The 115,343-nt window shown below is 33.8% G+C and carries 87 protein-coding genes and 2 riboswitches (2 of these 89 running past the window's edge); of the genes, 28 read left to right on the top strand and 59 right to left on the bottom strand.

The annotated features are described in order from the left end of the window. Together DM444_RS15205 and gldJ are read right to left on the bottom strand one after the other, a co-directional pair. Positions 1-564: the 5' portion of a UDP-N-acetylmuramoyl-tripeptide--D-alanyl-D-alanine ligase gene (locus tag DM444_RS15205; protein ID WP_111288145.1), read on the bottom strand. Its footprint begins 723 nt before the window's first position; only the first 564 of its 1,287 coding nucleotides appear in the window; its start codon is at positions 562-564; its stop codon lies off the left edge, out of view. A gap of 116 nt (positions 565-680) precedes the next feature. Next, positions 681-2,366, bottom strand: coding sequence for a gliding motility lipoprotein GldJ (gene gldJ / locus DM444_RS15210; RefSeq protein ID WP_111288147.1), 1,686 nt, complete (start codon positions 2,364-2,366; stop codon positions 681-683). Positions 2,367-2,578: 212 nt separating this feature from the next. On the opposite strand from gldJ, the gene porU reads away from it, so the two are divergent. From porU to DM444_RS15255, 9 genes are all read left to right on the top strand, one after another. After that, on the top strand, positions 2,579-6,415 hold the full coding sequence (porU, locus tag DM444_RS15215) for a type IX secretion system sortase PorU (RefSeq protein WP_111288149.1): 3,837 nt from the start codon (positions 2,579-2,581) through the stop codon (positions 6,413-6,415). Between the two features lie 41 nt (positions 6,416-6,456). Further along, positions 6,457-7,662 carry a type IX secretion system outer membrane channel protein PorV gene (gene porV / locus DM444_RS15220; RefSeq protein ID WP_111288151.1) on the top strand — a complete coding sequence of 402 codons (1,206 nt, stop codon included), beginning with the start codon at positions 6,457-6,459 and terminating at the stop codon, positions 7,660-7,662. A gap of 82 nt (positions 7,663-7,744) precedes the next feature. Next, positions 7,745-8,227 carry a cytidine deaminase gene (gene cdd, locus DM444_RS15225; protein ID WP_111288153.1) on the top strand — a complete coding sequence of 161 codons (483 nt, stop codon included), beginning with the start codon at positions 7,745-7,747 and terminating at the stop codon, positions 8,225-8,227. A gap of 159 nt (positions 8,228-8,386) precedes the next feature. Then, positions 8,387-9,385, top strand: a complete 999-nt coding sequence (gene pdhA / locus DM444_RS15230; RefSeq protein ID WP_012023629.1) for a pyruvate dehydrogenase (acetyl-transferring) E1 component subunit alpha — start codon at positions 8,387-8,389, stop codon at positions 9,383-9,385. A 4-nt stretch (positions 9,386-9,389) separates the two neighbouring features. After that, positions 9,390-11,030 carry a pyruvate dehydrogenase complex dihydrolipoamide acetyltransferase gene (locus DM444_RS15235; protein ID WP_111288154.1) on the top strand — a complete coding sequence of 547 codons (1,641 nt, stop codon included), beginning with the start codon at positions 9,390-9,392 and terminating at the stop codon, positions 11,028-11,030. A gap of 126 nt (positions 11,031-11,156) precedes the next feature. Next, positions 11,157-13,004: a hydrolase/aminopeptidase gene (locus DM444_RS15240; RefSeq protein WP_111288156.1), complete on the top strand. Its 1,848-nt coding sequence runs from the start codon at positions 11,157-11,159 to the stop codon at positions 13,002-13,004. A 130-nt stretch (positions 13,005-13,134) separates the two neighbouring features. Continuing rightward, positions 13,135-13,320 (top strand): hypothetical protein, encoded by a 186-nt coding sequence (locus tag DM444_RS15245; protein WP_111288158.1) that lies wholly within the window; start codon positions 13,135-13,137, stop codon positions 13,318-13,320. Between the two features lie 142 nt (positions 13,321-13,462). Continuing rightward, complete coding sequence (locus DM444_RS15250; RefSeq protein WP_111288160.1) at positions 13,463-14,014, top strand: carboxymuconolactone decarboxylase family protein; 552 nt, start codon at positions 13,463-13,465, stop codon at positions 14,012-14,014. Positions 14,015-14,082: 68 nt separating this feature from the next. Continuing rightward, the gene (locus DM444_RS15255; RefSeq protein ID WP_239455690.1) at positions 14,083-14,973 is read left to right on the top strand and encodes a helix-turn-helix domain-containing protein; all 891 of its coding nucleotides are present in this window, start codon (positions 14,083-14,085) and stop codon (positions 14,971-14,973) included. 82 nt (positions 14,974-15,055) lie between these two features. Here the strand turns inward: DM444_RS15255 and DM444_RS15260 are convergent, their stop codons facing one another. Then, positions 15,056-16,297 (bottom strand): glycosyltransferase, encoded by a 1,242-nt coding sequence (locus DM444_RS15260; RefSeq protein ID WP_111288162.1) that lies wholly within the window; start codon positions 16,295-16,297, stop codon positions 15,056-15,058. Positions 16,298-16,410: 113 nt separating this feature from the next. Between DM444_RS15260 and miaE the strand changes: the two genes are divergently transcribed. After that, positions 16,411-16,992 carry a tRNA-(ms[2]io[6]A)-hydroxylase gene (gene miaE / locus DM444_RS15265; RefSeq protein ID WP_111288164.1) on the top strand — a complete coding sequence of 194 codons (582 nt, stop codon included), beginning with the start codon at positions 16,411-16,413 and terminating at the stop codon, positions 16,990-16,992. Between the two features lie 48 nt (positions 16,993-17,040). After that, positions 17,041-19,800: an AsmA-like C-terminal region-containing protein gene (locus tag DM444_RS15270; protein ID WP_111288166.1), complete on the top strand. Its 2,760-nt coding sequence runs from the start codon at positions 17,041-17,043 to the stop codon at positions 19,798-19,800. A 458-nt stretch (positions 19,801-20,258) separates the two neighbouring features. Here DM444_RS15270 and rpmA read toward each other — a convergent pair whose 3' ends face one another. After that, a complete protein-coding gene (rpmA, locus tag DM444_RS15275) occupies positions 20,259-20,519 on the bottom strand; it encodes a 50S ribosomal protein L27 (protein WP_012023622.1) in 261 nt (86 codons plus the stop codon). A 24-nt stretch (positions 20,520-20,543) separates the two neighbouring features. Then, positions 20,544-20,981 (bottom strand): 50S ribosomal protein L21, encoded by a 438-nt coding sequence (gene rplU, locus DM444_RS15280; RefSeq protein WP_073412831.1) that lies wholly within the window; start codon positions 20,979-20,981, stop codon positions 20,544-20,546. A gap of 273 nt (positions 20,982-21,254) precedes the next feature. Here rplU and DM444_RS15285 point away from each other — a divergent pair, with 273 nt between their 5' ends. Next, a complete protein-coding gene (locus DM444_RS15285; RefSeq protein ID WP_111288168.1) occupies positions 21,255-22,577 on the top strand; it encodes a M16 family metallopeptidase in 1,323 nt (440 codons plus the stop codon). Between the two features lie 12 nt (positions 22,578-22,589). Next, on the top strand, positions 22,590-24,638 hold the full coding sequence (locus DM444_RS15290; protein WP_239455691.1) for a M16 family metallopeptidase: 2,049 nt from the start codon (positions 22,590-22,592) through the stop codon (positions 24,636-24,638). A gap of 256 nt (positions 24,639-24,894) precedes the next feature. Here the strand turns inward: DM444_RS15290 and DM444_RS15295 are convergent, their stop codons facing one another. Further along, positions 24,895-25,761, bottom strand: a complete 867-nt coding sequence (locus DM444_RS15295) for a DMT family transporter (protein WP_111288172.1) — start codon at positions 25,759-25,761, stop codon at positions 24,895-24,897. Positions 25,762-25,862: 101 nt separating this feature from the next. Between DM444_RS15295 and DM444_RS15300 the strand changes: the two genes are divergently transcribed. Next, positions 25,863-26,240: a heavy-metal-associated domain-containing protein gene (locus DM444_RS15300; protein WP_109191690.1), complete on the top strand. Its 378-nt coding sequence runs from the start codon at positions 25,863-25,865 to the stop codon at positions 26,238-26,240. Between the two features lie 275 nt (positions 26,241-26,515). On the opposite strand, the gene gldD is transcribed toward DM444_RS15300, so the two are convergent. Genes gldD through mutY form a run of 4 tightly spaced genes read right to left on the bottom strand, consistent with a single transcriptional unit; the run spans position 26,516 to position 29,920 of the window. Continuing rightward, positions 26,516-27,076: a gliding motility lipoprotein GldD gene (gene gldD / locus DM444_RS15305; RefSeq protein WP_111288174.1), complete on the bottom strand. Its 561-nt coding sequence runs from the start codon at positions 27,074-27,076 to the stop codon at positions 26,516-26,518. Between the two features lies 1 nt (position 27,077). Then, positions 27,078-28,373 carry a gliding motility-associated protein GldE gene (locus DM444_RS15310; protein ID WP_111288176.1) on the bottom strand — a complete coding sequence of 432 codons (1,296 nt, stop codon included), beginning with the start codon at positions 28,371-28,373 and terminating at the stop codon, positions 27,078-27,080. Positions 28,374-28,396: 23 nt separating this feature from the next. Continuing rightward, the gene (locus tag DM444_RS15315) at positions 28,397-28,837 is read right to left on the bottom strand and encodes a single-stranded DNA-binding protein (protein ID WP_111288178.1); all 441 of its coding nucleotides are present in this window, start codon (positions 28,835-28,837) and stop codon (positions 28,397-28,399) included. 36 nt (positions 28,838-28,873) lie between these two features. Next, the gene (gene mutY, locus DM444_RS15320) at positions 28,874-29,920 is read right to left on the bottom strand and encodes an A/G-specific adenine glycosylase (RefSeq protein ID WP_111288180.1); all 1,047 of its coding nucleotides are present in this window, start codon (positions 29,918-29,920) and stop codon (positions 28,874-28,876) included. Positions 29,921-30,060: 140 nt separating this feature from the next. On the opposite strand from mutY, the gene DM444_RS15325 reads away from it, so the two are divergent. Together DM444_RS15325 and DM444_RS15330 are read left to right on the top strand one after the other, a co-directional pair. Continuing rightward, on the top strand, positions 30,061-30,351 hold the full coding sequence (locus DM444_RS15325; protein WP_007805026.1) for an HU family DNA-binding protein: 291 nt from the start codon (positions 30,061-30,063) through the stop codon (positions 30,349-30,351). A gap of 378 nt (positions 30,352-30,729) precedes the next feature. Then, positions 30,730-32,274 (top strand): Rne/Rng family ribonuclease, encoded by a 1,545-nt coding sequence (locus tag DM444_RS15330; protein WP_035645529.1) that lies wholly within the window; start codon positions 30,730-30,732, stop codon positions 32,272-32,274. 235 nt (positions 32,275-32,509) lie between these two features. Here the strand turns inward: DM444_RS15330 and pbpC are convergent, their stop codons facing one another. From pbpC to DM444_RS15360, 6 genes are all read right to left on the bottom strand, one after another. Then, the gene (pbpC, locus tag DM444_RS15335; RefSeq protein ID WP_111288182.1) at positions 32,510-34,885 is read right to left on the bottom strand and encodes a penicillin-binding protein 1C; all 2,376 of its coding nucleotides are present in this window, start codon (positions 34,883-34,885) and stop codon (positions 32,510-32,512) included. Positions 34,886-35,035: 150 nt separating this feature from the next. Then, on the bottom strand, positions 35,036-35,626 hold the full coding sequence (locus DM444_RS15340; protein WP_111288184.1) for a transposase: 591 nt from the start codon (positions 35,624-35,626) through the stop codon (positions 35,036-35,038). 129 nt (positions 35,627-35,755) lie between these two features. Then, the gene (locus DM444_RS15345; protein WP_111288186.1) at positions 35,756-41,443 is read right to left on the bottom strand and encodes an alpha-2-macroglobulin family protein; all 5,688 of its coding nucleotides are present in this window, start codon (positions 41,441-41,443) and stop codon (positions 35,756-35,758) included. 287 nt (positions 41,444-41,730) lie between these two features. Further along, complete coding sequence (locus DM444_RS15350; protein ID WP_111288528.1) at positions 41,731-42,363, bottom strand: hypothetical protein; 633 nt, start codon at positions 42,361-42,363, stop codon at positions 41,731-41,733. 6 nt (positions 42,364-42,369) lie between these two features. Beyond that, on the bottom strand, positions 42,370-42,975 hold the full coding sequence (locus DM444_RS15355) for a hypothetical protein (protein WP_111288188.1): 606 nt from the start codon (positions 42,973-42,975) through the stop codon (positions 42,370-42,372). Between the two features lie 41 nt (positions 42,976-43,016). Then, entirely contained in the window at positions 43,017-43,463 is a 447-nt protein-coding gene (locus tag DM444_RS15360; protein ID WP_111288190.1) for a nucleoside deaminase, read from the bottom strand. A 61-nt stretch (positions 43,464-43,524) separates the two neighbouring features. Here DM444_RS15360 and DM444_RS15365 point away from each other — a divergent pair, with 61 nt between their 5' ends. Genes DM444_RS15365 through DM444_RS15380 form a run of 4 tightly spaced genes read left to right on the top strand, consistent with a single transcriptional unit; the run spans position 43,525 to position 47,809 of the window. Next, positions 43,525-44,295: a hypothetical protein gene (locus DM444_RS15365; RefSeq protein ID WP_111288192.1), complete on the top strand. Its 771-nt coding sequence runs from the start codon at positions 43,525-43,527 to the stop codon at positions 44,293-44,295. Further along, positions 44,295-44,936, top strand: a complete 642-nt coding sequence (locus DM444_RS15370; protein WP_111288194.1) for a hypothetical protein — start codon at positions 44,295-44,297, stop codon at positions 44,934-44,936. Before DM444_RS15365 ends, DM444_RS15370 begins: the two co-directional genes overlap by 1 nt. A gap of 52 nt (positions 44,937-44,988) precedes the next feature. Then, complete coding sequence (locus DM444_RS15375) at positions 44,989-46,776, top strand: 1-deoxy-D-xylulose-5-phosphate synthase (RefSeq protein WP_111288196.1); 1,788 nt, start codon at positions 44,989-44,991, stop codon at positions 46,774-46,776. A 31-nt stretch (positions 46,777-46,807) separates the two neighbouring features. Beyond that, positions 46,808-47,809 (top strand): DUF3078 domain-containing protein, encoded by a 1,002-nt coding sequence (locus DM444_RS15380; RefSeq protein ID WP_111288198.1) that lies wholly within the window; start codon positions 46,808-46,810, stop codon positions 47,807-47,809. 73 nt (positions 47,810-47,882) lie between these two features. Here the strand turns inward: DM444_RS15380 and DM444_RS15385 are convergent, their stop codons facing one another. Together DM444_RS15385 and DM444_RS15390 are read right to left on the bottom strand one after the other, a co-directional pair. Further along, entirely contained in the window at positions 47,883-49,229 is a 1,347-nt protein-coding gene (locus DM444_RS15385) for a deoxyguanosinetriphosphate triphosphohydrolase (protein ID WP_111288200.1), read from the bottom strand. An 85-nt stretch (positions 49,230-49,314) separates the two neighbouring features. Next, entirely contained in the window at positions 49,315-49,776 is a 462-nt protein-coding gene (locus DM444_RS15390) for an Lrp/AsnC family transcriptional regulator (RefSeq protein ID WP_111288202.1), read from the bottom strand. Between the two features lie 158 nt (positions 49,777-49,934). On the opposite strand from DM444_RS15390, the gene metE reads away from it, so the two are divergent. Then, the gene (metE, locus tag DM444_RS15395; RefSeq protein ID WP_111288204.1) at positions 49,935-52,256 is read left to right on the top strand and encodes a 5-methyltetrahydropteroyltriglutamate--homocysteine S-methyltransferase; all 2,322 of its coding nucleotides are present in this window, start codon (positions 49,935-49,937) and stop codon (positions 52,254-52,256) included. 179 nt (positions 52,257-52,435) lie between these two features. Further along, a complete protein-coding gene (locus DM444_RS15400) occupies positions 52,436-53,410 on the top strand; it encodes a polyprenyl synthetase family protein (protein ID WP_111288206.1) in 975 nt (324 codons plus the stop codon). 105 nt (positions 53,411-53,515) lie between these two features. On the opposite strand, the gene DM444_RS15405 is transcribed toward DM444_RS15400, so the two are convergent. The 3 genes from DM444_RS15405 to DM444_RS15415 form a co-directional block, all read right to left on the bottom strand. Continuing rightward, complete coding sequence (locus tag DM444_RS15405) at positions 53,516-54,106, bottom strand: outer membrane beta-barrel protein (RefSeq protein WP_111288208.1); 591 nt, start codon at positions 54,104-54,106, stop codon at positions 53,516-53,518. A gap of 203 nt (positions 54,107-54,309) precedes the next feature. Further along, on the bottom strand, positions 54,310-54,897 hold the full coding sequence (locus DM444_RS15410) for an outer membrane beta-barrel protein (RefSeq protein WP_111288210.1): 588 nt from the start codon (positions 54,895-54,897) through the stop codon (positions 54,310-54,312). 223 nt (positions 54,898-55,120) lie between these two features. After that, positions 55,121-55,702, bottom strand: coding sequence for an outer membrane beta-barrel protein (locus DM444_RS15415; protein ID WP_111288530.1), 582 nt, complete (start codon positions 55,700-55,702; stop codon positions 55,121-55,123). A gap of 148 nt (positions 55,703-55,850) precedes the next feature. Here DM444_RS15415 and gldA point away from each other — a divergent pair, with 148 nt between their 5' ends. After that, positions 55,851-56,747 (top strand): gliding motility-associated ABC transporter ATP-binding subunit GldA, encoded by an 897-nt coding sequence (gene gldA, locus DM444_RS15420; protein ID WP_111288212.1) that lies wholly within the window; start codon positions 55,851-55,853, stop codon positions 56,745-56,747. 382 nt (positions 56,748-57,129) lie between these two features. After that, positions 57,130-59,247, top strand: coding sequence for an outer membrane beta-barrel family protein (locus DM444_RS15425; protein ID WP_111288214.1), 2,118 nt, complete (start codon positions 57,130-57,132; stop codon positions 59,245-59,247). A 251-nt stretch (positions 59,248-59,498) separates the two neighbouring features. Here the strand turns inward: DM444_RS15425 and DM444_RS15430 are convergent, their stop codons facing one another. The 21 genes from DM444_RS15430 to DM444_RS15530 form a co-directional block, all read right to left on the bottom strand. Beyond that, a complete protein-coding gene (locus DM444_RS15430) occupies positions 59,499-60,656 on the bottom strand; it encodes a PepSY-associated TM helix domain-containing protein (protein WP_111288216.1) in 1,158 nt (385 codons plus the stop codon). A 99-nt stretch (positions 60,657-60,755) separates the two neighbouring features. Continuing rightward, positions 60,756-61,985: a DUF4374 domain-containing protein gene (locus DM444_RS15435; RefSeq protein ID WP_111288218.1), complete on the bottom strand. Its 1,230-nt coding sequence runs from the start codon at positions 61,983-61,985 to the stop codon at positions 60,756-60,758. A gap of 24 nt (positions 61,986-62,009) precedes the next feature. Then, complete coding sequence (locus DM444_RS15440; protein ID WP_111288220.1) at positions 62,010-64,373, bottom strand: TonB-dependent receptor; 2,364 nt, start codon at positions 64,371-64,373, stop codon at positions 62,010-62,012. A 297-nt stretch (positions 64,374-64,670) separates the two neighbouring features. Continuing rightward, positions 64,671-66,074: a pyridoxal phosphate-dependent decarboxylase family protein gene (locus DM444_RS15445; protein WP_111288532.1), complete on the bottom strand. Its 1,404-nt coding sequence runs from the start codon at positions 66,072-66,074 to the stop codon at positions 64,671-64,673. A 75-nt stretch (positions 66,075-66,149) separates the two neighbouring features. Further along, the gene (locus DM444_RS15450) at positions 66,150-69,218 is read right to left on the bottom strand and encodes a T9SS type B sorting domain-containing protein (RefSeq protein WP_162614983.1); all 3,069 of its coding nucleotides are present in this window, start codon (positions 69,216-69,218) and stop codon (positions 66,150-66,152) included. Between the two features lie 133 nt (positions 69,219-69,351). After that, positions 69,352-70,575 (bottom strand): dicarboxylate/amino acid:cation symporter, encoded by a 1,224-nt coding sequence (locus tag DM444_RS15455; RefSeq protein WP_111288224.1) that lies wholly within the window; start codon positions 70,573-70,575, stop codon positions 69,352-69,354. 78 nt (positions 70,576-70,653) lie between these two features. Then, positions 70,654-71,307 (bottom strand): class I SAM-dependent methyltransferase, encoded by a 654-nt coding sequence (locus tag DM444_RS15460; RefSeq protein WP_111288225.1) that lies wholly within the window; start codon positions 71,305-71,307, stop codon positions 70,654-70,656. Positions 71,308-71,389: 82 nt separating this feature from the next. Then, a complete protein-coding gene (locus DM444_RS15465) occupies positions 71,390-72,442 on the bottom strand; it encodes a serine hydrolase domain-containing protein (RefSeq protein WP_111288227.1) in 1,053 nt (350 codons plus the stop codon). Between the two features lie 227 nt (positions 72,443-72,669). Continuing rightward, entirely contained in the window at positions 72,670-73,626 is a 957-nt protein-coding gene (gene metF / locus DM444_RS15470; protein WP_111288229.1) for a methylenetetrahydrofolate reductase [NAD(P)H], read from the bottom strand. Between the two features lie 69 nt (positions 73,627-73,695). Beyond that, positions 73,696-74,052 carry a four helix bundle protein gene (locus tag DM444_RS15475; RefSeq protein WP_111288231.1) on the bottom strand — a complete coding sequence of 119 codons (357 nt, stop codon included), beginning with the start codon at positions 74,050-74,052 and terminating at the stop codon, positions 73,696-73,698. A gap of 82 nt (positions 74,053-74,134) precedes the next feature. Further along, on the bottom strand, positions 74,135-76,810 hold the full coding sequence (gene metH / locus DM444_RS15480; protein WP_111288233.1) for a methionine synthase: 2,676 nt from the start codon (positions 76,808-76,810) through the stop codon (positions 74,135-74,137). A 246-nt stretch (positions 76,811-77,056) separates the two neighbouring features. Next, complete coding sequence (locus DM444_RS15485; protein ID WP_111288235.1) at positions 77,057-77,476, bottom strand: hypothetical protein; 420 nt, start codon at positions 77,474-77,476, stop codon at positions 77,057-77,059. 66 nt (positions 77,477-77,542) lie between these two features. Further along, positions 77,543-78,547 (bottom strand): homocysteine S-methyltransferase family protein, encoded by a 1,005-nt coding sequence (locus tag DM444_RS15490; RefSeq protein WP_111288237.1) that lies wholly within the window; start codon positions 78,545-78,547, stop codon positions 77,543-77,545. A gap of 324 nt (positions 78,548-78,871) precedes the next feature. Then, positions 78,872-78,988: riboswitch (SAM riboswitch) on the bottom strand. A gap of 362 nt (positions 78,989-79,350) precedes the next feature. Then, on the bottom strand, positions 79,351-80,403 hold the full coding sequence (locus DM444_RS15495; protein WP_044047573.1) for an NAD(P)/FAD-dependent oxidoreductase: 1,053 nt from the start codon (positions 80,401-80,403) through the stop codon (positions 79,351-79,353). Positions 80,404-80,500: 97 nt separating this feature from the next. Continuing rightward, positions 80,501-81,082, bottom strand: coding sequence for a precorrin-2 dehydrogenase/sirohydrochlorin ferrochelatase family protein (locus DM444_RS15500; RefSeq protein ID WP_111288238.1), 582 nt, complete (start codon positions 81,080-81,082; stop codon positions 80,501-80,503). 132 nt (positions 81,083-81,214) lie between these two features. Beyond that, positions 81,215-81,988 carry a uroporphyrinogen-III C-methyltransferase gene (cobA, locus tag DM444_RS15505; protein WP_111288240.1) on the bottom strand — a complete coding sequence of 258 codons (774 nt, stop codon included), beginning with the start codon at positions 81,986-81,988 and terminating at the stop codon, positions 81,215-81,217. Continuing rightward, positions 81,981-84,071 (bottom strand): HEPN domain-containing protein, encoded by a 2,091-nt coding sequence (locus DM444_RS15510; RefSeq protein WP_111288242.1) that lies wholly within the window; start codon positions 84,069-84,071, stop codon positions 81,981-81,983. Before DM444_RS15510 ends, cobA begins: the two co-directional genes overlap by 8 nt. Positions 84,072-84,152: 81 nt before the next feature. Beyond that, positions 84,153-85,397 (bottom strand): sulfate adenylyltransferase subunit 1, encoded by a 1,245-nt coding sequence (locus DM444_RS15515; RefSeq protein WP_111288244.1) that lies wholly within the window; start codon positions 85,395-85,397, stop codon positions 84,153-84,155. A gap of 133 nt (positions 85,398-85,530) precedes the next feature. Then, the gene (gene cysD, locus DM444_RS15520; protein ID WP_008466601.1) at positions 85,531-86,430 is read right to left on the bottom strand and encodes a sulfate adenylyltransferase subunit CysD; all 900 of its coding nucleotides are present in this window, start codon (positions 86,428-86,430) and stop codon (positions 85,531-85,533) included. Between the two features lie 142 nt (positions 86,431-86,572). Then, positions 86,573-87,283 (bottom strand): phosphoadenylyl-sulfate reductase, encoded by a 711-nt coding sequence (locus tag DM444_RS15525; protein WP_111288246.1) that lies wholly within the window; start codon positions 87,281-87,283, stop codon positions 86,573-86,575. Between the two features lie 26 nt (positions 87,284-87,309). Beyond that, entirely contained in the window at positions 87,310-88,212 is a 903-nt protein-coding gene (locus tag DM444_RS15530) for a sulfite exporter TauE/SafE family protein (RefSeq protein ID WP_111288248.1), read from the bottom strand. 310 nt (positions 88,213-88,522) lie between these two features. On the opposite strand from DM444_RS15530, the gene DM444_RS15535 reads away from it, so the two are divergent. Then, a complete protein-coding gene (locus tag DM444_RS15535) occupies positions 88,523-89,305 on the top strand; it encodes a sulfite exporter TauE/SafE family protein (protein ID WP_111288250.1) in 783 nt (260 codons plus the stop codon). Positions 89,306-89,367: 62 nt separating this feature from the next. Here DM444_RS15535 and DM444_RS15540 read toward each other — a convergent pair whose 3' ends face one another. From DM444_RS15540 to DM444_RS15585, 10 genes are all read right to left on the bottom strand, one after another. After that, on the bottom strand, positions 89,368-89,778 hold the full coding sequence (locus DM444_RS15540; protein ID WP_008466594.1) for an RrF2 family transcriptional regulator: 411 nt from the start codon (positions 89,776-89,778) through the stop codon (positions 89,368-89,370). A 124-nt stretch (positions 89,779-89,902) separates the two neighbouring features. Further along, a complete protein-coding gene (locus DM444_RS15545; RefSeq protein ID WP_111288252.1) occupies positions 89,903-90,406 on the bottom strand; it encodes an RDD family protein in 504 nt (167 codons plus the stop codon). A 159-nt stretch (positions 90,407-90,565) separates the two neighbouring features. Then, on the bottom strand, positions 90,566-91,738 hold the full coding sequence (locus DM444_RS15550) for a trans-sulfuration enzyme family protein (RefSeq protein WP_111288254.1): 1,173 nt from the start codon (positions 91,736-91,738) through the stop codon (positions 90,566-90,568). A 139-nt stretch (positions 91,739-91,877) separates the two neighbouring features. After that, on the bottom strand, positions 91,878-92,303 hold the full coding sequence (locus tag DM444_RS15555; RefSeq protein WP_035645609.1) for an OsmC family protein: 426 nt from the start codon (positions 92,301-92,303) through the stop codon (positions 91,878-91,880). A gap of 102 nt (positions 92,304-92,405) precedes the next feature. Further along, positions 92,406-94,820, bottom strand: coding sequence for a bifunctional aspartate kinase/homoserine dehydrogenase I (gene thrA / locus DM444_RS15560; protein WP_111288256.1), 2,415 nt, complete (start codon positions 94,818-94,820; stop codon positions 92,406-92,408). 1 nt (position 94,821) lies between these two features. Then, positions 94,822-95,805, bottom strand: coding sequence for an alpha/beta fold hydrolase (locus tag DM444_RS15565; RefSeq protein WP_239455693.1), 984 nt, complete (start codon positions 95,803-95,805; stop codon positions 94,822-94,824). Positions 95,806-95,882: 77 nt separating this feature from the next. Then, a riboswitch (SAM riboswitch) is annotated at positions 95,883-95,990 on the bottom strand. A 190-nt stretch (positions 95,991-96,180) separates the two neighbouring features. Beyond that, positions 96,181-96,384, bottom strand: a complete 204-nt coding sequence (locus DM444_RS15570) for a hypothetical protein (RefSeq protein ID WP_111288260.1) — start codon at positions 96,382-96,384, stop codon at positions 96,181-96,183. Between the two features lie 642 nt (positions 96,385-97,026). Next, on the bottom strand, positions 97,027-98,115 hold the full coding sequence (locus DM444_RS15575) for a homoserine dehydrogenase family protein (protein ID WP_111288534.1): 1,089 nt from the start codon (positions 98,113-98,115) through the stop codon (positions 97,027-97,029). A gap of 145 nt (positions 98,116-98,260) precedes the next feature. Next, a complete protein-coding gene (locus DM444_RS15580; RefSeq protein ID WP_111288262.1) occupies positions 98,261-99,565 on the bottom strand; it encodes an O-acetylhomoserine aminocarboxypropyltransferase/cysteine synthase family protein in 1,305 nt (434 codons plus the stop codon). A gap of 76 nt (positions 99,566-99,641) precedes the next feature. Beyond that, complete coding sequence (locus DM444_RS15585; protein WP_111288264.1) at positions 99,642-99,827, bottom strand: hypothetical protein; 186 nt, start codon at positions 99,825-99,827, stop codon at positions 99,642-99,644. A gap of 780 nt (positions 99,828-100,607) precedes the next feature. On the opposite strand from DM444_RS15585, the gene metK reads away from it, so the two are divergent. Beyond that, positions 100,608-101,858 carry a methionine adenosyltransferase gene (gene metK, locus DM444_RS15590; RefSeq protein WP_111288266.1) on the top strand — a complete coding sequence of 417 codons (1,251 nt, stop codon included), beginning with the start codon at positions 100,608-100,610 and terminating at the stop codon, positions 101,856-101,858. A 121-nt stretch (positions 101,859-101,979) separates the two neighbouring features. Here the strand turns inward: metK and DM444_RS15595 are convergent, their stop codons facing one another. From DM444_RS15595 to DM444_RS15605, 3 genes are all read right to left on the bottom strand, one after another. Continuing rightward, positions 101,980-104,232, bottom strand: a complete 2,253-nt coding sequence (locus DM444_RS15595; protein ID WP_111288268.1) for a hypothetical protein — start codon at positions 104,230-104,232, stop codon at positions 101,980-101,982. Between the two features lie 92 nt (positions 104,233-104,324). Further along, positions 104,325-107,012, bottom strand: coding sequence for a carboxypeptidase-like regulatory domain-containing protein (locus tag DM444_RS15600; RefSeq protein ID WP_111288270.1), 2,688 nt, complete (start codon positions 107,010-107,012; stop codon positions 104,325-104,327). Between the two features lie 36 nt (positions 107,013-107,048). Next, positions 107,049-107,954: a GLPGLI family protein gene (locus DM444_RS15605; protein WP_111288536.1), complete on the bottom strand. Its 906-nt coding sequence runs from the start codon at positions 107,952-107,954 to the stop codon at positions 107,049-107,051. A 213-nt stretch (positions 107,955-108,167) separates the two neighbouring features. Here DM444_RS15605 and DM444_RS15610 point away from each other — a divergent pair, with 213 nt between their 5' ends. Both DM444_RS15610 and DM444_RS15615 read left to right on the top strand, forming a co-directional pair. Then, on the top strand, positions 108,168-108,983 hold the full coding sequence (locus tag DM444_RS15610) for a hypothetical protein (RefSeq protein WP_111288272.1): 816 nt from the start codon (positions 108,168-108,170) through the stop codon (positions 108,981-108,983). Then, a complete protein-coding gene (locus DM444_RS15615; protein ID WP_109191639.1) occupies positions 108,983-109,597 on the top strand; it encodes a deoxynucleoside kinase in 615 nt (204 codons plus the stop codon). The genes DM444_RS15610 and DM444_RS15615 overlap by 1 nt, the downstream gene beginning before the upstream one ends. A gap of 174 nt (positions 109,598-109,771) precedes the next feature. Here DM444_RS15615 and DM444_RS15620 read toward each other — a convergent pair whose 3' ends face one another. From DM444_RS15620 to DM444_RS15635, 4 genes are all read right to left on the bottom strand, one after another. Further along, positions 109,772-112,291, bottom strand: a complete 2,520-nt coding sequence (locus DM444_RS15620; RefSeq protein WP_111288274.1) for a sodium-translocating pyrophosphatase — start codon at positions 112,289-112,291, stop codon at positions 109,772-109,774. 113 nt (positions 112,292-112,404) lie between these two features. Then, positions 112,405-112,935 (bottom strand): inorganic diphosphatase, encoded by a 531-nt coding sequence (locus DM444_RS15625; protein ID WP_111288276.1) that lies wholly within the window; start codon positions 112,933-112,935, stop codon positions 112,405-112,407. Positions 112,936-113,046: 111 nt separating this feature from the next. Beyond that, a complete protein-coding gene (locus DM444_RS15630) occupies positions 113,047-113,646 on the bottom strand; it encodes a DNA-3-methyladenine glycosylase family protein (RefSeq protein WP_111288278.1) in 600 nt (199 codons plus the stop codon). 238 nt (positions 113,647-113,884) lie between these two features. Then, positions 113,885-115,343, bottom strand: the 3' portion of a protein-coding gene (locus DM444_RS15635; protein WP_111288280.1) for a DUF5686 and carboxypeptidase-like regulatory domain-containing protein. It continues 1,043 nt past the right edge of the window; only the last 1,459 of its 2,502 coding nucleotides appear in the window; the start codon falls outside the window, past its right edge — the gene reads right to left on this strand; its stop codon occupies positions 113,885-113,887.

A 115,343-nucleotide genomic window follows, 5' to 3' on the forward strand; every position in this document is an offset into this window, starting at 1 on the left:
AACCCCTTCAACTCCTCCGAAACCTTCCAAGTGAGCCTTTCCAAAGTTGGTAATATATCCAAAATCTGGCTGCGCAATTTCACACAAAAATTCGATTTCCTTTTGATGATTTGCTCCCATTTCAACAATTCCAATTTCTGTTTCCTTGCTAAAAGAAAGCAATGTTAATGGAACGCCAATATGATTGTTTAAATTTCCAATTGTCGCTTTTGTTTTAAACTTTTTAGACAATACAACATTAATTAATTCTTTTGTTGTTGTTTTTCCATTACTTCCTGTTAATGCAACTATTGGAAGCCCTAAATAAGCTCTATGGAATTTTGCTAACTCTTGAAGTGTTTGCAAACTGTTTTCTACTAAAACAGTTCTTTCATCAATAAAATAAGATTTATTGTCTATAACAACAAATAAAGCTCCTAAATCTAAAGCTTCTTTAGCAAATGTATTGGCATCAAAATTCTCTCCTTTAATAGCAAAAAACATCGAATTCTTCTCAATTTTTCTTGTATCAATAGAAAGAGAAGTGCACTGTAAAAACAAGTTATGAATGTCTTGAATATTCATTTATAATTTTTTTAATAGGTCATAAAAGTAGAAAAAAACAATAAAAAAATTCCAAATTCCAGACTGAATATTCAGCTTTTGGAATTTGGAATTTTTGATATTAGAATTCCTAAATTTTAGTTTCTAGGAGATTTTCTCTTTTCAGATTTTGAACCTACTCTAGACATTGCACACCTGAAACCAATGTAATCAGTTGCCATATCTTGAGGGAAGTATCTTCTTTGAGCTGGGTCTAACCAGTAAGCTCTATCTCTCCAAGAACCTCCTTTGTAAACTCTTACTTTATCATCAATTAAAGTAGTACGTTTACTTGAGTTATCATATTTTCTGATCATTTTTCCTAAACTATCAGTAGTGATGTTGTGTTTAGGAGAGTTGTACATTGCCTGATCTGCTTTAGGTCCAGACTCTGAATCACCAAAATCAAAATATCTTGAAGATTGTTTATCACCATCTCTATAGTTGATGTTATCACTTGTACTGAAATTTGTTCTCAAGTATGTTTCTTGCTCGTCAACTGGAACTTGAGCAATTTCACCTGGAAGATTTCTTGCGATAACTTTACCATTACTTAAAGTGTCATACTTAATAGTAGCAGTTGTAACAATTTCGATTTTACCGTCTTTACCAATTTTGTTTTTAGCATATTGGTTTCCTCTGTAGTAGTTGAAATCATTTGCTTCGTTATCAATAATTGGTCTATAAACGTCAGCTACCCATTCTGCAACGTTTCCTGCCATATCATAAAGACCGAAATCGTTTGGAGCATAACTTTTCACTTCATTTGTAATATCAGCTCCGTCATCTGACCAACCTGCAATTCCACCGTAATCACCGTTTCCTTGTTTAAAGTTAGCTAATTGATCACCTCTGTTTTTACGTTTGTTAGAACGTGTATAATCTCCAGACCAAGGATATTTCTTTTGACCTTTGTAGATGTTATATTCTCTTTGTCCAACGTCAGCTGCTGCAGCATACTCCCATTCTGCTTCAGTAGGAAGTCTATACTCTGGTAAAATAACTCCAGAAGAACGTTGCGCATATACGTTTTTCTCTTCAGGAACTACACCGTCTTTTCCAGCTTTTGGTCGTTTTCCACCAGGATTTTTCTTTAATACGATCTCCTCACTTCCACCACGTGAAGTACTTGGAGACATTAAATATCCTTCTGTATTAAATGCATTCTCAGCATTAACGTCGTTTGTTTTAGCACCTTTTTGAAGATATCCGTTTTTCTCTAAAACAGCCTCGTTTACACGGTCTGTTCTCCATTTACTAAATTCAACTGCTTGAATCCAGTTAACACCAACTACAGGATAGTTAGCATAAGACGGATGTCTTAAATAGTTATTAGTCATCGTTTCGTTGTATCCTAGACGATTTCTCCAAACAAGAGTATCTGGCGATGCTCCTTCATAAATATTTTTGTAATTTTCTTCTGTTGGCGGGAAAACCTTTTTCAACCACTCTAGGTATTCTAAGTACATACCATTCGTAACTTCGGTTTCATCCATATAGAATGATTGAACATGCTGTTGAGTTGGTGTGTTATTCCAATCGTGCATAACATCATCCTGTACTTTACCCATAGTAAACGTACCTCCTTCAACAAAAACTAAACCAGGACCAGCCTGTTGTTTTTTACCTGCATTTCTAGCAGCAGTTCCATTCTGACTATCTACATCCCAACCAGTTGCTCGTGAAGCATGGCTCGAACTCGATTTTTTGCTACAACTAGCCGTGCTCAACATCAATACCATTGACATCATTAACTGCAAGACTACAATTTTGTTTACTTTCATACTCATTCTTAGGTGATAAATTTAGGTGCTGCAATATAATAATTAACATTTAATTAGCAACATCTGTTCTAATAATTTTATTTCACTGTTTTTTACCAGAAAATAACCTTTAGTTACGAACGCAAAAATATACTTTTTATTATTTACTGTAACATGAAATAATATATTTTTACTTAGAAAATATTTTTAAATTAAACCCCTATTTTTGAGTGATGAAACGAGTCCTATTTACATACCTTTTTTTACTCCCAATTATCTCATTCTCCCAGATAAATGGGAGCTTTACGATCAATTGGCAAGAAAAAAAAGAGATGAATTATGGCGACCAAAAATTCATCATTCCATATTTTTCTGGCAACGGTTTTCGCTTTGATGCCACGAAAAAGAGCATAAACTTGATGATAAATCTCAATCAAAACGTCTCTGGAAACTCCAATTCAGTACAAATTTCAAACGTATTGTATGAACAAATTTCATTGGCTGATCTTGGTGATTTAAGTCAAAACAACATTCCCAACAAGCCTAATGAGGATCTCAAAACAGCATCTTCAAGAGGAAATCAGCAAACTTTTTTACTACTTTCGCCTATCATAAAGGAAGGAAATAGTTTTAAAAGAATAAAATCTTTTACCTATTCATCAAATAATTCAACAGCTAAAAGCAGTAGTTCTTCTGTTTTTCAAAAAACTGCTGTTATATCAAATTCGGTTTTATCTTCTGGTGATTGGTATCGTTTTTATGTTGAAAAGTCAGGCGTTTATAAAATTTCGAAGTCATTTTTGCAAAGTCTTGGCTTTGACCCTTCTAAAGTTGATCCGCGAAGAATAAAAATATACGGAAACGGCGGAAGAATGCTTCCTTTAGCTAATAATATTTATTATCCTGAGGATTTAACAGAAAATGCAATTTTAATTTCTGGAGAAAGCGATGGCGTATTTAATAATGATGATTATATTCTTTTTTATGCCGAAGGAGTGGAGAATTGGAATAGCGAAAGCCAAACCAATATAAATCTTTACGCTACAAAGTCATATTATTATGTAACAACGACCGGAGGCGATGGAAAGCGTATTTCTAACTTAAATCAGCCAACAGGAACTACAACTTTAGAGCTCAACACGTTTGATGACTATCAATCGCATGAAACTGATCTCACAAACATTGCTCATTTAGGAAGACAATGGCTTGGAGAATCTTTTGACATTAATCAGGAGCAGGAATTTTCATTTAGCTTTCCAAACCTAGACGCTTCAGTTCCAGTTAAAATTGAAGTAAATGCCGCATCTGCAGCTTATACTCCTACCTCTTTTACTGTTTCTGCAAACGGACAAAATGTTGGCGCTATTAATTTTAATGCCTTAACAACAACTTCCGACACTAAATATTACAACGGAAAACTGCCTTCAAACACTACTTTTGCAGGAACTGACAATATCAAAATAAAACTTACCTATAATAATAATGGTGTTCCTGGCTCAAAAGGCTACTTAGATTATATTAATTTAACTGCCAAGCGAAAACTTCTAGGAACAGGAAAACAATTTGCATTTCAATATAATGATGCTGGATCTGTGGCGGGAATTGTAAATTACACCATTGGAAATGCATCTGCAATTACGCAAATTTGGGATATTACAGACCTATATAATATATATAATGTAGAAAATGCAAATCAAGCAAGTTTTAGCTTTAAAGCTACTTTAGGAGAAATCAGAAAATATATTGCAATCGATCCTTCAGATTACTACACTCCTTCGAAAGAAAGCCAGTCCAAAATTGCTAATCAGAATTTGAAAGGAACACTTTTAAAAAATAGTCAAAACAGCTTTCAGGATGTCGATTATGCGATAATAACTCCTAAATCTTTATATTCTCAGGCCGAAAAACTTGCCGCTTTTCACCGCACAAATTCTAGTTTAAACGTAAAAGTAATTACACTCGAAAATATCTACGAAGAATTTTCTTCTGGAAAACAAGATATCACCGCAATTCGAAACTGCGTTAAATACATTTACGACAATGCCTCTTCTCCCGACAAAAGAATCAAATATGTTAATTTATTCGGAGATGCTTCTTTCGATTATAAAGATCGTATTTCTAACAATACTAATATTGTTCCTGTTTATCATTCCTTAAATAGTAATACTGTTGGAGAATCTTCTTTTGCATCTGATGATTTTTTCGGTTTAATGGATTCTGATGAAGGAAATATAATTTCGTTTTTTGGAGGAATTGACATTGCTGTTGGCCGAATGTTAGTTTCAGACAATGCGCAAGCAAGCGAAATGGTAAATAAGGTTTTAGAGTATCATGATGCTAAATCGTATGGAAACTGGCGTAATAATTTTGTTTTAATAAGCGATGACGCTGATCAAGCTTCTGACGTGACCTTACAATCACGCCAAAACACCTTAGCAGATCTTATTGCTGTTGAAAAACCGTTTTTTAATATTGACAAAATATTTTTAGATGCTTATACCCAAGAAGCATCAGCGGGAGGATCTCGATATCCTAAAGCCAGAACAGATATTTTTGAAGCTTTTGAAAAAGGTGCTTTAGTTTTTAATTATTTAGGACATGGAGGTGAAGATGGTTTAGCCAGTGAAAGAATTTGGGAAAAATCAGATGGGCAAAATTTAAACAATCAATATAAATATCCTTTATTTATTACCATAACATGCGAGTTTTCAAGATTTGATGACCCAACGAGACCTACTGCTGGAGAATATACTTTTTGGAATCCGACAGGAGGTGCAATTTCAATGCTTACAACCATTCGCGCTATCGGACAATTTAATGCTGAAAATTTTAATGACAGCCTTAGCAAAAACTTATTATCCTATGGTTCGAATCAATATAATACGATTGCCGAAACACTTAGAATTTCAAAAAATGAAAACCCGAGTTCTTCAAGCAACGTAATTTTTTACATTGGAGATCCAGCTTTGATGTTAGCGATTCCAAAACCGCGAATTAATTTAACGAAAGTAAACGATATTGTGATTTCGGAAGCAATTCCTGATTTAAAATCACTTTCAAAAATTAAAATATCTGGAGAAATCACAGACGAAAACAATACTCTTTTAAGCAATTATAATGGAGAATTAGCCACTGCTATTTTCGACAAAATGATTACGTCTTCTACCTTAAACAATGACGGATATAGTCCTGCAATGCAGTTTAAAACTCTTGGAGAAACGATTTTTAGAGGAAATGCTTCAGTTACCAACGGGCAATTTGAATTTAGTTTTGTAGTTCCTAGAGACATTAGAGTCCCTGTTGACAATGGAAGAATAAGCTTTTATTCGAAAAAAAGTGATGCTTTGGAAAACCAAACAGGCTACAATAATATCATAAAAATTGGAGGAATTAATGAAAATGCACCCGAGGACAATATAAGTCCGAAAGTTAAGTTATATATGAACGACGAAACTTTTGTATCTGGAGGGATTACAAACGAATCTCCATTTCTTTTAGCCTTCTTAGAAGACGAAAATGGAATTAATACAGCAAGTGGAATCGGGCATGATATTGTAGCTATTCTAGATGGCGACGTAAGTAATCCTTATATATTGAACGATTATTATCAGACAAAATTAGATGATTACACCAATGGAAATTTACGATTCCCGTTTAGAAATTTAGCCCCGGGGCTGCATACGATAAGTTTTACCGCTTGGGATGTTTACAACAATCCGGTAACAAGCGAGATTCAATTTACTGTTGTAGGAGACGATTCATTAACATTATCACACGTTCTTAATTACCCAAATCCTTTTTCTACTTATACACAGTTTTGGTTTTCGCACAATAAGCCTTACGAACCATTAGATGTACAAGTACAAGTAATGACAATTACAGGAAAAGTGGTTTGGACAAAGAATCAGACAATTACAACAGAAGGTTTTTTATCTAGAGATATAACATGGGATGGGAAAGATGATTTTGGAGACAGAATCGGAAAAGGAGTGTATATTTACAAACTCACGGTAAAATCAAATTTAACAAATAAAAAAGCAGAAAAATACGAAAAGCTTGTCATCCTATAATATTATCTATATTTGCACCACCAAAAACATTAGTCCCATAAATGAAAAAACTATCACTTTTATTAATTTGCATTTTTAGCGTCTACAGTTCAAGGGCTCAGGAATCAAGGCCAATTGTTACTGGAGTACCTTTTTTACTAGTAGCAGCAGATGCTAGAGCAGCAGGTTTGGCAGACCAAGGAGTCGCTACTTCTGCAGACGTTTTCTCTCAACAATGGAATCCTGCAAAATATGCATTTTCTGAAGATGCACAAGGACTTTCTATTAGTTACACACCTTATTTAACAGATCTTGCCAATGACATTTCTTTAGGGCAATTGACCTATTACAACAAAATCAACGAGCGAAGTGCCTTTGCTGGTAGTTTCCGTTATTTTGGTTTTGGAGGAATCGAGTTGAGATATACTGGAGATCCAAATGAGGCAGTAAGAGAAGTAAACCCAAATGAATTTGCTTTAGACGGATCGTATTCACTTAAACTAAGTGAAGAATTTTCTATGGCAGTTGCCGCACGTTTTATTAACTCTAATTTAAAAGTCGCTTCTGAAGAAGTAGATGCAACCTCTGCACATTCTTTTGCAGTTGATGTTGCTGCTTTTTATCAATCTGAAGAAATCGCTTACCAAGATTTCAATGGTCGATGGAGAGCGGGTGTTAACTTCCAGAACATGGGGCCAAAAATTAGTTATGACAACGATGATTTAAGTTCAAATTTCCTTCCTGCCAACTTAAGATTAGGAGGAGGATTTGATTTTATATTTGATGATTATAATAAACTTACTTTAAGCGCTGAGCTTACTAAACTTTTAGTCCCTACTCCTCCAGGCGTTGGAACTCCTGTTGATGCAAATGGTGACGGAGATTATGACGATCCAGAAGACATCACTCAAACAGAAGCTACACAAGCAGGCTATAACAAGTACAATGATATTGGCTGGTTTGAAGGAATGTTTAAATCATTTGGCGATGCGCCAGGCGGATTTAAAGAAGAAATGAAAGAAGTAACCTATAGTGTTGCCGCAGAATATATGTATCAAGATGCATTTGCAATGCGTTTAGGATATTATCACGAAAGCCCAGAAAAAGGTGCTAAACAGTTTTTCTCTTTAGGAGCAGGATTTAAATACAACATCATGAAAATAGATGTTTCGTATTTATTCTCAGCATCTAAAATAAAAAACCCTTTAGAAAACACACTTCGTTTCTCTTTAACGTTTAACTTTGGAGACAAATACGAAACTTACTAAAGAGAAAAAATCAAAATAAAAACAATTCAATCCAAATTCCTGCATTCATTAGGAATTTGGATTTTTTTTCCCTTAAAAACAGATGAAAGAAATCAATATAACAACATCATTTACAATATTTGATACCATAAATGAACTTCCAAGTGAAATTCAAGACTTAATGAACCAAGCTATTGAAGTTAGAAAAAAAGCTTATGCCCCATATTCTAAGTTTAAAGTTGGAGCCGCTTTGCTTTTAGATAACGGAAAAATCGTTTTGGGCTCCAATCAAGAAAATGCCGCTTATCCATCCGGTCTTTGTGCCGAACGAACTGCAATTTTTTATGCAGGGAGTGCATATCCGGAAGCCAAAATCTTAAAAATGGCAATTACAGCAGCTTCAGACACAAATCAGACTACAGCTCCTATTCCGCCTTGCGGTTCTTGCCGACAATCAATTGCAGAATATGAAATAAAACAAGACACACCAATAGAAATCTATTTTATGGGTGAAATAGGTGAAGTTTATAAATCTTCATCATTAAAAAATTTACTCCCGTTGATGTTTGATAAAAAGTTCTTGTAAAAAAAAACCAAAAAGTATCGTTTTAATTTTAGTTCTTAAATGTAATGTCTTATTTTTGCATCCCGACCTTTCGGGCGCAAATTTGTGGGAGGAAACTATTTTGCGTTACAGGCACAATAATCGATAACACAAACAACTTTAGCAAAAGAAAGAATTCAGATGAAAGAAGTTACAAAAGAGGTATATTTAAAGTGGTATGAGGACATGCTACTTTGGAGAAAGTTTGAAGACAAACTTGCAGCATTATACATTCAACAAAAAGTTAGAGGTTTTCTACACCTATATAATGGTCAAGAAGCTGTATTAGCTGGCGCACTGCACGCTATGGATTTGACCAAAGATAAAATGATTACTGCTTACAGAAACCACGTTCAACCAATTGGTATGGGAGTTGATCCTAGAAACGTAATGGCAGAACTTTTAGGAAAAGCAACAGGAACATCTAAAGGTATGGGAGGTTCTATGCACATTTTCTCTAAAGAACACGGTTTTTACGGTGGACACGGAATCGTAGGTGCTCAAATTCCTGTGGGAGCTGGTATTGCTTTCGCAGATAAATATTTCAACACTGGCGGTGTTACTATGACTTACTTTGGTGATGGTGCTGCTAGACAAGGTTCTTTACACGAAGCTTTTAATATGGCTATGTTATGGAAACTTCCAGTTGTATTTATCGTTGAAAACAACGGGTATGCAATGGGAACTTCTGTAGAAAGAACTGCAAATCACACTGACATCTGGAAATTAGGTTTAGGTTATGAAATGCCTTGCGGACCTGTTGACGGAATGAACCCTGTAAAAGTTGCTGAAGCAATGCACGAAGCTATCGAAAGAGCACGTCGCGGAGACGGACCAACTTTCCTTGAAATGAAAACGTACCGTTACAGAGGACACTCTATGTCTGATGCACAATTATACCGTTCTAAAGAAGAGGTTGAAGAGTACAAAAAAATCGACCCAATTACGCAAGTTCTTGACGTAATCTTGGATCAAAAATATGCTACTGCTGAAGAAATTGAAGTAATCGACCAAAGAGTTAAAGACTTGGTTGAAGAGTGTGCGAAATTCGCTGAAGAATCTCCATACCCAGACTTACAACAATTATACGATGTAGTATACGCACAAGAAGACTATCCATTTACACCTCATAAATTATAATATCATGGCGATTAAAGTAACAATGCCTCGTTTGAGCGATACTATGACTGAAGGAACGGTAGCAACTTGGCTTAAAAAAGTAGGCGACAAAGTAAGCGAAGGTGATATCTTAGCTGAAATTGAAACAGACAAAGCAACAATGGAGTTCGAATCTTTTAACGAAGGAACTCTTTTACATATCGGAATTCAAGCTGGAGAAACTGCTCCTGTTGATTCATTATTAGCAATCATTGGTAAAGAAGGAGAAGATATTTCTGCTCTTTTAGCTGGTGGTGACGCTCCTGCAGCTGAGGCTTCAAAAGCGGATGCTCCTGCTGCTGAAGCAAAAACTGAAACTGCTGCTCCTGCAAAAGCTGCAGCTGAATTACCAAAAGGTGTTATAGTTGTAACTATGCCACGTTTGAGCGATACAATGACTGAAGGTACTGTAGCAACTTGGTTGAAAAAAGTTGGCGACACAGTAGCTGAAGGAGATATTTTAGCAGAAATTGAAACAGACAAAGCTACTATGGAGTTTGAGTCTTTCAATGCTGGAACATTATTATACATCGGAATTCAAGAAGGAAACACTGCACCAGTTGACAGCTTATTAGCTATCATCGGACCTGCAGGAACTGACATTTCTGGAGTTGCTGATAACTTTACTGCTGGAGGTGGTGCAACTGCAAGTGCTCCTGCTGCTGAAGAAACAAAAGCTACTCCTGCTGCTGAAAAAGCACCTGAAGCCGCTACTGAAACTTCAAACGGAGGAAGAATTTTAGCTTCACCATTAGCTAAGAAAATTGCTTCTGACAAAGGAATCCAATTATCTCAAGTTAAAGGTTCTGGAGAAAACGGACGTATCGTAAAAAGCGATATCGAGAACTTTACTCCATCTGCTCAAGCACAAACTGCTTCTGCACCTGCTGCTAAACAAGAAGCGTCTGTTCCTGCTGCACCAAAAGTATTTGTTCCTGCTGGAGAAGTTTACACAGAAGAGATCAAAAACTCTCAAATGCGTAAAATTATTGCAAAACGTCTTTCTGAATCTTTATTTACTGCTCCTCACTACAACTTAGTGATTGAAGTAAGCATGGACGAAGCAATGCAGGCAAGAGCTGCTATCAACAGCGTTCCTGATACAAAAGTATCTTTCAACGACATGGTAATTAAAGCTTGTGCTTTAGCATTGAAAAAACACCCAAAAATCAACTCTACTTGGAAAGAAGATGCTATTATCATCAACCACCACGTAAATATTGGCGTTGCTGTAGCTGTTGAAGATGGATTAGTAGTTCCTGTATTGAAATTTACAGACGCTATGAGTTTATCTCAAATTGGCGGTTCTGTAAGAGATCTTGCTGGAAGAGCTAAAAACAAAAAACTTGGACCACAAGAAATGGAAGGAAGTACTTTTACAGTATCTAACCTTGGAATGTTTGGTATCACTGAATTCAATTCAATTATCAACCAACCAAACTCTGCAATCCTTTCTGTAGGTGCAATTGTTGAGAAACCAGTAGTTAAAAATGGTCAAATCGTAGTTGGAAACACAATGATGTTATCATTAGCTTGTGACCACAGAACAATTGACGGAGCAACTGGAGCTCAGTTCTTACAAACATTAAAACAATATATCGAAAGCCCAGTTACAATGTTGGCATAATTTTAAATTGTCAGCCTGAGCATCCCGAGACTTCGGGAGAAGGTTATTCATAATAAAATCCCGTTTTGTTTATTCAAAACGGGATTTTTTGTTTAATTTTCATCCTCAAATTCAAAACCTCATAAAATGAAGAAACTAATTCTTGTCACTTTATTTCTGACAGCAATTGCCTGCCAGAAAAAAGAGCAAACAGAAAAAACAGCTGCCGTTACAGATGAACACAGTTATTCTAAACCAGAACTTGCTGTTGTAAAACATCTTGACCTTGATATTAAAGTTGATTTTGAAACGCAAACTATCTCGGGAAAGGCTTCTTGGTTAATTGACAATATCAGTAAAGGAAACGAAATCATTTTCGACGAAAACACTTTGAACATCACAAAAGTAACTTTAGGTGATGACGAAAAAGAAACCATTTTTGAACTTGGAAAAGACACTGAATTTCACGGAAAACCGCTTCATATCACAATTGAACCAAACACAACTAAAGTAAACATTTACTACAATACAACAAAAGATGCTGTTGCTTTACAATGGTTGAAACCAGAACAAACTGCAGATAAAAAGAAACCGTTTTTATTCTCTCAAGGAGAAAGTGTTTGGTCTCGCACTTGGATTCCTTGTCAAGATTCTCCTGGAATTCGTTTTACTTACAATGCAAAAGTTACTGTTCCTAAAGATTTATTGGCTGTAATGAGCGCTGTAAATCCGCAGAAGAAAAATGACACTGGAGTTTATACTTTCAAACAAGACAAAGCAATTCCATCATATTTAATGGCAATCGCCGTTGGAGATATCGAATTTCAAGCTATTGATAACAGAACCGGAGTTTACGCCGAACCATCAATGCTAAAAAAATCGGCTTGGGAATTTGCTGAACTTGGAAAAATGGTTGTTGCTGCCGAAAAATTATACGGACCATACCGTTGGGGACGTTATGATGTTTTAGTTTTACCTCCAAGTTTCCCTTATGGCGGAATGGAAAACCCGAATTTAACTTTCTTAACTCCAGGAGTAATTGCTGGAGATCGTTCGCTTACAAGCTTATTGGCACACGAGTTAGGACACAGCTGGAGCGGAAATTTAGTAACCAATGCAACTTGGGATGACATCTGGTTAAACGAAGGTTTTACAACTTACGTAGAACACCGCATTGGCGAAGCTATTTTTGGAAAGAAGGAATTTGAAATGCAAAACGTTATCACAAATAAAGAATTAGTTGATAATGTGGCAGAATATGGAAATACAAGTCCAGATACAAGATTAAAAGTTAGTCTAACAGGAAGAAATCCAGACGACGGAATCAGTATGATTCCTTATGTAAAAGGATATGCATTTTTAAGAGTTATAGAAAATGCTGTTGGACGCGAAAAATTCGATCCGTTTATCAAAAACTATTTCGATTCTCATGCTTTCAAATCGATTACAACAGAAGATTTCGTTAAATATTTAAATGAAAATTTAATTAAAGGAGACAAAACTTTAGCAGATAAAATCAAATTAGACGATTGGATTTACAAACCGGGAATTCCATCAAACATTGTCCCTGTAAGTTCTGCTGATTTTGATGCAATTGATGCGATCCAAAAAAGCTGGAGAGAAACTGGCGTTGCAGGTTTGAGCAAAAAAATCACGACTACAGCAGAAAAACAGCATTTTATAGACCATCTTCCAGCTGACATCACAGTTAAAGAAATGGAAGCTATTGACAAAGAATTCAACTTTACAAAAGGCGGAAATTTCATTATCAAACGCCAATGGTTTGTTCAAGCGTTAATTCATCAATACAAACCAGCTTATCCTGCAATTGAGCAATTCTTAATTGGAATCAGCAGAACTGGATCTGTAATGATGCTTTATAAAGAAATGGTAAAAACTCCTGAAGGAAAAGTTTGGGCAAAACAGGTTTTTGATAAAGCAAAATCTGGTTATCACGCCACAACTATTCAGGCTGTTGAAGGCGTTTTAAAATAGTATTCAGTCTCAGTCACAGTTTTCAGCGCTAAATGTGACTGAATACTGCAACTGAAAACTTAAAAATCCTCGATTACAAATTGTAATCGAGGATTTTTTATTCACACCATCTTTGTCAAAGTTTAAAACTTTGACAAAAATTCTTAATGTTGATTTTGGAGCTACTTACGGATATTCTTCCTTCGTCAGGATGACACACCAAATGGAAAGAAACTTAAAAAACGGAAAATATTCTTATGAATACGAATGCCCTAGCCCCGATAGAAGTGGAAATCCTTTTGTGCCGGGGTTCGGCACAAAAGATTGGAACGGATAGCGGGAAATAGCTCCTAAAAAAACAATCAGGGAAAATTATCCATCACATAGCGTCAATCCTCCATGTTTTAAAATCTGTAATCGTTGCAACTTTGTAATGTCAAAAGACAACAACAAATAATAACAATTAAATATCAAATAAAATGACACGATTAACAGCTTTAAACCTAGAAGAAGTAACAGGAAAAACTAAAGATTTATTCAACGCTGTACAAGCAAAATTAGGCGTTGTTCCAAACATGATGAGAACAATGGGAAATTCTCCAGCAGTTCTTGAAGGATATTTGAATTTAAGCGGCGCTTTAAGCCACGGAAAATTAAGCGCAAAAACAGGAGAATTAATTGCTTTGGCAGTTTCAGAAAGCAATTCTTGTGATTACTGTTTAGCCGCTCACACTTTCATTGGTGAGAAATTAGTTAAAGCCGATCCAGAAGTTTTAAAAGCGGCAAGATCAGGAAATTCTACTGACGCTAAAACAGAAGCTATTTTACAATTGGCTAAAACATTAATTAGCAAAAACGGTTTAGTTAATGATGAAGATGTAAACAAAGCTAAAAACGCAGGAGTTGCAGATGCTGAAATTGCAGAAACTATAGCTCACGTAGCTTTGAACGTTTTGACAAACTATTTCAACAATGTAGCAAATACTGAAATTGACTTTCCAGCGGTTTCCAACTTAGAACTACACAACTAATACAAACAAAAAACAAGCTATAGAGATAGTTGTGAATTCTTTTCATGACTATCTTTATATTTTCAAAAATGAAACCGAATATGAGCTCTCAAAATGTTTTCACTTTAATAAATCCGCAGAATGGCAATTTAGCTTTCAAAATTCTTCCTTTTGATGACAACAGCCATTTTGATCATTTACAGCGAAACAATTATTACTCGTTAATTTGGGTTACAAAAGGAAAAGGTAAAGTAAAAGCCGATTTTGCCGAACATCATTTTGAAGAAAACTCACTTCTCGCCTTTTCGCCTTATCAGCCTTTTATGCTTTGCGTAAGCGAGCCTATTGAAGGAATTGCAATTCATTTCCATTCTGATTTTTATTGTATTCACATGCATCAAAAAGAGGTTTCTTGCAACGGTGTTTTGTTCAATAATATTTATCAGCCACCTTACGTTCAGGTTACGGAACAGGCTTCGCAGACTTTTAAAATGGTGATTGACCAAATGAAAGGTGAGATCCAAAATGCTGAATTGGCTCAATACGAAATACTTATTTCCTATTTGAAGATTTTTTTAATTACAGCTTCAAGACTAAAAACAGAGCAGTTAGAAGAGATGAAATCGGTTCCAGAAACAAAAGAACCTTTCATTCTTCAAAACTTAAAAGACGCTATAGAGCTGAATTTCAAAACCAAACATTCAGCTGGAAATTATGCTGAATTATTAAATATTTCTCCAAAAGCGCTAGCTAAATTATCTAAAAATTATTTCAACAAAACATTGACTGATTTGATTTCGGAACGAATCATTATTGAAGCCAAAAGAGAATTATACATGACCAATAAAACGGTCAAAGAAATCGCTTATGAATTAGGTTATGACGACGAACATTATTTCAGTCGTTTCTTTAAAACCAATGCAGATGTTTCGCCACAAATTTATCGAGAAACGGTAGGTTTTGGAAAAATGGAAGCTTAGCTAGAGTTTTCAGTTTTCAGTCACAGTTTTCAGCAATTATAGGTCTGAAAACTGTGACTGAAAACTGCGACTAAAAGCTAATTTATTTATTTTTCGCTTCAATCCATTTAGACATATACATTGTGCTTTTATACGCGTGATGCTGCAATAAATTCCCCATAAAATTATGGAGACGATGCGTTTTTGAATCTTCTAAAAGTGAATTTACCAATGAAAGCAATTGGTCAGAATAAGCGCTTTTTTGATAACATTTATTAATGATTGCAATTCCGTTTTTCTGAGATTGTTTCCAAAGATTTTCATCCTGATAAAGTGCAATTGCTTTTTTAGCAAATTCTTCTGCATTATTTTCAACAAAACCATTCCAAGGCAAATCTTCATGCATGGCTTCAGAACCAACAGAAGTGGTTACACTTGGCGTTCCGCATTGCATGGCTTCTAAAAGTTTGCCTTTCAAACCTGCTCCAAAACGAATTGGTGCCAAAACGATTCTAGATCTTTTCACAATTTCATTGGCATCTTCTGCCCTTCCCATAATATAAAAACCATTTTTAGGCTGATGCAATTGCAATACTTTTTGCGAAGGATATGCACCATAAACTTCCAAAATAGCTTCTGGAAAATCTTTTTTTATAGAAAGCCAAATCGCTTCTTTTAGATATTGAACGGTATTCCAATTGGGCTCGTGAAGAAAATTTCCAATGAAAACAAAATGCTGCCTTTCGCCAAAAGAAGGTAGTTTTAGAAGTTCTTCTTCTTTCATTTCATCAACCAAAAATGGAAGATAAAACAGTAAATCTTCATTAACTCTAAAAACATCTTTTAAGATATTCATCTCAAAATCAGAAATAATTAGAGACAAATCACATCTTAAAATACTGGCAATTTCTCTTTTTGCAACTTCTTCAGATAATAAATCCTCTATTTCAAAAGTTCGGTTTTCTTTAAAAGCCTTTTGTCTTGCCGTTCTCAAACAATGTAAATCTTCTGTATCCAAAATTCTAATTGCATTTGGACATTTTTCAATTACACGCCATCCAAATTGCTCTTCAATCATAAAACGATCAAACAAAACAACGTCAGGATTAAATTCTGAAACAAAATCATCAAAACTAGAAGAATTAAGTTCGATGCTTTTTTTCGTTACTCCAAATTCAGACAAATCAACCATAAAATCACTGTCTTGCGCGGCACTAGCAAAAGTAATTTCGAATCCATTTGCAGCAAAAATCGAAATTAATTGCATCATTCTTCCACCAGCTGCAGAAGAATTTGGTTCTGGCCAGACAAACCCAATAATTAAAAGTTTTTTAATCTGATTCATTGTATTTTTTTTGAACATACAAAATAATGATTTTTTCCGCTTAATCCCTCGATATTTATGGATTTTTGGTCATAAAAAAACACTAATTTTGCAAAACTAAATTCTGGAAAATTATGTTGGGATTAAAATTAGCAACAGACCCTCGTTGGGTAAATATTGTTGAATCGAATATCGAAGAAATTTTAACTGATCACGCATGGTGTGAACAAAAAGCAGCTTCAAATGCTATTAGCATCGTGACGTATAATTCTGAATTAGAGGAATTAGTAACCGAAATGCTTGTAATTGCTCGAGAAGAATTAGAGCATTTGCAAATGGTTCATGATGTAATTAAAAAACGCGGACTCACTTTAGGTCGCGAAAGAAAAGATCATTACGTAAATGAACTTTTTAAATTCATGAAAAAAGACGGCAGCCGCAGAGACGCTCTTTGCGACAGATTATTGTTTTCTGCAATGATCGAAGCAAGAAGTTGCGAACGTTTTAAAGTGCTTTCAGAAAATATTAAAGACGAAGAATTAGCAAAATTCTACCGTGATTTAATGATTTCTGAAGCTGGACACTACACCACTTTTTTAGGGTTTGCCAGAAAGTACCAAGACAACATTGACATTGACAAGCGTTGGAAGGAATGGATTGATTATGAAGCTTCTATAATTACCAATTATGGTAAAAAAGAAACTGTTCACGGGTAAATTACGTTCTTTTTTTCTCTATTTTTATATCTAAATCCACCATTCACTATGCAGAAAAGTAAATCCAGATCAATCGTATTTAAAATTGCGAAGTATTTCGGAATAACTTTCGCGGTTATTATAGGGTTATTATTTTTAACACCTATCATCTTTGAAGATCAAATTAAAGAACAAATCAAGAAAACGGCCAATGAAAGATTGAGCGCAGAATTGAATTATTCTGACGTTTCGGTTTCGTTTTTTCGTCATTTCCCATCGCTTACTCTGACCTTAGACGATTTAAGTCTAAACGGCTCAGCTCCATACAAAAACGAAAAGTTTATCACTGCTAAAGAGGTTTCTTTCGGAATAAATGTCGCGAGTTTAATTTTCAGTAAATCAGTAAAAATTGATCAGATTTATTTATCAGATTCTTTTATAAATGTAAAAGTGAATCCAGAAGGAGAAGCAAATTACAACATTTACAAATCGCAAAAACAAGCGGCTAAATCAAATGACAGTTCTGATACTGCTTTAAAATTAGAGCGAATTGAGATTTTAAACAGTAAAATTATTTACGATGATAAATCAACAAAAGTTCATTTTGATGCATTCGGATTCAATTATTTAGGAAAAGGAGATTTAAATAAAGCCGTTTTTGATTTATACTCAAAAGCTAAAATCGAAAAACTAAATATTGTTTACGAAGACGAACCTTATTTGATGAATAAAAAGGTCGATGCTGATTTAATCACTAAAGTAAACATTAACTCGCTTTCGTTCTTTTTCCAGCAAAACAACCTTAAAATCAATCAGCTTTTAGTCGATTTTAAAGGAAAATTTGATATTTTAAAAGACGGTTACAACATGGATTTCGTTATTAAATCCGACAATAGCGACCTATATGATGTATTTACCGCATTTCCGCCAAAATACATTACTTGGCTTTCTCAAACTGAATTAAAAGGAAAAACCGATCTTCTTTTTACTTTGAAAGGAAAATATATTACGTCACAAAATATTGCGCCTGACTTGAATCTGGATGTAAAAATAGCTGACGGATTTGTGAATTATAACAAAAGTGCATTTCCTGTTTCTAACCTGAATTTAGATATTAAAACAACTGTTCCTTCTCTAAATCCAGATTTAGTTATTATTGATGCTAAAAATTTGTCTTTAAACATTAATCAGGATTATTTAAAATCGAAGTTTTTCGTTAAAGGAATAAATACTCCAGATATTAATGCTGATTTTAAAGCCAAAATTGATCTTGAAAAATTAACCAAAGCACTTGGGATTCCTGATATCGAATTAAAAGGAGCTTTGGCAGGAGATTTAAAAGCAAACGGAATATTTGACCAGAAAAACAAGCATTTTCCTGTTACAAACGGTACCGTTAATTTAGAAAATGGATATTTAAAAACACAATATTACCCAAATCCAATTACTAATATTACAATTAAATCGAAAATCCAAAACCAAAAAGGAACGTTCGAAGATTTAAAAGTAAGTTTAAAACCAACACAATTTACCTTTGAAGGAAAACCTGTTTTTGTACAAGCTGATTTAAGCAATTTTGACGATTTAAATTATGATGTAAAAGCAAAAGGAGAACTAGACGTTAATAAAATCTATAAAGTTTTCTCTCAAAAAGGTCTTGATTTAGATGGTTTTATAAAAGCAGATCTCTCTTTGAAAGGAAAACAAAGCGATGCTGAAAAAGGAAATTACAGCAAACTGGACAATAAGGGAACTCTTGAATTGAGAAATATCGGAATTGCTTCTGAATATCTTCCAAAGAAATTCATCATTAAAGAAGGTATTTTCAAAATCAATCAGGATAAGATGTCGTTCAATAATTTCTTGGCTGCTTACGGACAGTCTGATTTTAAAATGAATGGCTATCTGCGAAATGTCTTCAATTACGTCACAACAAATACAGGCGTTTTAAGAGGTTCTTTTAAAGTTACATCGCGATACATCAACGTTGATGAATTTATGTCAAGCGTAGATCCAAATACATCTGTAACACAAAGTTCTACTTCGAAAACAGAAGCTAAACCATCAGAAAACACACAGACAGGCGTTATTATCATTCCAAGTAATTTAGATTTACAATTATTAGCAAATGCTCAAAAAGTGAATTTTGACAAATTGAATCTGGAAAATGCAACTGGGAATTTAACTATGAAAAAAGGTAAATTAACGATGCAGAATACTGGTTTCAATTTAATTGGCTGTAATGTTTCGATGAATGCCAATTATCAAGCCGTAACGCCACAAAAAGCTAATTTTGATTACGCTATAAAAGCAACAGATTTTGACATCAAACGAGCTTATAATGAAATAGAAGTTTTCAGAAAAATGGCAAGCGCCGCAGAAAAAGCACAAGGAATTGTTTCTTTGGATTATCAATTAAAAGGTCGATTGAACGGAAACATGGAACCTGTTTACCCTTCACTTGTTGGAGGCGGAACTCTTTCTGTAAAAGATGTAAAAGTTCGTGGTTTGAAAATGTTTAATGCCGTAAGTAAACAAACTAATTCTGAAAGCATGAAAAACCCAGACGTTTCTAAAGTTGATATCAAAACTACGATTAAGAACAATATCATGACTGTAGAACGCTTTAAATTTAAGTTTGCAGGCTTTAGACCAAGAATTGAAGGAACAACAAGCTTGGACGGAAAAATGAACTTAAAAATGCGTTTAGGATTACCTCCTTTGGGTATTTTTGGAATTCCGTTAACCGTTACAGGAACTCAAGATAATCCAAAAGTAAAAGTGGGAAGAAAAACTGAAGATTTAGAAGAAACTAAGGATACTGAATAATTAAATTCCAAGTTTTAAAAAATTCAAATTCCAAACTGGATTTCAACATATCAACCTTTGTCAAAGTTTAAAACTTTGACAAAGGTTTTTTTTGCGATTTGTCATTCCAAGGAACAAAGCAATCTTCACCAGAAATTCTATAAGAAATTCGACAATACGAGTTAGACCTGACGGGTTTTAAAAACCTGTCAGGTCTACTTTACATTCTCAAACTCGACAATAAAAAACCAATCTTTGTCATTCCGAGGAACAAAGCTACCACACTAACAAAAGATCACTAATTTGATTTAACACGTGAGATTACTTCGTTCCTCGCAAAGACCAACCTTTGTAGAACTGCTTGCGAAGATTCCTCGTTCTGCAGGAAGACATAATTGCAGTTACTTTCTCAAACTAACAAAAACAAAAAACCCGATCTTTTCAGAACGGGTTTTTTATAAAAAGTAAATCTTTGATTATTATGCCTCGAATGGGATAATAGATACATAAGATTTGTTATCTCTTTTCTTTTGGAACTTAACAACTCCAGCAACTCTTGCGTGAAGAGTGTGATCTTTACTAATGTAAACGTTTTCACCTGGATTGTGTTTTGAACCTCTTTGTCTAACGATGATGTTCCCAGCAATAGCAGCTTGTCCACCATAAATCTTAACGCCTAGACGTTTTGATTCTGATTCTCTACCATTCTTCGAACTACCGACACCTTTCTTGTGAGCCATGACGTATGAGTTTAAATATTGTTATTATTCTTTAGTAGCTTCTTTTTTAGCTTTTGGAGCTGCTTTTTTAGCTTTTGGAGCTTCTACTTCTTCAGTAGCTGCTTCTTCTGCTACAACCGCTTTTTTAGCTGCTGCTTTTTTAGTTCCTCCTGCTGCAGTAATACCTTCAATTACAATTTGTGTAAGATATTGTCTGTGACCATTTCTTTTTTTGTATCCTTTTCTTCTTTTCTTTTTGAAAACGATAACTTTATCACCTTTTAAGTGTTGTAACACTTTAGCTTCTACTGAAGCACCTTCTATAGCTGGGGCGCCTAAAGTTACATTTCCATTGTCATCTAATAAAAGAACTTTGTCAAAAGAAACTTTTGAACCTTCTTCGTTAGCTAAACGGTGAACATAAACCTTTAAGTCTTTGCTTACTTTAAATTGTTGCCCTGCTATCTCTACGATTGCATACATATCAAATTGATTTATTGAATTTTAAGGTTGCAAATATACAACTAATAATTTACTATGCAACCTATGGAAGCAAAAATATTTTTACATAAAAAAACCTTGTTTTTCAAGCAGTTCCATACAAGAAACGGAATTAATTTAAAGTAAAAGATTGTTAAAATAGTAGTTATTTAAAAACAAATCTGCAATTCCTAACTAAAAAAAACTATTTTTGATGTAACTAAAATCAATTCTTGTTTACCTACTCTTGTTTGGTATATAAAATTATTAATCTTTATGAAAAAATCAATAATGATGTTAAGTGCTGCATTAATGCTCGGCGGAGTGGCTCATGCTCAAAAAGTAGCTTTTGAAGAATACAATTTAGATAATGGCCTACACGTCATTTTACACAATGATTCTTCTGCTCCAGTTGTTATCACTTCAGTAATGTATCATGTAGGATCTAAAGACGAGCGTCCTGACAGAACTGGATTTGCACACTTTTTTGAGCATTTATTATTTGAAGGAACTCAAAACATTAAACGTGGCGAATGGATGAAAATCGTTACTGCAAATGGCGGAGTTAACAACGCAAATACATCTGATGACAGAACTTATTATTATGAAGTTTTTCCTTCTAATAGTTTAGAACTTGGTTTATGGATGGAATCTGAGAGATTAATGCATCCTATCATCAATAAAATTGGAGTTGACACTCAAAATGAAGTGGTAAAAGAAGAAAAGAGAATGCGTTATGACAATCAGCCATACGGAAATATTCTTCCAGAGGTAAAAAAGAATATGTTTAAAAATCATCCTTATAGATGGACTACAATTGGCTCTATGAAAGATCTGGATGCTGCAACTCTTGAGGAATTTCAAGCTTTTAATAAAAAATTCTACACGCCAAACAATGCCGTTTTGGTTGTTGCAGGAGATTTTGATAAAGCTAAAACAAAAGAATGGATTCAGAAATATTTTGGACCAATTCCAAAAGGCGAAGAGCTTAAAAAACAAACTTATGTAGAAGATCCGATCACTCAGCCAATTAAAGCAACATACGAGGATCCGAATATTCAAATTCCTATGATTGTGGCTTCTTACAGAACGCCTTCAATGAAAACAAGAGACGCAAGAGTTTTAGATTTAATTTCTTCTTATTTAAGTGATGGAAAAAGCTCTAAACTTTATAAAAAAATAGTTGATGACAAAAAAATGGCATTGCAAATTGGCGCAGTAGGATTTAGCCAAGAAGATTACGGAATGTACATTCTGTACGGTTTGCCAATGGCTCCAAACACAACAGCTGATATCTTAAAAGAAATGGATGAAGAAATTGTAAAAATCCAAACTGATCTTATTTCTGAAAAAGATTATGAAAAATTACAAAACAAATTCGATAATAATTACGTGAATGCAAATGCAAGTGTAGAAGGAATTGCAGAAAATCTAGCTTCATATTATCTTCTTTATGGCGATGTGAATTTGATTAATACCGAAATCGACATTTACCATTCTATTACAAGAGAAGAAATTAGAGAAGTTGCCAAGAAGTATTTAAACCCAAATCAGCGTTTAATTTTAGATTATATTCCTACCGCTAAATCTCAAAACTAAGAATATCGAATCATGAAAAACATATATACTTTTTTAATCCTTATTTTCCTAACTGGAATTATGCAAGCACAAGATCGTCCACAACCCAAACCAGGAAATGCCCCAGTAGTCAACATCAAAAAACCGCAGACTTTCGTTTTATCAAACGGAATGAAGGTTTTAGTTGTTGAAAACCACAAATTGCCTAGAGTGAGTTTTACACTTACTTTAGACAATGCGCCGTTTACTGAAGGTAACAAAAAAGGTGTTGACGAGTTAACCAGCAGCTTAATTGGAAACGGAACTAAAAAAACAACTAAAGAAGCTTTTAACGAAGAAATTGATTTCTACGGAGCCAATATCAACTTTACCTCTCAAGGTGCATACGCAAGTGCTTTGACCAAATATTCTGGACGTGTTTTAGAACTTTTGGCAGAAGGTGCTTTACAGCCAAATTTCACTCAAACTGAATTTGATAAAGAAAAAGCAAAACTTTTAGAAGGCCTTAAAGCCGATGAAAAAAGCGTCCCTGCAATTTCTAACCGAGTTGTTGATGTTTTAGCTTTTGGAAAAAATCATCCTAATGGAGAATATCTTTCTGAAGAAACTGTAAAAAATGTTACACTTGCAGATGTTCAAAACAATTATAACACTTATTTCGTTCCAGAAAATGCTTATTTAGTTGTTATTGGAGATATTAAATTTAAAGAAACAAAAACTGCTGTAGAGAAATTATTTAGCGGATGGAAAAAACAAGCGGCGCCAAAAAGCAATTACCCAGATCCAGTAAATGTTTCTAATTTACAAATTGATTTTGTAGATGTTCCAAATGCAGTCCAGTCTGAAATCTCATTAGTTAATACTGTTAATTTAAGAATGAGCGACCCAGATTTCTTTCCAGCAGTTATTGCAAATCAAATTTTAGGAGGCGATTTCAACAGTTACTTGAACATGAATCTGCGTGAACAGCACGCTTGGACTTATGGTGCAAATTCAAGCATTGGAAGCGGAAAATATGTAACCAAATTTAAAGCATCTTCTGCCGTAAGAAATACCGTTACAGACAGTGCAGTGGTTCAGTTTGTAAAAGAAATTAAACGAATTCGTACAGAAAGAGTTGATCCTGAAGTTTTAAGAAATGTAAAAGCAGGATATATTGGAAGGTTTGTAATGCAGGTTGAAAAACCACAAGCTGTTGCGCGTTACGCTTTAAACATTGAAACAGAAAAACTTCCTGCTGATTTCTACGAAAAATACATTCAAACCATTAATAATGTTACAGCTGATGATATTTATCGTGTAGCTAACAAATATTTCTTATTGGACAATATGCGTATTGTAATTGTCGGAAAAGGAACTGATGTAATTTCAAGTTTAGAAAAATTACAAATCCCGATTTCATATTTTGACAAATACGGAAATCCTGTTGAAAAGCCTTCAACTAAAAAAGAAGCGCCAAAAGATATTACTGCAAAAACAGTTTTTGAAAATTACATTAAAGCAATTGGAGGAGAAAAAGCCGTTACAGCAGTAAAAACGCTTTATATGAATGGTTCTACAACTATTCCTCAAGCTCCTACTCCATTAACATTTACTTCAAAATTAGACTCAAAAGGAAAAATGATGGTTTCACTTTCTATGGGAACTATGAATTTAATGAAACAAGTGGTTAACGAAAAAGGTGCTTATGTTGAACAACAAGGACAAAGAAAAAATCTTGAAGGAGAAGATCTTGCCGAAATGAAAGCAAACGCAGCTCCTTTTGAAGAATTACAGCTTGTAAAAAGAACCGACTTAAAAGTAGAAGGAATTGAACCAATAAACGGAAATGACGCTTACGTAATTAAAGATGGTAAAACCAAATATTTCTACGACGTAAAATCAGGTTTAAAAACTGCGGAATCTAAGGTTCGCGAACAAGGCGGAAAATCAGTAGAGCAAATCACTAATTTCAATGACTATAAAGAAGTTAAAGGTGTAAAAGTACCTTTTAATTTAGTTCAAAATGTTGGTTTTGAATTGGATATTAAAATGTCTGATGTCAAGATAAATGAAGGAGTTACTGAGAAAGATTTTCTCTAAGAGATGCTAAGGTTCTGAGCTCTACTAAGCTACTAAGTTACTAAGATTCTGAGATACTAAGGTGCTAAGATTTTAAGGCTTTGTCAAAGTTTGAAACTTTGACAAAGCTTTTTTTACGCTCAGTTTTGTCAGGCTGAGCGGAGTCGAAGCCCTATTCCAATTAGCGCGCCCTTCTCCCGAAGCCTCGGGATCGCTCAGGGTGACATATCTATCAAATTACATTTTACCTTTTACAAGCAACATTTCACAATTAAAATCACTTCTTAGCCGACAAATAAACCCCAATCAAAATAATAAACGCCCCGACAGACTGAATTGGAGTCAGAAATTCGCTATCTAATAATCCCCAGAAAAAAGCAACAATCGGAATTAAATATGTTACTGATGTTGCAAATACTGGCGATGACATCTGAATCAGTTTAAAGAAAAGAATGTTTGCAATTCCAGTTCCTAAAACACCTAAAATCATTACAAAAAGTATCGAATGCTGTGTTTCTGCAAAATGTATTTTTTGACTGATATCGGTTGTGCTTAAGATAATTAACGCTGGTAAAAATAAAACCGCAAAATTCCCTGTTGTAATACTAACCGAATTCAGATCGTGCAAATATTTCTTAATCAAATTCACGTTGATTGCATAACTAAGCGTTGCAATAACTACCAATAAGACATATAGATAATTTTGAGTTCCACTTGCATCATCTCCATTTAAAACCAAAAGCAAACAGCCTACAAGCCCAACAAAAACCCCTAAAACCTGTCGTTTTTGAAACTGAATTCCAAAAGCTACAATTCCTAAAACTAAAGTATTTAAAGGCGTTAGCGAATTTAAAATCGCCACAATCGAACTATTTACCTGAGTTTCGGCAATAGCAAAAAGATACGCTGGCATAAAAGTCCCAAAAAGTGAAGTTATTGCAACATATTTCCATTGGCGTTTGGAAATTTTTTTTAAACTATTAAAACCAAAAATCAACAGAAAAAGCGCAGCAAAAATAATTCGGAATGAACCGACTTGGATAGCTGTCAAACCAATTAATCCCTTTTTTATTAAAATAAAAGAACTTCCCCAAATAAGAGAAAGAATCGCTAAGTAAATCCACTTTAACTGTTTTGTATCCATAAATTGTATTTTACTACAAATTTGTAATTATTTTACGAACTGACCTCTCTCTTTTTATTAATTTTGCACAAAAGTAATTCGCAATTTAAAATTCATATATAATGAAAATTTCAAAAATCTTAATCGCAGCGACAATCGCTGGCTTAGTATTCGTTGGCTGTAAAAAAGAAGAAGATAAAAGCCTTCAAGTTGTAAATGCAGAAAAAAGTGCTCCAAAAGAACACAAACCAATTGCTGCTGAAAATCTTCAAACAGCAAGCTTCACAATAGACGGAATGACTTGTGCTGTTGGATGCGCAAAAACAATTGAAGAAGAATTAGCTAATCTTGACGGAGTTGAAAAAGCAACTGTTGATTTTGACAAGAAAACGGCAACTGTAAGTTTTGATAAAACAATCCAAAACTCAGAATCTTTAACTAAAGTGGTTCAAGAAACTGGAGACGGAAAAACATATAAGGTTTCGAATTTTAAATCTTAAATTCTAGATTTTAAAAAAACATTCCATAGGAATGTCTGGTTGGTAGAATTAAATTTGAATTATGATTATACGTTCCTACGGAACGTTTGATAAACATATTAGATTTTTCTAAAAATCAGGTGTCCCTACAGGACACGATGCGACACAACATTATTTTTTTTCTACCGATGAGATATTCCTACGGAATATTACAAATTATTATAAATAAAGATTGATAAACCAAAAATATGAAGGCTATTAAAAACAAAAAAAGGATTCAAATTTGAATCCTTTTTTTATTTCCATTTCAACGTTTCCATCAAACGCTGCATATCGTTTTTAACATAACTCGCCGCTGGCATAATTGAGTCAAAGTTTGGTTTTGCATAAAAATACACAGAACCAATCAAAAAGTGTTTTGTACTGTCTGTAGCATAAAACTGAGAGTTTGTCGCTGCATTTCCATCAACTTGATAAAACATTCCATAAACCTTTTTCTGCGGATTTAAATACGGTTGTTCTAAAATATCATCGGCTTTAATAACGTGCTCGTAAGTCAGTTTTTGAGCGTCGCGTAATAATTTGTCAATATTACCATTTACTGGCTTATATGTCAAATAAATGGTTGCTTTCATCTTTGGATACGTGATTGCAAAACCACATTCTTTTTCTCCTTTTATAATGGCGTCTTCATTCATTTCGAAAGTGAATGGACAAGTATTTTCAAAATTCACATATTTTGCTTCTGGATAATCTAATCGCAGGAAACTCGCTGGTTTTGGCAAAACATCATTTTTACAGCTTATAACCGTTAGAGCAAGCAAAATTGCTGTTATTGAAAGTATTCTTTTAAACATTTTAATTTATTGTAACTTTTATTTGTTTTACACGTTTTTTATCAACTGTTTCGATGGTGAAAATACAGTTTTCAAAAGACACTTTCTGATCTTTTTTCGGAAAATTACCTAGAATTTCAAGAATAAATCCAGCCAAAGTTTCTGCTTCTCCTTTGTGGGCCTCAAAAACATCTTCGTCAACATCTACAATTCTGTAAAAATCCTTCAGGTTTATTTTTCCTTCAAAAAGAAAATTATTCTCATCAATTTGCGAGAAATTTAGATTTTCATCATCAAATTCATCACTAATATCTCCAACTATTTCCTCGATAACATCTTCTAGCGAAACTAATCCAGATGTTCCTCCGTATTCATCAACCACGATTGCTAGATGGCTTTTTAGACTCTGAAAATCCTTCAAAAGATTATCTAGTTTTTTATTTTCAGGAACAAAAAAAGCTTCTCTAATCAAAGAAGTCCAGTCAAATTCTTCTTTATCAATATGAGGAAGCAAATCTTTTACGAAAAGCACCCCTTCAATCTGGTCAATATTATCGCGGTAAATCGGAATTCTTGAAAAACCTGTTTCGATTATTTTAGGATAAATTTCTGCGAATGTTTCTGATATTTCCAATGCAAAAATATCAATTCTCGGACTCATAACCTGCTTCGTATCTGTATTTCCGAAAGAAACAATTCCTTCCAGAATTTTTTGTTCTTCTGTCGAAGTTCCTTCAGAATCTGTCAATTCTAAAGCCTGAGAAAGCTGATTGATTGAAAAATTGTTCTTTTGTTTTCCTAATTTATTTTGCAAATATATAGTAAAGGCGCGCATTGGCAAACTTACTGGGGAAAGCACTTTATCTAAAAACGCCAGCGGATAAGCAACTCGTTTAGCAAAGCGAACATTATTTCTACTTGCGTAGACTTTAGGAAGCACTTCGCCAAATAATAAAATTAGAAAAGTAACTAGAATTACTTCGAGAGTAAATTTAAACACGGGCGAACTTACATTGGCAAAAATATTCTGCCCCATATAAGCGAATAAAATTACTACGCCAATATTGAAAAAATTATTCGCAACCAATAAAGTTGCTAAAAGCTTTTTGGGCTTTTCTAATAAATTTGAGATGATTTTCCCTTTTGCAAGATTATCATTTAAAGTATCATCGATATCTTGCTGAGATAAAGAAAAAAGAGCAACTTCAGCACCTGAAACAATTGCCGAAAGAAATAATAAAATAAAAATTCCGACGAAACCAATAATTAAATTAGCGTCAAGATTGGTAGAAAAAAGTAAACTGGGCTCCGGGTCCAAACTGTATAAAATTAGTTAAACATCTAGAAAGGCAGATCATTAATTGGAAGCCCTTCATTAGCAGCATCAAAGTTAGTGTTTTTTGCTGACTCTGTATCCTGATTCTGTCTCGTATGTGCAGTTTCTTTTTTGGTAGTTAAAAAAGTAAATTCAGTAACCTGAATTTCGGTAGTATATTTTGTCGTTCCATCTTCCGCCTGCCACTGACGAGATTTGATTCTTCCTTCTACATAAATTTTATCTCCTTTAGAAAGATATTTTTCGCAAATTTCTGCGGCTTTATTACGCACAACCAAATTATGCCATTCTGTAGAAGTAATCTTTTCATTAGTCGTTTTGTTGATATACACTTCATTGGTTGCCAGCTGAAAACGTCCGATGCAGTTCCCTCCATCAAAATAATGCATCTTCACATCATCGCCCAAATGGCCAATAAGCATCACTTTATTTAATGTTCCGTTCATAGTTTTTGGTAGTATTTCTCCCAAAGATACATTTTTTTAGCAATTTATTTCCTGCTTTTCTATAAAATTATAAATCACAATTGGAAATGGAAAAGTTTTTAATTTTTCAGAATCTACTCCATTTTCAATTTTCTCTTTTACTTTAATTTTCCAAAATTGTATATGCAGATGCTGATGCGAAAGTTTGTGCACAACAGTCGATTCGGCACAATCTTCTATACCTATAATAGTATAGGAAGGGAAAATTTCTTCTTTTGCTTTTTTCGAAACCACATCAAAATCCACAATCGATTGAGTTTCTAAAAGCGGAAACTCATATAAATTATGCCAAATTCCCTTTTCGCTTCTTTTTTGAATCAAAGTATTCCCTTCAACATCTTCCAAAATTAGATAATTAAAATAACGATTGGTTACTTTCACTTTTTTAGATTTCACAGGAAGCTGATTTACTTTTCCTTTTTGCAATGCCAAACAACTGTCATTAAAGTCACAATTTGAACAATTCGGGCTTTTAGGAACGCATTGCAACGCACCAAATTCCATAATTGCCTGATTAAAAATTGCAGGATTGTCTTTAGGCATTAATTCTTGTGCCAATGCCGTAAACTCTTTTTTGGTCGCAGGAAGCGCAATATCCGATTCAATATCAAAATAACGCGATAACACCCGAAACACATTTCCATCTACAACAGGAACCGATTCATTATAAGAAAAGGACGCAATTGCTGCCGCTGTGTATTCACCAACACCTTTTAGTTTTAAAAGCTCTTTATAAGAATCAGGAAAAACTCCATTTAAATCGTTACTTATATATTGAGCGGTTTTATGAAGATTTCGGGCTCGTGAATAATATCCCAATCCCTGCCAAAGTTTCAAAACCTTCTCTTCAGGAGCATCTGCCAAATCTTTTACTGTAGGAAATTCTTTAGTAAACGAAAAAAAATATGGCATTCCTTGTGCAACTCGAGTCTGCTGAAGCATAATTTCTGAGAGCCAAATTTGGTACGGATTGACCGTTTTTCGCCACGGTAAATCACGCTTGTTCTGTAAATACCATTTTATCAATATGTTATGAAAATCCATTGCAAAATACTTAGATTGCAAAAGTAAATGTTTATGTAATTAAAATTTAACGAATTAGCTTGATTAATTATTTTTTTAATTCCTATATTTGCAAACTCAAAAAAATAGTACACCATTTATAAAATAAAATAGGAAAGAAAATGACGAAAGCAGATATCGTAGCGAAGATTTCAGAGAAGCTAGGTCTTGAAAAAGGAGACGTTCAAGCAACAGTAGAAACTTTTATGGAAGAAGTTAAGACTTCTTTAGAAACTGGAGACAATGTATACCTTAGAGGTTTTGGTAGTTTTATCGTTAAAACTAGAGCTGAAAAAACTGGAAGAAACATTTCTAAAAACACTACTATTAAAATTCCAGCACACAACATTCCTGCGTTTAAACCTGCAAAAGTTTTTGTAGAGGGAGTTAAAACAAACAACGAAGCAAAATAATATTAATTAACATAAATCTGACACGATATGCCAAGTGGTAAAAAAAGAAAGAGACATAAGGTAGCTACTCACAAACGTAAGAAAAGAGCGAGAGCTAACCGCCACAAAAAGAAAAAGTAGTTTTAAACTACTTTTTTCTTTTTAAACGTTCATTGAAATTGGAGTTTGACAATCTCAGTCACAGATTACAGTTTGTAGCCTAATACTGCTTACTGCCACTGAAAACTGATAACTAACTCCACCGGGTTAATACCTGTTAAAATATTGTTTAATCCATCCTTACAATTTTATTTAAGATCGTAGAATGTAGATTTCAGATTATTCTAAAATCTAAAATCTAAAATCTAAAATTGAAAAGTTCGGATAAAAATTTACAGTGTGAATAAAGAATTAATCATTAGATCTAGTTCTGAAGCAGTAGATTTTGCCTTATTAAAAGATGGAAAACTAATTGAATTACACAAAGAAGAAGAAAAAAGTAACTTTCAGGTTGGCGATATTTTTATTGCCAAAATCAGAAAACCAGTTGCAGGACTTAATGCTGCTTTTGTAAATGTAGGCTTCGAAAAAGATGCCTTTTTACATTATCACGATTTGGGTCCAAATCTAGCTTCTCAGCTGAAATTCATAAAACTTGTAAGCGCAGGTAAAATAAAAGATTTCTCCCTAAAAACCTTTCAGTTTGAAAAAGAGATTGACAAAGATGGCATCATTACTGATATTTTAAGTGCCAATCAATCTGTCTTAGTTCAAGTAGTTAAAGAACCTATATCGACCAAGGGCCCAAGAATAAGTGCTGAGCTTTCTCTTGCCGGAAGATTTATCGTTCTAGTTCCTTTTTCTGATCGTGTTTCTATTTCTCAAAAAATAGAAGACAAAAAAGAAAAGGATCGTCTAAAAAAACTTGTTCTATCGATCAAACCTAAAGGATTTGGTGTTATTGTTCGTACAGTAGCCGAAGGCAAAAACGTAGCCGAATTAGAAAAAGATTTGCAGAACCTGCTTGGCAGATGGTCTGCAATGTGTAAAAAATTACCAACTGCTCATCATCCATCAAAAGTATTAGGAGAGCTTAATAGAGCTTCTTCAATATTAAGAGATGTATTTAATGATACCTTCAGCGGTATTCAAATAGATGATGAAGAGTTGTACCACCAAACGAAGGAATATTTGCAAGAAATTGCACCTTCAAAACAATCGATTGTTAAGTTTTATCAATCAAATGACACTCCGATTTTTGAGAAATACAATATAGAGAGACAAATCAAAACTTCTTTTGGCCGAACTGTTTCCATGAGTAAAGGTGCTTATCTTATCATAGAACATACCGAAGCTCTTCACGTTATAGACGTAAACAGCGGAAACCGTTCTAATAAGGCGACCAACCAAGAAGACACAGCCATGGAAGTGAATATGATTGCTGCAGCAGAAATCGCCAGACAACTTCGTCTGCGAGATATGGGTGGAATTATCGTAGTAGATTTTATCGATATGTCTAATCCTGAAAACAGGAAAGTTTTGTTCGACTTCTTGCGAGAAGAAATGAGCGACGATAAAGCAAAGCATAAAATATTACCGCCAAGTAAATTTGGACTTGTTCAGATTACAAGACAGCGCGTAAGACCAGAAGTTAATATCAAAACCAGAGAAGAAGATCCAAATAAAGTCAATGGCGAAATTGAAGCGCCAATATTAATAATTGACAAGATCACCTCTGATTTAGAAAGACTTTTAAAAACCCACAATAAGGTTGTGCTTAATACACACCCGTTTGTGGCTGCATACCTCAGCAAAGGTTTTCCATCATTACGTTCAAAATGGTTTTTTGAACATAAGAAATGGGTGAAAATCATACCTCGTGACGCTTACACGTACTTAGAATATCATTTCTACGATAAAAAAGGAAATGTTATTTCAGAATAAAACAAAACCGCCTTTCGAAAGATTGGCGGTTTTTTTGTGCGTCATTGCGAGGAACGAAGCAATCTTTTTCGCCACGAATTCATGAATTCTTTTTTATAATGATCTGTCCCAACGGAACTTTATATCCAAAACTATATTTAAAAAAACATCTTAAGCACTAATGTCACCCTGAGCGAAGTCGAAGGCTATTGTATCTAAAAAGGGCTTCGACTTCGCTCAGCCTAACAATCGATTATTATTCTCTAACAATTTCAATTCTTCTTCTTATTTCATTTCCAGAAGCATCCACAACTGTAATATAATGCGTTCCTGTTGTTGGCGTGATTGGTAATTCATGAAATGTTTTTGTTGTGGCTTTATAAACATCATCAACATACCAAAATAATTCTTTGTCTCTTTCAGAATAGGCCACTTTCAAAATCACAGGCTGGACATTGCTGTTAAAATCCTTTGTCAAGTAAATTTTGCTGTTCGCCTTTGGATAAATGAAATCCATTGTGGTCGTTTGTGTTCCCTCGCAACCTTCTTTAAATGGAGGTAATGGCAAGTATTCGATATGTTGGCTTTTGTAATACCATGCCATAACAGGAGGCAGTACAAACCAGTTTTTAGTAACAATATTATCGATACTTTCGCAACTGCTGTTTACCTGAAATTGTTCTGCTTTATCTAAATGAATTGTTCTATGATACGGACAAACTTTAGTTGATTTACCTTTTTTAGTAACCCATTGTTTGATTTTTGGGCAGTTGTCTTTAGCCAAATAACCGCTTAAACGGCAAACCTCAACTTCTGCTAAATCATTATAGGGCGTATCAAACCATCTTTGTCTCGGCAGTAAATTAAAAACATCAAATAAAATTGGCGCGGCACTGGTTACTCCAGTTAAAGTTGGTCTTCCTTCTCCAGTTGCATTTCCAACCCAAATCCCCACTACATATCTTGAATTTGTTCCAATAGCCCACGCATCCCGATTTCCAAAACTTGTTCCGGTTTTCCACGCAATTTTTAAAGAACTGTCATAAAACTTCCAAGCTTCATCTCCTTCTGGCCTGTTAACCTCTTCCATTGCGTTGTACGTTAACCAAATTGATCCAGCGCCCAGAATATTCTTTTGATCGGTTTCGGAGCCAAAATCGGGCGTAAAATCGTTTTTGTAATTCAGCTCTGTAAATTCATTCGTTCTATATTGACTTTTATTTTTAGTGTAATAATTTAATGTTGAAGATAAGTTAGCGTATGTTCTGCATAAATCCCATAGATTACTCTCGGCACCGCCCAAAATAAGCGACAAACCATAATGATCTGGTGTTTTATTGATATTCTTTAATTTGAATTTTTGTAATTCTTCATAAAACTTGTTTACAGTAAATTCCTGAAGCATTAAAACTGCAGGAATGTTTAACGAACGTGACAATGCACGATGCGCAGGCACAGCACCGTCAAACGTCAAATTAAAATTTTGAGGAGTATATCCTGAAATCTGCGTTGGAATATCGGCTACTAAAGTATTAGGCAATAATTCGCCATCATCGAGCATTGCACCATACAAAAGTGGTTTTAAAATACTTCCAGTACTTCTAGGTGCATCAATAATATCAACATCTTTTTGATGATCTACGTCGGCAGGAGAGTTTCCAACATAACTCATTACATTTCTACTCTGAACATCAATTACCAAAATAGCCAGATTATGCACTTCATTCTGTTTATACTGATTGTAATAATATCTCGCAATTTGGTTGACACGATTTTGCAAAGCATAATCAATTGTAGTTTTTACTCTTGTTCCTTCTTCATTTTTAGCCACTCTTTGCAGTAAATGTGGTGCTATTTGAGGCAGATCATACGGTTTTTGAGGCAATGGTTCTTCTATCGAAAGTTCGTAAGTCTGTTTATCGATAATACCTTCCTGATGCAGTTTCAATAAAAGTCGGTTTCTTTTATTTAATAATTTAATTTGGTTTTTCCCCGGATAAATCAAACTTGGGGCATTTGGTAAAACAGCAAGCACAGCATTTTCTGCCCACGACAATTGATTGGATTGCACGCCAAAATAACGCCATGAAGCCATTTCTAGTCCCACAACATTTCCTCCAAATGGTGCATGCGCCGCGTACATTTCTAGAATTTCATTTTTAGAATAACCTAACTCTAATCTTGTTGCCAGAATAATTTCAATCAGTTTTTCAAAATAGGTTCTGTTTTTTCCTTTTCTGGAAAGTCTGATTACTTGTTGTGTTAAGGTACTTCCTCCTCTAACTACTTTTCCAGCTTTTCTGTTTTGTTTAAAAGCATTAATCATCGCTCCGGGATTGAAACCGGGATGTTTATAGAAGTATTCATCTTCAAAATAAACGATACACTTTTTGAATTTGTCAGGAACGCTGTCTTGCGCAGGAAAACGCCATTGTCCATCGCGGGCAATTTTGGCACCGAGTAATTCTCCTTCCTTACTTTCAATAACGGTTGAATACGGCTCTTTAAATAAAGTTCGAGGTATCGAAAAATAGTAAATCAGCAAGAGCACAAATGCAATTGCTGATTTTATTTTATTTCTTTTAATCCAGTTTATTATGCGTTGGAAAAACGCTATAAGTTTATTTTTCAAAATTAAATTGTTATTGCGTATCCTAACAGGTTTTGAAAACCTGTTAGGTATTCCTTATCCATTCCAAAAAAAGAAAAACAAAATCTCTTCTCTTATTTTAAAATACCTAACAGGTTTTGAAAACCTGTTAGGATAGTCGACTACAATTTTCTATTGGTCAATTAATTCTATATCATTGAGAACTCCTGCATAAATTAACTTTTTTTCATCATGACAAAATATAAAATTTTCTAAATCATTGAATAATTCTAGAACAAATTCTCGATCAATGCTACTTTGTTTATCTGACAAATATGAACGATAAGAAGAATGTCTATAAGACTGAAAATCTTTAGAAAATTTATGCTTGACAGGATTTAAATGAACGTATAAGATCAACTGTCTTAAATATTCTTCATTTTCAATTCTATTTCTTTGCAAATGTTCCTGAAACAAACTTCCTGTTCTATCGTAAGCTTTATTTATACTTTTAGAATAAGAATTGAATAAATTTGAAAATGGAAGATGAATTTTTTCTTTAAACTTTTCAGGTAGATTAATTTTATCTTTTATTCTTAGAACAATATGAAAATGATTTTTGAGCAAACAATAAGCATAAACATCAGCAATTGGCAAAATATATTTTTTAAGTTTTTCTAAAAAGTAATTATAGTTTCTCTCTTCAATAAAAATATTCTCAATATTGTTTCCTCGATTATAAACATGATAATATTGGCCTGCCTCAAAAACATCCTTCTCCACAATCTTATTCTTTTTATTATCCTAACAGATTTCCAAAACCTGTTAGGTATGTTTTTTTCTTCCTCTAAAAACTTAATATAATACCTAACAGGTTTTGGAAACCTGTTAGGATACGTGTATTAATAAATTTTACTTCACAACCTCAACCCAGAATCCTTTTGTTCTGGCTAAGAAAGTATTATCATACATCGCTTCGCATTGTAATCCTGGTAAATAATAATTTCCTAAATACGATGCATTTAACAGAATTCGGAAAACTTTAGTTTCTCTGGCTTTCATTCCGAAATAGAAATTAGTTCTGTCGTCACGGATATCAATATAATCGGCAATGTTGTTTACGGCGTCTCCATAATCTGTAAAACGTGTATTTACAATTTCGAATCCAGAAGGCAGAATCTGCGATAACGCTACATTTTGAACACTTTCTCCTCTTTGGTTTTTAATCGTAACCTCAGCAACAAACTCTGTTCCTTGACTGATTCTTGAAACATTGATTACACTTCCTTTTCTATTTTTGAAAACAATAGAAGCCGTAACATCACTTTGAACAGCATTTTCCTGTCCGATTGGCAGAATTCCTGTGTTTAATACACGAACATAAACCGTATTCGCTTTGTTGTTTTTCAACGTAATACTGTTTGTACCAGAAGCAACAGACAAACTACGATCTGCAACTGATTTACCTGTATTGATTGTCTCTCCTTTACCGTTTTTATTAAATTGAATATTGATTCCTTTTGGACCATTGCTCACTGCAAATTTTGACATTGCATATAAACAGTAAGCCGTTGTCTGTGTACTCATCCACTGGTTAGCGGACATTTCTTTAGCTAATTTAGAGGCTGTTACAAACGCTTTTTGTTTCTGATCTAATAAAAGCATGGTTTCAAGAGCCATTGCTCTATTTCTTTCACTTGAACCATAATAGTAATAACTATATCCGTCTGAATCACCGTCAATACTAGTTCTCAAGAACAAACTTTGCCCTGCCGATTTTTGTCCCGCTAAAACATAAGCTGCTGCCAAACGAAGCATACTTTCGTTTGAAATACCTTTTGTTTCTCGCAATCTGTTCATCGACGATAAATCAGCATTTCCTGCTAAAGCTAAAGTGTATAAACGATAGGCCTGCGCTAAGTCATTTCCGTATTTAGGTTCAAAACGCCATTGTTTCGCTTCTTTTTGCTGATAACCTAACCATTTCGATTTGAAATTAATTGGCAACACATATCCTTTTTTCTCTGCTTCAATTAAGAAATGTCCAGCGTATGAAGTTCCCCAATCGTCTGCAATTGCATTTCCTTGCCAGTAAGGCATTCCGCCATTTGATAATTGGAATTTACCCAATCTGGCAATTCCAGCCGCAATGTTTTTCTGAATCAGATCTTTTCGTTTTGCATCAATATCAGCCACATCGCCCAAATACAATTGCGGAAAAACAGATGAAGTCGTCTGTTCGACACATCCATGAGGATACTGAATCAAGAATTGTAATCTTCCATTCAAATTCATTGATGGCATAGATGAAACCTCTAATCTTGCTTTATTACTTCCAGCAATTCCAAAGGTTTTCCATGAAATTGTTTTGGTACTATTTGGCGTTAAAACAACATCGGTAAAAGTGCTCGTAACTGGATTTGGATTCGTCATATCGATTTCAACATCATAAGTTGATTTCTCGCTTCCAGATGTCGCAATTACCTGAACTTTTGCAATTCCTGTCGCAGAACCCACAACTAAATTAAAATATGCCATTTTCTCATCTGGCTGTGCGAAATTTAGTTTTTGAACCGCACTTCCCATAACTTTCAATCCGTTGCTGGTTTTAACCTGAATCGAAACATTTTTGATTTTATTTTCAGTTGCAAAAACCGTTACAGGCAATGTTACTTTTTCTGACGGCGAAATTTTTCTAGGCAGCGAAGCCAATACCATTAGCGGACTCTTAACTTGTGTTGCTTTTTCAACACTTCCGTAAGCGCTTGTATTTGCATCTCCGGCAACAACCATTGTTCGTACAGAACCAATATATTTCGGAAGTTTTAATTCATGCGATTTTGTTTCTCCTTTTCCTAATTTAAATGGTCCGTAATACAATACTACAGGTTTAAAACGGTTAGCTTTTTTAGCTTTTCCGCCTCCTAAATCCTGGTCACCACCAATACTGAAAATCTGATTTATTTTTCCGCCATAAGCACCAATTACATCATCGTAAACGTCCCATGTTTTTACTCCTAATGCTTCACGAACGTAGAAACTATCCCACGCATTTGGTGTTTTAAAACGAGTTAAATCCAAAAGACCTTCATCTACAACTGCGATTGTATATGTCATTTCTTTACCTGATTTCTCGCCTACTTTAACCGTAAACGGCTGTTCTGGCCTTAATACATCTGGCATATTAAGAGTCGGTGCCAAAATGGTGTTTTTATCTACCACTTCAATTGGTACAATTCCGTACATACGAATTGGCGAATCATTTTTAGTTGAAGCGAGTGGCTGTAATAAGGTAATATTAAAATACACGTTTGGCGCCATAGCTCCTGTAATTGGAACTTCAACTTTTGTTTCTCCGTTTTTAGTTTCTGCCCAAATAGTCTGCACGACTCTCGATCCGTTTTCGATAGAAATCAACGCACGTCCGCCTTCACTTGACGGGAAAGAAATCTGTGCTTTTTCGCCAACTGCATAATTCTTTTTATCGGTAGAAAAAACTAACATATTGGCTGTCGAAGCATCTCTGTTTCGTGTTTTTCCAGACCAGATTGGCCAGTCGATATTTACGGTTAAAGAAGATGCATGTCCGCTTTCAGCGTCTTCAACACGAATTAGATAACGTCCCCATTCTTCATCTGTGAGGGCAAATTGAAAACTTCCTTTTCCATTAGAATCGGTATTTATGAGAAAGGTTTTGTATGAAGTCGTTGCATTCGAAGAATTATAATTTGATAGATTATCGCTTGAAGAATCCCACCACCATCTCCAGTCTACTTTGTAAACTCTTACTTCAAGATTACGAACTGATTTTGGTCTTCCATTTTCGTCAACTGTGACAACCTCGAAACGATTATTTGTTCTCGTTTCAAGCATACTGTACTTGTTCAGTTCCGGCGTTTTAAGTCCAACGTAAGTTTTGTATGGAGAATAAGTTGTCGACATTACATCTGTACTAAAATCTCCTCCTTCTTCATATACTTTTGTAATGAATGAAGCACGAAGCATTCCTGGCGCCTGACCTTGTAATCTTGGCTGAATGTTTACAGATGCTTTTCCGTTTTCATTTAATTTTCCAGAGAAAACATTAATTTCTTCTGTACTGAATTGGCGTGCCAAATCATCAAAAGTATATTTTTCATAACCTTTAAAAGTCGTGCTTTGCTGAGAGAATTTAGCCTGCATTTCTACATTCAAATTCTTCGCAATTGCGCCGTGTAGCCATGTTACTTCCAGATTATCTGTATTTGGATAAGAAGCCGAAAGTGTTTTTCTGCTAAAGGTATTTTTGATTTTTAAACGATTCGGTTTGATGGTTTCAATCTTGATGCTCTTATAGAATTTCGCACCACCAACGCTTACCATTGCTTCCCAATTTCCTGTTGGCGCATCTTGATCTGTTCGAACAGCAATAGCATAATGATTCAAATCATTGGTTTTTTGAACTGTTTGATAAACTGTTTTTCCGTTCGGATCATTTAATCTGAATTTAATTGGATGTGATTTCGGAAGTTTATTCGCAGCATCGTTCAAAATAAATGATAAATACAAAATATCTCCAGGGCGCCAAACACCTCTTTCTCCATAAATAAATCCTTTCAGCCCTTTTTGCAAAGTCTCTCCGGCAACATCAAAATTACTTACCGATAACGAAAGTCCATCATCCAACTTCACGTAAGTTGATTGATCTCCTAAAGTTACAATTGCAAAATAAGCGAATTTGTCCAGCTGAAAAGATGCAATTCCTTCACTGCTTGTCGCTTCTGTTGCTATTTTTTGCTGTTGGAAATTGTATAAATCTACTCTTGCATTCGAAACCGGTTCTGTTGTAACAATATTATTTACAGCAAATAAGTACGATTTATTTTCTCCTCTTTTGGCAATAACTCCTAAATCTGAAGCTAAAATATTAGTCGCAATTCTCGCATTGTAATAGTAAGAACCTGTACACGGATCTTGGCTTTCTCTCCAATCGTAATCGTCATAATAGTAATAATCATCATAAGAGTTTCCGCTGTAGTTTACGTCATTTTCATCAACTTCTTCTTCCTCGGCTTCATCTTCACTATTATCTGATGTTTCGCATTTATAAAGCGAATATTTCTTTTTGTAAACAAATTCAACTCTGTAAATCGCTCCTGGTTCTGGTTTTATAATTTTAGATAAATCTAAAGCATACGTATTCCATTTTGCCAGATTTACGAGTGTGCTTTCTCTTAAATTCAGCGTCGTTTTAGCAATTGGCTGCGCTACTTTTTTGAGATTTTGTCCGCCGTTTAATTCATTATATTGAAGAAACTGCAGAATATTATTTTTATATATTTTATAAACCTTTACATCTACAGCGCTCAGATTTACGGCTTCGAAATTCAGTTTTAAATTATTTGAACTTGGCAGAATTGTTCCGTTTTTAATAAAACGAACGTTTGGTTTTATCTGATCAAAAGAGATTTTTTCGCTGTAATTGTTTTCTAGTTTTTTACCATACTGGCTTTCTATTCCTTGAAAAACTTCCAATAATAATTCACCAGTAACAACTTGTTCTGGTTCTTCGTCTGGAACATATTCAACAGCTTCATCTACAACTGCGGCTGCTGAATCTACTGCAACTGCGGCTGAGTCAACTACAACTGCGGCGGAATCTATAGCGACGGCAACTGGTTCTTCAGCAACTACTGTTACAGGTTCTTCTTTTTTAGGTGCATTTTGATTGGAAAAATATACTTTTAGTAAATTTCCTTGTGTAGAAAATTTCAGGTTATTGGTGTTTTGAATCGAAACCAATCCAGCAAAATCCTGACCTTTTTCTAATGGTTCAGAGAAATTAATTAAAACTTGCTGATTGTTTCCGTCTGGAACTTCAACTTTGATAACTTTAAATTCGTTGATGCTCGTAATTGGAAAATCAATTTGTCCTTTTTGGTCAATATCAAAATCATTTCCATCATAAATAATCTCTAAATTTGAAGCTTCTGACTGACGCTGAATACTATCAATTATAAAACGAAATTCTTTTGCCGGCCCGTTTGTTTTCTCAAACTTAATTTTAAGATTATTTCCATTATGTTTGGCTTCAACCAGCTTTTGAGCAGTTTCCAAATCAATATTATCTGCTGTTTTCAAAACGCAGTTTAAATATTGATATTCTTTGCTGTACGATTGAATATCGCCAGTATTTATGGTGAAATCCTGTTTAACCGTTTTAACTGTAAAATTGAATTTAGAAAGCGTTTCCTCTTTCTCTTTTGGAATGGCGGTTAGTTTATCTAAGTTTAAAGTAACTTGATATTCTGTTCCTGCTTCTAATTTTTTCTCTGGAATAAAAGCTAAAGTATTGGTCGAAAGCGCTACTACTTTTCCGTGAACATTTGGCGAAATATCAAACAAATCATCGTCTAATTCCTGATTAGGTTTCCAATCATTTTTGTCGAATGCCAAAACCACACGAATATCAGAATCCGCAGAAACGATTCCGCCAGTAAAACTGGTAATGTAATCTTTGAATAGCGAAAAATCCGAATTGAAATCTGCAGCTGATTTGCGCCCGCAGGATTGAAAAATAAAAAACACAAAAAATACGAGAACTAAACCTTTTGCTTTCACTTTTATTTAGAGTTAATGGTTAACAAGCTAGAAATTTAACACGAATTACCGTTAAAGCCATAACAGCAAATGCGATTTAAATTATGTTAAAAGTAAAATATTTTTCTATTGCTTTAAGAAGAAAATTCCCTAATAATGATTATTTAACTTTTGTTGAATCTTAGAAAGCATTGTAATGATGATTTGAAGCAAATTCCAGCTATCCGCTATATCTTTTCCCTGCTAAAGAAGCAGGAAAAAGGATGCCGCTTCTATCTGGGCTAGGGCAGTTATTTTTATAAGCCAATTTAAAGTTCATCTCCTATTTTTGACAAAACTTTATCCATTTCAAGAAAGTGTTCTTTTGTATTAGATGAATAAAAAAGTTGATTGTTGCTCATTACAATAATTACCTCATCGTCATGATTCCCATAGAAATTTATCCCATCTGCCCACTGCGTAAAAGAAACACCTTTATTTTTATAATTCTCAACAATAAAATTTAGCCCTTCATCATCAATTTCATAAAAACATTCAGCAGTATATTCTAAAGCAAAACCAGCTTGTAAAAATGCCATTGCAATAAAGAAATCAGTTAAGGTTTCTGTTTCCAGTTTCCATTCCTTTTCATCATAACTCATATAAACTGGCGGATTGGATTTTGACAAATCCTCTTTATGAATTCCCCAAACGCAAGCTTTTTGATTTTCAGAATAAAATATTAGATAATCATCATTTTTATAATATTGAAAACGCTCTGGTATAATTAATAAATCTTGTGTATGATTTAAGTTTTGGATTTTCCCTAATTCAGTATAATAATCAATGAAAACTTCTGGAAGTTCTCCAAAAATATCTTTTACAATTTTAATTTCATTTTCCGTAAAACCATTTGGTTCAGTTATACTGAAAAGTCTTTTTATTGTTGAGAAATCGGTCATAGTCATTTAATATTTTGGAACTCCTGCTTTCCACATTTCTTCAACAGTTTTTAGCGGATAATTATCTTCTCCCAACAAACGTAATTCTTTTAACGGATCAATCCATCGGTTATTTTCTATTGATAAAATCAATCTACGAACAAATTCGTAACCCGTATTATAACCTGTAATTTCATAAGAGCTTGAATTATATTCTTTTTTATCAATATTATATTCTACAATTTCATTTCCCATAATACCTTGATCTCCAATTAAGGGATCAATTCTTACCAGATTATGGATAAGTTGGTCATCTGTAAATTGTGAACTATTTCCCCATTGTCCTCTATCTTTACTAATAAATAATTCTGGGATAGAGATATCTAAATTTGACTTAAAATTTTTGATTTTACCTACGGAACATTTTTTAAAAAACTCTTTCAAAACCATACATACTCCAAAAGGTTCAAATAGACTTAAGTCAATCTGATCATTATCAAATTCAGGATCTGAGCTTTTTAAATTAAAAACCGCAATAAATGGTGCTTTTAAAACCTGAACCACTACAAAAAGATCATTCTTCAATTGTATTGAATGAATCTCATTTTCTTTCCAAGTAAATCTCTTTAGCATTTTCAATCAATTAAAAAGAAGCTAAATTACTACAAAAAAAATCAGTTCTTTCTTCTTTCCAGAAAAAATCGTTTCATCAAATCGGCAGCTTCGTTTGCCATTACGCCAGAAACAACAGTCGTTTTCGGGTGAAGTTTTGTTCCCATATTGAGAAATCCGCGTTGTTCGTCGCGTGCTCCAAAAACAATTTTAGAAATCTGACTCCAATACAACGCTCCTGCGCACATTTGGCAAGGTTCGAGAGTTACATAAAGTGTACAGTCTTTTAAATATTTTCCGCCCAGAAAATTAGCCGCCGCGGTGATTGATTGCATTTCAGCATGAGCCGTGACATCATTTAGCAATTCGGTCAAATTATGACTTCTTGCAATAACTTTATCGGCTACAACTACAACAGCTCCAACAGGAATTTCGCCTTTTAAATAGGCTTCTTCAGCTTCCTGCAAAGCTTTTTTCATAAAATATTCGTCTGTAAAAGGATTTTCCATATCTGCAAAAGTAAAACTTTACTCAATATTTTTATTACATTTAAACTTTGATATTTGAATTATGGAACCAAAATATAAAATTTCAATACCTGAACCGTGCCATGAAAACTGGGATCAAATGACTCCAAAAGACAATGGCAGATTTTGTGTGAGCTGTTCAAAAACGGTTGTTGATTTTACGTCAATGCTTCCAGAGGAAATTCAGCAGTATTTTATTTCACATAAAAATATCTGCGGAAGACTTAAAAATGAGCAGTTAAATGAAATAAATATTCAGATTCCGTCTCAAATATTACATAGCCAAATGCACTATCGAAAAATGTTTTTATTGGCACTTTTTATAGCTATGGGCACTACATTATTTAGCTGTCAGGATAAGGATGGAAATAAACAAAAAATAGATAAAGTTGAAGTTGTAGAAGATATCAAACCTGTACAACCCGCTACTACTGGAATTATCCTAATGCCCATAGATACAATAAACACCGAAAAAGATTCTCTATCTAGACCAGAGAACCTTCAATCTGGACGTTACGGAATTGTTTATAATTCAAATGATTTAGAGGTTGCGCCTGTTCCCAAAAATGGAATAAAAAAATTCTGTTCTCATTTTTCAAAAAAACTTATCACTGCAAAACAGGGAGAAATATCGGTTTTATTTGTAATTGAAGGCGACGGAAGTCTTAGTAATTTTAACATACTAAAAAACACAACTTCAGCAAGTGAAAAAGATATCGTTGGGGTTTTAGAAAAATCTCCTAATTGGATTCCAGGTAAACTAAAAAATCGAGTTGTTCGCTCCACTTACACTTTGCCAATTACATTTAAATAATGGAAATAAACCATAAAATAACTGCTCAGACAAAGCAATATAAATTGCTTTTAGCATTGTATGCAGTTATAGGAACCGCTTTTTTGTTTGGCTGTCAAAACAAAGAGGATAAAAAAGAAAAAATAGAGAATATTGAAGCTATCGCAGATACTTCGACAACAAAATCTGTTTCTTTAGATAAAACACCAACAGATACAAAAAAATCAAACCAAACAGCACCTTCATTATCTAAAGCTGAAGAAATTGAATTTAAAAAAGCAACACCAATAACGCAGGAAGAGGTCAAAGAAGATAAAACTTCAAAATCTGAAAAGACAAAAAAAGATGATGCTTCGATAGCACCAAAAGCTCCTTTAAATTCTAACGCAGAATTTCCTGGCGGAATAGAACAATTTCATAACTTTTTTATGAAAGAATACAAAAAGCCTGAAGACGTAAGTTATTGGAAACTTAATTTCACTCTTGCATTTGCAGTAGAAAAAAACGGTACAATTTCATTTCTTGAATGTTCGCCAGCAGTCGAAGAACCTCTGCAAAAAGAAATTATCAGGGTTTTAAATTTGTGTCCAAAATGGCAACCGGGCGAATCGAACGGAAAAAAAATCAGAATGCAATATTCTGTGCCTATTTTATTGAAATAAGACGAAGCAAAAAAATTAAATTTAAAACCGTAAATTTGCTTTTTACCTTACAATGAAAAGCGATTTACTTTCGAACATATACAATCCAGCCGATTTACGTCTTTTAAAAGAAGAACAGCTTACTCAGGTTGCTCAAGAATTACGTCAATTTATTATTGAGGTCGTTTCTGTAAAAGAAGGACATTTGGGCGCAAGTTTGGGCGTTGTAGAGCTTACAATTGCTTTGCATTATGTTTTTAATACGCCCGAAGATTTATTGGTTTGGGATGTTGGACATCAGGCCTACGGGCACAAAATCCTGACCGAAAGAAGAGAAAATTTTCATACCAACAGACAAATCGAAGGTATTTCTGGTTTTCCTAAAAGAAGCGAAAGCGTTTATGATACTTTTGGCGTTGGGCATTCTTCTACTTCTATTTCAGCGGCACTCGGAATGGCGATTGCTTCAAAATTAAAAGGTGATTTTAATAAAGAACATATTGCTGTTATCGGTGATGCTTCAATTGCCAGCGGAATGGCGTTTGAAGGTTTAAATCACGCTGGAGTTACTGATGCTAATATTTTGGTCATTTTGAATGATAATGCAATCGGGATTGATCCAAGTGTTGGCGCTTTAAAACAATATCTTACTTCGGTTAAAAACGGAAAAAATCCGCGACAAAATAATATCATTAAATCGTTGAATTTTGATTATTCTGGGCCAATTGATGGCCATGATCTTCCTAAATTAATCAAAGAATTAAATCGTTTAAAAAAGATTAAAGGCCCAAAATTCCTTCATATTGTAACTACAAAAGGAAAAGGCTTGCTTCAGGCCGAAGAAAATCAGGTGAAATATCATGCACCTGGAAAATTTGACGCTTCGACTGGAGAAATTCATTTAAAATCAGAAGAAAATCTTCCTCCAAAATATCAAGATGTTTTTGGTTTAACTATTCTAGATTTAGCCAAAAAGAATGAAAAAATAATTGGAATCACACCTGCAATGCCATCTGGAAGTTCATTAAAATTTATGATGGATGAATTACCCGATCGTGCCTTTGATGTTGGAATTGCCGAACAGCACGCCGTAACGCTGGCTGCAGGAATGGCAACTCAAGGAATGATTGTCTATTGCAATATTTATTCGACTTTTTTACAACGCGCGTATGACCAAGTGATTCATGACGTTGCTTTGCAAAACTTACCTGTTATTTTTTGTCTTGACAGAGCTGGTTTAGTTGGCGAAGACGGAGCAACACATCATGGCGTTTTTGATATTGCCTACCTACGTTCAATTCCGAATATGAGGATTTATGCTCCGTTAAACGAAATTGAGCTGCAAAACATTTTATATACGGTTCAATTTGGAATAAATCATCCTATTGCAATTCGATATCCAAGAGGCCGCGGAGTCCTGCCAAATTGGGAAGTAGAAAATTTCGGACATTATGAAAAAATTAATTTCGGTGAGGCAAAATGCTTGAAAGATGGTACGAAAATTGCTGTTCTGTCGGCCGGAACAATTGGAAATAATGTTATAGAAGCCTTAAAAGAATCCACAAATTCTGATGAGATTGCCCATTATAACTTTAGTTTTATTAAACCATTAGACATCAATATATTACACACTATTTTTACAACTTTCGAAAGTATTATTACCATCGAAGACGGAGTTAAAAATGGTGGTTTTGGAAGTGCAGTTTTAGAGTTTGCAGCATCAAATAATTTCAAAAATAACATTGAAATTTTGGGTGTTCCAGACGAATTTATTGAGCATGGAACAGTAAATCAACTGCAACAATTGTGTAAAATTGACGTTAAAAGTTTGATAAATCTTTTTTCTAACGGTTCAAAATAATTATTTTGCGACACCAAAAACAAATTACCTAATGAAATTATTGCGTTCTACCCTTTTGCTATTATTGCTTCTGTGTACTTCTAATAACTTTGCCCAGATCATTCAAACTACTCTAAGCCCAAATCAAGCACCTAAACCGCCTTCTAACTGGACACAAAAAAATCAGCTGGGGTTTGACATTTCCGAAATTGCATTTGTAAATTGGAGTGCCGGGGGAACAAGTTCTATTTCAGGCTTATTTAAAGGTGAATTTTCAAGAACTTATACCAAGAAAAATCATAAATGGGTAAACGAACTTATCGTAAAATATGGTTTAAATAAACAGGACGGAATCGAATTAAGAAAAACAGACGATGCTTTCCAATTTAACTCTACTTACGGTTTTAGAAAAGATTCCACTTCAAACTGGTATTACTCTTCAAAATTAAACTTCAACACACAGTTTACAGACGGTTATAATTATCCTAATAGAGATGTTGCTATTTCTAAGCCTTTTGCACCAGCATACGTCTTTCTGGGAGCTGGAGCTGAGAACTCAAACAAGGAAAAAAATAGAACGTTTTACTTCTCTCCTATTACGTTAAAAACCACTTTAGTACTTGATCAATATCTTGCAAATCAAGGTTCTTTCGGGGTTAAGAAAGCGGTTTATGAAACAGATCCGCTAGATCCAAATAACCAGATTTTAATTGAAGAAGGTCAGAAAGTAAAAGCCGAATTTGGTATTCTTTTTACTGGATATATGAGAAGCGAAATCTACAAAAACGTTTTTTACGAAAACAGGCTGAGCTTATATACCGATTATTTGAATAAATTCGGGAATGTCGATATTGATTATGACACCAAATTAGACCTTGTTGTTAACGCTTATGTAAAAGCGAATATTGGAGTTCATTTAATTTATGATGATGATATTAAAACGAAAAAAGATGTTGTAGACCCAACAACTGGAACTACAACTCAGGTTAACGACGGGCCACGAATGCAGTTAAGACAAGTTCTTGGCGTAGGTCTTGTTTACGCTTTTCAATAAACACATCAAATCAATTATAAAAAAAACAGCCCATAAATAGTTTATGGGCTGTTTTTTTTTATTTGTACCAAAATTAATTCTTTTTTCGTCCTTGAATCATCTCATATAATTCTAAAGCATTTCCGTCTGTTAAAAGCGAAACATAATGGCAGATATGCAATAAACGTTCGTATAAATTGGTTTTGTCTAAATGATGTTTTTCAGGCAGCATTTTCAAAATCAATTTATCGTAGTTTGAAGCTGTTCCTTCAAATTTATTATTGAATGCTGTAATGAATTTATCCAATAGTGTTTGAATGATCTGATACCCCACAATCTCTTTCTCAATTACTTCACGACTCTGATAGATTTTTTCAACACTAAGTTTGATAATATCATTCATTTGAGCTTTGTATTTGCTTTTATCTGTTAAAGCATAAGGGAAATTTCCAGCCAAAATTGCTTCTTCATTTTCTATAAAAACTTCTACGGCATCATTAATTAAAGAACCAATTGCAAGTGCGCGCAGATAACTAATTCTATCTTCTTTAGTTTCTAATGTTTTATATTTTGCAACACCAATATTATCTTTTACCAATTTAATTAGATATTCTAAAGCATAATCTTCAGAAACCAAACCTAAATTAATTCCATCTTCGAAGTCAATGATTGTGTAACAGATATCATCTGCTGCTTCCACTAAATACGCCAATGGATGTCTTTCAAAACCAATATCTTCACCAGATTTATTGGCAATCATTCCCATATCTTTAGCTACTTCTTCAAAGAATAATTTATCTGATTGAAAAAATCCGTATTTTTTATCGGCGATATTATTAGTGGGCTTTTTCGGAAGGCTTTCTTTAGGATATTTCATAAAAGCCCCCAAAGTTGCGTAAGAAATACGAAGCCCGCCTTCAATTCCTGGACGGCTTCCAGTCAACACTGAAAATCCGTTAGCGTTTCCTTCAAAATCAATTAAATCTTGCCATTGTTTATCAGTCAACTGATTTCTGTATTTCTGTCCGTTTCCAATAGCAAAATATTCACCAATTGCTTTTTCTCCAGAATGTCCAAATGGCGGATTTCCAATATCATGCGCCAATGAAGCTGCTGCTACAATCGCTCCAAAATCGTTCATGTGATAACCGTGAACCTCTTTCAAATAAGGATATTTCTCGATAATCTTTTTCCCAACCAAACGTCCAAGCGAACGCCCGACAACCGAAACTTCTAAACTGTGTGTTAATCGCGTATGAACGAAATCTGTTTTAGAAAGCGGAATAACTTGTGTCTTATCTTGTAGACTTCTAAAAGCGGAAGAAAATATAATTCGGTCATAATCGACCTCAAAACCTAAACGAGTATCATCTTGTTCTACACGTAATCTTTTGCTTGTATCTCCTTGACGTCTTAATGATAAAAGTTGTTCCCAGTTCATTGTTGAATTTTAGATTTCTGATTTTAGATTTTAGATTTCTCATCTAAATGTCAAAAATACGTTTTATTTTAGGATTTTCTTTTGTTTAAAATTCTAATGCCGTACTATATTTGATTTCTCCCATTACAAAAATACTGTTCGTGTTTCCAATGTTTTCAATCGTTGACAGCTTATTCATTACAAAATCCTGATAACTAGCCATATCTTGCACTAAAATCTTAAGCATAAAATCGTAATCGCCAGCAATATTATAACATTCTATAATTTCTGGAAGCGCCACAATATCCTTCACAAAATTGCTTCCAACATTTTTAGCATGTTCTTTTAAGCGGACGTTGCAAAAAACAGTCATGCCTCGGTTCATTTTCTGTTTGTCTAAAAGCGCTACATATTTTGTAATATATCCGTCTCTTTCCAGTCTTTTAATTCGTTCATAAACTGGCGTAACAGTTAGAAATAATTTACTTGCAAGGTCTTTTGTATTGATATTGCAGTCTTCTTGAAGGTATTTCAAGATCAGCAAATCGGTTTTATCTAGATTTTCCATAGTTTTTTTTACGGCTAAAAGTTCATTTTAAACGACTTCAAAGTAATTAAATCTTTAAAATTAATTTTTAAAAATACATTTTACTGAAATAACCCTCAAATATAAGTTATAAAAACTAAGAATGTAAATTTGATCAGTAAAAAATACTGAATCAAAAAATGAAAACAAACAACCTAGGTTATCCAAGAATTGGCAGCAATAGAGAGCTTAAAAAAGCATCTGAATTGTATTGGGCGGGAAAAATTTCTACAGACGAACTTATTGAAACCGGAAAAGATATTCGTCGCAGAAACTGGCATCTTCAATCGCAGGCTGGAGTCGATTTGATTCCGTCAAATGATTTTTCTTTTTATGACCAAGTTTTAGATTTAACGCTGACTTTGGGTGCAATTCCATCTCGTTATAGCGAAATTGCTAAAAACAACTCGGCTTTAGATTTATATTTTGCAATGGCAAGAGGATCTCAAAAAGAAGGTCAAGACGTTGTGGCAATGGAAATGACAAAATGGTTTGACACCAACTATCATTATATTGTTCCTGAGTTTACTAAAAATCAGAAATTTGAATTATTTTCTGAAAAAGTAATCGATGAATTTAAAGAAGCAAATGCTATCGGAATTAAAACAAAACCTGTTTTAATTGGACCAGTTTCTTATTTATTATTAGGTAAAGAAAAAGAAGAAGGTTTTAATAGAATTGATCTTATCGATGCTTTACTTCCTGTTTATTTCGAAATTTTAGAGAAATTAGAAGCAGAAAATGCCGAATATATTCAGCTTGACGAACCTTTCTTAGCTTTAAACCTAACAGATAAAGAAAGAAGTGTTTTCACGAAAGTGTACAACGAAATCAACAAAAAGTTCCCAAAACTTAAAGTTGTTTTAGCCAATTATTTTGATTGTTTTGGAGAAAATCTTGAAACTGCTTTGGCTTTGCCTGTTGATACTTTTCATTTAGATTTAGTTCGTTGTCCGCTTCAATTAAATGATATTTTAGAATCTGGAAAATTGGCTTCAAACGTAAACCTTTCTTTGGGAGTTATTGACGGAAGAAACATCTGGAAAAATGATTTCAAAAAATCTTTAGAATTAATCAAAAAAGCAACTGGCGCGTTAGGAACTGACAGAATTTTAATTGCTCCTTCTTGTTCATTAATCCACAGTCCTTGCGATTTAGATTTAGAAACAAACGATCAGACGCTAACTCCTGAAATCAAACAATGGCTGGCTTTTGCTAAACAAAAAATCAACGAAATTGTACTTTTAAAACAATTCGCTTCAAACGAAGTTGATCCAAAAGATTCTGTTGATTACGAAAGAAATGTCATTGCAAATGAAAACCGTAAAACTTCAAAATTGATTCATAATAATGAAGTTAAAACTCGTGTTGCAGGAATCACAGCTTCTGATGACCAACGAAAAAGTGCTTTTGCAACAAGAAGAAAAAGCCAGATTGAAGCTTTAAAATTGCCATTATTTCCAACCACAACAATTGGATCTTTCCCACAAACAGCCGAAGTGAGAAGCTGGAGAGCGAAATTCAAAAAAGGCGAATTAACAACCGAGGAATACAATAATTTAATCGAAAAAGAAACCGAAGCTACAATTCGTTTTCAAGAAGAAACGGGAATCGATGTTTTAGTTCATGGTGAGTTTGAGCGTAACGATATGGTGGAATATTTTGGTGAACAATTGGACGGATTTACGTTTACCAAAAATGGTTGGGTTCAAAGTTACGGAAGCCGTTGTGTGAAACCGCCAGTTATTTACGGAGACGTTTCTCGTCCAAATCCAATGACCGTAAAATGGTCGCAATATGCACAATCTTTAACCCCAAAATGGGTAAAAGGAATGCTGACAGGTCCTGTAACTATTTTGCAATGGTCATTTGTTCGTAACGATCAGCCACGTTCTGAAACTTGTACACAAATCGCTTTGGCAATTCGTGATGAAGTTGTTGATTTAGAAAAAGCAGGTATCAAAATCATTCAAATTGATGAACCAGCAATTCGTGAAGGTTTACCTTTGAGAAAAGAAGAATGGGCTAAATATCTAGATTGGGCAGTTCGTGCTTTCAGAATTTCTGCAAGTGGTGTAAACGATGACACTCAGATTCATACACATATGTGTTACAGCGAATTCAACGACATTATCCAAAATATCGCCGATATGGATGCCGATGTAATCACAATCGAATGCTCACGTTCTCAAATGGATCTTTTAGATGCTTTTGCCAACTTTAAATATCCAAACGAAATTGGTCCAGGAGTTTACGATATTCATTCTCCACGTGTTCCTTCGAGTGCAGAAATGGTTCGTTTACTAAAAAAAGCTTCAAATGTAATTCCAGTTGATCAATTGTGGGTAAATCCAGATTGCGGTTTAAAAACCCGCCATTGGGACGAAACTAAAAAAGCATTAATAGAAATGGTTGCAGCGGCTCAAGAAATGAGAGCTACGATTGAGAATCCTGTAACTTAATACCTTAAATAGTTTTTTTTATGCCAACAAATGAAGTCGAATATTAGTTATGATTCGGTTCGCTTTATTTTGTTGGCATTTTTTTTTATAAAATGAACTAAGTTTTTTTCTCATTTCACAAATAATAAAATCATAAAAATCTGTATTTTAGATACTTACAAATTAATGATTTTAATTTTATGTATTCAACAGCTCAATACACGAATTTTTTTATTAGTTATTTAGAAAACCAAATTATAGATAAAGAACCTAAAAATCTATACGATCCCATAGCATATATGATGTCATTGGGCGGAAAACGATTACGGCCAACGCTTATGCTGCTCACCACAGAAATTTTTGGAACAGACTATAAGATGGCATTACCAGCTGCTTTGGCAATTGAAGTTTTCCATAATTCTTCGTTAATCCATGATGATATTATAGATGAAGATCCTATTAGAAGAGGAAAAGCTACGGTACACAAAAAGTGGAATACTAACATTGCTATTCTTACCGGAGATGCTATGATTATTTTAACCTATCAATATCTGCTAAATTACGAACCAAATCTTGCCAAGGATTTGATCAAAGCAGTTAACAAAATGGGAATAAAAGTATGCGAAGGGCAGATTTTGGATGTTGATTTTGAAACCCGCCAAGATGTTACGGTTTCAGAATATCTGAAAATGATTAAGTACAAAACTGGTGCGCTTATAGCTGCATCGATGAAAATGGGCGCCATAATTGCCCAAACATCAGATGAAAATTGCGAGTTAATTTATGATTTTGGAATTAATATCGGATTAGCATTTCAGCTGCAAGATGATTACTTGGATCTTTTTGGTGATACTCCCACTTTTGGCAGGCGTTTAGGTGGCGATATTATTTCGAATAAAAAAACCTATTTATATTTTAAAGCTCTTGAAATTTTAACGGAAAGCGAAAAAGAACTCTTAACAAAACTGTACGCTGTTCGTCTTGAAGACAACACAGATAAAATCAAAACCATAACAACATTATTTCTGAAATCTGGAGTGCCTGAAGCAACACAGGATTCTATTAAGAAATATACATTTAAGGCTTCTAAAATTTTAGACAAAATCAATATTGAGGAAGATAAAAAAACGGTATTGCGAGATTTTGCTGAGAGTTTAATAGGAAGAAGAGTTTAATTGTTTTTGATTACAAAGAGGCATGAGAGCTAAAAAAACTAAGAACTCAAACTAATAGAAAAGCGCTCCAATTGGAGCGCTTTTCTATTTGCATAAAACTTAAAACTAGAAGTTTTTTGAAAGACCTACTGAAAACGACTGGCCGAAATTGAATTCAAATGTTTTCGTTCTATAACTGCTCCCAGTAGCATTATCAGTATCTAAAGACGTATAATTTAATCCGCCAATATTAAAATTCAAACCAAAACCTTTTGATATATCAATAAAAATTGCAGGAGTTATCCCCGCATAAAATCCGTTATTATCATTATAAGTTTGCCCCACCGCATCTGTAAACGTTTCTTTTCTGTTTTGGTAACCAATACCCAAATCTGCATATGCTGAAAAAATAGAACCTAAAGGTCTTGTATAACGTACAAATCCTCCAAAACCATAAACTTGATCCTTATATTTATTCCCTTCTAAAGAAGTTTGCTTAATATTTATAAAATTACTTTCAATACCTGCTGTCCAATTTTCGTGAAACTGATACCCGATTTTAGGCTGAATACCAAAGCCGTTTTGTTTATTTTCTAAATTAAAACCTGAATTCTTTTGAGAATAATATGAGACATTCCCCATAACTAAAACAGATCCTTTTTGAGCATTTGCATAGCTACATAAAGCTAATGCGAGAATAAGTAGCATTTTTTTCATAATTGTATATGTTTTAAATTTTGTAAGTATTTCGCAACAATAATGCCGTTGTTTTTTAATCAATTTAAACCATATTTGTAAAATACTGACTAACAATGCATTAAAAGAAAAGCCAAAATATATTTTAACATAATTCTTACAATAAACTAAAAAGCATCTGCTGTGGCAAATGCTTTCTACAATTGAATTTATAAAACTTAAGGTTAGAAGTTTTTAGAAATACCAATATTTACTGTTTTTCCGAAGTTGAAGTAAAATTGACTAGAATCAACATCGCCGCCACTAATATCATAGTTTAAGGTTTCATACCCTAATCCTCCAATACTAAAGTTTAGACCAAAGCCTTTTTTCATATTAATGAAAAGAGCTGGAGTTATTCCTGTATAAATACCTTTGCCTTCATTTGTAGAAGTAAGAGATCCACTCTCATAACTTTTAAACTTTTGGTTTTGATAACCAACACCTAAGTCTGCAAAAACGGAAAAAGTTTCACTTAACGGATATGTATAACGCACAAATCCCCCAATTTTATAATCTTTTGATTTTCCTTCACCCTCTCCAAGTGTACTTTTTGAAGATCCCAAAGCAAACTCAACTCCCGCTGTCCAATTATCATGAAATTGATAACCCACTTTCGGAGAAAAAGCAAACGCATCTGTTTTCGCTGGCGCATCTTCACGCTCAATTTTATTAGAGTTATAGCTAATGTTTCCACCAACTAAGATTGTTCCCTTTTGGGCATTCGCAAAGCCAAAAACTGACAATGCAAGAATAAGTAGCATTTTTTTCATAATGGTTTATAATTTAAAATTTGTAGGATATAACCAACAACGATGCCACCAAAAGGTCAATAATTATGGAAAGACCAAATATTTACAGTTACTTAATAGGTTCTAAACGCATTAACAACAAATAAGTGTTTTATTACAAAACCGCATTACAATAAATTTACATTGGACATAAAAAAAGCGCTCCATTTGGAGCGCTTTCTGAAATTGAATATAAAAACTTAGATTAGAAGTTTTTAGAGATTCCAATGTTAACAGTTTTTCCGAAGTTGAAGAAGAAAGAGTTAACGTCTGGTCCGTTATTGTCATAACTTAATGTTTCGTATCCTAAACCACCGATGCTGAAGTTTAATCCGAAACTGTTTTTCATGTTAATGAAAAGAGCTGGAGTAATACCAACATACATACCGTCTGCTTTATATTTTGCATAAGCATTTCCAGGACCGTAAACTTTTGTTTTTGCGTTTTGGAAACCTGCGCCCATATCAGCATAAACTGCGAAAGTTTGGCTCAATGGCACAGCGTAACGTGCAAATGCACCAAATTTGAAACCATTGTCTTTAGTTTCAACAGATCCAGTATTATCTTTAGCAGAGTTTACTGTAAATTCACCTCCAATAGTCCAGTTATCATTAAATTGGTAACCAACTTTAGGAGAGAAGCTAAATTCATTTGTTTTTACTTCTGATGAAGAGTAATCAGTAGTTTCAGAAGTGAATCCGATGTTTCCACCTACTAAGATTGTACCTTTTTGTGCGCTTGCAAAACTGCAGATAGCTAAAGCAGCTACCACTAACATTTTTTTCATTTGGGATTTATTTTTAAAATTTAAGTTTCCTTTAACAACAACAGTGCCGTGAATTAAGAACTTTATATTTTTTTTAAGAAATACTTTAGAAGGCAAAATGTAGCAATCGAGGGTATTTCTCGTTACTTTTGTAACAAATAAAAATTCTATGTCGATAGTAGTAAACAACATATCAAAAAGTTACGGAACACAAAAAGCATTAAATTCAATTTCGTTTTCAATTGAGAAAGGAGAAATTGTCGGATTTTTAGGGCCAAACGGAGCTGGAAAATCTACTTTAATGAAAATTTTGACCACATATTTATTGGCAGACGAAGGCTCAGCCCTTGTAAACAGCCACGATGTCATGACGGAGCCAAAATCTGTTCAGCGTTCGATCGGATATTTACCAGAGCATAATCCGTTGTATTTGGATTTGTATGTTCGTGAGTATTTGGCATTTAATGCCGATGTTTATAACGTGCCAAAATCAAGAATTGAAGAAGTAATTCAACTGACAGGACTGACACCAGAGAGCCATAAAAAGATCGGCCAGCTTTCTAAAGGATACCGTCAGCGTGTTGGTTTGGCAAATGCTTTACTTCACGATCCAGAAGTTTTAATTTTGGATGAGCCAACTACAGGTCTGGATCCTAATCAGTTAATGGAAATTCGTAATGTGATTAAAAATGCAGGAAAAAATAAAACTGTTTTTTTGTCCACACACATCATGCAAGAAGTTGAAGCAATTTGTGATCGTGTCATAATTATTGACAAAGGACAAATTGTTGCAGACAATAAATTAGACCATTTAGTTACGACAGATAAAGAGCAAGTCATTGAAGTTGAGTTTGATTATAAAGTAGAAGAACAGCTTTTAGCCAAACTAGAAAATATTTCTTCGTACGTAAATACTCATGACATGACATGGGAGCTCACTTTTGTGACTGACAAAGATATGCGTCCAGCTATTTTTGATTTTGCTAATGCCAATGGGTTAAAAACCCTTCAGCTGAATCAGAAAAATAAAAATCTTGAAGCTGTTTTTAGAGAAATTACGAAGTAAGTTTTCAGTCACAGTCACAGTTTCTCAGAGAAAAAGCGGTTTGTTTATAGAAAACAGGCCGCTTTTTTTTATTTTCTATTGCGTCCTTTTTCTCTCCAAATCAGTAAATTAAAGCTTTTTCTGAAAAATTAATTTCTATTTTTATTTAGACTTATTATAAATAATTATATCTTTGGCAAATCAAACTTTAAATGCCAAGGTATGTTACGTACACTCCACACTCTTAAAAAACTTATTTCAATTGTTTCAAATCAAGCATTAAATCTTCAAAAAGTATTTTCAGACAAATTAGAAAAAATTGTACTGCAATAATTTCTGATTTAAAAAACTACAAAGATTAAGTTCTAAATCTCGGTTTAGAATATGCCAAATTTAAAACAACATGAAAAATATTATAACTTCCATAATGCTTGCTTTTTCGGTATATGGATATTCTCAATCAGAAAAAGAAACCGATAGTATTGTTGAAACAACCATAACAGCTCTAGATGAAATCGTGATCTCTAAAAAGAAAGTGTTATATACTCAAAAATCTGACCGCCTTGTTTTCAATGTCGAAAATAGCATCGTCTCTGAAGGTGGTACCGCTCTTGATGTTTTATCACGCGCACCTGGCGTTGTGGTTTCGCAAGACGGCGATTTATCTATTCGCGGACAACAAGGCGTTGCTGTTATGATAAACGGAAAACTGACACAGCTTTCTCAGAAAGAATTAGCGAATTATTTAAAAGCTACTACTTCATCAAATATTAAACAAATAGAAGTTATTACAAATCCTTCATCTAAATATGACGCAGCTGGAAAAGCTGGTATTATTAATATTATTTTGAAAAAGCCAAATGCTTCTGGCTTAAAAGGAACTGCTTTTGCCAGTTATGGAAGAGGACGAAAAAACAGAACAAATTCTGGTTTCAATTTAAATTATAATAAAGATAAATGGGGCGTTTTCGGAAATTACAGTTATACTTTCCGTGGCGAAGAAGAACATAAAGAATTCAATCAAATTCAATATACCGATTTGACTCGTCAGCAAATTGCTTCGACCAATCATCAAACCTCTATTACAGATGAACCTTTAACTTCGAACAATTTCAAAATTGGAACTCAATATGAAGTTTCTCCTAAAACGAATTTAGAAATTTATGTTGATGCTAAAATCGGGCGCTATGAAAATATGGCTGATGGAACAAATACGGTTTTTAATACCTCAAACCAACCCACATTTGATGCTTTGACTTATAATGACAGCAAAGAAAAATGGAATGATTATACTTATGCATTTTCTGGTACACATAAATTTAATGAGGAAGGAAAAAATATGAATTTTGATTTTGAATACGAAACTTCAAAGTTTAGATCAAAGCAATTTCAAAGCGCAGATAATAACGCAAATTCTACGGTGGTAAATGATCGTCGTGGTTATATTCCGTCTCAGCTAAAAGTTTTTACAGGAAAAGTTGATTTTGTAAATCCGTTTAAGGAAAAACAATCTATGGAATGGGGTTTTAAAGCCAGCATCAAAAACAATGATAATCCTTCTGTTTATGAATATTATGAAAATAATGAATGGTTAATCGATTTTAATTCGACCAATCATTTTGAATATAACGAACAGATTTATGCCGCTTACGCGAATTATAAATATCAGTTAGAAAAACTGAATATTCAAGTTGGTTTAAGAAGTGAATATACGGCAATCAATATTGATCAGAAGACTTTGAATGAAGAACACAAGGACGATTATTTGAAATGGTTTCCGAGTCTTTCTTTAAAATATGAATTCACAAATAACCATTCTGCGCATGCTTCTTACAGCAAAAGAATCAATAGACCAAGTCAGTTCGATTTGAATCCGTTTCGTTTTTATGATGATTCATTCAATTATTCGCAGGGAAATCCAAATTTGATTCCAGAGATTACACACGCAATGGAAATTGGTTATGCTTGGAAAAGTAATTTTATGGCTTCTGTTTATTTTAATAGTACCAAAGATGTTTTCACGGAAGTGTACAATTATAATCCAGACACGAATACAACGGTTACAACTCAAATAAATGTTGACAAATCATATAATTATGGAATCAACATTACCAATTCATCAGAATTAAATAAATGGTGGTCTGTAAATACATTATTCAATGTTTTTGAAAATAAATTCATGGGAGATGTATTGAATAGCAATACGATTGATCCGATAATGACTTTAAATGTAAGTGTTCAAAATTCATTTACTATTACAGATACATGGAAAGCTGAAGGAAATGCACAATATCAATCAAAATCGAATCTTGGAGTTTACCAAAGAGATGGTTTCTTTGATTTCAGTATCGGAATTTCTAAACAAGTTTTAGCAAAAAAAGGAAACATCAAGTTGAATTTTACTGATGTTTTCAATACCAATAATTTCTACATTAAGTCTGTAGTTGCGCAAACGAGTATCGACAAAAGATATGATCTAGACAATCGTATTGCGACAATTGCATTTACATACCGAATTTAAATTTCGTTCTTTAAATACCTTGTTTTTGTTTTTTTTGTGTTAGTTAAGAGCCTGTTCCTTCAAACAGGCTCTTCTATATTTAGTCCATTTTAGATTGTAGATTGTAGATTTTAGATTTTAGATTGTGGATTTTAGATTTTAGATTGTGGATTTTAGATTGTGGATTTGAAATTTGTGGTGGGAGCACAAAAAAAGTCTTTCTAAAGCTTATACACTTTAAAAAGACTTTAAAAACTTAATTATTAAAACGTTTAGTTTTTCTTCGTTTTTTTCTTTCTTCCCCACCAAATATAAAATCCTGTAATTGGTAAACTAGCGCAGATTAAACTTGCTGTAAAATAGATAATTTTAGTTGTTAATCCGCCAATTGCTCCAACGTGAAGACTGTAATTAGAACGGCTCATCCAATCGTGAAATTTCTCGTCTCCTATATATTTTCTTGAATTTGGAAGCATTTCTAATGTTTTCTGATCGAAATACAAATCTCTCCAATTTCCGTTATGCATATCGGTACAAGCATAAAAATTCTCTTTTGGTTCGTCTGGAAAATGAATAATTACAGCTTCTTTATTTTCTTTTGCAATTTCCTTTCGAACTTTATCAAAAATAAAATCTGCAGAAGTTAACATATCATATTTAGATTTTGAAAGTGTATCTGGTTTAATTTCTGCAACAACTTCTTTCTTTTCCTTTTCATTGGTAAAACCTCCCGTTATCCAATACGTGCTTTCGCGTACCCAATGAAAACTCATAATTAAACCTGTCAACGCAATTAAAAACGCTAAAAGAAGCGTATAAAATCCTAAAACATTATGCACGTCATAATTTAATCTTTTGAAACGTGCATTCCATTTAATTTTAAAACTGCTGTTAATGGTAGTTTTGTTCCATTTTTTTGGAAACCAAAGAATGATTCCGCTGATTAATAGAAAAAAGAAAATCAAAGTTGCCCAAGAAGTTATAGTTGTTCCTAGTTCTTTGCCGAGCCATAAATAACGGTGACCTTCATCAATTTCATGGAAAAAATCTTCATGATCAACCATTCCGGTTATTTTTCCGTTATAAGGATTTACATAAATCAAAGAATCCGATTCGATATCGACTTTTATTGTTTTATCTAAACCATTATACCATATACCATGAATTTCTTTATTTGGCAGCGCATTTTTAACTGAGGCGTAAATTTTTGAAGGTGGTAAAACTTTGTCTTGACTTTGGGCTTCAACCTTTAACCAAGGCGAAGTCAGTTCTTTTATTTCATGTTCAAAAACTAAAATACAGCCCGTAATTCCCATTATAAAAACCACAATTCCAGACGCGAGTCCGAGCCATAAATGAAGCCAAGCATTTATTTTACTGAACCGTGATTTTTCTTTTGTTTTTGATGATTGTTTTTTGATAACATTCATTATTATTCCTAGTTTAATGACGCAATAAAACCATATAATCAGAGCTTTTACAGCAATGATTATATGGTCTTAATTATGTAAAAATTAAATTTTAACTTCTTATTGTTTCTTTGTCAATCTTGTCATTGCTGGCAAATCAACTCCACCTGTAATTAAAGCTCCTGCTGTTGCTACACCAGTTGCAATATCAATTTGGTAAACACGTCCTTCAGTATTCGTTACGAAGCTTTTGTAAATTTTACCGCTTTCAACTAAAGCACTTCCAAAACCGAAGTAGTTATCTCCAGCGTGATCAGGTAATCCTGTAACTGGCGTAATTGCTTTTGTACTAAGATCGATAATAGCAGATTTTAGGCTGAATGATTTATAGTTTAAGAATCCCCAGTTTGGTTGATCAGCATCGATATCTACAGGAATATAGTTTACTAAAACTTTTTCTCCTCCTGCTGGGTAAGCAGATAGAACTTTTCCTTTAAGAGAACTTGTTTCAATATCTAAGAAGTAGTTAGCATCAAATTCTGATTCTCCTTTTTTAATTTTAAGAATTCCTGAGTGAGAAGCAGTTGGTGTGTAACCACATAAAACTGAATTTGAAGAGAAAGTGTAAATATCTCCAGATTCTGTTTGAACCATACCTGAATTAGTATAATATTGTCCAATAGCTGTTGTACGAGAATCTTCAAGAGTTTTGATGTAAGTTAATGAAGGATATTCGTAAACTTTTACAACTGCTTTTTCTTGGTAAAGTTTCCAATCTTTGTCGCGTTCAAATGTAGATATAAAAAGTCTGTTTCCAGACACATTCACGCTAGTTGGCCATAAAAAGTGCCCATTAGAGATTACAAAATCATCATAAACACGTTTAGAAATAGTAACTGTCGCTGGATCGTAGATCAAAATTTCGTTTTGAGTAGAACTTGCATCCCAAGGAGAATTGATCATAACCAATTTATTATCATCTGTAGTACCATAAGCATAGCTATCTCCTGTAAACAAATTAGCAGTTTTTGCTAAATTACCATCAGTATTTAGGTAATATCCAACAGATCCTTCTGTGTTTCCTGTCAAAGCAAAAAATGTATTAGCTACAGGTACAAGAGCACCTGCTTGCTCAATTCCTTTTCCAACCATATTGATGGTTCCTGTCATCAATTCATCTACAGATTCGAATTGCCAAACATAAACATCCCAATCAGTTGTTTGGTATGAAAGTACATAAGTTTCATCGGCTGGATTTCTTACCTCTGAATTATCATTATCGCTGCTGCATGAAAAAAACATAGCTGATAATACTGTTAAAGCTAAAAGGCTTTTAATTCTTGTTATCATTGTATTCAATTTAAAATTATATAATTAGTTTAAAAAATATCTCAGTTTAACTATAAATGATCTTCCTGGTTTTTGTACTTTAAAATAATCGTAGACTTTAGTATCTGCAACGTTATTACACTCTAATCCAATATTATATTTCCCATTTTGAAAAGCATAAGACGCACCAATATTTTGTGTCAACTGTTCTGGAATCACATTTCTACTGCTTGGAGCTCCGTTTCTTGTTGATACTAAATAATACTCATCTACATAGTTTGTAAATAGGTTAATCATCAGATTGTCGTCGGTCGTTCTTATTTTTCTGAAATTAAAAGCAACACTTGCATTTGCATAAAAAATAGGAACATTTGCTAATTGAGAACCGTTATCGTAGTTAGGAACATTAGATCCTGGAGGATCAAATTTATTAGTGTCAATTGTTTTTTGATGTGTTGCGTTTACTTCAACTGTTAGCCAATTTTTATATCCGTAATGCAAAGAAGCGTCAAAACCTGTAACTCTTACATTGTATTCATTTTGATAAATAGCTTGAACACCGGTTGCATCAATTCTAATAAAATCTTTTGCATCTCTGTAAATGAAATTTCCTTGAACACCAAAAGAATGATTTTCGAAACCTTTTTTATAAGCAACACCAGCATTAAAGTTATCACTTGATTCAGGTTTCAAAGTTGGTGCTGGTTTTAGATTTAAACCATCACCCAACATCTCGTCTCCAGTAGGCAAACGATATGCATGTTCAAAAGAAGTTTTTAACTGTATATCACTTGTAACAAAATAAGCTAAGGCTGTTCCATAACCAATATCATCAAAAGAGCTTTTTAAGGATATATATACATTGCTACCATTAATATATTCTAAAACGTTCATTTCCGTATTCAAAAAGTATTTCTTTCCGAATGCTATAACAGATAATTTTCTGTCAAACGCTGCAAGATTATACGAGAGTCCTAAAATGTTTTTATTAATAATAGGAGAACCAGGCTTAGTAATAGTTCTAACTTCATCATCTTCTTTTCTTTTTAAAGTATTAACTGAATAATTGAAAGCAAAATATTGTCTTTCATTCAAATCGTACTTAAAATTGGTATTTGCTTGAAAAGAATTGTCATCATATACATAAATTGTTTTCTCGTCATTTAGCTCTCCTCCACTGTTACTTACCACACTTGGAGTACGGCTTCCATCCCATTGGTATCTGTAAGAAGATGTATCTACAGAACGGCTTTGAACAATATTATAAGATGCGATAAAGTTTACAGATAGATTTTTAGTGAATAAACTGTCTTTTTTAAATTTCAAAGAAGGAACAAAAGCTTTGCTATCATTAAAAGCTTCTCCAACTACTCTCTGCATTGTAGACCCAGTTTGTATCTCTTTTTTATTTGCAGAAGCCATCATACCTATTAATAAGTAATCTGCATATTTTTTCCCTTTTACACCAAACTCAGCTATAATAGCACCAGATTTGTAACCATCATGAAAATGTTTGTATTCGCGTTCAGGATTAAAAGTTCCATCTGGATTAGAGGTAGTAGCACTAACTTTATAGCTATTATCGGTATAATTACCAAAAGCATTAATATTAGACACAAAACCATTTTTACTTGTAAATCTTGTATTTACAGCAACTCTGTGTGTATTAAATGAACCAAAGCTGTAAGATGCATCAATATATCTTTTGACAGACTGATTTGTAATAATATTTACGGCTCCGCCCAAAGCATCGCTTCCTAACTCAACAGGCACAACACCTTTGTAAACTTCGATACGCTCTGCCATGTTTACAGGAATATTATTCAGTGTAAATGAAGATCCGTAGCTGTCAATTGGAATTCCGTCCATAAAGAACTTCACTTGATTTCCAGAAAATCCATTTAAAGAGAATTTAAAATCAGATCCCATTCCTCCTGTTTCTCTAACACGAACTCCTGTTGTTGTTGCTAAAACCTGATTTAAATCTGTAGATTGATTATACGTTTTCTTTAAATCAATTGCAGCAATATTAAAAGGCTGTTCACGAACGCGTTCTACTTTAGATTTTCCAACAACCTGAACTTCGTCCAAAGCTGCCATATCTTCCTCAATCGTAATACTTGGTGCTGTTTGGTTAGATTGTAAATTGATTTTTGTTTGTTTCGATTTGTAGCCTACGAAATTTACCACTAAAGTATAATTGCCGGGCTCGGCTGTAATTTCATATTCACCGTTTGCATTAGTCAATGCTGCGTAGTTTGTTCCTTTGAATGCTACAGAAACACCTTCTGTTGGCTGGCCGTTATCTGCGAAAATTACTCCGTTTAAAACTACCCTACTTTTTTGCGAAAAACCTTGAATTGAAGAAAGGAGAATCAACATCAAGATTACAATTCTTTTAATTTGCATTTTAAAAAATAAGTTTGGATTTTAATTGCCCCAAAAATAAATTCTAAAACATCTTTACGCAAGTTGTTTTTAATTATTCTAAATAAGTATTATTATTAACGATAAAAATTTGATATCTTCAAAAAAAGAAAGATTTCTTAAGATTAAATTAAGATTAGATTAAATTTTACTTAAAAATTACATTTAAAGATTCTAAATAAGGAAAAACATTTTATTAAAAAACTTACAAAAAAATCAAAAAAAAGTCCCGTTTCGGTTGAAAGCAGGACTTCGTTTATAAATATGTAAACCGCTCTATTAGAACTCTGAGACTACTTCTATCATTTCTTGGATTACAATTTTAACATCATTTTCTGTTGTTCTCCAATTCACAAAAGAAGCTCTAATTCCTTTTCTGTTTTCATAAAAAGTTGGCGTCATAAATACCTTTCCTCTATCATTAAGTTTAGTCAAAAATTGAGCAACTTTGTTTTGATTTTCATCTCCTTTTAACGTAAAACAAACATTATTTAAACGAATTGGAGCCAAAAGTTCGAAGTTTTCATCTTCAATAAGTGCATTCCCAAAATGAAGTGCCAGCGATGTACTTTTTTCAACAATGTCACAAAAACCTTCTTTACCATAAGCTGTCAGAGAAAACCAAACTGGCAAAGCTCTCAAACGACGCGAATTTTCTGGAAGCACATTTAAATAATTAAAATTCTCTAGCGGATTTCCTAAATAAGGTGCATTAGAATTCTGGAATGTTTCAATCTGAAGATTAATATGTTCTTTTTTAATTAAATAAAAAGCACTTTCATAAGGAACATTAAGCCATTTATGACAATCAATTGTGATACTGTCGGCTTCTTCCCATCCTTCTACCAAATGTTTGTATTTATCTGAAACCGCTGCAAAACCTCCAAAAGCAGCATCAATATGCCACCAGAAATTATATTTTTCTTTCAATTTTGTAATAGCTTCAAAATCATCAAAATCTGCAGTATTTACCGTTCCTGCACTCGAAATTAGAATAAATGGTTTTCCTTTTAATTTCTTAATATTTTCTTCTAAATCAGCAATATCTATAGCCTCTCGATTGCCTTCTATTGTTTTGACAGTGGTGTAATTCTGACTCCCAATTCCTAACATTGATAATGCTTTTATTGAAGAAGAATGAGGAGTTGCTGTTAATATATTAATGGTTTCTGAAATTCCGTTTTTAGCAAAATCTTTTCCAAGCTGTTTTCCAAACCATTGTCTTGCAACACCTAAACAAGTAAAATTTGACATTGTTGCGCCAGTAACAAAACCACCTAAAAAGGTATCGGGCAATCCTAACAATTGCAATAATAAATGAATGGTTTCAAATTCTATTAAAGCCGAATTTCCGCCTTGAGAAGTCGTAGCCTGTGTGTTTTGATCGTAAACAGAAGCTAGCCAATCACCCGCGATAGATGCCGGTGTCGAACCACCAGTTACAAATCCCCAATAACGCGGTCCTGGCGAAGAAACCAATAAAGGCTCTAATCTTTTTTTAAATTCTTCTAAAGCTCCTAGCGAACCTAATCCAAGTTTGTTTAATTCCTTTTTAGGATCAATGGAATAATTATTTGTAGTTGGAATATTTTCGAGATTATTTAAAAAATTAATTCCGTGTTGTTTTGTGGTATGCAGGATATTTTCAAAATCGTTTAGATCGTGCTGTAGTATCGAATTCATTTTTCTATAATTAGATAAATTTTTCATCTAAATTAAGGAATAATTGTTTTTCCATTTATCGCTAAATAAAACTTTTTAGCGTTTTAAAGTGAAGTGTCCTTTGTAAATTTTTCCGTTAGCTCTCTTTACCACAAACCAATAATCGGTTGCTGGTAATTCTCTTCCGTTCAATTTTCCGTCCCAATTGGTATAAGCGTTCAATTCCTTTATGAATTTGCCATATCTATCAAATATTTTAGTATTGATTTCAGGTTCTGTTTCTGAGAATTTTATTCCCCAAGTATCATTGTAACCGTCTTCATTTGGAGTAAAGAACTTTGGATAATTCAACAGAAAAACTTCCTGATTTACAGTTCCGCAGCCATTTTTATCTCGCACATATACAATATAATCACCAGTCGCTAATCCTGAAAAAACATTACTGTCTTGATAAGTATTTCCGTCAATCGAATATTCATAATCACCTAGACTTGCATCTGTTAATTCGACTTCAATAACATTATCCGTATCTGTCCAATCTTTCACAGCAAGGTTCTGAATAGTAGCACTATTGGAAAGTTTAACCTGAAAATCTTTTGTAGAGGAGCAAATAACATCTCCATGATTTTGTGTAACTGTAACCGAATAAGCTCCAGCTTCTGTAATTGTAATTGATTCTGTAGAAGCTCCAGTTGACCATAAATAGCTATCAAAACCAGAACCTGCATTAACCTCAACGTCTTTATTTTGGCATAACGAAACAATGTCTGAAATTGAAATCACAGGAACATTTACTAAAGTTAGATTCAATTCGGCAATTTGATAACACTTATCATTAGAATCAATTCGAACATAAATTAAAGTTGTGCCCGCTGATAAATTATAATTTGTAGCATCAGTAATTTGATTTGCTGCAATTTGATCTTCTGCTGCAGTTAATGTCGTATAATAAGTGAACGTACAAGAACTACATCCTGCAATTCGACTATTATAATTGGTGAGATCAATGATTTCTGATCCATCATTTAATTCGTCACAAACATTCGCCGAAACATTATTAAATAATAAAGAAGGGGCAACTATGGAAACCGAAACTGCCAGACGGCTTACACTTTCACAGCCATTAATAGTCTGAGAAGCATAATAAGTTGCCCCATTTATTAAACTTGTTGTAGATGATAAAATCGTTCCATTTGATGCATTATCGTACCAAACCACATTGGTTCCTGTTGCTGTCAGGTTTGCTATTGCAGGCTTTTGAGTGGTACAAAAATCTTGTTGCACATCACCTGTTGGTGCAGGAGTACTTTGAATAGTAATAACTACTGGAATTCTTTCGCTTTCGCAAACAGCAATTGTTTGTGAGGCGTAATATGTTTTACTTTCTAAAAGGGTAGAATTCGGTAACAGATTCCCATTTGCTGGAGCATCATACCATTTAATATTTTGCCCAGTCACACTCACATCATTCAATGTTGCATTTTGCTGCACACAAAAAAGCTGCGGACTTACAGCTGTAACCAGAGGTTCTTGATTAACGTACGCTTTTATTTCAACTTCATTTGGCACCAAAGAAATACAACCTAAATTGTTTTTTATAAAGACTTTATAATTTCCTGGAACCAAATTACTTTTTGAATTTGAAACTTGCCATGTTACTCCGTTATCAAAACTATAAGCTGTTGCAGCATCAGAAATTGTAATTGTTCCTGTTGCTGATATACAATCTGGCTGTACAACCGAAACTGTCGGAGTTGGCGGATAGCCCGGCGGAACTAAAATAGAAACTGAAACCGCTGTAGTTTCACAGTTAGAACTATTTCTAGTTTTGATCCAATAATCTCCAGCTTCTAATCCTGACTTTATATTACTCGTTGACCAAGTTACGCCATTATCAAAACTATATTCGTAATCACTGCTTGTTATTGTAATTGTTCCCAAAGGATTCGAACAGATAACAGGTTGAATAACCGAAAAAGTTGGAGTAGCGCTAGATGAAGCGACAGAGTTTATATGTGCAATTACAGGAGTTGAGGCACAGCCTGTATTTAATTTTGAAGTAACATTATAATCACCTCCTGCAAGTCCAGAAAATATTCCCGAAACTTGATAATTTGTTCCATCAATACTATAAGTTGTATTGGCAGTTGTGGTAATAGTAATAGTTCCAGTTGGCACATCGCATGTTGGCTGCAGTATCGTGAAAGTTGGGGCAGTAGAACTTTCATTGACTTTAAAGCTAATCATATTCGACACGACCCTACAAGTAGCCGATGAAATATTACTGCTTTGTGCTACCGCCATGCGATATAAATAAGTGCCTGCTGTAGAATTAGGTACAAAAGTATAGGTTAGCGCATTTGCACCAGAAATATCGCTCCAAGTTGTTCCATTATCACTGCTAACCTGCCACTGGTACGCAGGATTTGAATATCCTGAAGAAACCGTTCCTGTAAGTGTATAACTTTGCGTATCTCCCTGACAAATCGTTAGATTTGTATTGGTATTATTTTGTATTGCCGAAGTAACTGTTGGACCACAAGCGCGAAAAGTAATATCATCTAAAGCAATATCATTTCCAGGAGCAGCACCAGCTTTATTATTTCGCATTCTAATGACAACCGTCGAAATTCCAGTTGGAGTTGTAAAATAGAAACCATATTGTTTCCAAACTGCACTTGAATTAAGTGCAATGTCTCCTGTATTATAAGTCCCTAATATGGTTCCAGTTGTAGATTCTATTGTAAAAGTAATGTTAGGCGGACTTGTATCGTTTGATCGCAATAAGTTCATAATCCACGCTGCGAACTCGTACGTAGTATCTGGACAAAGACCTGTTACCGTATTTTTATAAAAGTAATCTGTTGTAGAAAGACTCGCATTTACAACCATCATATAACCTCCACCTGTATGATCTGTAGTAGTCCACCAAGTTCCTGGTGTGTTGGTTGTTTTTTCTATTGTATAAGAACCATCATTCGGAAAATCTGCTGTTGTCCAAGTATAACTTGTAATACCTGTTCCTAATGCCGTTCCGTGCGAAGAAGTGCCTGTTCCAAAATCAATTTTGACAACAGCATCGCCTAAACTTCCTGTGCACAACTGAGCGTGCACATGGAAGCAGACAATAAATAAAAATACAACAAAAATAGTTTTACCTTTCAAAACAAATTAATTACTCAGTAAAACTACTGTTTAATAAGCCATTACATTAATGTTTTAGACTAATCAACAGAAAATCTCGATATATATAAAATTATTATCTACCAGTCATTTTAAAGCTCTTTTTGAACGAATGTTACCATTTCGTTTTTTCAGAGAATCTAGAAACCACCATAGAAGCAATCACATCGCCATTGGCATTTAATAAAGTCGCAATCGGGTCAACTAAAGTTCCTAAAATCATGGCAACGGGTAAAGCTTGTTCCATTGGAAAACCATAAACCGTAATAGCCAAAACTTCTCCAATGTAACCACCATTCGGAATTCCGCCTTCTACTATAGAAACAATTATGGTAATTCCTAATGCTAAAAGAATAGTTGAAGGTTCTGTGAAGTCTTTTCCAAACATGGCAAACAGAAAAGTAATTTTTAGGATGGATGACATACTTGAACCGTCTTTATGCAAAGGCGCACCAAGCGGAATTACCAAATTTCGAACATGGGCTGGAATTCCCATTTTTTGTGCTGCATCCAAATTGGCTGGAATTGTTGCAATACTGCTGCAAGTTCCAACTGCGGTTAAAGAAGGCGTAATGTTATTACTCCAAAAAACTTTAAAAGCTCGTTTTCCGCCAGCAATGAAAGCATATAAACTGAAAAATGTAAAGAAATAGAAAACACAAGCTGCATAATAAACGCCCAAAGGTTTTGCGTAAACACCAAATAATTGTGGACCAAAAACACCAACTTGATATGCGAAATAAGCTCCTAAACCAATTGGTGCAAATTTCATAATGATATTCAGCAATTGCTTCATGACTTCATTTCCTGAATTTAGAAAACTTTTAAAAGCGCTTCCTTTTTCTCCAGATTGTAAAGTGGCAAAACCAATTAAAAATGAAAATATAATCAATGCCAGCATGCTTTTTCTGGATAATAATTCGAAGAAGTCATTTGTTGTAACCAATTGTGCAATCTGATCGCCGACAGATCCTGACTGAATGCTTTCAACTGGAACTTTAGAAATAATCATATCCTGATGAATCGGAAAAAGATAAACTGCAAAAATCATTACGATTGCAGAAATCAAAAGTGTTGATAGAAAAACCATCAGCATTATACCAAATAACTTGCCTAATTTTTCTGTTTGTTCCAAATTTGCAATCGAAGAACCAATTGTAAAGAAGATCAACGGGATAATTGCTGTGAAAAGTAAGTTCAAGAAAATATCTCCCAATGGCTTTATAACCTCAACTTTTTCTTTGAAAATTAAACCAAAAATACTTCCGACTATAATTCCGCCAAGAAGCAAAAGGATACTGCTATAACTTTGTAGAAAATTAATTTTTTTGATTTCCATTTATTTATAAAAAAGCATTAGAGACTTGAATTAAAATTAAATAAAAAAAGAGTATTAAAACTAATACTCTTCCTTTTATTATTTTTCCAGAACAATTGTTGTAAAAGCCCTGTCGACCAATTCTCCAGTTTTGCTTTTTACTTTTTCGGTCTGCGTTTCGTTGTAAACAATTTTAAAAGCAGTTTTCTCAATTAATTTCTGAGCTTTTTCAGTACTGTAAAGTTCAAATTCAAATGGAGTAAATGGCAATGTTTTCATGAAATCTTCTTCGGCAAATGTCAAACAGAAATTCCCATTTGGTTTTAAAACCCTATAAATTTCCAGAAGTAATTCTTCAGGTCTCTGCCAAAAATAAATCGTATTTACGGTAAATATTTTATCGAATAATCCATCTTCAAACGGAATTGTATTTCCATCATAAAGCGAAAAGAAAGCCTGTTTTTGAGAAACAAAATTTCTGTTGATCTGGCGTGCTTCCTGAAACATCAGTTCCGACATTTCCAGTCCGTAGTATTTTAGTTTTTCCGCTTGTTCAAACAAAAATTCAACATGACCAGCGTTTCCGTGGCCTAGTTCCAGAATTCTATTTTCGTTTGCTATATTTAGATTCTGAATCGAATGCTTGGTCATATTGATGTTCGTTTCGTTCATCATATTCCCCATTTCAATTCCTTTTTCTCCCGATGGATGTTTTAATTGAGAGGCTATGGCTTGTAGTTCTTCTCGTTTCATAATGGATATGTTTAAATTCCAATTAAAAAAATACCAAATTTCAAAAAGCTAGAATTTTCTTCTCATTTCTGCAAATAAAAATTTAGTTTCTCACTGATTGCTCAATTGCATTATATGGTTTGCTGCCAAGAATGGATTCTATAGAATTACTGATTTTTTCTAAGTTATTTTGTTTGTTATTAGTCATTAAAATGATTGTCGAGGAAAAATTACTGATTAATAAAGCTTGATAATTAAAGGCTGCCCCATCGTGGACGTGATTTATTACTTTATTGTTTTCAATATTTCCGCCTCCAAGACCAGTTTGGTTATCTTTAGAAAAAGGCTCAAAAAGTTCACGTGTCGATTCTGGAGTAATAATTTTAAATGTATTGATGGCTTCAGACCATTTGTAAAAATCCTGCAGGTTTAAAGCTGTCCAGCCAGAAATGTTGTATTTAAGAATATCCTCTTTACCTTTATTATTAAACGATTTTGCAAAAAGCATCTCTTTTTCATCAGGATCTACAACAGCATTTTTTATCCCGATAGGCTTTAATATTTTCTTTATTACAAATGAATTAAAATTCATATTGGTAATTTTTTCAATAATACGTCTTTGCAAAAACACGTTATTATTATTATAATCATACTTCGTCCCTGGTTCAAAATCCAAAACCAAGGTATTTTGCAGATTTAGCATATTATCTGAATCCTGATTGACTTCGCTCCATTTTATTTGAGGAAGTCCGCTTGTATATTGAAGCAGGTGGATAATTTTAATTGTATTTGCCCAAGATGGAAGCTCGGGTAGAAATTTAGAAATCGGGTCATCTAGTTTCAATTTTCCCTGCTCTTTCAGCATCATAATTCCAACAGCATTAAACTCTTTTGCGATAGAACCTATGTGAAAACGGTATTCTTTATTTAGTGGTATGGTGCTGCTCGCGTTAGCCTGTCCAAAAGCTTTTTCGTAGATTATTTTTCCATCTTTAGCAACTAAAACATTTCCATTAAAAGTTTTTGCTTTTAGCGCTTTTTGAAATAACGTATCGAGGTTTGTTTCAATATTACCACTCTGACCGTAAAAATGGCCACAGGTTATAAATGCAATTGCAAAGATTGTAATTTTAGTTTTATTAATAATCGTATTCATTTTGTGAATTTTGATAAATATAGGAAAATTACAGCTTTAACTATTCTAATATAGCAGATATGTGGATTTTTGTCATTTTGAAGGAGAAATCTTCGTAAGAAGCTCCGCAACGAGAATCAAATATTTGTCGAATTTCTAGCGAAGATTTCTCCTTGGTCGAAATGACAAACTAGAATGCAACAACTTTGTCAAAGTTTTAAACTTTGACAAAGTTCCTCGCAAAAACCTTAAAAAACCTTACTAGCAATCTGGCGAATATTCTCAGATTTACCCATTGAATAATAGTGCAAAAACGGAACTCCTGCGGCTTTTAATTCTAATGACTGCTGAATCGCCCATTCAATTCCGACTTGTTTGATATCAGCATTGTTTTTGCATTTGTCTACTGCGTCGATTAAATCTTCTGGTAAATCGATTCTGAAGATTTGTGGCAAAACTTGCAAATGTCTTTGAACGGCAATTGGTTTAATTCCAGGAATAATTGGGATTGTGATTCCCATTTCTCTTGCTTTTTCTACAAAGGCAAAATATTTTGAGTTGTCAAAAAACATTTGTGTTACCACATAATCAGCTCCCGCATCTACCTTTTCTTTTAATCTTTTCAAATCTGATTGTAAAGAAGGAGATTCTAAGTGTTTTTCTGGATAGCCTGCAACTCCAATACAGAAATCAGCTTTGTTATCAGCATCGATTACTTCGTGCAGATATTGTCCACAGTTTAAGTCTTTAATTTGACGAACCAAATCAATTGCGTAATGGTTACCGCCAGCTTTTGGCACAAAAGATTGTTCGTCTTTCATTGCATCGCCACGAAGCGCCATTACATTGTTGATTCCTAAATAATGACAATCAACCAGCATGTATTCGGTTTCTTCTTTGGTAAAACCACCGCAAAGCAAATGCGGCACCGTATCAACATTATATTTGTGTTTTATAGAAGCGCAAATTCCAAGCGTTCCTGGACGCATACGAGTCAATTTTTTATCCAAAAGTCCGTTACCGCGGTCAATGTAAATGTACTCCTCACGAGAAGTCGTCACATCAATAAACGGCGGATTAAACTCCATTAACGGATCGATATTATCGTACAACTCCTGAATACTTTTCCCCTTTTGAGGCGGAATAATTTCAAATGAGAATAATGTTTTTCCTTTGGCGTTTTCTATATGTTCTGTTACTTTCATTATTTTTTAGTTGATAGTTTTTGGTTGATGGTTGATGGCTCTTATTGAACTCAACAATTACAACTTCAACTACATTAATTTTTTATAGTAGTTAATAAAACCGTTTAATAACTTTTTACAAGTTTGAATTTGTGCCAATACAATATTAAATGTACTCTCATCAATATATTTTTGATCCAATGCTAAATAATATTGTGTTTCTAATTCATATAATGATCCTCGTGAAATATGAAGAAAGTGTATTGTGTCTTTTGATGTTTGACGCCCACAACCTTCCGCTATATTTGAAGGAATTGAGATTGCCGCTCTTCTCATCTGATTTGTCAATCCAAATAATTCTTCCTTCGGAAACAGTTTAGAAGAGTTATACAATAAATTCACCAACTTCCGCGCTTCAATCCAAACTTCCAATTTACTGTATTCCATTTTAGTTGTTCGTTAATAGTTGTTGGTTGATGGCCCTTTGAGTTCAAATCTATCAACCAAAAACCAACAACCATCAACCAAATTAATCTGCTATATTAGGGTTTAACCATTTCATGGCGTAATCTGTTGGGACATTACGTCGTTTAGCGTAATCTACAACCTGATCTTCTTTTATTTTTCCGAGTCCGAAATATCGGCTTTTTGGGTTTCCGAAATAATAACCAGAAACCGATGAAGCTGGCCACATCGCCATACTTTCTGTCAATTTCACCCCTATTTGTTTTTCAACATCTAAAAGCTTCCAGATTGTTGGTTTCTCCAAGTGATCCGGACAAGCTGGATAACCTGGAGCCGGACGAATTCCTTTATAATTTTCTTTAATCAATTCTTCGTTGGTTAAAGATTCTTCTGAATCATAACCCCAGAAATCTTTACGCACTCTCTCGTGAAGATATTCGGCGAAAGCCTCAGCAAAACGATCCGCAAGCGCTTTTACCATAATCGAATTGTAATCGTCTAGATTCTTTTCATATTCTGCAGCCCATTCATCTACACCAAACCCTGTGGTTACACAAAAAGCCCCCATATAATCTTCTATTCCGCTTTCTTTTGGCAGAATAAAATCAGCTAAAGCGATGTTTGGAGCACCTTTTGTTTTTTGTGACTGCTGACGAAGCGTTAAGAATTTCTCTAAAACTTTTCCGTTTTCATCACGTAATTCGATATCGTCATCATCAACCTGATTCGCAGGGAAAATTCCGTAAATACCTTTTGCTTTTAATTTTTTCTCTTCTAGAATAACTTTCAGCATTGCCTGAGCGTCTGCAAAAACCGAAGTTGCTTCTTTACCCACAACCTCATCCGTTAAAATTGCTGGATATTTACCGTACAATTCCCAAGTTTGAAAAAATGGCGTCCAGTCGATATACGGAACCAAAACATCCAATTCTATTTCGATGGTTTGTGCTCCAATTACTTTTGGCTTAGTTGGCGTGTATTCAGACCAAACCAATGGTAATTTATTTTTGCGTGCATCTTCAATAGTTAAGAAATTCTTATCTCTTGAACGATTTAAAAATGTTTCTCTAAAAGAATCATATTCTGCACGAATATCTGCCGCATATATTTTTCTATTATGATCTAACAGGTTTCCTGCAACAGTAACGGCTCTCGAAGCATCGTTTACGTGAATTACAGTTTCTCTGTATTGAGGCGCAATTTTCACAGCCGTATGCGCTCGCGAAGTAGTTGCCCCACCAATCATAATTGGTATTTTAATTCCTTGTTTGTCTAATTCTTTGGCCAAATACACCATTTCGTCAAGCGAAGGCGTAATCAATCCGCTTAAACCGATAATGTCTACATTATGTTCAATCGCAGCCGAAATAATTTTTTCCGGAGGCACCATAACACCAAGATCTACAATCTCGTAATTGTTACAAGCCAAAACCACCGAAACGATGTTTTTACCAATATCGTGAACGTCGCCTTTTACAGTTGCCATCAAGATTTTTCCGTTTCCTTGTTTGTCTCCCGCTTGTTTGCTCGCTTCGATAAATGGCAATAAATAAGCCACGGCTTTTTTCATTACACGAGCCGATTTTACAACCTGAGGCAAGAACATTTTTCCGCTTCCAAATAAATCTCCAACCACATTCATTCCTGTCATCAAATTGATTTCGATAACTTCGATTGGTTTTGTCGCTGCCAAACGTGCTTCTTCTACATCTTCTTCAATAAAAGCATCAATTCCTTTTACCAATGAATGCGTAATACGTTCTTGAACCGTTCCAAAACGCCATTCCTGAACTACTTTTTCATCACTCTTTGCTTCACCTTTTACATTTTCTGCAAAATCTAAAAGTCGTTCTGTCGCATCGTCGCGTCTATCTAAAATTACGTCTTCAACGTGTTCTAATAAATCTTTCGGAATATCATCATAAATCGTCAACATTTCCGGATTTACGATTCCCATCGTCATTCCGTTTTTAATCGCGTGGTATAAAAACACCGAGTGCATCGCTTCACGAACCGTATCGTTTCCTCTAAAAGAGAACGAAACATTACTCACTCCACCGCTGATATGCGCATGCGGAAGGTTTTCGCGAACCCATTTTGTTCCTCTAAAGAAGTCCAAAGCGTTCAATCTATGCTCTTCCATTCCCGTTGCAACTGGGAAAATATTCAAATCGAAAATGATATCCTGCGGAGGGAAACCAACTTTGTTCACCAATATATCATACGAACGCTGACAGATTTCAACGCGACGATCGTAATTATCAGCCTGACCTACTTCGTCAAAAGCCATGATAATTGCCGCCGCACCGTAACGTTTGATTAATCTAGCGTGATGAATAAAAGCTTCTTCTCCTTCTTTTAACGAAATCGAGTTTACAACGCTTTTTCCTTGTACTACTTTAAGACCGGCTTCGATGATTTCCCATTTCGAACTGTCGATCATAATCGGCACTCTCGAAATATCTGGTTCTGCAGCAATTAAATTCAAAAATTTAGTCATCGCAGTAACACCGTCAAGCATTCCTTCATCCATATTAATATCGATGATCTGTGCTCCGCCTTCTACTTGTTGTCTTGCAATATCAAGCGCCTCGTCATATTTCTCTTCCTTGATTAATCTTAGGAATTTTCTTGAACCTGTTACATTCGTACGCTCACCAACATTCACGAAAACACTTTCGGGCGTAATAATCAACGGTTCTAATCCTGATAATACAAGGTCTCTTCTTTTTTCTGTCATTTTCTTTAAGTTACTAAGTCCCTAAGATTCTAAGGTTCTAAGTTTTTTTATTCTATTTTCTTTCCTGCGAGGTTTTTAAAACCTTGTAGGTATATTCGTTTTCAATATTTTAATTTGGGCGTGTCCTTCGGCCGGGCTATCCGTTACAAGTCCTCGACCAATTCCGTTTCACTTCATTGGTCTGTGGGCTTTCCACTTCTATCCCTCACGCAAACTCGGTTTCACAAGACGTTTTGTGTTTCCTGTTCATTTCCATTTTGATTTTTCTAAATATTTACCCGTCACACCATTATCATATTCATAATATTTAGTTTTAGTAAAACCCGCTTTAACGAGTGATAAAGAATCAGGTTTTACTTCCTCTTCTAAGAAAATTTCATTCTCTTCAGGTTTATTCAAATCGTATTTTACTTTATAAAACTTATTTATCTCTTTATATAAATTACTATGACGTGATCTATTTCCAATTTTTCCTAAAATTTTTCGATCTGTATAAAAATAATATCTTAAAACTTTGTCTTCTCTTGAACCTTCATTTATAGTTACTAATGCAATTGTTTCACCTTTGAAAGATTTTCTATAATCATCTTGCTGAACATTCTTATATACTTCATATATTAGTAAGCCAGCTATCATAAATAAAAAAATAGTCTTCCAATTATTCATTTCGCTTTACAATTATTTTTTGCTTTCCAAGAACAAAATTTTCTTCATTTTTAAACTTCGTGAAAATTATTCAATAACAGGCGCCACTCTAGGCTTATAATCCTTCGCAACTTCAGCCATTAATCTAATATGATCTGGAGTTGTACCACAACAACCGCCAATAATATTAATCAAATTATCGTCTAAATATTCTTTAATAAAAACCTGAGTTTGTTCTGGCGTTTCATCGTATTGTCCGAAAGCATTTGGCAATCCTGCGTTTGGATGTGCTGAAACATTGAAACTTGTATTGTGTGCTAATGTTTTCAAATACGGTTTCAACAAATCGGCTCCAAGAGCGCAATTGAATCCTACACTTAATAACGGAATATGCGAAACTGAAATCAAAAATGCTTCAACTGTTTGTCCTGAAAGCGTTCTTCCTGAAGCATCTGTAATTGTTCCCGAAACCATGATTGGAATATCAAGATTGCGTTCTTCTTTTACTTCTTCGATTGCAAAAAGTGCAGCTTTTGCATTTAATGTATCAAAGATTGTTTCTACCAAAAGTAAGTCGCAACCACCATCCATTAAGGCTTCTGCTTGTTGTTTGTATGCGATTCGTAAATCGTCGAACGTTACAGCTCTGTAACCCGGATCGTTTACATCTGGTGACATACTTGCTGTACGGTTTGTCGGTCCAATTGAACCCGCTACAAAACGTGGTTTTTCTGGATTTTTAGCGGTAAACTCATCGGCTACTTGTCTTGCAATTTTTGCCGATTCGTAGTTTAACTCGTAAACCAAATCTTCCATGTGATAATCGGCCATACCGATTGTCGTTCCTGAGAAGGTATTTGTTTCTACAATGTCAGCACCAGCTTCGTAATAAGCGGCATGAACATCGCGGATCGCTTGTGGTTGTGTTAGGGATAGTAAATCGTTGTTTCCTTTTAACGGGTGCGGAAAATCTTTGAAACGCTCTCCTCTGAAATCTTCTTCTGAGAAATTATAGCGTTGCAACATTGTTCCCATTGCTCCGTCAAGGATTAGGATATTTTTTTTTATTGCTTCCTGAATTGTAATTGCCATATTTTTTTGTTTTAGCTGCTAAGACACTAAGGTTCTAAGATGCTAAGTTTTTTTTATTATGATTGTGAAGTTTAAACCTAACAGGTTTTTAAAACCTGTTAGGTTTGCTTCGGATATTTTTTTTCACATTAATTCCAAAAGTGCACTATTGCTGGCTCATTAGCCCCGATTGAGCCGGTATCCTCGCAATGAAATGGAGAGATATAGGCGAAAGCGGGAACTATTGACTGCAAAAATGCGCCAATGATTCGCTCCTTTACTTAGTTATTTCAGTAAATATTGTATGTTGTCTGGAAAAGTTTTGAGAAATACGAGTATGTATTTGTGTTATCTATCTTTAATACTGGAAAATGTCGTATAAAGTAGAATTTAGCACCTTCTTTATGATAAAGGGTTGCTAAGGTTTCATCGGGTCTATCCCTCCGCCTTTCGTGATAACTGACAATAATTTTAAGAACAGTGCAAAGGTATGAAATAGGGTTTCTATTTGCAAATGTTTTTTTAAAGATGCTAAGACTCTAAGATACTAAGGTTCTAAGTTTTAAAATTGACTTCTGTTTTTCTAATATAGCTCGTGGTTTCAACCACGGGAAACGTATTATGATAATTCGTTTTGTTTTGTTATCGTCTTACTTATCCGTTGTGTCTATGCATTGTGTTCCAGTGGTTGAAACTACTGGCTATATTTTAAATAAAATGAGATTGTTATTATTTGTTTAAAAAAAGAAAAAGCTCAAACTTTTAAAAAGTTTGAGCTTCATATATAAAATCTTAGTGTCTTAGAAACTAAGGATCTTAGCAACTTAGACGATCGCCTTCACAACTGCTTTTGGCGCTTCTTTACGAGTTCCGTCGAAACCATCTACACCAGAAACTGTTGTATATTTCAATACGTATTTTTTACCTGGATTGATGATTCCGTATGCAGCTTGGCACATTAAAGTTGCTTCGTGGAAACCACAAAGGATTAACTTTAATTTTCCTGGGTATGTATTTACGTCTCCAATAGCGAAGATTCCCGGAATATTAGTTTGGTAATCTAATGCATTGTTTACTTTGATTGCATTTTTCTCGATTTCTAATCCCCAGTCTCCAATTGGACCTAATTTTGGCGTTAATCCGAAAAGTGGAATGAAATAGTCGCATTCGATTTTACGGTGTGCTCCATTTTCTTCGATGTCTAATGACTCAACATGCTCAGCTCCATTGATTCCAATAACTTCTGCTGGTGTAATTAATTTGATTTTTCCAGCTGATTTTAATTCCTGAACTTTTTCTACAGAATCTAAAGCGCCTCTAAATTCATTTCTTCTATGAATTAAAGTTACTTCTGAAGCTACGTTTGCCAAGAAGATACTCCAGTCTAATGCTGAATCTCCTCCTCCTGCAATAACAACTCTTTTATCTCTGAATTTCTCAGGATTTTTGATAAAGTATTTTACTCCTTTATCTTCATAAAACTCGATATCTTCGATAAGTGGTTTACGAGGCTCGAAACTTCCTAATCCTCCAGCGATTGCGATAACTGGCGCGTGGAATTTAGTTCCTTTGTTTGATGTTACAATGAAAGTTCCGTCTTCTTGCTTTTCAACTGTTTCAGCACGTTCTCCTAAAGTAAATCCTGGCTCAAATTGTTTGATTTGCTCCATTAATCCGTCAACTAAATCTCCGGCTAAAACTTCTGGAAAACCTGGAATATCATAAATTGGCTTTTTTGGATATAACTCTGATAGTTGTCCCCCTGGTTGTGGAAGCGCATCTAAAATGTGGCATTTTAACTTTAGCAATCCTGCCTCGAAAACGGCAAATAAACCTGTTGGCCCTGCTCCAATTATAAGTATATCTGTTTTAATCATTATGTTGTTGTTTATAATCATTCTTAATAACGCAAAGAAACGAATAAATCCTTGTACTTTCAATGATTTTTATCATTAATTTCTTTCCGAAACTTTTTTACTCTTTATTTTTTAATGAAGAGGTAATCTCATTCATTCTTTTAACCTTTTCTTCAAAATTACCTTTTAAAGTTTTTCGGTATTCATTCAGATTCTCAACCATTTGATTGATGTCTTCTGGAATTACTTCTTCAAAAAACTCTCGAAGCCTTTTGGCTGTAGTCGGCGATTTTCCGTTGGTTGAAATGGCAATTTTTACATTTCCTTTTGTAACAATTCCGCCCAGATAATAATCACATAAATCTGGCGTATCGGCAATGTTGCAAATCAAATAACGTTTTCTCGCTAAATCGTAAACCTTTTTATTCACTTTCAAATCGTCTGTACAGGCAATTACCATGTGACGTTTTTTGAGCATTTTCTTTTTAAACTTTTTTTCCGTCAATTTAATTGAAGAATGTTTTTCTGCTAAAACCTTAATTTCTAAATGAAAATCAGGTGCAACTACCTCAACATTAGCATTCGGACTTGATTTTAGCAAGAAAGAAAGCTTTTCCAGACCTACATTTCCTCCACCTACAATCAAAACATTTAAATTGTGAAGCTTTAGAAATATTGGATATAATTCGTTTTGTTCCATTTTAATTTATTTTCATCCACTCAAAGTTAGATGATTTACCAATCAGATGTTCCTATCGGAACATTTTTATTGGAAACGCTTACCTACGAATTGTTTTCTACCAACGAATTGTTCCTGTTGGAACATGAAATTCTAACGAATTTCTTCTTTTGATAGAAATTCTTCGTAAAATCCTTTTAGTTTATTGCTTTCTCTCACAACTTCTCCAAGAACAATAATAGCTGGTGAACCTAATTCTTTTTCTTTTACAATATTTAGAATCGAATCAACTGTTCCTACTCCAACTTTTTCTTCTGCTGTTGTTCCGTTTTGGATGATTGCAACGGGTAAATTTCCTTTATCTTCTTTTTGAAACAAATCAATAATCTGAGGCAATTTGTACATTCCCATCAAAATCACAACGGTTGCAGAAGATTGTGCCGCCAAAGCTACATCTGACGATAATTTTCTATCAGAAGTTGTTCCGGTAATCGCCCAAAAGCTTTCTGAAACGCCACGCTTTGTAATCGAAATTCCCTGACTTGCAGGAACCGCAACTACTGATGAAATTCCGGGAACTACAGTAGTTTCTATTCCGAAACTTTCTGCAAAATCAATTTCTTCTCCGCCTCTTCCAAAAATAAATGGATCTCCTCCTTTTAACCGAACTACGTTTCCATAAGTCAGTGCATTATCAACAATCAATTGATTGATTTGATCCTGCGTGTAAGCATGATTTCCGATTCTTTTTCCAACAAAAATTCGGATAGCATTTTTAGGTGCGTAATCCAGAATTTCTTCGTTGGCCAAAGCGTCGTATAAAACCACATTAGCTTCAGCCAATGCCTTTACAGCTTTTAGCGTAAGTAAATCGGGATCGCCCGGACCTGCACCGACTAAAGTTATTTTTGGTTTTATATTATGCATTTGCTAATTCCTGTGCTCTGAAAGTTTCGATTTTATCAAAGAAAACTGTTGCTTGTGCAATATAATCTTTAGCGAAAGCTTCAGATGGTTCATTTTTATTGATTTGGTAAACCAAGTCTTTAAAAGTTGAGTTTAATTCGATTTTATTAGTGTCGATGAAAACAGTATCAAACAAGTCTACAATTCCTGCGTGGTGGTTTGTTTTTTGGTTTTCAGCCAATAATAATGCTTTCGCACCGTTTACAAATCCTGCATAAGCATGATAGATTGCATCTGACCATTTTTTCTCGTCGAAAGATTCCTGAGCCAAAATCAATTTCTCTTTAGCTTCAAACAATAAAGTCGCTACTAAATCGATCACAACTCCGGCACATTCTCCAACTCCAACTGCTTTTACGTAATTGTCTGCATTACCCCAATCCACAAAATCAGCTTCTGTTAAATTGGTTACATCAGCATACGGTTTTAAGATTTCGTAGAAATACTTTTCTCCTTTTGTATCATAATAATCAAGGAATTTTTGTCCGCTTCCGTTAGCATCAAAATCATTTAAGATGGTACGCAATGCATCAGGACCTCTACGGCTAGGCACTTTGATTACTTTATCGGCAAAACGTCCTGCTCCGTTTCCTAATCTTCCTCCACCCAATAAAACCTGTAAAGCCGGAGCTACTAGTTTTCCTGAGTTGATAGACATTCCTTGGAATCCAATTGCAGACATATTGTGTTGTCCGCAAGCATTCATACAACCCGAAATTTTAATTTCGATTTCGCGGTTGTTTAAATACTGAGGATATTCAGCTGTTAAAACTCTTTCTAATTCTTCTGCAATACCGGTACTACTTGCAATCCCCAAGTTGCAAGTATCAGTACCCGGACATGCCGTAATATCTCCAACTGAATTATATCCTAACTGAACAAAATCCAATTTGGCTAACTCTTGATAAAAGAAAGGCAAATTCTCTTCTTTTATGTGACGTATTACAATATTTTGACGCAATGAAAAACGTAATTCATTTGCTCCGTAATTTTTAATTAAAGCGGCTAATAATCTAGCTTTATCAGTATAAAAATCTCCTAATAAAATTTTGATTCCAATTGCATAATAACCGTCTTGTTTCTGCTTGATTACATTCGAATTTTTCCACGCTTCATAAGCTTCTGTATCTTCGATTGTAACTTGAGGAACTTCTAAAACTGGTTCTGGAATTGGTCCGTCAAAAGCAGTTGTATCAATTTCGTATGTTTCAAAAGCGATAGCTTTTTTCTCTTGTTCAACCAAATCAAGGAAAACATCTCTTCCCATTTCTTTGATTAAGAATTTCATACGTGCTTTCATTCTTTTTGCACGTTCTCCGTATCTATCGAAAATACGGATGATTCCTTCTGCTGTTGGAATAATTTCGTTTACTGGAACGAACTCCGAAAGCAATTCAGCATGTGCTGGCTGAGATCCTAAACCTCCTCCAAACATGATTTTGAAACCTTTTTGTCCGTCTTTAATTTTCGGAATAAATCCTAAATCGTGTAAATAACTCAAAGCGGTATCTTCATCTGAAGAAGAGAACGAAATTTTGAATTTACGTCCCATTTCCTGACAAATTGGGTTTCTCAACAAATATTGAAAAAGTCCGTGTGCATAAGGCGAAACATCAAATGGTTCGTTTACGTCAACTCCAGCCAATTCGCTTCCTGTAATATTTCTAACGGTGTTTCCACAAGCTTCACGAAGCGTAATATCGTCTTTAGCCAAATCTGCCCAAAGTTCTGGTGTTCTGTCTAAACTCACGTAGTGAATCTGAATATCCTGACGCGTTGTAATGTGCAAACGCCCTGTAGAATATTCATCAGAAACCTGTGTAATACGTACTAATTGCTCGCTGGTTACTTTACCATAAGGCAATTTGATACGAATCATTTGAACACCTTCTTGGCGTTGTCCGTAGATTCCACGCGCTAAACGAAGACTACGAAAACGCTCATCATCAATTTTTCCTCCACGGAATAAATGAATCTTTTTTTCTAATTCGATAATCTCTCTTTGAACTACCGGATTTTCTATTTCTGTTCTAAAACTTTCCATTTCTCTTTAGTTGTTGGTTGTCAGTTGTTGGTTGTTGGTTTGCTGGCAGATAACTATCAACCAAAAACCATCAACTATCAACTAGCGAATAAATCCTACTCCTGCTGTTGTGTTAGTTGCTGTATCAATTAAGATGAAAGCTCCGTTGGATTTGTTTTCGTTGTATGAATCAAAGTATAACGGTTTACTTAATTTGATCGTTACTTCTCCAATTTCGTTTATTGCTAATTGTGAAGCTTCTGTCGTTCCAGAGTAATCTGTAGCAATTGTATTTTTAATGCTTTCTACTTTCGCTAAAACTCTATTTGTATTGTGCTGTACCAAATATTTAGTTCCCGGAACCAGTTTTTTACTGTCCATCCAGCAAACTGTCGTTGTGATATCTTTTTCAATTCTAGGAAGCTCATCTGATTTTACAATCATATCACCCCTTGTTACATTGATATCATTTTCTAATTCGATTGTAATCGAAGAACCTGCGACAGCTTCATCAAATGTTTTATCGAAAAAATGAATTTTAGATACTTTTGATTCTGTTAAAGAAGGAAGAACCGTTACGGCATCTCCAACTTTAATTGAGTTTCCGTATAATTTTCCTGCGTAACCTCTAAAATCGTGGTATTCTTCAGTTTTTGGACGAATCACAGTCTGAACTGGGAAACGTGCTTTTCCTGCTTCAAAAACATCATGAGCATGCAATCCTTCTAAATGTTCCAATACCGTTTGTCCGTCGTACCAAGGCATATTTTCAGATTTGTCAACCACGTTTCCGCCATTGATTGCACTTAATGGAATGTAACTTACGTTTTGCTCCTTGAAAGTGCTTTTTGCATTTAATGCCTGAAAATCAGCTTTGATTTTATTGAAAACTTCTTCAGAATAATCAACTAAATCCATTTTATTAATCGCAACGATTACTTCTTTTACTCTTAATAAATTATTGATAAAAAAGTGACGGTATGTTTGCTCGATAACTCCTTTTCTGGCATCAATCAAAATGATAGAAACCTGAGAAGTAGAAGCTCCTGTAACCATGTTTCTAGTATATTCTACGTGCCCTGGAGTATCGGCGATAATGTAACTTTTCTTTGCAGTCGAAAAATAAATATGCGCAACGTCAATCGTGATTCCTTGTTCTCTTTCTGCTACTAAACCATCAGTTGCTAAAGAAAAATCAAGGTAATCGTATCCTTTTTGTTTACTGCTTTTTTCGATTGCTTCTATTTTATCAGTTGTCAATGATTTTGTATCGTACAATAATCTCCCGATCAAAGTACTTTTTCCATCATCTACACTTCCTGCTGTTGCTATTTTTAAAACGTCCATCTTATATTTTGTTTCAGGTTTAAAGTTTCAGGTTCTGTTGGAAACTTAAATCTGTATGTTTTTTGTTTTCTTGATTCTAACTTTAATTAATTCCGAATTGCATTTACAATTAACAATTCATCATTAACAATTATTAAAAGTATCCTTGTTGTTTTCTTTTTTCCATTGCAGCTTCAGAACGTTTGTCATCAATTCTGGCTCCTCTTTCTGAAATCGTTGATGATCTGATTTCGCCAACTACTTCTTCGATTGTTGCTGCGTAAGATTCAACAGCTGCTGTACAGCTCATATCTCCAACGGTTCTGAAGCGAACAATTCTTTCTTCGATTTGTTCGTCTTCTTCTTGGTACACAAAAGGAGAATGCGACCAGATTAAACCGTCTCTCAAAAAAACTTTTCTTTTATGTGAGAAATAGATTGACGGAATCTCGATTTTTTCTTTTTCGATATAACTCCAAACATCTAATTCTGTCCAGTTTGAAATTGGGAAAACACGAACGTTTTGACCATTTTCTATTTTTCCATTTAAAATATCAAACAACTCCGGTCTTTGATTTTTTTCGTCCCATTGTCCGAAATCATCACGAACTGAGAAAATACGTTCTTTAGCTCTTGCTTTTTCTTCATCACGACGTGCACCACCAATACAAGCATCAAACTTAAATTCTTCAATTGCATCCAAAAGTGTTGTAGTCTGCAAGCTGTTACGGCTTGAATATTTTCCAGTTTCTTCAACTACTTTTCCTTCATCAATAGCATCCTGAACATTACGTACGATCAACTCTAAACCTAATTCTTCTACTAATTTATCTCTGAAAGCGATTGTTTCAGGGAAATTGTGTCCCGTATCAACGTGCAATAGAGGAAACGGAATCTTAGCAGGGAAAAATGCTTTTTGCGCCAAACGCACTAATGTTATAGAATCTTTTCCTCCTGAGAAAAGTAAAACCGGTTTGTCAAACTGTGAAATTACTTCTCTGAAAATGTATATCGCTTCACTCTCTAAAGCGTTTGTTTTTAATACTGAACTCATTGTTTTTTTGTTTGATATTTTTGTTGTGAAAAATTTTGTTTCAGGTTTAAAGTTTTTCGCCTAATCTAAAATCTCCACTCTTTATTCTATAATCTATATTCTATTCTCTGCAGAAGTCTTGCCTCTTGCTTCTTTCTTCTACTTACTCTTTCTTAGCACTATGAAGCCCACACTCTTTATGGCTTGATTCCCACCACCATCTTCCGGCTCTGATATCTTCACCTGGGAAAATCGCTCTCGTACAAGGCGCACATCCAATGCTTACGAAACCTTGTTTGTGTAAAGCATTTTGAGGAACATTGTTTTCAGACAAATACGTTTCAACTTCTTCTAAAGTCCATTTTAACAACGGATTGAATTTGATGATTTCGAAGTTTCCGTCGTATTCAAACAAACTTAAATCTTGTCTGTTTTCTGATTGTTCTGCTCTTAAACCTGTAATCCAAACTGAATTTCCTGCTAAAGCTTTTCGTAACGGAACTACTTTTCGAATAAAACAGCATTCTTTTCTGTTTTCAACCGAATCGTAAAAGCTGTTTGGCCCTTTTGTTTTCAGAAGATTTTCTACAGAGGCAGCTTCTGGAAAAAAAACTTCGATTGGTCTTTTGTATTTTTTTAATGTTTTATGAAAAACATCGTAAGTTTCCTGAAATAATCTTCCTGTATCTAAAGTAAATACCGTAATATCGGTGTTACTCTTTGCAATAAAATCAGTAATTACCTGATCTTCCTGACCGAAAGATGTCGAAAAAATTACTTTTCCCGGAAATTCTTTTGCTAAAAAAACTAAGGTTTCGTCAAGCGAAAGAGCTGCAGTTTTTTCTAATAATTCTTGTACAATAATCGCACTCATAAATCTCTCCTTTCTAAAATTATCTTTTACAATAATTTAGATAATGTTTTTAAACTCAATACTATAATTAGAACTCCAACCGCAATCATCATTGGTTTTCTTTTGATTCTATTTACCAAATAAGCTGCTATTGGTGCTGAAATAACTCCTCCTAAAATCAATCCGATAATGATCTGCCAACCGTGAATTCCGCCAAAAAGCATGAAAGTAATTCCGCTTGCAAACGAAATGGCAAACTCAGCTGCATTTACTGACCCGATAGTATATTTCGGGTTTCTTCCTCTTCCTAATAATGTTGAAGTTACAATTGGCCCCCAGCCTCCTCCTCCAACAGAATCCATAAAACCTCCAAACACTGCCAAAGCTCCTAGTTTTTTAGTTTTCTTTTTTACAAGACTTTTTCTCAAAGCTTTTCTGATAATTACAACTGCCAGAATAATCATGTAAACCGCAATAAACGGCTTAATAATATCTCCGTCAATAACATCTGATAATAAATAAGCCCCTGTAATTGATCCTAAAACTCCTGGAATCAATAAATGTTTGACCAGTTTTTTATTGATGTTTCCAAAGCGGTGGTGCGAAAGCGCCGATGCTCCAGTTGTAAACATCTCTGAAACGTGAACTGCCGTACTACTCAAAACTGGCGAAACTCCATAAGCCAATAAAAATGATGTAGAAGTTGCTCCATATCCCATTCCTAAAGCGCCATCTACTAATTGTGCAAAAACACCAATTAAGAAAAACGCTAAAAGATTTTCATCAAGTCCCTGAACAAAACCATCCCACGAAAATTCAGCGTGATGATTATAAATTAATGTAACTGCCAAACCTAACAACAAAACAACAGGTATTACAACCCACAATTTTTCCTTTAATAAAGAATCAGACTTTACTATAGCGTTGTTTAACTTAAGTTCATTTTCCATATTTTAAGAATTGTTTTTACTCTTAAAAATCCATTACCCTATCGGCTTAGTAGATTACTTTGCAAAAGTACTATATATTTCGAAATATCAAAACAATATATTTACTTTTTTATATAAGCTATCATCTTCTAAACCAAGTTAAAAGAGATTTAAAAAGGAATTAGTGATTATTTTAACAAATTAAATGCTGTCTCTTATTATTTTAACAACACGCTTCAATTTTGTGATTCACAAAAATACACATTTAATCTCTACAAAATCTATAGGATAATTATAAAATTGTTATTATTTTAGCGGCAAATAATTTTTCATGGATTTTCAGATTGGTCTTGTAATAGCAGGTTTAGCAGTTGGTTTTATTGTTGGGTTAACAGGTGTTGGAGGAGGTTCTTTAATGACTCCTATTTTATTGTATTTTGGTATTCCGCCCACAAAAGCTGTTGGAACTGACTTACTTTACGCTGCATTTACCAAAGCCGGAGGAATATTTGTACACAACAAAAAAGGAAACATCAATTGGAAAATCACTGGTTGGTTAACTTTAGGAAGTGTTCCTGCCGCTTTATTGACCTTATGGATATTAAACAGCATTAAAACAGATATTGAAACCATAAATAGAGTTATTAAGTACAGTTTGGGCTGGGCTTTATTGTTTACTTCGGTAGCGATCATATTCAAAAAGAAGCTTTTAGTTTTTTCTCAAAGACATGCTGGAGATAAATTTCACAGCGAAAGTACCACTCAAAATATGCTTACGATTGCAATTGGAGTTTTATTAGGAGCAACAGTAACCTTAACTTCTATTGGTGCAGGAGCACTTGGAACCGTAACTTTATTTTTCCTTTATCCACTTTTACCAACTCCTCGTTTAGTTGGAACCGAAATTGCGCACGCTGTCCCTTTAACTTTAGTTGCTGGAATTGGCCATGCTTCTATGGGAAACTTAGATTTAGAATTACTTGCTCAGTTATTAATGGGATCGCTTCCTGGAATATATATGGGAAGTATGTTAAGCGGAAAAGTGCCAGATCAATTTCTTAGAAACGCCATAGCCGTAATGCTATTTTTAGCTGGATATAAATTGATATTTTAATCATAAAAAAAGACCATTTCAAATTTAGAAATGGTCTTTTTTTTATAAATTAATAGTATTTTCTAAAACGCAATATCTGCCAAAGAATTACTTTCTAATATTTTAAGTGTATTATCACGAACTTCAGTCATTAAACGTCTTGCTGCACAAGTTGATTCATCGTCGCAATCATCGCATCTTTCGTAAAAATTATGACTCGCACATGGCAATAATGCAATTGGACCTTCTAAAATACGATAGACTTTAGCCATACTAATATCTTTTGGATCTTTTATCAGATAATAGCCTCCGCCTTTTCCTTTTTTAGCACCAAGAAAACCTGAGTTTCTTAACAGCAGTAAAATACTTTCTAAAAATTTTATCGAAATATGTTCGCTTTTCGCAATTTCAGCTATTTGTACCGGCTCATTATTCTCACGTCTGGCTAAATAAGTTAAAGCTTTAATTCCGTATTTTGTTTTCTTTGAAAGCACTAATGTAAAATTTTAGATTGCAGAATTTAACCTCAGATCAAACCCTCACAAATTATTGAATAACAAAAGTATGCTTTTTGTTTGAACTATCACAAAAGAATAAAGTTAAATTCTACTAAATCCATCAAACTACTTCGTTTTGTCCAATTAAATCTATAGAATAGAAAATTTCCAAATCTCTTTCTAAGCCTCTTTTATCGACAACGTAGGTTCTAGAAAAAGAATCATGCCAAAACATTCCAGATTTTCCTAAAAATGAGAATACATCAAAAGGAATTAAACGGCATAAAGTTCTGATGAAAATCCTACCGAAATTTGGTTTCGTACCATTTTCTGTAACAACTATAATACCTGTAGCAAATTTACCCATTGTTGCTCCAAAAAAACACTCCAAAAACAGATAATTAAGCATTAGAAAAGTAAAAAGTGCTAAATAAGTGGAATCATTAATAAATTGACCCCAAATAGAGAATATATTCCAATTAAAAATATTTCCGATTATTACAATTATAAGACCCGAAATAAAGACCGAAACAAACACAAAGATAAAATCAACAATGCCTCCTACAAAACGTTTTCTTTCTGAAGCAAATAACTTTTTATCTAGAATGTAAATTCTATCGCTCATAAACTAATCAACATTAATATTCTCAGTCTAAAACAAAAGTATATTTTTTATAGAACAATCTTAAAAAAAGACGATTTTCAACAGTAAAACTTACTATCAAAAATCGTCTTCATTTATTAGAAATTGGAAATCTAAAATCTTAAGTCTAAAATCTAAAATTTAAGAAAGTGCTTGTTTTAAATCTGCAATTACATCTTCAACAGTTTCTAAACCAACAGAAACACGAACAAGACCTTGTGTGATTCCCACTGCTAATTGATCTTCTTCAGATAATTTGCTATGTGTTGTAGAAGCCGGATGCGTAACAATTGTTCTTGTGTCTCCAATATTTGCAGATAATGAACAAAGTTGAATTGAATTCAAGAATTTTCTTCCCGCTTCGATTCCGCCTTTAATTTCAAATGCGATGATGTTTCCACCAGCTTTCATTTGTTTTTTAGCAATTTCGTATTGTGGATGCGATTTCAAGAAAGGATATTTTACGCTGTTTACATTTGGATGGCTTTCCAAGAATTCAGCTACTTTTAAAGCATTTTCGCAGTGTCTGTCTACACGAACAGCCAAAGTTTCTAAACTCTTAGATAAAACCCAAGCATTAAATGGTGATAAAGCTGGGCCTGTGTTTCTTGAAAATAAATAAATCTGTCTGATTAAATCAGCATTTCCAACAGTAACTCCACCTAAAACACGTCCTTGTCCGTCGATTAATTTTGTTGCTGAATGGATAACCAAATGTGCTCCAAATTTAATTGGCTGCTGTAAATAAGGCGTTGCAAAACAGTTGTCAATTATTAAAATCAAGTTATGTTTTTTAGCAATATTCCCTAACAATTCTAAGTCAATTACATCAACTCCAGGGTTTGTTGGAGATTCGGCGTATAAAATTTTTGTGTTTGGTTTAATGAAACTTTCGATTGTTTCTGGCTTATTGATTTCGAAATAAGAAGTTTCGATATTCCATTTCGGAAAATAAGTCATAAACAAGGCGTGAGTCGAACCGAAAACACTGCTCGCAGAAACAATATGATCTCCAGAATTCAATAACGCTGCAAAAGTAGAATATACCGCAGCCATTCCTGTTGCAAATGCATAACCAGATTCAGCTCCTTCCATCTTGCAGATCTTATCTACAAACTCTGAAGTGTTTGGATTACTGAAACGGCTGTAAATATTTCTTTCTTTTTCTTCTGTAAAAGAAGCTCTCATATCTTCAGCATCTTCAAAAACGAAGCTTGATGAAAGGTACAAAGGCACCGAATGTTCTAAATATTGAGATCTTTCTAATTGTGTTCTGATGGCTTGTGTTTCAAAACCAAATTCTTCTGTATTCATTGTGTTGTTTTTTTGTTTTTTTGTTCAAGTTTCAGATTTCAGGTTTCAAGTTTTAAAACTGAAATCCAAACTAAAACGAGTCAATTATTTATGCTTAATCTGAGCATTTTCTAATTATCTAATTGACAAATTATCTAATTTATAAAGCTTCGTTGTTCAAGACAACTTTGTATTTAATTGTCGCTGTAGGTTCTACCGTTTTGGCAACCGAACAGTATTTCTCAAAAGAAAGTTGCGCTGCTTTTTTTGCTTTATCAGGATTGATTTCTCCTTCTAAATAGAAAACCACATCGATTTCTTTAAAAGGTTTTGCTTCTTCGATTTGAACGCGCGTTCCTTCAACCTCAGCATTAAAAGAAGTGATTTCCTGACGCTGTTTTTTTAAGATCGAAATCATATCAATAGCGCTGCATCCCGCAACTCCCATTAATACTAATTCCATTGGGCTTGCACCTAAATCGCTTCCGCCAAATTCGGCTCTGCTATCAACGTCAACTACGTGTCCGCGTTCATTTTTTACTTTAAAATGAAATGCGTCATTTACTCTGTTTAAAGTTACTTTCATTGTGTTGTTATTTTTTTTGTTTTTTTAATTCAAATCAAAAATCTACAGTCTAAAATCTACAGTCTAAAATCTACAGTCTAAAATCTGCAATCTAAAATCGTCTTATCCCTTATCAGACAATCTCAAAATATCTCCGAAAACTCCTCTTGCCGTTACCGCAGAACCTGCACCAGCTCCCTGAATAACGATTGGACGATCTCCGTAAGATTCTGTATAAATTTCGAAGAAAGAATCAGAACCTTTTAATCCGCCTAATGCAGTATCTTTTGGTACTGAAACTAATTTTACTTCTAAATTTCCTTTGTCATTCTGTAAATCTCCAGACAATTCACCAATATATCTTAAAACGTGATTTGGCTGTTGATCTGCTTTTATTTTAGCATAAATTGGGTCGAATTCTTTTAATTTCGTCAAGAAATCCGCAGCGCTTCCTTCACGTAAGTGCTCTGGAATTAAATTCTGAATTGAGATTTCTTCAAACTCATTTTGCAAATCTAATTCTCTAGCTAAAATTAATAATTTTCTACCAACATCATTACCACATAAATCTTCACGCGGATCTGGTTCTGTATATCCGTTATCAATTGCTTCTTGCAAGATTTCGCTAAAAGGCGCATCTTTTGCAGAGAAATTATTGAATAAATAACTTAACGTTCCAGAGAAAACCCCCTTAATTTTCGTAATATTTTCTCCTGAAAGGTGTAATAATTTAATGGTGTCAATTAATGGTAATCCCGCACCAACATTCGTTTCATATAAATAATTCTTTTGATTTTCTGCCAAAGCTTTTCTCAATTCCTTGTAGAAACCATAGCTTAATGTATTAGCCACTTTATTAGAAGAAATCAAATCGAAACTGCTTTCTACAAGCGGAATATAATTCTCAACAAAACTTGCACTTGCAGTATTATCAATTGCAATTAAGTTTTCTAAATGATGCTCATTCGCGTAAGCAATAATATCTTTTATGGTGTAAGCCTCGCCTTTAGTCGCAATTTCGTTTTTCCAATTGCCAGTAACACCGTATTTGTTTAAAAGCAATTTTTTGGAATTCGCTATAGCAAAAACATTAAGCTTAATGTCCTTACGTTTTTCAATTGCCGCAGCCGATTCTAAAATCTGGTTGATTAAAGTTCCACCAACTAATCCGTGACCGAAAATCGCAATGTTAATCTTTTTAGAAACTCCAAAAATCTCACCGTGAATTACGTTTAAAGCTTTATTTAATTCCTCTTTTTTAACAACCAAACTCACGTTTTTACCTGTTACAGTGTTGTTGAATAAAATCGGAACAATTTTATTTTTGATTAAAGCCGTATATGGTTTATGGAAAGTACTCAAATCCTGACCAATAATCGAAATTACCGATACATTGTCTGTAACCGTAATCTGATTTACGTCTTTAGAATAAAAGTCATTCTCAAACTCTTTTTCTAATTCAACCATTGCAAGAGTAGCTTTTTCTGTTGCTACCACAAGTCCGATTCCTCTTTCTGAAGAACCTTGAGAAATGATGCTTACACTAATATTGTGATCACCCATTACTTTAAAAATTCGGGCATCGACTCCTGCTTTTCCAAGTAATCCGCGTCCTTCAAGATTTACAAGAGAGACATTTTCTAATACAGAAAGTGTTTTAATTCCTTCTTTAGAAGAATCCGATGTAATTAAAGTTCCGCGGTTTTCGTGGTTGAAAGTATTTAAAATTCGTAACGGGATATTCTTTTCCAACAAAGGAATAATCGTCTTTGCATGAAGAATTGTAGCTCCAAAATTTGCCAGCTCATTTGCTTCATTAAACGATAAATATTCGATTTTTTTAGCATCTGCAACCAAATCTGGATTTGCCGTATAGATTCCATCTACGTGCGTGAAGTTTTGCAGTTCTTCTGCGTTTAAATAATTTGCGATTAACGAAGCGGTATAGTTACTGCCATTTCTACCTAAAGTAGTTGTGTCGTTGTTGTTATTAGATCCAATGAAACCTGTAACTATATTAACCGTTTCGCCGTTATGTTCTTTAAAATAATTGACTACGTTTTTCTTTGAAAGCTGCTCTAAAGGCTGTGCATCACCAAATTTAGAATCGGTTTTCAACAAATCTCTCGTATCTACAAAATTGGCTGGAATTCCTTTTTCCAATAAAATAGCCGTCAATAATTTAGCCGAAAGCAATTCTCCTTTTGACAAAATCTGATCTTTGATTTTTTTGCTGTAATCGCCAATTAAGCTTACACCTTCAAAAAGTTTATCTAATACATTAAATTCTTCCGATAAATCTACATTCGGATAATCTGATATTTGATATTTTTTGAAATTTTCTAATAATTCTTTATAACTGCCATTTTTAGCAGCAATGCTTAAAATAAATTCTAATTCATCAGTAGCGTTTCCACGTGCAGAAACTACAACGGCAATTTTTTCACCTTGACTTACTTTATCAGAAATGATTGAAACAACTTTATTAAGTCCTTCTCCGTTTGCTAACGATTTACCTCCAAATTTTAATACTTTCATTTTATTTCTTTATTGTTTCTGCCTTAAAAATGTCGGCAAGTAAATAATCTAATTGTTTGTACTCGATTAAAAAAGCGTCATGTCCGTGAACCGAATCAATTTCGCTATAGAAAACATTGTCTTTAAACTTCTTTAATTCCTCATAGGTTTCGACATTTTCTTTGGCCGTAAAAAATAAGTCTGAATTGATTCCTACGATATGAATTGAAGCTTTTGTTTTAGACAATAAGTTTTCAAAACTTTCACTATTTCTAGTAATATCAATTGTTTTAAGCAATTGATTCATTAATTTATAAGAAGACAATTGGAATCTTTTCTGCAATTTTTTTCCGTGATGTGCGAGCCAGCTTTCGATATTAAAAATCAAAAGATCTTGATTTACAGTTCGCTGAAATTTTTCTTTAAATGATTCTGGCGAACGGTAACACAACATGGCATGAATTCTCGCATCTTCAATTGGTCTTGAAGAATTGTTTAGAATCTGTTCTTGCAGGAAGCAATTGGCGATAAGCCAATCCGTAGATTTCCAGTCACTCGCAATCGGAATAAGATTTTCTGTAATATTTGGCGCTAAAGCTAAAATTTCCCAAGCAATTCCGCCACCAACAGAACCTCCGATAACCGCAAAAAGCTTTTCGATATTTAAAATTTTTACACCTTCAATAAAGATTCTTGCAATGTCTCTTGCTGTAAAATCAAGATAATTTTCGATTAAGAAAGAATTGCTTCCGTTTCCTGGAATATCAAAAGCCAAAATGGTATAAACATCAGTATCAATGGTTTTACCTTGACCAATTAAGTCATTCCACCAGCCATTTTCTCCAGTAACTTGCGAATTTCCAGTTAACGCATGATTAACCAAAACAATAGGCGCGCTGTGCAAAGGTTGTCCTGCCAGCGTAAAACTTAATGGTATAGAATGATAAGTTGCACCACTTTCTGTGATGAAATCTTGAATTATAATGGGATTTGGTATATTTTCCAATTTCAAATCTGTTGTATTATTGATTTGTATATGGAAATATTAGAAAGAAAAACTAGGTTTAACTAGAAAAAATCTTGTTGTTATCTTTCCACGTTTGGCGTGGTAGAATGTAGCACCTTCTTCGTTTTACCGAAGGGTTGCTAAGGCTTCATCGGGTCTAATCCCTCGTCCTTTCTTTATAACATTTCAATACGTGTTTGAACTTAACGAGTGCAAATTAACTACTAATTTCTCTAACAAACAAATTTTATCTAAAAGTGTTTGTTAAATTTCTGAGACTTACTTTAGCAAAAACTATTATACGCAAAAATTTACCGAACATAAATGCCCAGTAAAATTATGCAGGTTTTAACCTAATTTATGTCGCTTTTCTGTTTAGATGAAAAGCGTTTCATTCTCTTTTGAATACATTAAAAACAATAAAGAATTTGGTACTTTTTTTACAGTACTTTTATCTTCTTCTGTAATTCCGAATCTTGGGTGAGCCAATTCGTTTGTTGGCGGTGGCGGATTATTTTTTCTTGTCCTTCTGTTTTTCAAATTTGAAATTTTTTCTGCTAAGTAGTTCAATGTGCTCATGATATTAAGTTTTAGTTCAGTTTGCGTTTTATAATCTTTATTTCTCTTTTATTTTTGTGTTAAGCCCTTTTCGGGAATAAAAAAACCCTTTTGGATTTCTAGATACCAAAAGGGTTTAAGTTTTTAAACTCATTTATACTTTTAGTATCGACAGACCTGTACGCAAATAAGCGCGACAGCAAACATCTTGTTCATCTGTAAGGATTTATTCATCTGTGATTTATATTGTAATTTTAAATTTTGCATTTGTGTTAAATTAAAAAGCCTCCCAAATATTTTATGGGAGGCTCTTACTATATATTGTTTTCTTACAATTTATTAAGCAATAGACAACCCAGCCTCGGTAATAACCGAAATGGCGCAAAACATTTTGTTGACTTTTAAGTTCATTTGATTTCTAGTAGTTTTTGGGTATAACAAATATGCAAATATTTTTTTTATTACACAAATGAAATTCAAGAATTTAATTACAAATTTCGTTGAAAATGTGTTTTTTCACGACAAAAATCACCTTACAAATACAATTGTAAGATAAATAAGAACAAAAAATGTAGAATTAAGCATTTTTCGCTTCTAAAACTTCCTATAACAAATCAGTTTATCAAAGAACATTGGTTATATTTTTCTATTTTTTGAGAAAATTTAAGACCAAATAGCCTCTTTATTTCTAATTCTTTCTGCAATTTTTAGAATATCGGTTATAATTCCTCTCGAAATTGCTTGTTTACATGCTGGTGCACTCTGAATTACAATAGGAACATTCGCGTAAGATTTCGTGAAAATTTCAAAAATGGTATCCGAGCCTTTCAATTGACCGATTGGAGAATCTGTTGGTTCAGAAATTAATTTGACTTCGAGAGTTCCTTTTTCAACATCAAATTCGCCAACAAATCTCAAAACATGATTTTCGGCTTGTGTGATTTTAGCAATTTTAAAAGACTTATCGACTTCCTCTTTATTCAAGATGCCATTTTTCTCCAAATGCTGTTCAGTAATAAAGGGTTTGACTTTAATGTCTGAAAGCTCAAAATCTTTTCCTATTTCTCTTGCTAATATCAGAAGCTTTCTTGCGGTATCATTTCCAGATAAATCTTCTTTAAATGTCGATTTCATCAAACCTAAAAGACTTGCATCTTTTAAAACAGATGAAAACGAAACATCTTCAGATGAAAATCGGTTAAAGACATAACTTAAATTATCTGAAAAAACACCTCGGATTTTAGTGATTTTTTCTCCCGAATAATATAAATCTCTTAAAGTCTGTAAAACCGGAATTCCAGTGTCGACCGAAGTTTCGTAAAGAAATTCCTTGTCGTACTTTTTAAGATTTGCACGCAATTCTTTATACAAATCAATCGGAAGCGTGTTGGCTTTCTTATTTACCGCTACAATATTAAATCCATTTTGAATTAATGTATTGTAGTGTTTTACGAGTTCGTCGCTAGCTGTTGCATCAACCGCAATCAGATTTTCGAATTCATTTTCTTGTGCAAACTCGACAATATCTTCTACTTTAAAAGGAACCGCCAATTGTCTGAAATTGGTTTCCCAAGAATACCCAACACCTTCTTTCTCAAAAAAAGCAACTGTCGAATTGGTTATAATTGGAAAATGAAAATCAACATTTTTGCTTTCAAGAAAAAATTCCTGACTTTCAATAATCTGATTAATCAAAGTGCTTCCGATATTTCCAATTCCGAAAAGGATAATGTTTATTTTAAGCTTTGACATAATTTCTAACATTTTAGTTTTTAACCACAATTAAGACGCACTGCAGTGCGCCTCTACATGGTTTAATTTATAAAGATGTTTTTCACAAAAAATTACCTTTAGCACAATGGCTAAAGGCAATCTTTCAAACAAAAAACAAAAAAACCTAATTTTTATTGATGCTGTATTGAGAAAGTTTAACGCTCTCAAAAACAGCTTCCAGATCAGCAATTAAATCCTCAATATCTTCAATTCCCACAGACAGACGAACCAAATCTTTAGAAACTCCTGTTTCTATTTGCTCTTCATCTGTCAATTGCTGATGCGTTGTACTTGCTGGATGAATAATTAATGATTTTGTATCACCAATATTTGCCAGTAGAGAGAATAATTTAGTTTCATCTACTACTTTTTTAGCAGCATCAAAACCTCCTTTTAATCCAAAAGTGATAATTCCGCTTTGGCCTTGCGGTAAATATTCTTTAGCCAAATCGTAATATTTGCTTGATTTTAAACCTGGGTAATTTACCCAAACTACCTCATCTTGTTTTTCTAACCATTCAGCTAGAGCCAAAGCATTTTCGCTATGTTTCTTGATTCGGATTGGCAGCGTTTCTAATCCTTGAATAATCTGGAAAGCATTAAATGGGCTCAAAGCAGCACCAAAATCACGTAAACCTTCAATTCGAGCTTTTGCAATAAAAGCCGCATTTCCTAAAGCTTCGTGATATACTAATCCATGGTATCCTGCAGACGGTTCAGTAAATTCAGGGAATTTTCCGTTAGACCAGTCAAAGTTTCCAGCATCAATGATAACGCCTCCTAATGAAGTTCCGTTTCCAGCAATATATTTAGTTAAGGAGTGAATTACAATATCGGCACCATATTTAATTGGGTTTAATAAATAAGGTGTCGCAACTGTATTGTCTACTATAAATGGCACTTTGAATGCTTTGGCTTCCGCCGAAATTCCTTTTAAATCCAATATATCTAATTTTGGATTTCCAAGAGATTCAACAAAAAATGCTCTTGTATTTTCTTTTGCTGCTTTGGTAAAGTTTTCAGGTTTTGAAGGATCAACAAATGTTGTTGTAATTCCTAATCTTGGTAAAGTAACTTTTAAAAGATTATAAGTTCCTCCATATAAACTGTTTGATGCAACAATATGATCTCCCGCTTTAAGCAAAGTCAATAAAGTTGTCGAAATTGCCGATGCTCCAGAAGCCGTAACTACAGCCCCGATTCCGCCTTCGAGCGCAGCTAAACGCTGTTCCAAAACATCGTTTGTTGGGTTATTTAATCTTGTGTAAATAAATCCAGCTTCTGCAAGACCAAATAAATTGGCAGCGTGATCTGCGTTATTAAATACGTATGATGATGTCTGATAAATAGGCACGGCTCTTGTTCCTGCATTTTTAGTAACATCGTGTCCTGCATGTAGAGCGTTTGTTGCAAATTTTTGTGTACTCATGATTTCTTAGTTTTTTTAATATTGTTAATACTATTATATATTGTAATTGATTTTTGAAATTTTATAATTTGAAGTTTTAAGCCAAGAATTCTTCCGCTTCTTCTTCAAGCTCATACAACTGGAACAGCAACGATTTTTGCTTTACATTCTGTTCTTTTTCTATTCTTGTTGTTTCTCTTGTTACTTCTTCTGATGTATGATTGTTTTGTTGAGAATCGTTTCTCAATAAATATTCTAATGCAATTGAATTTAATGTTCTCATGATTTTAATTTTAAATGTGTTGAAATAAAAAAGCCCTTCCGGATGGCGACCAAAAGGGCTTATAGCTTAACTATAACAAAGATTCTACTCTTTCACTTTTGGCAACAGCAATGAGGGATGCACATTTGCATCATTTTACAACACATCATATTTCTTTTTGCTATTGTTTTCATTTTTTAAAATTATCTTGTTTTTAAACTCGACTATTTCTATAGAGTAAAAGTAGTAATATTTATTTAACCACCAAATTAAAATTGAAATTTTCTTATATTTTTTTCTAAACCTTTTATTTAGGCCATAAAAAAACCTCTGCTATTCGGCAGAGGTTCTATTTATATAGTATTTGAAAAATAACTACAATAGTGTCTCTGCGGATAATTCCGGCATCTTACAAGACATCATATTGCAAACTGTAAATTTCATTTCTTTCTTTTCTTTTAACGTGGCAAAGTTGCGAACTATTTTTTAATCAGCCAAGCAAAAACTTAAATAATTTCTATTACCCTATCAATTTAGTATGTTTGTGTTAAATTTATACGTTTAAAAATAAAAAAAGTTGAACTTTAATTTGCAAATCAAAATGGTTTCATACCTTTGCACCCGAAACAGAGGAAAAATTTGAACTGATTGCAACCTCTTCATAATGAAATGATTTCGTTATGAATACTGAAAAATTCATTTCAGTAGTAAAAAATGCTAAAGCAGAAACTCTCCTTTAGCCCTTTTAGCAATTACTTTTTCCCGCATAATTTTAATTAAAACAATTATTTTTACATTATTATGGCTTATTTATTTACGTCAGAATCTGTTAGTGAAGGGCATCCAGACAAAGTTGCAGATCAAATTTCGGATGCATTAATTGACAACTTTTTGGCATTTGATGCTGATTCTAAAGTAGCTTGCGAAACACTAGTTACAACTGGTCAAGTTATTTTAGCAGGTGAAGTAAAATCGAATACTTATCTTGATGTTCAGCAAATTGCAAGAGAAGTAATCCGTAAAATCGGATATACTAAAAGTGAGTATATGTTTGAAGCGAATTCATGTGGAATTCTTTCAGCTATTCACGAGCAATCTGCAGATATTAACCAAGGTGTTGACAGAGCTAAGCCAGAAGAGCAAGGTGCAGGTGACCAAGGAATGATGTTTGGTTATGCTACAAACGAAACTGAAAACTACATGCCTTTGGCATTAGATTTATCTCATAAATTATTACAAGAGTTAGCAATTTTAAGACGTGAAAACAAAGAAATCACGTATTTACGTCCAGATGCTAAATCTCAAGTTACATTAGAATATAGCGACGATAACAAACCTACTCGTATTGATGCAATTGTTATCTCTACTCAACACGATGATTTTGATGAAGAAGCTACAATGTTGGCTAAAATCAAAAAAGATATTGTTGAAATCTTGATTCCAAGAATTATCGCTAAAAACCCAGAGCACGCTCATTTATTTAACGATAAAATCAACTACCACATTAACCCAACAGGAAAATTCGTTATTGGAGGACCTCACGGAGATACTGGTTTAACAGGAAGAAAAATTATCGTTGATACTTACGGTGGAAAAGGTGCTCACGGTGGTGGTGCATTCTCTGGAAAAGATCCAAGTAAAGTAGATAGAAGTGCTGCTTATGCTACACGTCATATCGCTAAAAACTTAGTTGCAGCAGGTGTTGCTGACGAAATCTTAGTTCAGGTTTCTTACGCAATTGGAGTTGCTGAGCCAATGGGAATTTTCATTGAAACTTACGGAACTTCTAAAGTAAACTTAACTAACGGTGAAATCGCTAAAAAAGTAGAAGCTATCTTCGATATGCGTCCTTACTTTATTGAGCAACGTTTAAAATTAAGAAATCCAATTTACAGCGAAACTGCTGCTTACGGACACATGGGGCGTAAACCAGAAACTGTAACTAAAACTTTCTCTGCTCCTGGCGGAAACCAAAAAACAGTTACTGTTGAATTGTTTACATGGGAAAAACTTGATTTTGTTGACCAAGTAAAAGCTGCATTTGGATTGTAATTCAATCTGAATCTTAAATATTAAAAAGGCTGTCTAAAATTTTAGACAGCCTTTTTTGTTTTTGGCTAATTTATAAATTAAACCCGACAGGTTTTAAAAACTTGTCGGGTTTCGTAATTGTTTAATATGTCCCGTTTTGCATTTTAGTCAAAACTTCTTTCATTTGGTTTGCCGTTTCTCCTTCAACATAATCATTCAAATATTTTACTGCCAAAGTTTGCGTTTCAATCGCTTTTTGCTTTTGTCCGTCTTTGTAATACAACTGAGCCAAAGTATCTAAATAATAAGGATTGTTTTTGGTTACAACCAAACTATATTCGGACCATTTAATAGCATCTTTAGTAAAGTTTGAATTCTGAGAATTCTCTACCACTGTCCAAGCTGCATTATTGCAAAGGTTTGAATGATAATCTTTAAACGAATTCCATCCATCATAAGAATAACTTGAACTTGAATCTAATCCTGAAAAGATTGCATCTAATTTTTCAATTGGACTTGCTCCTGCCAAAGTCGAATCAAAATAAGAATTAAACTCTTTTAAGAAAGTTGCATTAGAACCGTCATTCTCTTGAAGTTGTGCCAAATAATAAAAATAGTTTCTATATACATCAAAATTTCCTTTTCCAGAAGCGATAATTCTTTTGTAAAGCGAATTCACTTTATCTCTATTTATTTCGCCAGAAGCTCCATCTTGAGAAAGATAAAGGTTTTGCTGTAAGGCATCTGAAACTTCAGAAATTGGATTTCCAATAGTATGAGTCTCTCCTATTTTAGTATTAAAACCAGAACGAATATTTTCAATTTCATCTGAATGTTTTAATACATAATCGATTGCTAAGAAATCTGTATCATTCAAAATTCTGTCTGCACTAAAAAGCTGTTTTGTAAATCCTTGATTCTTGATTTCTTTCAAAATCGTTTCAACCAAATACATATCTACATTTTTATCTTTCTGATGCGCCTCAATTAATTTTTTCCATGATTGAGCGACTTCTTTCTGATTTAAAGATGTTTTAGTAACTACAAACTCAGCCGAATTTGGATCGCTTACAGCAGATTCTCCTTCATAATCATAAGAAGATTCTAGTAAAGCGGCTTTATTAAAAGCAGCAATCAAATCGGTATCAGATGCTTTTTTATTCTTTAAAACATTATTTATTGAAAGGAAGGCGTTTGCCCTCTGAAGTCTTCTATAAAAATCTCCATAATAGCTAAATTGATATTGTTGCGCTGCCAAATCTGATTTTGCAATAGCAAGTTGATTGCCTTCTCCGTTTAAAATAATTATACTTGGATCGCTGGTAATTTTATTGTTTTTAAGCCATTTTTTATCATCGGCTCCAGCCAAATAATAATTATAGATATCATAAAGAGCATTATAAGAATCGTACATATTATATCCCGTTTGGGTTTCTTGCTCTTTTACAAAAGCATCAAAACCTTCTTTGGCTGTTTTATTCTTGCTGTCTACAACAACAACCAAAAACTTATTGCTAGCTGTTTTTGTAGATTCTATTGCCTTTTTTAGATTGTCTTCGACCTTTAATTTAAAATCATATTTGTTGTATGTCGATGAAGCATTTGTGGCGTCTATAGCAGCAGCCTCTACAACTGCAGCGGCGCTGTCAACTATTACTCCATAATCTTCTGTAGAAACGTCTTTTCCTGGATAAGTCCAATTGGTAATAGTTTGACTTTCAAGAGGAAGAACTTTCGGCGTTTTCTTAACTGGCTGCGGATCTTTTTCATTGACAAATACTAGTGGATTTAATCCTGATTTCTCTGATATTCTCAGCTCATTTGTATGTTTATCATAAAATCCTGCAATCTGTAAATCGCCTAAAACTGCCAATTCATAATTGATCGTTATTTCTGAAACGTCTTTTGGTAAAGCGTATTTATTTACATTGCTTTTTCCGCCATATTCTTCATATACTAAATATAAAAAGTCTGCTTTCTCAATTTCAAAATCCAAATCGACTTTACTCCATTCTGGATCAATTTTACTTTTAATGTCTGAAACTCTTTGATATTTAACTTCTTCTTTTCCTTTTTGAGTTCCAATAAAGAAAGAATAATAAGCTGGATCTTTGAATATTACTTTTATATTTTTAGCTTTTTTGTCGACTTTGAAAGAAAGGTCAAAACTGGTTTCTGCCGTTGCATTTTTAGCAAACAGCAAAGAATCTCCTTTTACCTCATAACCGCCTGAATAAAAAACCAATTCGTATTTATTATCATCTAACAAATTCAACTTGATTTTTTGACCTTTATTAGTCGATAAATAGGTTCCTTTTTCAATGTTTTTTGTTTGAGAAAAAGAAATAAAGATTCCAGAAAACAACAGTAATAAACTCCAAATAAAATTGCGCATAATTAAAATTTTGGTTGTTAATAGTAGAAGCGCAAAGATATTTGATTCTTTTGGAATAAAACATCAAAAACTTAAATCTTGTAATTAAATTACTATAAATTATATTTCATAGAAAATATGATATAACGCGGTTGAACGGTGTATTGAGAAACTCGCGTTGAGAATTGAGAAAAACTATCATCGTTTAGATAAGTCGTGTTCAATAAATTGGTTGCCGAAACTTTATATTCCCACTTGCTGTTTTTCTTTTGATAAACCAAACTCGCACTTAAGAAATCATATTCGTTGTCAACCGTTTTGTCTCCATTATAATAATGATAGAATTCGTATTCTGAAACAAAAGAGAAACTATCTAAGAAATAATAATCTAATCTTGCAAATGGCTTATCTGTATAAAAAGTTGAACCGCTGTATTTGTTAACCAAAAGATTATAACCAAATTCTATATTTGGAAGATTCTTATAATTTGTTGACGCTTTCACAGTGTAGCTTTGGCTGAAACTTTCTGTAGTAGATAATTGATTGTTTTGAATATTGTTGAATTTCGACCAATTAAAACTAACATTTGCAGAAGCTTTATAATTCTTTAAAAACGAGCGTCCGTAATTTCCCATTCCGGTAAAAGTTTCATCGGCTAGATTAGAATTATAAGGAACTGAAGATTGATTAATTCCGTCAAAATTAGCTTTTGTTTTAATCGCATCTACTTTTTTTGTATAAGTGGCATTGGCAAAAATGTTCTCAAAATTGAACATATTATATTTAAAATAACGAAGCGAATGCACTTGAGAAGTTGCATTTTCTAAGAAACGATTTCCGCGAAACAAACTGCTATAATCAGACAAAACATAACCTGCAGCCAATTGATTAATATCAGTAAAATCATTCGTTAGAGAGAAATTATACGTCAAAGTTTCCGATTTTTTGATTTGGTATAAAGCAAAGAAATCTGGCAATACTTTGGTGAAATTTTGAGAATAGTCGGATCCCAATTGTCCATTTGCCATTTGATAGGTATGCAAACTAACACCTGGCGTAAATGTAAATTTCCCCGTTAGAATTTTATAATGAAAACCTAGAAAAGCATCATTAAAACGATAATCGACATCGTTATTATTTTCAGGATCATTTAAGTCGTTTTTATCTCCATTATCTAACATTTGGAAAATGTGAGAATTGAAGTTTTGATACGAATAGGTATTTCCTAACGTAACATTAAAATTGCTTTTTGGCGTTACCATATAATAGTAATCCAATTTAGTATCCAATTTATTGGTTTTTACAAAACGATCCTGATTCAAATCGTTGCGATTTTGTTCCGTAATATATCCTGATAAATCAAAAGGTTGCGATCTTAAATTGGCATTATAAAAAGGATTTTCGTCTTGATACAAATGCTGCATTTCAAAAGCAAAAATATTTTTATCGCTTTGCGTATAATACAAACTCAAATTCTGATTGATAGAAGTTGGATCTTGTTTCTTTTCAGTTAAAATGGTTTCAACCGCCGAAACATTATCTACAACCGATTCGCGAAGTAAATCTGTATCTTCATTCTGTTTTGACAATTTAGTCAAGATATCATAATCAAACTGAAATTTATCATTTGGCTTATAAGTTGAACTCAATTTAAAAAGTCCCAAATTATTCTTTTGATGTGTCATTTCATCACGTTTCTGCTGATCTCCAGAATCTAAAATCGTGGTTTGAGATTTCGTTTCTAAATCTGTTTTCGAAGTCGAAAGAATTCCGAAACCACTAATATTCCAAGCTTTATTAATAGAATAAGCAAAGTTTGTTGCGCCAAATTTAGTTTCAATTTCTTTCGCACGATTATTTCGCAATAATGAAATCCCTAAATCATTTGAAGAAACATTAAAACTGCTTCCTCCCTTTTTCATCATATTTTTGAATCCGCCTGTGAACTTAAAGTAATCTTGAGCCGTAAGAGGCAATTCGCCAATATTATTAAAATTGGTAATTAAATTAATACTGTACTTTGGACTGTAATAGAATAATTTTGGGTTAATGATATAACGGCTGTCCAATTCTGCAACGCCAATTCCTGCGGTAACATCTCCAAACCAAAAGTTCTTTTTTCCTTCTTTTAATTTGATATTCATCGCCACATTATCCTGATCGTTTTCAAGACCTTTAAGCGCGCTTACTTCATTGTAATTTCGTAAAACCTGAACTTTATCAATTGCATCTGCTGGAATATTTTTAACGCCTAATTTGGTATCTCCGTCAAAAAAGTCTTTTCCTTCAACCATCAATTTACTGACTTTTTTTCCTTCAACTTCGATTTCACCATCGGCATTTACCTCAACCCCTGGTAATTTCTTCAGAACATCTTCAAGCTTTTTTTCTGTTCCCGATTTAAAAGAATCTGCATTGTAAACAATTGTGTCACCTTTTATAGAAACAGGCATTTCTCGAACAATTTCTACACCTTCCAATTCAATTCCAGAACCATCCAAAACAATATTGTGAGTCAAATTTTCAGACTTTGTCGATACTGCAATTTCTTTAGATTTCATTCCCAAATAACTTACTTTAATGGTATAAGCCGTATTTGGTTTTAAAGTCAGTTGAAACTTTCCTTTGTCGTTGGTAATTCCGTATGAATCCATTGCTTTTGTGCCATTATTAATAGCCATAATATTGGCCATTTCCAATGGATTTTTCTGTTCATCTTGAATGAAACCATCAAAACGAACGCTTTGCGCAAAAGAAAAAGAAGTGATCAAAAAGGCGATGAAAAAATATAATTTGTTCATTAAAAAAATGCTTAGAATAAATAATTAAGTTTAGGATTATCTTCCTGGAGGAGGTGGAGGTCCGCCCGCACGACCACGGTTCATCTCTCTAAATTCTTCCATTTTTTTAATTACTGTTTCGTCGTATTCTTTCTGAGAAATTACTTTTCCTTTTTTAGACGGTTTTATTTCCACTTTATCTTTCGCATTCAAAACAATTTTTGAACATAAGATTGTCGTCGTTCCGTCATTGATTTCTAAAATTAAACCTGGAAGTCCCCAGTAGTTCTCTGGCCCTTGATTTATAGGAATTTCAGGCGTATACCAAGCTGTTACTACAATTTCTTTTGGAATTTCGAAGTTATCAGCAAAATTCGTTTTGGTATCTCCCGAAGTCTTTTTAGTTTCATCTTTTTTAGCTTCATCCTTCTTATCATCATTATTTTTAGGTCTGAAGTTTCTAAAATCAGTTTTGCTGGCTTCTTTGACAGCTGTTGCTTTATAACAGTTGTAGCCTCCAATTTGTTTGGTTTCTTGTTCTAATTTCCAATTTAATTTTGGCAGAGAATCCACAACAAGGAATTCTTTTCCCATGAATTCTTTATCAACGGTATATGTTTTTGTTTTTACATCTTTATAAAAAGTACCTCCGCCTCCAGTAAGCGAACCAAACATCATACGAAAACCGCCTTGCTGCTGACCTGGCGCTTCTAGTTTTTCTTCTTCTTTATAAATAGATGCCGATTTATCGAAGTTTAGAATGAATGTTTTTTCGAGCATTTTTTTCATACGCTCTTCCATATTTTTCTGCATTTCTGGCGTAATATCTCTGTTTCCGCGCATTCCTTCAAACTTTGGCGCTTGAGTTTTTGACTCGTAAACAGCCATTCCTTGAAAATCTTTTTGAGCTTGAATTTGTGTTGCAACAAGCATCAAAGTCATATATAAAAATATTTTTTTCATTTTATTTTCTTTAAAGTGAGTAAATCCGATAAAACTTACATTCAAATGTATTATTTATTTTAAAATCCAAAAAACTAAATATATTAACGGTATCAAGGAATAGATAGAACCGCTTATTTTTTAGACTATTAGAATTTAAAAAGGTTTAAGAGCCTATTTTGAAATTCTAACAAGAGTTTTTTGTAATTTGGTAATCTTATAAATCAATTTCTAATGTATAAAACGGTGCAAAAAACTTTATTCTGCTTATTTCTTTTCTGCACTTTTCAGGCGCTTTCAGCTCAGGATTTGAGCATAAATCCAACTTTAATTTCGCAGTATAAAAATACTTCAGATGAGTTTTTAGGATATGATACTTTTGGATATTCCTACCAAATCACAAACAACGTTTTTAGTAAAATTAAAGGGAAAGAAATCTTCGAATATAAGAATGTCTCTTTGGGAAAAATTACAAAAGTTGATCTTCAGAATCCGTTAAAAATTGTACTATTTTATGAGGATTTCAATAGTGTTGTTTTATTGGATAACCAATTAAATAAAATGACCGAAATTAACTTTTCGCAGAATGCAACTCCAATTGTGGTAAGTGCAATCGGAATGTCGACGCAAAATCAATTATGGATTTACAATACTTTAAATCAGCAAATTAGTCTTTTTGATTATTTAAAAAATGAATACAAAACGGTTTCAATTCCGCTGACAGAAGCCATTCAATATTATCAAACTGATTTTAATACTTTTTATTGGATTGATAAGAAAAACAACTGGTACTCTTGCGATATTTTCGGAAAGATTACATCTCTGGGGAAAGTCACAGATTTTGACAAAATTGAAATAACAAATTCTAATCAATATCTTTTCAGTAAAGATAATTTGTTGTATTTTAAAGGTTTTAATAAATCAAATCCAGAAGTAATTTCTGAGATTAAAATTTCAGAAAAAACCTTTGACAATTTTTATTACAAAGACCAAATTTTATCTATTTTTACAGCTACAGATATATCAAATTATAAAATCGTAACACCGTAATGCACATAGCAATAGCAGGAAACATAGGCGCAGGAAAAACCACTCTGACCAAATTATTAGCGAAACATTTCAAATGGGAACCTCATTATGAAGATGTAGTTGATAATCCGTATTTGGATGATTTTTACCATCAGATGGAACGCTGGTCATTTAATCTTCAGATTTATTTCTTAAATAGCCGTTTTCGCCAAGTGCAGCAAATTCGCGAAAGCGGAAAAAAAATTATTCAGGACAGAACGATTTATGAAGATGCGCATATTTTCGCACCCAATTTATATGCAATGGGTTTGATGACAAGCCGTGATTTTGAAAATTACACGTCTTTGTTTGAATTAATGGAATCTTTGGTAAAAGCTCCAGATTTATTGATTTATTTAAGAAGTTCTATTCCTAATTTAGTTGGACAAATCCACAAGCGCGGACGTGAATATGAAAACTCTATTTCTATCGATTATTTAAGCCGTTTGAACGAAAGATACGAAGCTTGGATTCAGACTTACAGTAAAGGAAAACTCTTGATTATTGATGTTGATAATATTAATTTTGTTGACAATCCTGAAGATTTAGGTGATATCATTAATAGAATTGACGCTGAATTGAACGGTTTGTTTTAAACACGAATTACACAGATTTGCACGAAATAAAAAAATGCCTCTAATTTTTTAGAGGCATTTTCTTTTTTTGATTATCCTAACAGGTTTCCAAAACCTGTTAGGTATGTTTTTTATTCTAATCTTTTAAATATAAAACCTAACAGGTTTTGGAAACCTGTTAGGATAGATCGTAAATTATTTCGCAGCTTCAACTTTTGCTAAAACTTCTTCTTCAGTTCCTTCAAAAACTTCTGTAGTTGTTTTACCATTTACAGTTTTGGTAACAGTTCCAGTAGTTTTTCCGTCTATATTTTTAACCTCAACACGAACTGATTCACTTTCTGCATGAGCATATTTTCCGTTCGCATCAAAATGGGCCAGACATTTAGCTGTTTCTTCTTCAGAACAACCTTTTTCTTTACACATTTTAATACATTCTTCTTTTGTCATTCCAGACATATCACCGCATTTAGATATTCCTGCATGCATTTCTGTTTTAGCACAGCAAGATGCTTTTCCTGCGATGTCTGATGGCGCGTGGCCTTCACCCAAAATTGGCGCGATTACCAATCCAATCAAACAAGTTAATTTAATTAAGATATTCATTGAAGGTCCAGAAGTATCTTTAAACGGATCTCCAACTGTATCTCCTGTTACAGCTGCTTTATGCGCATCAGAACCTTTGTATGTCATTTCACCGTTGATCATAACTCCTGCTTCAAAAGATTTTTTCGCATTATCCCAAGCACCTCCTGCGTTATTTTGGAAAACAGCCCAAAGTACACCAGAAACCGTAACTCCAGCCATATATCCTCCTAACATTTCGGCAATTAACTGATTATTGTCTGAGTAAACTAATTTTCCTAAAAGAACAATTAAAATTGGGAAACCAATCGTTAAAATTCCTGGAAGCATCATTTCTCTTAAAGCAGCTTTTGTAGAAATCTCAACACATTTTCCGTATTCTGGCTTTCCTGTTCCTTCCATAATTCCAGGAATTTCTTTGAACTGGCGACGAACTTCGTACACCATATCCATCGCCGCTTTTCCAACAGAATTCATTGCTAAAGCAGAGAAAACTACCGGAATCATTCCACCGACAAATAACATCGCTAAAACTGGTGCTTTAAAAATATTGATTCCGTCTATTCCTGTAAAAGTTACATACGCAGCAAATAAAGCCAATGAAGTCAAAGCTGCAGAAGCAATTGCAAACCCTTTTCCTGTTGCTGCCGTTGTATTTCCAACTGAGTCTAAAATATCAGTTCTTGTACGAACTTCTTTTGGTAATTCACTCATTTCTGCAATACCTCCAGCATTATCAGAAATTGGTCCGAAAGCATCAATTGCCAATTGCATAGCAGTTGTCGCCATCATTGCCGAAGCTGCCAAAGCCACCCCATAAAATCCTGCTAAAGCGTACGAAATCCAAATTGCCACAGCAAACAATAATACAGTTGGGAAAGTCGAAATCATACCTGTTGCTAAACCTGCAATCACATTTGTTCCCGCTCCTGTAGACGATTTTTGAACGATTGCCAAAACTGGTTTTGTTCCTAATCCTGTATAATATTCTGTTACTGATGAAATAGCACCGCCCACAACTAATCCAACTAATGTCGCATAGAAAACACGCATTGATGAAATTGCCTTAGATCCTTCGCCAAAGAAACTCATCTGCATTGTTTCTGGCAGCATATATTGCACTAAGAAGAAACAAGCCACAGCAGTCAAAACAATAGAAACCCAGTTTCCTATATTTAATGCTTTCTGTACTTGGGCTTCTCTAGCATTATCGTCTGAAATTTTTACTAAAAGTGTTCCGATAATCGAAAATATAATTCCGAAACCAGCAATTGCCATTGGAAGTAAAATTGGGCCAATCCCGCCAAAAGCGTCATTGATGTTTCCTCCCATATCTTTTATCACATAATTTCCAAGAACCATTGCCGCTAAAACAGTTGCTACATAAGAACCAAATAAATCTGCTCCCATACCTGCAACGTCTCCTACGTTATCTCCTACGTTATCAGCAATTGTAGCTGGATTACGAGGATCATCTTCTGGAATTCCTGCTTCAACTTTACCAACTAAATCAGCTCCAACATCGGCTGCTTTTGTGTAGATTCCACCACCAACACGTGCAAATAAAGCGATTGATTCTGCTCCGAGTGAAAATCCTGCAAGAGTTTCTAGAACAACAGTCATAGTATCTGTATCTTTCCAAACTCCGTCAGAAAAAAGATTGAAAAAAATGATAAAAAAGGATGTTAATCCTAAAACAGCTAAACCAGCAACGCCAAGTCCCATTACGGTTCCACCGCCAAAAGAAACTTTTAAAGCTTGTGGCAAACTTGTACGTGCCGCTTGAGTAGTTCTAACGTTTGTTTTAGTTGCGATCTTCATTCCAATATTTCCAGCGTAAGCTGAAAATAAAGCACCAAAAATAAATGCAATTACGATTAATAAATGTGTTTTAACTCCTGGAATAAATGTAATTCCTGCCAAAGCTAAACTGGCAATAATTACGAAAATGGTTAGTAACTTATATTCTGCTTTTAGGAAAGCTAAGGCCCCTTCATAAATGTAATCTGAAATCTCTTTCATCTTACCATCTCCGGCATCTTGTTTTAAAACCCAACTCCTTTTTATTCCCATGAAAAGTAATCCTAAAACTGCCATTATAATTGGCAGGTAAATCATAAATGCATTCATAATATTTTAATGGTTTTGGTTAATAGTCAACAATCTAACTAAAACGAATTTAAACAAAAAAGCAATACTCCTGACGGCAGTATTGCTTTTTTTATATTAGAATGCGGTTAAAATTATTTAATGCTAAATAATCCAGCCGGTTTATTTTCAATGTCATCGAAACGCTTTGTACACTCAGCGATAATATCGTAAGCTTCTTTAACATCTCCCCATCCTTCTACATCTACTTTTTTGTTTTCAAGATCTTTGTAAACTTGGAAAAAGTGCTCGATTTCTTTTACTAAGTGTGGGTTAATATCAGAAAGATCATTTAATGAATTCCAGATTGGATCTGAAACTGGTACACAAATAATTTTCTCATCTGGTCCTTTATCATCTGCCATGTGGAATACACCAATTGGCTTAACTTCCATAACACATCCAGGAAAAGTTGGTTCGTTTACCAAAACCAATACGTCAAGAGGATCACCATCTAAAGCTAAAGTTTCTGGAATAAATCCGTAATCTGCTGGGTACATCATTGAAGAGAATAACATTCTGTCAAAACGCATTCTTTTAATTTCAAAATCGTACTCGTATTTATTTCTGCTTCCTCTTGGTATTTCGATTAATACATCGAAAGTCGTTAATTTGTCTGCGGTCATTTTCGTTTTTTATTATTTCTATAATTTCGGTTGCAAAAATAACTAAAGAATCTAGTTTTACAATAAAAAAGAAGGTTAAATTATCCGCATTAGAGTTTAAAAAACAAGCATTTAATAGCTAATTGTTCGATTTCTTTTTTTCAAGTAATAATGCCAGAGCAAATAGGTCGCATAAGAACGGTACGGACTCCATTGTTCGGCATGAATTTCCATTTCCTGTTTATCGTGAATATTGAGCAATTCTTTTATGGTATTAATTACTGCAATATCGCCAAGCGGAATCAAATCGGGCTCTTCCAGACAAAACATTAAATAAATATCAATGGTCCAATTTCCAATTCCTTTTAATTTAATTAATTCTTCACGAACTTGTTTTGCCGACTTTGAAGGCAAGCTTTCAACATCTAATTCTTTGTTTAAAATCGCTTCGGCTAAAACTTTAATGTATTTTGTTTTTTGGCGGCTTACTCCAAGATTTCGATATTCTTCGTCTGGCAAAATTGCCATTGTTTCAGGATTACAAGTAGTATAAGATTTAATTTTTAAAAATGTAGCTTTTGCCGAATCGATAGAAACTTGCTGTTCCAAAATTAATAGCACCAAAGTTTCAAAACCTTGTGGACGTTTTGGAATTGGCGGCAATCCGTATTTTTCGATTATTTCCCGAAATATCGGATTTTTATTGGTTAAGAAATCGATAGCTTCTTGCATTACTTTCGTTTTTAAATCTATTTCAAAATTAAATAAAAAAGTATTTAGTAAATGATAGTTGGTTTCACGCAGATTTTACAGATTTAAGCTGATAAACGCAGATTAAATAATTTAAAATTGTAAAAATAAATCTGCTTAAATCTGCAAAATCTGCGTGCAAAAAAATAAGCATAAAAAAAATCGCAAAGATTTTAAACCTTTGCGACTTTGTAACTTTGAATCTTTGCCTCTTTTAAAATTAGAAATAGAATCCGAAAGATCCTTTTACTGCAAATTTATGAGCATCTGGCATATCTAGATAATTTCCTCTCCAAGAAAAATCAATTCGGAAAACTTTAAATATATTTCCAATTCCTGCATGATATTCATAATACACTTTTTCTGGAGCATTATAAGGTAATCCAGAAGCATTAATAGCGCGGTTGGCATCAGAAATTGTTCCGTGAACCGCTCTTACTCCAACAAATTCTCTCCAATTCAGTTTTCTCATAAAAGGAACTCTTGCGAATAATCTTCCTCCAAAATCATGATTCCACTGCAAAGTAGTGTATTGATCCGTAACGAATTCGTAGAAATTCAAGTTACTGAATGTATTCTCGATCGTAAAATAAGTCTGGTTACCCGGAATTACACTCATCAAACCTAACGGAATTGTACCAAATGTTTTTCCTGTTTCCAGAATAATATTTGATCTTCCTAAAGGTCCAATAATAATAGGCTGTTTGTAAAAAACCTGAATTTTTTCATAAGCAAAATCGCTATCAAAAACACCTTTTAAACCATAACTAAAGTTCACAAAGAAATGACTAAAAGGACTATCAACTAAATCACGCTCAACTCCATAACCAATCGTTTTACGATTTGGCATATATTCAAACTGAATATTCGCTTCTGATTGTTTTACATCGCTTTTTACAACTCCCATAGGGTTTGATGCACTTGGCAAGGTCGTATAATAATCCAGACTAAATGTCTTTGAAGCCGATTCTAATGTTCGATACGAAAGGCCTGCTTGAACGATGAAGTTCTTTTTCGCCTCCATTTCAACAGAAATATTACTCAAATTGATATTGGTTAATTTTCCGTTACTTCCTGTTGTAAATAAGGCAGAAGATGCAAAACTTCGTCCTAAAACGTCATTCGTAGTGGTTAAACTCGCACCTATTTGCTCAATGTCACGCCTATTTCCTCCAGAAATAATAACTCGGTTTTTCTTATCAACCATCCATTTTCCTGAAACTCCGTATTTGAATTTATTATCATCAAATCCGTAAGCTGTGTAGGCTTGAATACGCCAAGGATCATTAGGTCCAAAATAGGTTCTTCCACCAACTCTCAACCTAATACCTTCGACTTCATTATATCCAAAAGTTGAGAAAATTGGTCCGTAATCAAAATTTTTAAATTCGACGTAACCGCTTCCTAAAATCGAGACGAGATTATATAATTGCTTAAATCGCTTGACTGTTTGCAGTGTATCAAGCATTTTATAAATTCCCTGTTCGTCTTTATTTAATTTCTCAAAACGATTTTCTTCCCAGAATTCGGGTGGTCGATCGTAAACAGCGTTGTCTATAAAATTGACTTCTTCTTTATAAAACTTCTCTGGTTTTTGAATATTGAATTTATGATTACGATATAAAGTTGTTCTTTTTCCATAAACTCCTTTTGATTTTTCTTTCTTGTTTAAAGCAAAA

This window comes from Flavobacterium ginsenosidimutans, assembly GCF_003254625.1.
GTDB classification, from domain to species: Bacteria; Bacteroidota; Bacteroidia; order Flavobacteriales; family Flavobacteriaceae; genus Flavobacterium; species Flavobacterium ginsenosidimutans.

Excerpts from the sequence above, each read along its gene's own strand:
- DM444_RS15525 (WP_111288246.1), bottom strand. The coding sequence starts at position 87,283 with ATGAGTGCGATTATTGTACAAGAATTATTAGAAAAAACTGCAGCTCTT.
- DM444_RS15385 (WP_111288200.1), bottom strand. The coding sequence starts at position 49,229 with ATGAACTGGGAACAACTTTTATCATTAAGACGTCAAGGAGATACAAGC.
- DM444_RS15300 (WP_109191690.1), top strand. The coding sequence starts at position 25,863 with ATGAAAATTTCAAAAATCTTAATCGCAGCGACAATCGCTGGCTTAGTA.
- metF (WP_111288229.1), bottom strand. The coding sequence starts at position 73,626 with ATGAAAGTAACAGAACATATAGAAAACGCCAAAGGAAAAACATTATTC.
- DM444_RS15380 (WP_111288198.1), top strand. The coding sequence starts at position 46,808 with ATGAAATTATTGCGTTCTACCCTTTTGCTATTATTGCTTCTGTGTACT.
- DM444_RS15570 (WP_111288260.1), bottom strand. The coding sequence starts at position 96,384 with ATGAGCACATTGAACTACTTAGCAGAAAAAATTTCAAATTTGAAAAAC.
- porU (WP_111288149.1), top strand. The coding sequence starts at position 2,579 with ATGAAACGAGTCCTATTTACATACCTTTTTTTACTCCCAATTATCTCA.
- DM444_RS15555 (WP_035645609.1), bottom strand. The coding sequence starts at position 92,303 with ATGAAAGTAACTTTAAACAGAGTAAATGACGCATTTCATTTTAAAGTA.
- DM444_RS15500 (WP_111288238.1), bottom strand. The coding sequence starts at position 81,082 with ATGGAACAAAACGAATTATATCCAATATTTCTAAAGCTTCACAATTTA.
- DM444_RS15550 (WP_111288254.1), bottom strand. The coding sequence starts at position 91,738 with ATGAATACAGAAGAATTTGGTTTTGAAACACAAGCCATCAGAACACAA.
- DM444_RS15490 (WP_111288237.1), bottom strand. The coding sequence starts at position 78,547 with ATGGCAATTACAATTCAGGAAGCAATAAAAAAAAATATCCTAATCCTT.
- DM444_RS15515 (WP_111288244.1), bottom strand. The coding sequence starts at position 85,397 with ATGGACGTTTTAAAAATAGCAACAGCAGGAAGTGTAGATGATGGAAAA.
- DM444_RS15510 (WP_111288242.1), bottom strand. The coding sequence starts at position 84,071 with ATGGAAAGTTTTAGAACAGAAATAGAAAATCCGGTAGTTCAAAGAGAG.
- DM444_RS15475 (WP_111288231.1), bottom strand. The coding sequence starts at position 74,052 with ATGGAATACAGTAAATTGGAAGTTTGGATTGAAGCGCGGAAGTTGGTG.
- DM444_RS15390 (WP_111288202.1), bottom strand. The coding sequence starts at position 49,776 with ATGGAAAATCTAGATAAAACCGATTTGCTGATCTTGAAATACCTTCAA.
- miaE (WP_111288164.1), top strand. The coding sequence starts at position 16,411 with ATGTTGGGATTAAAATTAGCAACAGACCCTCGTTGGGTAAATATTGTT.
- DM444_RS15240 (WP_111288156.1), top strand. The coding sequence starts at position 11,157 with ATGAAGAAACTAATTCTTGTCACTTTATTTCTGACAGCAATTGCCTGC.
- gldA (WP_111288212.1), top strand. The coding sequence starts at position 55,851 with ATGTCGATAGTAGTAAACAACATATCAAAAAGTTACGGAACACAAAAA.
- DM444_RS15595 (WP_111288268.1), bottom strand. The coding sequence starts at position 104,232 with ATGCGCAATTTTATTTGGAGTTTATTACTGTTGTTTTCTGGAATCTTT.
- DM444_RS15460 (WP_111288225.1), bottom strand. The coding sequence starts at position 71,307 with ATGAAACGAGAAGAACTACAAGCCATAGCCTCTCAATTAAAACATCCA.
- DM444_RS15620 (WP_111288274.1), bottom strand. The coding sequence starts at position 112,291 with ATGAATGCATTTATGATTTACCTGCCAATTATAATGGCAGTTTTAGGA.
- DM444_RS15405 (WP_111288208.1), bottom strand. The coding sequence starts at position 54,106 with ATGAAAAAAATGCTACTTATTCTCGCATTAGCTTTATGTAGCTATGCA.
- DM444_RS15255 (WP_239455690.1), top strand. The coding sequence starts at position 14,083 with ATGAAACCGAATATGAGCTCTCAAAATGTTTTCACTTTAATAAATCCG.
- metK (WP_111288266.1), top strand. The coding sequence starts at position 100,608 with ATGGCTTATTTATTTACGTCAGAATCTGTTAGTGAAGGGCATCCAGAC.
- DM444_RS15285 (WP_111288168.1), top strand. The coding sequence starts at position 21,255 with ATGAAAAAATCAATAATGATGTTAAGTGCTGCATTAATGCTCGGCGGA.
- DM444_RS15440 (WP_111288220.1), bottom strand. The coding sequence starts at position 64,373 with ATGCAAATTAAAAGAATTGTAATCTTGATGTTGATTCTCCTTTCTTCA.
- DM444_RS15630 (WP_111288278.1), bottom strand. The coding sequence starts at position 113,646 with ATGCAAGAAGCTATCGATTTCTTAACCAATAAAAATCCGATATTTCGG.
- cdd (WP_111288153.1), top strand. The coding sequence starts at position 7,745 with ATGAAAGAAATCAATATAACAACATCATTTACAATATTTGATACCATA.
- porV (WP_111288151.1), top strand. The coding sequence starts at position 6,457 with ATGAAAAAACTATCACTTTTATTAATTTGCATTTTTAGCGTCTACAGT.
- DM444_RS15625 (WP_111288276.1), bottom strand. The coding sequence starts at position 112,935 with ATGACCGCAGACAAATTAACGACTTTCGATGTATTAATCGAAATACCA.
- DM444_RS15605 (WP_111288536.1), bottom strand. The coding sequence starts at position 107,954 with ATGAAAAAAATATTTTTATATATGACTTTGATGCTTGTTGCAACACAA.
- pdhA (WP_012023629.1), top strand. The coding sequence starts at position 8,387 with ATGAAAGAAGTTACAAAAGAGGTATATTTAAAGTGGTATGAGGACATG.
- DM444_RS15430 (WP_111288216.1), bottom strand. The coding sequence starts at position 60,656 with ATGAATGTTATCAAAAAACAATCATCAAAAACAAAAGAAAAATCACGG.
- rplU (WP_073412831.1), bottom strand. The coding sequence starts at position 20,981 with ATGTATGCAATCGTAGAGATAGCAGGGCAACAATTTAAAGTAAGCAAA.
- DM444_RS15580 (WP_111288262.1), bottom strand. The coding sequence starts at position 99,565 with ATGAGTACACAAAAATTTGCAACAAACGCTCTACATGCAGGACACGAT.
- DM444_RS15545 (WP_111288252.1), bottom strand. The coding sequence starts at position 90,406 with ATGAGCGATAGAATTTACATTCTAGATAAAAAGTTATTTGCTTCAGAA.
- DM444_RS15410 (WP_111288210.1), bottom strand. The coding sequence starts at position 54,897 with ATGAAAAAAATGCTACTTATTCTTGCATTGTCAGTTTTTGGCTTTGCG.
- DM444_RS15290 (WP_239455691.1), top strand. The coding sequence starts at position 22,590 with ATGAAAAACATATATACTTTTTTAATCCTTATTTTCCTAACTGGAATT.
- cysD (WP_008466601.1), bottom strand. The coding sequence starts at position 86,430 with ATGAGTTCAGTATTAAAAACAAACGCTTTAGAGAGTGAAGCGATATAC.
- DM444_RS15400 (WP_111288206.1), top strand. The coding sequence starts at position 52,436 with ATGTATTCAACAGCTCAATACACGAATTTTTTTATTAGTTATTTAGAA.
- DM444_RS15295 (WP_111288172.1), bottom strand. The coding sequence starts at position 25,761 with ATGGATACAAAACAGTTAAAGTGGATTTACTTAGCGATTCTTTCTCTT.
- DM444_RS15435 (WP_111288218.1), bottom strand. The coding sequence starts at position 61,985 with ATGATAACAAGAATTAAAAGCCTTTTAGCTTTAACAGTATTATCAGCT.
- cobA (WP_111288240.1), bottom strand. The coding sequence starts at position 81,988 with ATGCATAATATAAAACCAAAAATAACTTTAGTCGGTGCAGGTCCGGGC.
- thrA (WP_111288256.1), bottom strand. The coding sequence starts at position 94,820 with ATGAAAGTATTAAAATTTGGAGGTAAATCGTTAGCAAACGGAGAAGGA.
- DM444_RS15365 (WP_111288192.1), top strand. The coding sequence starts at position 43,525 with ATGGAACCAAAATATAAAATTTCAATACCTGAACCGTGCCATGAAAAC.
- DM444_RS15415 (WP_111288530.1), bottom strand. The coding sequence starts at position 55,702 with ATGAAAAAAATGTTAGTGGTAGCTGCTTTAGCTATCTGCAGTTTTGCA.
- DM444_RS15370 (WP_111288194.1), top strand. The coding sequence starts at position 44,295 with ATGGAAATAAACCATAAAATAACTGCTCAGACAAAGCAATATAAATTG.
- mutY (WP_111288180.1), bottom strand. The coding sequence starts at position 29,920 with ATGGATTTTCATAACATATTGATAAAATGGTATTTACAGAACAAGCGT.
- DM444_RS15360 (WP_111288190.1), bottom strand. The coding sequence starts at position 43,463 with ATGGAAAATCCTTTTACAGACGAATATTTTATGAAAAAAGCTTTGCAG.
- rpmA (WP_012023622.1), bottom strand. The coding sequence starts at position 20,519 with ATGGCTCACAAGAAAGGTGTCGGTAGTTCGAAGAATGGTAGAGAATCA.
- DM444_RS15250 (WP_111288160.1), top strand. The coding sequence starts at position 13,463 with ATGACACGATTAACAGCTTTAAACCTAGAAGAAGTAACAGGAAAAACT.
- DM444_RS15585 (WP_111288264.1), bottom strand. The coding sequence starts at position 99,827 with ATGAGAACATTAAATTCAATTGCATTAGAATATTTATTGAGAAACGAT.
- DM444_RS15350 (WP_111288528.1), bottom strand. The coding sequence starts at position 42,363 with ATGACCGATTTCTCAACAATAAAAAGACTTTTCAGTATAACTGAACCA.
- DM444_RS15495 (WP_044047573.1), bottom strand. The coding sequence starts at position 80,403 with ATGATTAAAACAGATATACTTATAATTGGAGCAGGGCCAACAGGTTTA.
- DM444_RS15615 (WP_109191639.1), top strand. The coding sequence starts at position 108,983 with ATGCACATAGCAATAGCAGGAAACATAGGCGCAGGAAAAACCACTCTG.
- DM444_RS15535 (WP_111288250.1), top strand. The coding sequence starts at position 88,523 with ATGGATTTTCAGATTGGTCTTGTAATAGCAGGTTTAGCAGTTGGTTTT.
- DM444_RS15375 (WP_111288196.1), top strand. The coding sequence starts at position 44,989 with ATGAAAAGCGATTTACTTTCGAACATATACAATCCAGCCGATTTACGT.
- DM444_RS15530 (WP_111288248.1), bottom strand. The coding sequence starts at position 88,212 with ATGGAAAATGAACTTAAGTTAAACAACGCTATAGTAAAGTCTGATTCT.
- DM444_RS15600 (WP_111288270.1), bottom strand. The coding sequence starts at position 107,012 with ATGAACAAATTATATTTTTTCATCGCCTTTTTGATCACTTCTTTTTCT.
- DM444_RS15425 (WP_111288214.1), top strand. The coding sequence starts at position 57,130 with ATGAAAAATATTATAACTTCCATAATGCTTGCTTTTTCGGTATATGGA.
- DM444_RS15445 (WP_111288532.1), bottom strand. The coding sequence starts at position 66,074 with ATGAATTCGATACTACAGCACGATCTAAACGATTTTGAAAATATCCTG.
- DM444_RS15235 (WP_111288154.1), top strand. The coding sequence starts at position 9,390 with ATGGCGATTAAAGTAACAATGCCTCGTTTGAGCGATACTATGACTGAA.
- DM444_RS15270 (WP_111288166.1), top strand. The coding sequence starts at position 17,041 with ATGCAGAAAAGTAAATCCAGATCAATCGTATTTAAAATTGCGAAGTAT.
- gldJ (WP_111288147.1), bottom strand. The coding sequence starts at position 2,366 with ATGAAAGTAAACAAAATTGTAGTCTTGCAGTTAATGATGTCAATGGTA.
- DM444_RS15325 (WP_007805026.1), top strand. The coding sequence starts at position 30,061 with ATGACGAAAGCAGATATCGTAGCGAAGATTTCAGAGAAGCTAGGTCTT.
- DM444_RS15610 (WP_111288272.1), top strand. The coding sequence starts at position 108,168 with ATGTATAAAACGGTGCAAAAAACTTTATTCTGCTTATTTCTTTTCTGC.
- DM444_RS15355 (WP_111288188.1), bottom strand. The coding sequence starts at position 42,975 with ATGCTAAAGAGATTTACTTGGAAAGAAAATGAGATTCATTCAATACAA.
- DM444_RS15575 (WP_111288534.1), bottom strand. The coding sequence starts at position 98,115 with ATGTCAAAGCTTAAAATAAACATTATCCTTTTCGGAATTGGAAATATC.
- DM444_RS15260 (WP_111288162.1), bottom strand. The coding sequence starts at position 16,297 with ATGAATCAGATTAAAAAACTTTTAATTATTGGGTTTGTCTGGCCAGAA.
- metE (WP_111288204.1), top strand. The coding sequence starts at position 49,935 with ATGAAAACAAACAACCTAGGTTATCCAAGAATTGGCAGCAATAGAGAG.
- metH (WP_111288233.1), bottom strand. The coding sequence starts at position 76,810 with ATGACAGAAAAAAGAAGAGACCTTGTATTATCAGGATTAGAACCGTTG.
- DM444_RS15315 (WP_111288178.1), bottom strand. The coding sequence starts at position 28,837 with ATGAACGGAACATTAAATAAAGTGATGCTTATTGGCCATTTGGGCGAT.
- DM444_RS15465 (WP_111288227.1), bottom strand. The coding sequence starts at position 72,442 with ATGAATACGATTATTAATAAAACTAAAATTACAATCTTTGCAATTGCA.
- DM444_RS15455 (WP_111288224.1), bottom strand. The coding sequence starts at position 70,575 with ATGGAAATCAAAAAAATTAATTTTCTACAAAGTTATAGCAGTATCCTT.
- DM444_RS15485 (WP_111288235.1), bottom strand. The coding sequence starts at position 77,476 with ATGAATAATTGGAAGACTATTTTTTTATTTATGATAGCTGGCTTACTA.
- gldD (WP_111288174.1), bottom strand. The coding sequence starts at position 27,076 with ATGTTTAAAAGAATACTTTCAATAACAGCAATTTTGCTTGCTCTAACG.